This is a genomic window from Shewanella waksmanii ATCC BAA-643 (assembly GCF_000518805.1).
Taxonomy (GTDB): Bacteria; Pseudomonadota; Gammaproteobacteria; order Enterobacterales; family Shewanellaceae; genus Shewanella; species Shewanella waksmanii.
In genome coordinates, this window is sequence record NZ_JAEH01000007.1 from 57,672 (window position 1) to 153,945 (window position 96,274).

General features: G+C 43.5%; 83 protein-coding genes, 4 tRNA genes and 1 pseudogene (1 of these 88 running past the window's edge). 56 read left to right on the forward strand and 32 right to left on the reverse strand.

Annotation, left to right across the window (positions count from 1 at the left end; all coding sequences use genetic code 11):
• The 4 genes from fldA to L865_RS0104700 all read right to left on the reverse strand — a co-directional run.
• Positions 1 to 189, reverse strand: the 5' end (the start) of a protein-coding gene (fldA, locus tag L865_RS0104685) for a flavodoxin FldA (protein ID WP_028772165.1). 339 nt of this gene lie to the left of the window's left edge; only the first 189 of its 528 coding nucleotides appear in the window; its start codon is at positions 187 to 189; its stop codon lies off the left edge, out of view.
• 46 nt (positions 190 to 235) lie between these two features.
• Positions 236 to 508: a LexA regulated protein gene (gene ybfE, locus L865_RS0104690; RefSeq protein WP_028772166.1), complete on the reverse strand. Its 273-nt coding sequence runs from the start codon at positions 506 to 508 to the stop codon at positions 236 to 238.
• 10 nt (positions 509 to 518) lie between these two features.
• The gene (locus L865_RS0104695) at positions 519 to 740 is read right to left on the reverse strand and encodes a DUF2788 domain-containing protein (protein WP_028772167.1); all 222 of its coding nucleotides are present in this window, start codon (positions 738 to 740) and stop codon (positions 519 to 521) included.
• Between the two features lie 86 nt (positions 741 to 826).
• Positions 827 to 1,594 (reverse strand): alpha/beta fold hydrolase, encoded by a 768-nt coding sequence (locus L865_RS0104700; protein ID WP_028772168.1) that lies wholly within the window; start codon positions 1,592 to 1,594, stop codon positions 827 to 829.
• A gap of 285 nt (positions 1,595 to 1,879) precedes the next feature.
• On the opposite strand from L865_RS0104700, the gene seqA reads away from it, so the two are divergent.
• Both seqA and pgm read left to right on the forward strand, forming a co-directional pair.
• Positions 1,880 to 2,425, forward strand: coding sequence for a replication initiation negative regulator SeqA (seqA, locus tag L865_RS0104705; RefSeq protein WP_028772169.1), 546 nt, complete (start codon positions 1,880 to 1,882; stop codon positions 2,423 to 2,425).
• A 29-nt stretch (positions 2,426 to 2,454) separates the two neighbouring features.
• Positions 2,455 to 4,107, forward strand: a complete 1,653-nt coding sequence (gene pgm / locus L865_RS0104710) for a phosphoglucomutase (alpha-D-glucose-1,6-bisphosphate-dependent) (protein WP_028772170.1) — start codon at positions 2,455 to 2,457, stop codon at positions 4,105 to 4,107.
• Between the two features lie 88 nt (positions 4,108 to 4,195).
• On the opposite strand, the gene msrA is transcribed toward pgm, so the two are convergent.
• Positions 4,196 to 4,675 (reverse strand): peptide-methionine (S)-S-oxide reductase MsrA, encoded by a 480-nt coding sequence (gene msrA / locus L865_RS0104715; RefSeq protein WP_028772171.1) that lies wholly within the window; start codon positions 4,673 to 4,675, stop codon positions 4,196 to 4,198.
• 414 nt (positions 4,676 to 5,089) lie between these two features.
• Here msrA and astE point away from each other — a divergent pair, with 414 nt between their 5' ends.
• The 8 genes from astE to L865_RS23160 all read left to right on the forward strand — a co-directional run bounded on the left by astE (position 5,090) and on the right by L865_RS23160 (position 14,692).
• Positions 5,090 to 6,124 carry a succinylglutamate desuccinylase gene (gene astE / locus L865_RS0104720; RefSeq protein WP_028772172.1) on the forward strand — a complete coding sequence of 345 codons (1,035 nt, stop codon included), beginning with the start codon at positions 5,090 to 5,092 and terminating at the stop codon, positions 6,122 to 6,124.
• A 194-nt stretch (positions 6,125 to 6,318) separates the two neighbouring features.
• Positions 6,319 to 7,497: a thiamine pyrophosphate-dependent dehydrogenase E1 component subunit alpha gene (locus L865_RS0104725; protein ID WP_028772173.1), complete on the forward strand. Its 1,179-nt coding sequence runs from the start codon at positions 6,319 to 6,321 to the stop codon at positions 7,495 to 7,497.
• Positions 7,498 to 7,499: 2 nt separating this feature from the next.
• Positions 7,500 to 8,477: an alpha-ketoacid dehydrogenase subunit beta gene (locus tag L865_RS0104730; RefSeq protein WP_028772174.1), complete on the forward strand. Its 978-nt coding sequence runs from the start codon at positions 7,500 to 7,502 to the stop codon at positions 8,475 to 8,477.
• Between the two features lie 10 nt (positions 8,478 to 8,487).
• Positions 8,488 to 10,089, forward strand: coding sequence for a dihydrolipoyllysine-residue acetyltransferase (locus L865_RS0104735; protein ID WP_028772175.1), 1,602 nt, complete (start codon positions 8,488 to 8,490; stop codon positions 10,087 to 10,089).
• Between the two features lie 108 nt (positions 10,090 to 10,197).
• Positions 10,198 to 11,265 carry a quinolinate synthase NadA gene (nadA, locus tag L865_RS0104740; RefSeq protein WP_028772176.1) on the forward strand — a complete coding sequence of 356 codons (1,068 nt, stop codon included), beginning with the start codon at positions 10,198 to 10,200 and terminating at the stop codon, positions 11,263 to 11,265.
• 155 nt (positions 11,266 to 11,420) lie between these two features.
• Positions 11,421 to 13,415, forward strand: coding sequence for a methyl-accepting chemotaxis protein (locus tag L865_RS0104745; protein ID WP_028772177.1), 1,995 nt, complete (start codon positions 11,421 to 11,423; stop codon positions 13,413 to 13,415).
• Between the two features lie 138 nt (positions 13,416 to 13,553).
• Positions 13,554 to 13,641, forward strand: a tRNA-Ser gene (locus L865_RS0104750).
• A 127-nt stretch (positions 13,642 to 13,768) separates the two neighbouring features.
• Complete coding sequence (locus L865_RS23160; protein WP_051484448.1) at positions 13,769 to 14,692, forward strand: type 2 periplasmic-binding domain-containing protein; 924 nt, start codon at positions 13,769 to 13,771, stop codon at positions 14,690 to 14,692.
• On the opposite strand, the gene cls is transcribed toward L865_RS23160, so the two are convergent.
• Entirely contained in the window at positions 14,668 to 16,122 is a 1,455-nt protein-coding gene (cls, locus tag L865_RS0104760) for a cardiolipin synthase (RefSeq protein ID WP_028772178.1), read from the reverse strand. The genes L865_RS23160 and cls overlap by 25 nt on opposite strands.
• 114 nt (positions 16,123 to 16,236) lie before the next feature.
• On the opposite strand from cls, the gene L865_RS0104765 reads away from it, so the two are divergent.
• Complete coding sequence (locus L865_RS0104765; RefSeq protein WP_028772179.1) at positions 16,237 to 17,085, forward strand: endonuclease/exonuclease/phosphatase family protein; 849 nt, start codon at positions 16,237 to 16,239, stop codon at positions 17,083 to 17,085.
• Here L865_RS0104765 and L865_RS0104770 read toward each other — a convergent pair.
• Positions 17,082 to 17,825: a substrate-binding periplasmic protein gene (locus L865_RS0104770; protein WP_028772180.1), complete on the reverse strand. Its 744-nt coding sequence runs from the start codon at positions 17,823 to 17,825 to the stop codon at positions 17,082 to 17,084. The genes L865_RS0104765 and L865_RS0104770 overlap by 4 nt on opposite strands.
• Positions 17,826 to 18,039: 214 nt before the next feature.
• Between L865_RS0104770 and L865_RS0104775 the strand changes: the two genes are divergently transcribed.
• The 6 genes and pseudogenes from L865_RS0104775 to L865_RS0104800 all read left to right on the forward strand — a co-directional run bounded on the left by L865_RS0104775 (position 18,040) and on the right by L865_RS0104800 (position 24,605).
• Positions 18,040 to 19,947 (forward strand): RecQ family ATP-dependent DNA helicase, encoded by a 1,908-nt coding sequence (locus tag L865_RS0104775; RefSeq protein ID WP_028772181.1) that lies wholly within the window; start codon positions 18,040 to 18,042, stop codon positions 19,945 to 19,947.
• A gap of 166 nt (positions 19,948 to 20,113) precedes the next feature.
• Positions 20,114 to 21,892: pseudogene (locus L865_RS23165) on the forward strand (DUF885 domain-containing protein).
• A gap of 164 nt (positions 21,893 to 22,056) precedes the next feature.
• Positions 22,057 to 22,734 carry a response regulator transcription factor gene (locus L865_RS0104785; protein ID WP_028772182.1) on the forward strand — a complete coding sequence of 226 codons (678 nt, stop codon included), beginning with the start codon at positions 22,057 to 22,059 and terminating at the stop codon, positions 22,732 to 22,734.
• A 142-nt stretch (positions 22,735 to 22,876) separates the two neighbouring features.
• Positions 22,877 to 24,004: a M14 family metallopeptidase gene (locus L865_RS0104790; protein ID WP_028772183.1), complete on the forward strand. Its 1,128-nt coding sequence runs from the start codon at positions 22,877 to 22,879 to the stop codon at positions 24,002 to 24,004.
• Positions 24,005 to 24,009: 5 nt separating this feature from the next.
• On the forward strand, positions 24,010 to 24,327 hold the full coding sequence (locus L865_RS0104795) for a hypothetical protein (protein ID WP_028772184.1): 318 nt from the start codon (positions 24,010 to 24,012) through the stop codon (positions 24,325 to 24,327).
• On the forward strand, positions 24,324 to 24,605 hold the full coding sequence (locus tag L865_RS0104800; RefSeq protein WP_028772185.1) for a DUF1315 family protein: 282 nt from the start codon (positions 24,324 to 24,326) through the stop codon (positions 24,603 to 24,605). The genes L865_RS0104795 and L865_RS0104800 overlap by 4 nt, the downstream gene beginning before the upstream one ends.
• Before the next feature lie 88 nt (positions 24,606 to 24,693).
• Here the strand turns inward: L865_RS0104800 and ansA are convergent, their stop codons facing one another.
• Together ansA and sppA are read right to left on the reverse strand one after the other, a co-directional pair.
• The gene (gene ansA, locus L865_RS0104805; RefSeq protein ID WP_028772186.1) at positions 24,694 to 25,707 is read right to left on the reverse strand and encodes an asparaginase; all 1,014 of its coding nucleotides are present in this window, start codon (positions 25,705 to 25,707) and stop codon (positions 24,694 to 24,696) included.
• Between the two features lie 93 nt (positions 25,708 to 25,800).
• Complete coding sequence (gene sppA / locus L865_RS0104810) at positions 25,801 to 27,639, reverse strand: signal peptide peptidase SppA (RefSeq protein ID WP_028772187.1); 1,839 nt, start codon at positions 27,637 to 27,639, stop codon at positions 25,801 to 25,803.
• Positions 27,640 to 27,806: 167 nt separating this feature from the next.
• Here sppA and L865_RS0104815 point away from each other — a divergent pair, with 167 nt between their 5' ends.
• Positions 27,807 to 29,822: an oxidoreductase gene (locus L865_RS0104815; RefSeq protein ID WP_028772188.1), complete on the forward strand. Its 2,016-nt coding sequence runs from the start codon at positions 27,807 to 27,809 to the stop codon at positions 29,820 to 29,822.
• Between the two features lie 70 nt (positions 29,823 to 29,892).
• Here the strand turns inward: L865_RS0104815 and L865_RS0104820 are convergent, their stop codons facing one another.
• Positions 29,893 to 30,339 carry an ABZJ_00895 family protein gene (locus tag L865_RS0104820; RefSeq protein WP_028772189.1) on the reverse strand — a complete coding sequence of 149 codons (447 nt, stop codon included), beginning with the start codon at positions 30,337 to 30,339 and terminating at the stop codon, positions 29,893 to 29,895.
• A gap of 266 nt (positions 30,340 to 30,605) precedes the next feature.
• On the opposite strand from L865_RS0104820, the gene L865_RS0104825 reads away from it, so the two are divergent.
• Entirely contained in the window at positions 30,606 to 31,130 is a 525-nt protein-coding gene (locus tag L865_RS0104825; RefSeq protein ID WP_245608394.1) for a YciI family protein, read from the forward strand.
• Positions 31,131 to 31,246: 116 nt separating this feature from the next.
• On the forward strand, positions 31,247 to 31,993 hold the full coding sequence (locus L865_RS23170; RefSeq protein WP_051484449.1) for a substrate-binding periplasmic protein: 747 nt from the start codon (positions 31,247 to 31,249) through the stop codon (positions 31,991 to 31,993).
• 22 nt (positions 31,994 to 32,015) lie between these two features.
• On the opposite strand, the gene yfaE is transcribed toward L865_RS23170, so the two are convergent.
• From yfaE to ubiG, 5 genes are all read right to left on the reverse strand, one after another.
• Entirely contained in the window at positions 32,016 to 32,399 is a 384-nt protein-coding gene (gene yfaE / locus L865_RS0104835; RefSeq protein ID WP_051484450.1) for a class I ribonucleotide reductase maintenance protein YfaE, read from the reverse strand.
• Complete coding sequence (gene nrdB / locus L865_RS0104840) at positions 32,368 to 33,498, reverse strand: class Ia ribonucleoside-diphosphate reductase subunit beta (RefSeq protein WP_028772192.1); 1,131 nt, start codon at positions 33,496 to 33,498, stop codon at positions 32,368 to 32,370. The genes yfaE and nrdB overlap by 32 nt, the downstream gene beginning before the upstream one ends.
• Positions 33,499 to 33,563: 65 nt before the next feature.
• A complete protein-coding gene (nrdA, locus tag L865_RS0104845) occupies positions 33,564 to 35,852 on the reverse strand; it encodes a class 1a ribonucleoside-diphosphate reductase subunit alpha (protein WP_028772193.1) in 2,289 nt (762 codons plus the stop codon).
• Between the two features lie 432 nt (positions 35,853 to 36,284).
• The gene (locus tag L865_RS0104850) at positions 36,285 to 36,980 is read right to left on the reverse strand and encodes an HAD family hydrolase (RefSeq protein WP_028772194.1); all 696 of its coding nucleotides are present in this window, start codon (positions 36,978 to 36,980) and stop codon (positions 36,285 to 36,287) included.
• Entirely contained in the window at positions 36,973 to 37,686 is a 714-nt protein-coding gene (gene ubiG, locus L865_RS0104855; protein WP_028772195.1) for a bifunctional 2-polyprenyl-6-hydroxyphenol methylase/3-demethylubiquinol 3-O-methyltransferase UbiG, read from the reverse strand. Before ubiG ends, L865_RS0104850 begins: the two co-directional genes overlap by 8 nt.
• Positions 37,687 to 37,987: 301 nt before the next feature.
• Between ubiG and gyrA the strand changes: the two genes are divergently transcribed.
• Positions 37,988 to 40,687, forward strand: a complete 2,700-nt coding sequence (gene gyrA / locus L865_RS0104860) for a DNA gyrase subunit A (RefSeq protein ID WP_028772196.1) — start codon at positions 37,988 to 37,990, stop codon at positions 40,685 to 40,687.
• A 117-nt stretch (positions 40,688 to 40,804) separates the two neighbouring features.
• On the forward strand, positions 40,805 to 41,896 hold the full coding sequence (serC, locus tag L865_RS0104865) for a 3-phosphoserine/phosphohydroxythreonine transaminase (protein WP_028772197.1): 1,092 nt from the start codon (positions 40,805 to 40,807) through the stop codon (positions 41,894 to 41,896).
• Between the two features lie 57 nt (positions 41,897 to 41,953).
• On the opposite strand, the gene L865_RS0104870 is transcribed toward serC, so the two are convergent.
• Positions 41,954 to 43,147, reverse strand: coding sequence for an amino acid aminotransferase (locus tag L865_RS0104870; RefSeq protein ID WP_028772198.1), 1,194 nt, complete (start codon positions 43,145 to 43,147; stop codon positions 41,954 to 41,956).
• Between the two features lie 385 nt (positions 43,148 to 43,532).
• Here L865_RS0104870 and aroA point away from each other — a divergent pair, with 385 nt between their 5' ends.
• The 10 genes from aroA to L865_RS0104920 all read left to right on the forward strand — a co-directional run bounded on the left by aroA (position 43,533) and on the right by L865_RS0104920 (position 53,504).
• Positions 43,533 to 44,813 (forward strand): 3-phosphoshikimate 1-carboxyvinyltransferase, encoded by a 1,281-nt coding sequence (gene aroA, locus L865_RS0104875; protein ID WP_028772199.1) that lies wholly within the window; start codon positions 43,533 to 43,535, stop codon positions 44,811 to 44,813.
• Positions 44,814 to 45,004: 191 nt separating this feature from the next.
• Positions 45,005 to 45,694 carry a (d)CMP kinase gene (gene cmk, locus L865_RS0104880; protein ID WP_028772200.1) on the forward strand — a complete coding sequence of 230 codons (690 nt, stop codon included), beginning with the start codon at positions 45,005 to 45,007 and terminating at the stop codon, positions 45,692 to 45,694.
• A gap of 102 nt (positions 45,695 to 45,796) precedes the next feature.
• The gene (gene rpsA, locus L865_RS0104885) at positions 45,797 to 47,464 is read left to right on the forward strand and encodes a 30S ribosomal protein S1 (RefSeq protein WP_028772201.1); all 1,668 of its coding nucleotides are present in this window, start codon (positions 45,797 to 45,799) and stop codon (positions 47,462 to 47,464) included.
• A gap of 72 nt (positions 47,465 to 47,536) precedes the next feature.
• Positions 47,537 to 47,824, forward strand: a complete 288-nt coding sequence (gene ihfB, locus L865_RS0104890; RefSeq protein WP_028772202.1) for an integration host factor subunit beta — start codon at positions 47,537 to 47,539, stop codon at positions 47,822 to 47,824.
• Between the two features lie 122 nt (positions 47,825 to 47,946).
• Positions 47,947 to 48,249, forward strand: a complete 303-nt coding sequence (locus L865_RS0104895) for a LapA family protein (RefSeq protein WP_028772203.1) — start codon at positions 47,947 to 47,949, stop codon at positions 48,247 to 48,249.
• Positions 48,249 to 49,409: a lipopolysaccharide assembly protein LapB gene (gene lapB / locus L865_RS0104900; protein ID WP_028772204.1), complete on the forward strand. Its 1,161-nt coding sequence runs from the start codon at positions 48,249 to 48,251 to the stop codon at positions 49,407 to 49,409. The genes L865_RS0104895 and lapB overlap by 1 nt, the downstream gene beginning before the upstream one ends.
• A 31-nt stretch (positions 49,410 to 49,440) precedes the next feature.
• Entirely contained in the window at positions 49,441 to 50,136 is a 696-nt protein-coding gene (gene pyrF / locus L865_RS0104905) for an orotidine-5'-phosphate decarboxylase (protein ID WP_028772205.1), read from the forward strand.
• Positions 50,137 to 50,197: 61 nt separating this feature from the next.
• A complete protein-coding gene (locus L865_RS0104910; RefSeq protein ID WP_028772206.1) occupies positions 50,198 to 51,001 on the forward strand; it encodes an SDR family oxidoreductase in 804 nt (267 codons plus the stop codon).
• Between the two features lie 35 nt (positions 51,002 to 51,036).
• A complete protein-coding gene (locus L865_RS0104915; protein WP_028772207.1) occupies positions 51,037 to 51,579 on the forward strand; it encodes a DUF2058 domain-containing protein in 543 nt (180 codons plus the stop codon).
• A gap of 167 nt (positions 51,580 to 51,746) precedes the next feature.
• Entirely contained in the window at positions 51,747 to 53,504 is a 1,758-nt protein-coding gene (locus L865_RS0104920; protein WP_028772208.1) for an acyl-CoA dehydrogenase, read from the forward strand.
• Positions 53,505 to 53,559: 55 nt separating this feature from the next.
• Here L865_RS0104920 and dacB read toward each other — a convergent pair whose 3' ends face one another.
• Both dacB and L865_RS25710 read right to left on the reverse strand, forming a co-directional pair.
• A complete protein-coding gene (gene dacB, locus L865_RS0104925) occupies positions 53,560 to 54,915 on the reverse strand; it encodes a D-alanyl-D-alanine carboxypeptidase/D-alanyl-D-alanine endopeptidase (RefSeq protein WP_245608395.1) in 1,356 nt (451 codons plus the stop codon).
• A gap of 154 nt (positions 54,916 to 55,069) precedes the next feature.
• A complete protein-coding gene (locus L865_RS25710; RefSeq protein WP_169732690.1) occupies positions 55,070 to 55,246 on the reverse strand; it encodes a hypothetical protein in 177 nt (58 codons plus the stop codon).
• Positions 55,247 to 55,472: 226 nt separating this feature from the next.
• Here L865_RS25710 and L865_RS0104935 point away from each other — a divergent pair, with 226 nt between their 5' ends.
• The 4 genes from L865_RS0104935 (at position 55,473) to L865_RS0104950 (ending at position 58,466) form a co-directional block, all read left to right on the forward strand.
• Positions 55,473 to 55,805 carry a DUF1904 domain-containing protein gene (locus tag L865_RS0104935; RefSeq protein ID WP_028772210.1) on the forward strand — a complete coding sequence of 111 codons (333 nt, stop codon included), beginning with the start codon at positions 55,473 to 55,475 and terminating at the stop codon, positions 55,803 to 55,805.
• Positions 55,806 to 55,816: 11 nt separating this feature from the next.
• Positions 55,817 to 57,130 (forward strand): CDP-diacylglycerol--serine O-phosphatidyltransferase, encoded by a 1,314-nt coding sequence (gene pssA, locus L865_RS0104940; RefSeq protein ID WP_028772211.1) that lies wholly within the window; start codon positions 55,817 to 55,819, stop codon positions 57,128 to 57,130.
• A 108-nt stretch (positions 57,131 to 57,238) separates the two neighbouring features.
• The gene (locus L865_RS0104945) at positions 57,239 to 57,982 is read left to right on the forward strand and encodes a tRNA-uridine aminocarboxypropyltransferase (protein WP_028772212.1); all 744 of its coding nucleotides are present in this window, start codon (positions 57,239 to 57,241) and stop codon (positions 57,980 to 57,982) included.
• Between the two features lie 220 nt (positions 57,983 to 58,202).
• A complete protein-coding gene (locus tag L865_RS0104950; protein ID WP_157577453.1) occupies positions 58,203 to 58,466 on the forward strand; it encodes a hypothetical protein in 264 nt (87 codons plus the stop codon).
• Positions 58,467 to 58,556: 90 nt separating this feature from the next.
• Here L865_RS0104950 and hmgA read toward each other — a convergent pair whose 3' ends face one another.
• Positions 58,557 to 59,849 (reverse strand): homogentisate 1,2-dioxygenase, encoded by a 1,293-nt coding sequence (gene hmgA, locus L865_RS0104955; RefSeq protein ID WP_028772214.1) that lies wholly within the window; start codon positions 59,847 to 59,849, stop codon positions 58,557 to 58,559.
• A gap of 223 nt (positions 59,850 to 60,072) precedes the next feature.
• On the opposite strand from hmgA, the gene L865_RS0104960 reads away from it, so the two are divergent.
• Positions 60,073 to 60,558, forward strand: coding sequence for a MarR family winged helix-turn-helix transcriptional regulator (locus tag L865_RS0104960; RefSeq protein ID WP_051484451.1), 486 nt, complete (start codon positions 60,073 to 60,075; stop codon positions 60,556 to 60,558).
• 97 nt (positions 60,559 to 60,655) lie between these two features.
• On the opposite strand, the gene L865_RS0104965 is transcribed toward L865_RS0104960, so the two are convergent.
• Both L865_RS0104965 and L865_RS0104970 read right to left on the reverse strand, forming a co-directional pair.
• Positions 60,656 to 60,835, reverse strand: coding sequence for a hypothetical protein (locus tag L865_RS0104965; RefSeq protein WP_028772216.1), 180 nt, complete (start codon positions 60,833 to 60,835; stop codon positions 60,656 to 60,658).
• 189 nt (positions 60,836 to 61,024) lie between these two features.
• On the reverse strand, positions 61,025 to 62,335 hold the full coding sequence (locus L865_RS0104970) for a Xaa-Pro dipeptidase (RefSeq protein WP_028772217.1): 1,311 nt from the start codon (positions 62,333 to 62,335) through the stop codon (positions 61,025 to 61,027).
• Between the two features lie 405 nt (positions 62,336 to 62,740).
• On the opposite strand from L865_RS0104970, the gene L865_RS25410 reads away from it, so the two are divergent.
• Positions 62,741 to 62,914, forward strand: a complete 174-nt coding sequence (locus L865_RS25410) for a hypothetical protein (protein WP_157577455.1) — start codon at positions 62,741 to 62,743, stop codon at positions 62,912 to 62,914.
• A gap of 35 nt (positions 62,915 to 62,949) precedes the next feature.
• Here L865_RS25410 and L865_RS0104980 read toward each other — a convergent pair whose 3' ends face one another.
• On the reverse strand, positions 62,950 to 64,098 hold the full coding sequence (locus L865_RS0104980) for a serine hydrolase domain-containing protein (RefSeq protein ID WP_028772218.1): 1,149 nt from the start codon (positions 64,096 to 64,098) through the stop codon (positions 62,950 to 62,952).
• Between the two features lie 259 nt (positions 64,099 to 64,357).
• Here L865_RS0104980 and L865_RS0104985 point away from each other — a divergent pair, with 259 nt between their 5' ends.
• The 4 genes from L865_RS0104985 (at position 64,358) to L865_RS0105000 (ending at position 71,072) form a co-directional block, all read left to right on the forward strand.
• Positions 64,358 to 64,909, forward strand: coding sequence for a GNAT family N-acetyltransferase (locus tag L865_RS0104985; RefSeq protein WP_028772219.1), 552 nt, complete (start codon positions 64,358 to 64,360; stop codon positions 64,907 to 64,909).
• A gap of 442 nt (positions 64,910 to 65,351) precedes the next feature.
• The gene (locus L865_RS0104990; RefSeq protein ID WP_028772220.1) at positions 65,352 to 67,238 is read left to right on the forward strand and encodes a S8 family serine peptidase; all 1,887 of its coding nucleotides are present in this window, start codon (positions 65,352 to 65,354) and stop codon (positions 67,236 to 67,238) included.
• A gap of 214 nt (positions 67,239 to 67,452) precedes the next feature.
• Complete coding sequence (locus tag L865_RS0104995) at positions 67,453 to 70,029, forward strand: M1 family metallopeptidase (protein WP_028772221.1); 2,577 nt, start codon at positions 67,453 to 67,455, stop codon at positions 70,027 to 70,029.
• Between the two features lie 122 nt (positions 70,030 to 70,151).
• The gene (locus L865_RS0105000; RefSeq protein WP_028772222.1) at positions 70,152 to 71,072 is read left to right on the forward strand and encodes a manganese-dependent inorganic pyrophosphatase; all 921 of its coding nucleotides are present in this window, start codon (positions 70,152 to 70,154) and stop codon (positions 71,070 to 71,072) included.
• A 52-nt stretch (positions 71,073 to 71,124) separates the two neighbouring features.
• On the opposite strand, the gene L865_RS0105005 is transcribed toward L865_RS0105000, so the two are convergent.
• A complete protein-coding gene (locus L865_RS0105005) occupies positions 71,125 to 73,521 on the reverse strand; it encodes a Lon protease family protein (protein WP_028772223.1) in 2,397 nt (798 codons plus the stop codon).
• 283 nt (positions 73,522 to 73,804) lie between these two features.
• On the opposite strand from L865_RS0105005, the gene L865_RS0105010 reads away from it, so the two are divergent.
• Complete coding sequence (locus L865_RS0105010; RefSeq protein WP_028772224.1) at positions 73,805 to 76,066, forward strand: collagenase; 2,262 nt, start codon at positions 73,805 to 73,807, stop codon at positions 76,064 to 76,066.
• Between the two features lie 1,652 nt (positions 76,067 to 77,718).
• On the opposite strand, the gene L865_RS0105015 is transcribed toward L865_RS0105010, so the two are convergent.
• Both L865_RS0105015 and L865_RS23175 read right to left on the reverse strand, forming a co-directional pair.
• Positions 77,719 to 79,005, reverse strand: coding sequence for a tyrosine-type recombinase/integrase (locus L865_RS0105015; RefSeq protein WP_037470552.1), 1,287 nt, complete (start codon positions 79,003 to 79,005; stop codon positions 77,719 to 77,721).
• A gap of 95 nt (positions 79,006 to 79,100) precedes the next feature.
• Positions 79,101 to 79,376, reverse strand: coding sequence for a hypothetical protein (locus L865_RS23175; RefSeq protein WP_037470553.1), 276 nt, complete (start codon positions 79,374 to 79,376; stop codon positions 79,101 to 79,103).
• 194 nt (positions 79,377 to 79,570) lie between these two features.
• Between L865_RS23175 and L865_RS0105025 the strand changes: the two genes are divergently transcribed.
• A complete protein-coding gene (locus L865_RS0105025) occupies positions 79,571 to 81,139 on the forward strand; it encodes a DUF3369 domain-containing protein (protein WP_028772226.1) in 1,569 nt (522 codons plus the stop codon).
• Positions 81,140 to 81,149: 10 nt separating this feature from the next.
• Here the strand turns inward: L865_RS0105025 and L865_RS0105030 are convergent, their stop codons facing one another.
• Entirely contained in the window at positions 81,150 to 81,611 is a 462-nt protein-coding gene (locus tag L865_RS0105030) for a hypothetical protein (protein WP_028772227.1), read from the reverse strand.
• A gap of 264 nt (positions 81,612 to 81,875) precedes the next feature.
• Between L865_RS0105030 and ccoN the strand changes: the two genes are divergently transcribed.
• The 11 genes from ccoN (at position 81,876) to ttcA (ending at position 91,811) form a co-directional block, all read left to right on the forward strand.
• Entirely contained in the window at positions 81,876 to 83,303 is a 1,428-nt protein-coding gene (gene ccoN / locus L865_RS0105035; protein ID WP_028772228.1) for a cytochrome-c oxidase, cbb3-type subunit I, read from the forward strand.
• 12 nt (positions 83,304 to 83,315) lie between these two features.
• Positions 83,316 to 83,942, forward strand: a complete 627-nt coding sequence (gene ccoO / locus L865_RS0105040) for a cytochrome-c oxidase, cbb3-type subunit II (RefSeq protein WP_028772229.1) — start codon at positions 83,316 to 83,318, stop codon at positions 83,940 to 83,942.
• 14 nt (positions 83,943 to 83,956) lie between these two features.
• Entirely contained in the window at positions 83,957 to 84,127 is a 171-nt protein-coding gene (locus L865_RS0105045) for a CcoQ/FixQ family Cbb3-type cytochrome c oxidase assembly chaperone (RefSeq protein ID WP_028772230.1), read from the forward strand.
• Entirely contained in the window at positions 84,127 to 85,083 is a 957-nt protein-coding gene (gene ccoP, locus L865_RS0105050) for a cytochrome-c oxidase, cbb3-type subunit III (protein ID WP_028772231.1), read from the forward strand. Before L865_RS0105045 ends, ccoP begins: the two co-directional genes overlap by 1 nt.
• A gap of 109 nt (positions 85,084 to 85,192) precedes the next feature.
• Positions 85,193 to 85,672 (forward strand): FixH family protein, encoded by a 480-nt coding sequence (locus tag L865_RS0105055; RefSeq protein WP_028772232.1) that lies wholly within the window; start codon positions 85,193 to 85,195, stop codon positions 85,670 to 85,672.
• A 7-nt stretch (positions 85,673 to 85,679) separates the two neighbouring features.
• Positions 85,680 to 88,070, forward strand: coding sequence for a heavy metal translocating P-type ATPase (locus tag L865_RS0105060; RefSeq protein WP_028772233.1), 2,391 nt, complete (start codon positions 85,680 to 85,682; stop codon positions 88,068 to 88,070).
• A complete protein-coding gene (gene ccoS / locus L865_RS23180) occupies positions 88,067 to 88,258 on the forward strand; it encodes a cbb3-type cytochrome oxidase assembly protein CcoS (protein WP_037470555.1) in 192 nt (63 codons plus the stop codon). Before L865_RS0105060 ends, ccoS begins: the two co-directional genes overlap by 4 nt.
• The gene (locus tag L865_RS0105070) at positions 88,255 to 88,947 is read left to right on the forward strand and encodes a sulfite exporter TauE/SafE family protein (RefSeq protein ID WP_028772234.1); all 693 of its coding nucleotides are present in this window, start codon (positions 88,255 to 88,257) and stop codon (positions 88,945 to 88,947) included. The genes ccoS and L865_RS0105070 overlap by 4 nt, the downstream gene beginning before the upstream one ends.
• Before the next feature lie 55 nt (positions 88,948 to 89,002).
• The gene (gene etrA, locus L865_RS0105075) at positions 89,003 to 89,752 is read left to right on the forward strand and encodes an electron transport transcriptional regulator EtrA (protein ID WP_028772235.1); all 750 of its coding nucleotides are present in this window, start codon (positions 89,003 to 89,005) and stop codon (positions 89,750 to 89,752) included.
• Between the two features lie 92 nt (positions 89,753 to 89,844).
• Positions 89,845 to 90,777, forward strand: coding sequence for a universal stress protein UspE (uspE, locus tag L865_RS0105080; RefSeq protein WP_028772236.1), 933 nt, complete (start codon positions 89,845 to 89,847; stop codon positions 90,775 to 90,777).
• A gap of 74 nt (positions 90,778 to 90,851) precedes the next feature.
• On the forward strand, positions 90,852 to 91,811 hold the full coding sequence (gene ttcA / locus L865_RS0105085) for a tRNA 2-thiocytidine(32) synthetase TtcA (protein ID WP_028772237.1): 960 nt from the start codon (positions 90,852 to 90,854) through the stop codon (positions 91,809 to 91,811).
• Positions 91,812 to 91,879: 68 nt separating this feature from the next.
• Here ttcA and L865_RS0105090 read toward each other — a convergent pair whose 3' ends face one another.
• Both L865_RS0105090 and L865_RS0105095 read right to left on the reverse strand, forming a co-directional pair.
• Positions 91,880 to 92,509, reverse strand: a complete 630-nt coding sequence (locus tag L865_RS0105090) for a DUF2987 domain-containing protein (RefSeq protein ID WP_028772238.1) — start codon at positions 92,507 to 92,509, stop codon at positions 91,880 to 91,882.
• The gene (locus tag L865_RS0105095) at positions 92,487 to 93,311 is read right to left on the reverse strand and encodes a glucosaminidase domain-containing protein (protein ID WP_028772239.1); all 825 of its coding nucleotides are present in this window, start codon (positions 93,309 to 93,311) and stop codon (positions 92,487 to 92,489) included. The genes L865_RS0105090 and L865_RS0105095 overlap by 23 nt, the downstream gene beginning before the upstream one ends.
• Positions 93,312 to 93,471: 160 nt before the next feature.
• Between L865_RS0105095 and yvcK the strand changes: the two genes are divergently transcribed.
• Positions 93,472 to 94,368, forward strand: a complete 897-nt coding sequence (gene yvcK, locus L865_RS0105100) for a uridine diphosphate-N-acetylglucosamine-binding protein YvcK (protein WP_028772240.1) — start codon at positions 93,472 to 93,474, stop codon at positions 94,366 to 94,368.
• A gap of 83 nt (positions 94,369 to 94,451) precedes the next feature.
• Here yvcK and L865_RS0105105 read toward each other — a convergent pair whose 3' ends face one another.
• From L865_RS0105105 to L865_RS0105120, 4 genes are all read right to left on the reverse strand, one after another.
• Positions 94,452 to 95,654, reverse strand: coding sequence for an amino acid aminotransferase (locus tag L865_RS0105105; RefSeq protein WP_028772241.1), 1,203 nt, complete (start codon positions 95,652 to 95,654; stop codon positions 94,452 to 94,454).
• Positions 95,655 to 95,945: 291 nt separating this feature from the next.
• Positions 95,946 to 96,031, reverse strand: a tRNA-Leu gene (locus tag L865_RS0105110).
• Positions 96,032 to 96,069: 38 nt separating this feature from the next.
• Positions 96,070 to 96,143: transfer RNA gene (locus L865_RS0105115), tRNA-Cys, on the reverse strand.
• A gap of 9 nt (positions 96,144 to 96,152) precedes the next feature.
• Positions 96,153 to 96,228 (reverse strand) — tRNA-Gly (locus L865_RS0105120).
• Between the last annotated feature and the right edge of the window lie 46 nt (positions 96,229 to 96,274).

Sequence of the window (96,274 nt, forward strand, 5' to 3'; positions counted from 1 at the left end):
TTGTGCTTCGCCGTAGTACCAAGTTGGAATACCAAAAATCAACAAATCGTAATCTTGGATCTGCTCTTTAGTACTTTTAGCGATATCTTTAACGTCGACCATTTTCTTACCCAGTTTTTTCTGGATCATTTTGGCGACGGCTTCGGTGTTACCTGTGTCACTACCGAAAAAAAGACCTACAGTTGCCATTGTCTTTCCTTTATCTAGTTCACTATCTAGTAGAAGTCATTTTAGCTTAAGCGTTAATTTGCTTTTGTAAAATGGATTCAATTAATTGACTGCGGCTGATGTTACTGGCCAAAGCTTTTTCATTCAAGGCGTCATACAAATCTTGTGACACCTTTAACTCTATTCGCTTTAAACCAGCAGCTCTGTCGCGTTGAATTTGGTTTCTCTTGTTGACCTTTAGTTGTTGCTCGCGAGGCAGTGGGTTACTGCGAGGACGTCCACGACGTTTTTCATTAGCAAACAGGTCTATTGTTGTTCTATCAGATGTTTCTTTAGCCATGAATACTTGCTTAACCTATGCCTGAGGTCTCCCAGGACATCTGGATGATTCCTTTTGCTACAAAACCGGCACAGCCGAGAAATAGCACTAACCATACTATATAACGCCCAAATTTAGGGACTTTCCCTTGCTTTAGCACGTCATGTATCGCCATACCGATAAAGAAAAATATCGCTGCGAAAAATAAGTTAAGACCTAAGGTCTCAATTTGTTCCATATACTGAGATAACATACTTCAGTTCCCTCAGGCCTAAAAAGAGGCGCGAATATACCATAGTTCAACACACTCTGCTATACGATTTACGCACTTAAGCTGGATCACTCTATTGGGTGTTTACCAATAAAATCAGCCACTATGCGATTGAATATCTCAGGTTTTTGTGCGTGTAACCAATGTCCGGTACCGGCAATGGTTTTTGACTGTATTTGCGGAAATTGGCTAACGAAAGCTTGCCGATGTTCAGCGGTAACGTAATCAGAGTCGCCGCCACGAACACACAAAGCTGGGCCGTTATAGCGTAATTGTGCAGTGGGCCAGTCGATGAGATCGGCATAAGCTTGCTGTAAACCGTGTAGATTCATACGCCATTCAAACCCCTGAGTGCCCTTATTAAGGTTTTTAATAAGAAACATGGCCGTACCTTCATCTAATCCACAGGTGATTAGGTGTTGTAATGCTTGATTACGTGAGGTTAGCTCACTAAGCGGGGTGGAGTGCAGCGCGCTAAACACCGCATCGTGCCGTGGCGGATACTTAACTGGCGAGATGTCGGCGGCCACGACACTGCTGATGTTATCCGGGTAGGTCAGTGCTGTCGCCATGGCAATTTTTCCGCCCATTGAGTGACCCACAAGGTGGCAGTGACCAAGCTGTAGATGGTCCATCAATTCCTTTATGGCTAAAGACAATTGGGCGTAGCTCATCTGTTGCCAATGGGGGCTCTTACCATGGTTGGGCACATCGACTCGTACTACATGATAGTGACTGGCTAAATGGCGGCCTAAATTGTTCAAGTTATCCGCGCTACCAAATAGCCCATGGATAAGTATTACAGTCTCGCCTGTGCCTTGTTGTTCAAAATGGATCATCAACCCGTCCCTGCTCATGCAATTTTTGAGTGCAAATTGTGCCTGTAAATAGCTAACAGTGACAAGGTTAAATCTTGTTTTGCTAATGTCACTGCCGACTTTTTGCCCAAACCTCGAATATAAAGTCGATCAGTAGAAGATCTTTGGCTTTTTTTGAATGATCAGCCCTTTATTATCGGGTAGTAAATACCATACACTAAGTTGTCTTTTTAGTTTCTTGTCACCTGATATTACGATGGTGCATGATTTTGCTGTTTTTACTGCTTAAGGAAGAAGTTAACCATGAAATATATAGAAGTTGATGAAGAGTTGTACCGCCATATTGCCAGTAAAACGGAACGCATTGGCGAGAGTGCTTCTGACATCCTTCGACGATTACTTGGTTTAGATTTAAGCGAGCAAGATGTCGCCGCACCAATAGAGATTAGCCAGCCAAGTATGGACGTTGAGCATGCCAAAGTTGCACCAACCGAAGATACGCCAGTTAGCTTTGCAACATTACAAGACAGCATTGATGAAACCCAACTTGCCGAGCAGAAAAGTGCTGTTAGCCGCTTTCTATTCTTGCTCAATGTGGTTTACCAAGCTACGCCTGAGCAGTTTGACCAAGTGTTACAAATTAAAGGCCGCGATCGTCTCTATTTTGCCACTTCAAAAGCCGAACTGCTTAAAGCCAGTAAGTCTGCTAACCCTAAAGAGATTGGCACCAGCGGTTTTTGGGTCACAACTAACAACAATACTGCGAAAAAACGCACCATTTTAACCGAAGTGTTGAAACAGTTTGATATTGTTGACGCTGATATCGAAGTATTTACCAGCAAAGTTTAATCAATACAGGCAAATAGAGGGGTGGGCTTTTGGCTATACATGATCGCGCCGGACAAATAGCGCAACAAAAGGATTTGATTAATGTACCTAGGCTGATGAGTGCCTATTATAGAGTAAACCCTGATAGTGAATTACCGCAGCAACGAGTGAGTTTTGGCACCTCCGGTCACCGTGGCTGTGCCCTAAATGCCAGTTTTAATGAAGATCATTTACTCGCGATTACCCAAGCAGTGGTGGATTACCGCAATGGTGCCAATATAAGTGGCCCGATGGTTGTGGGTATTGATACTCACGCTTTGTCTGAAGCGGCCAATATTTCAGTGCTAGAGGTGCTTGGTGGCAATGGCGTTAAAGCGATTGTTCAGCAGCAAAATGGTTATACACCGACCCCGGTTGTTTCCCATTTTATCATTAGTCAAAACAATCAACGTAAAGATAAAATAGACGGCTTGATTCTGACACCGTCCCATAATCCCCCTCAAGATGGCGGTATCAAATATAATCCGCCGCATGGTGGACCCGCAGAGGCTGAGATAACCCAGTGGATTGAAGCGCGGGCCAATCAGTATTTAGCCAATCAACTCAAAGGGGTTAAGCGTGTATCGCTTGCAGAAGCTAATGCATTGGGTCTGGTTGATGAGCACGATTTAATTACCCCCTATGTAGATGATTTAGCCACTGTCATCGACATGCAAGCCATTGCTGATGCAGACATTAGTATTGGTGTTGACCCACTGGGTGGCTCAGGCATCCACTATTGGTCGCATATCGCCAAACGTTATGGTGTAGATATCCAAGTGGTTAACGATAATCTTGATGCTAGGTTTGCGTTTATGCCGTTAGATAAAGACGGTAAAATCCGCATGGATTGTTCATCACCCTATGCAATGGCGGGTTTATTACGCCATCAAGATGATTTCGATATTTGCGTAGGCAATGACCCTGACTATGACCGTCACGGCATAGTCTGCCCTGGTTATGGTTTAATGAATCCAAATCATTTCTTGGCGGTAGCGATAGAATATTTGATGACCCATCGTCCACAATGGCAAACTGGTTTGTTAGTGGGTAAAACCTTAGTGTCTAGCGCGATGATCGATCGCGTATGTGAAGATTTAGGCCAACAACTGTGTGAAGTCCCTGTTGGATTTAAGTGGTTTGTCGATGGTCTTGCCAACGGCGAATTTGCCTTTGGCGGAGAAGAAAGTGCTGGTGCGGCCTTTTTAAAACGTGACGGCACCACTTGGTGTACTGACAAAGACGGATTTATCTTGGCACTATTGGCAGCGGAAATACTGGCGGTAACCGGCCAAACTCCAGCACAGCGCTATCAAGATTTGGTGAGCAAACACGGTGAGAGTTTTTATCGTCGTATTGATAACCCTGTAGCCTTACCACAAAAGCAACGTTTTAATGAGTTGGTTAAACAAGGGGTGACTCAAGAGAGCATTGGAGTAAATGACCTTGCGGGAGAAGCCATTACTGCAGTACTCACTCATGCACCGGGTAATGGGGCTGCAATTGGTGGCCTTAAAGTGACGACTGCCAATGCCTGGTTTGCGGCTCGTCCTTCTGGTACCGAAGCGCTTTTTAAGATTTATGCGGAAAGTTTCGTGTCTGAGCAACATTTAGCACAAGTGCTGGAAGAAGCGCAGGATTTGATTAAAACGATGCTGGACTAATTAGCACGCTTAGTACTGTACGCATAGTACTGTGCACTACAGCAAGTGAGATAATTAAACAAAAAAGGAGCCTAGGCTCCTTTTTTGTTTAATAGCTGATGTGGCAGCTTGGTAAATTATTCTTCTGCAGATAATTTTGATGATATTCCTCAGCCTTGTGGAAGGTGAGAGCGGGTACGATTTCGGTGACAATTTGCCGTGTTCCCCATTTACCACTTTTTATCAGTTGCAACTTAGATGACTCTGCTTGCTGCTTTTGGGTTTTGTCATGAAAAAAGATACAGCTACGATATTGGCTACCGATATCCCCGCCTTGCTGGTTTAAACTGGTCGGATTATGGTTTTGCCAGAACACATTTAGTAATGCTTCATAGCTAACTTGCTGCGGATCAAATTCAACCTGCACGACCTCAGCATGGCCTGTTTCACCTTGTTTGACCTCTTCATACCGAGTGAACCGATCATTGCCACCCATATAACCACAGGTAGCAGTTAGTACCCCTTCGATTTGTCTGAAAAAGTACTCAACACCCCAAAAGCAGCCCGCGCCGAAAGTTGCTATCGCCATACTTAAACCTTCACCTTTATCTCTTTAGCCATCCAAACGTCTACACGTCCTAATAATGGCTTAGCGGTAAAATGATTGCAACACCTTTTTGTAAAAGTCATGCTTATGCTCGGTTGACTTAGCCAATAAATCGGCACGTTGGCGCAATGTTTATCGCTTTAATGAGTGTAAGCTCAATTGCACTCAACTGGTGTAAGGGGCTGCCTCAATAAGCTATCTAATGGTATAAGCCTTCAGTTGCGCTTTAAGGTAAAAGTCTTTAACTGCCGTAGTGGTAAAAGTCCTTAACTGTCGTAGTGGTCAAATACTTTAAATGCTATTATCGGTGCCAAATCGCGCCGAGCGCATCAAGGATCTAACTGCACGAGAGCATGTTGACATGCCCAGCAGCGAGCACAATTAAAGGAGACCACCGTGTTACAAGCACTCCAAGCATCAAAAGATTTTTTAAAACTCACCCTAGATAACCCTTTCAGCCTCGATGAGGAACTCGCTTTTAGCTTAGAAAACGCCACCCAAGTGTCGGTTTGGGACACAGGTGTCATTGTGTTTGAGCCCAGTGACAGTCAAGGTAAAGACATCATTTTATCTTGTGCGGTGCATGGTAATGAGACAGCACCGATAGAGCTGTGCAACGAGCTCATTAGCGAAATACTTGCCGAAACGATTACCCTGAATCAACGGGTGATGTTTCTAATTGGTAATCCGGCTGCAATTCATAACGGCACCCGTTTTATTGATGAGAATTTAAATCGCTTGTTCAGTGGCGCGCATTCAAAAGGTGAGGGATTAGCTAATCCCGAGCGAGTACGGGCTAAAAAGCTTGAAAGCTACGTTGACCGTTTTTTTGAAGCGGGCGATGCCGCTAGTCAAAAGATTCATTATGATCTGCATACAGCGATTCGTGGCTCTAAACATGAGAAGTTTGCTATCTACCCTTATCGTCCCGGACGCGCATACAGCAGCGAACAGATTATGTTTTTAGCTGCGTGCGGTATTGAAACTGTGCTGTTTCACCATGAACCGACCACAACTTTTAGCTATTACTCATCAGAAAAATACCAAGCAGATGCCTTTACGATTGAGCTTGGTAAGGTCATGCCAATGGGGCAAAACGATATGACTCGTTTTATCGCCCTTAAAGAAATGCTAGTGAGATTAGTTAGCGCTAAACCGCTCGAACTTGAGCCGTTTGATGCCGCTAAGCTGAATCTTTATCAAGTGTGCCGAGCCATCAACAAAGGCTTTGAAGATTTCGAGTTTACCTTTGCTAATGATGTAGAGAATTTTACTGCTTTTCCACAGGGCTACATTTTAGCGAAAGAGGGTGGCAATGATATTAAAATTGAACAACCTGTTGAAGCCATTGTGTTCCCTAACGCCAATGTTCCTGTAGGGCAGCGCACAGTATTGATGTTAAAACCTGCATCGACTGAAAATATTGCTTAGACTGCGATAATAGGATCGTTGTAAAGCAAATTATACAATTAAATTTAGCCTTAGTTGATGTTCAATATGTGCTATTGCTTGATAGGTAGTTTACGTTAACGTAATGTCTTTCCGGCGTATAACAAACAGTTAAGTTTCGATGAGTTTATCGGGGCTTCAAGAACAATAGCACTCAGCTGATTAAGAGATAGAGTATGAGCAACGCAACAAGCAGCACAGAAACCGTGCATCGCGTGAGTTTTTTAGACAAGGATTCGATGAACATTCCTATTCTAAAAATTCTTCAAGCTGATGGCACGACATATGAAAAGGCCGTGTTACCGGTCATTGATCAGGCGTTGGCCGAAAAGATTTATGACACTTGTGTCTTTACACGGGTGTTAGACGAGCGCATGTTAGGCGCGCAGCGTCAGGGGCGTATCAGCTTTTACATGACCTGTACCGGTGAAGAAGCATCGATTATTGGTAGCACGGCCGCGCTAGATGATGGCGATGTCATCTTAGCTCAGTACCGTGAACATGCAGCGATTCGTTATCGCGGCTTCACCACTGAGCAGTTTATGAATCAGCTGTTTAGTAATGAAAAAGATTTGGGTAAGGGCCGACAAATGCCGATTCACTATGGCAGCGAAGCGCTTAATTACCAAACCATTTCTTCTCCTTTGGCGACACAAATCCCCCAAGCAACGGGTGTGGGCTACTCGCTAAAAATGTTGGGTAAGCGCAATCTGGCTATCTGTTATTTCGGTGAAGGTGCTGCATCTGAAGGTGATTTTCATGCCGGGCTAAATATGGCGGCAGTGCTTAATTCTCCCACTATCTTCTTTTGTCGTAACAATGGCTACGCAATCTCTACACCTACTGAAGAGCAGTTTGTTGGTAATGGCATTGCAAGCCGCGGTGTGGGTTACGGGATGCACACAATCCGCGTTGATGGCAATGACATGCTAGCGGTGTTAGCTGCAACGCAACAGGCCAGAGCCTACGCGATAGAGAATAACGCACCCGTATTAATTGAGGCGATGACTTACCGTCTTGGTGCTCACTCTTCATCAGATGACCCATCGGGTTATCGCTCTAAAGAGGAAGAAGAGAAGTGGCAAATGCATGATCCTGTCAAACGCTTTAAGTTGTGGATGATGAATAAAGGCTGGCTAACTGAAGAGCAAGATAATCAGTTGTATGATAAGTATCGTCAAGAAGTCTTAGCTGAGTTGAAAGTAGCTGAAAAGCTGCCACTGCCGCATGTGGATACCTTAATACAAGATGTCTACGATGAACCTACGCCAAGGCTAAAAGCCCAACTTGAGTCATTAAAACAGCATGTGAAGAAATATCCAGAGTCTTATCCAAATAGCGCAGGGAGAGTGTAGTCGTGGCTAAAATTAATATGTTGCAAGCCATCAATGATGCTTTGTCGATTGCGATGGAAACAGACGATAAGGCCATGCTATTTGGTGAAGATGTCGGTCACTTTGGTGGGGTTTTTAGAGCGACTTCGGGATTACAGGAAAAGTTTGGTAAACAGCGGTGCTTTAACTCGCCATTAACCGAGCAAGGCATTGCTGGTTTTGCCAATGGTCTAGCATCAAATGGTATGACGGCGATTGCTGAGATCCAGTTTGCAGATTACATCTTTCCGGCCATCGATCAGATAGTCAACGAAACCGCAAAGTTCCGTTACCGCAGTGGTAATGAATTCAATGTTGGTGGCGTTACCTTCCGTACGCCATATGGCGGTGGCATCGCCGGCGGACACTATCATTCTCAGTCTCCAGAAGCCTATTTTACCCAAACTGCAGGGCTTAAAGTGGTTGTACCGCGTAATGCTTATCAAGCAAAAGGATTATTACTTGCCTCTATTCGCGATAAAAACCCGGTGATTTTCTTTGAGCCTAAACGTATATACCGCGCCAACGTCGGCGAAGTGCCAGATGAAGCTTATGAGATAGAACTGGGCAAAGCTGAAGTGGTAACACAAGGCTCAGATATCACCTTGCTAAGTTGGGGGGCACAAATGGAAATCATTGAAGACGCCGCCAAAATGGCTGCGAAGAAGGGCATTTCGTGCGAAGTGATAGATCTGCGTACACTGGCACCTTGGGATGTTGAAACCGTGGCTAACTCTGTTCGTAAAACAGGGCGTCTACTGATAAACCACGAAGCGCCACTGACTGGTGGCTTTGCCGGTGAAATTGCTGCGACAATTCAAGAAGAGTGCTTTTTGCACTTAGAATCACCGATTGCACGTGTATGTGGGCTCGACACTCCTTACCCGTTAGTGCATGAAAAAGAATACATGCCAGACGCCTTAAAGACGTTTGAAGCGATTAAAGCATCGGTTAAATTTTAGGAGCAAAACTGTGATTAAAGAATTTATTTTGCCCGATATCGGTGAAGGTGTCGTTGAGTGCGAACTGGTAGAATGGCTAGTATCTGAAGGCGATACTGTGGTTGAAGACCAACCTATTGCCGATGTGATGACAGATAAAGCTTTAGTGCAAATTCCAGCACCTCACGCTGGTGTTATCAAAAAACTTCATTACAAAAAAGGTGAGATTGCCATCGTGCATGAGCCTTTATATAGCGTTGATGTGGGCGCTAGCGCTGAGGTTGAACAAGTTGAAACATCAAGTGCTCCGGTAGAAGCGGCAGTTGAGCAAGTTATTGATGAAAAACCTTCAATTCAAAGTGCCCAACAAATTGAAGAGTTTTTGTTGCCCGATATCGGTGAAGGCATAGTAGAGTGTGAGCTAGTAGAGTGGTTGGTTGCTGAAGGTGATTATGTCGTTGAAGATCAGCCGATTGCTGATGTAATGACCGATAAGGCTTTAGTGCAAATTCCTGCTATTAAAAATGGTCGAGTGGCTAAACTGCATTATCGTAAAGGGCAGTTAGCTAAAGTTCATCAGCCATTATTTGCCATTGAGGTTGCGATTGAAGTTGCAGGTGAAACAGCGGCTGTTGACCCAGTGAATGCGCAAAGCGCCGAGCAACCATCGGCAGGCCAAGTCGAGACAAGCAGCAATAACAATGTGGCTCAAGGAAAAGCATTGGCCAGTCCAGCTGTACGCCGTTTAGCGCGTAGTTATGATATTAATATCGCAGAAATCCCTGGCAGCGGTAAAAATGGCAGAGTCTACAAAGATGATGTTGAACGTTATCGTGGTCAATTAGTAAAAGCGACTACAGCGCAAAGCTCGCCGCAAACGCAAGCAAGCCAGAGTGCGATCAGTAGTCAAACTGTGGCGAGTGGTGCAGGGGATCGTGTCGAGCCGATTAAGGGCGTCAAAGCGGTGATGGCTAAGATGATGACCGAGTCGGTTTCAACGATTCCACACTTTACTTATTGTGAAGAGCTGGATTTAACCGAGCTTTGTGCACTAAGAGAGCAGATGAAAGTGAAATATTCGTCTGATGATCTTAAGTTGACCATGATGCCATTTTTCATGAAAGCCATGTCTTTGTCACTTAAGCTATACCCGATCATCAATAGTCGAGTGAATCAAGACTGTACCGAGCTGACTTATCTAGCGGATCACAATATTGGTATGGCCGTGGACTCTAAGGTTGGTTTGTTGGTACCGAATGTGAAAAATGTGCAGGCCAAGTCAATTTTGGAAGTCGCTGCTGATATTACCCGCTTAACTAACGATGCGCGTAGTGGCCGAGTGGCGCCAGCGGATCTTAAAGGCGGCAGTATCTCTATTTCTAACATTGGTGCGTTAGGTGGTACGGTAGCAACGCCGATTATTAATAAACCGGAAGTGGCAATCGTAGCTTTAGGTCAGTTGCAAACTCTACCGCGCTTTAACGATGAAGGTGAAGTAGAAGCTCGTAAGATTATGCAGGTGAGTTGGTCTGGTGATCACCGAGTCATTGATGGTGGCACCATTGCGCGATTCTGTAATCAATGGAAAGCTTACCTTGAGCATCCTCAAGAAATGTTATTAGCTATGCAATAATATTTAACTATCTTTAGTCTATAAAAGAGCGCTTGGCGCTCTTTTTTGTTTAATGCATTCGCAAGTTTGAGTATAATCCCGCTAATTAGTCCCGTTTATGGTTTGAGCATGAGTCAGTTAGCCCCACAAGTCGCAGAAATCCAGTACCCATTTCCCGCAAAACCTATTCCGCTAAGCGATGCTGAAAAGCAAGCTTATAAAAATAGAATCAAACAGTTATTGGTAGAGAAACAAGCGGTTTTAGTGGCGCATTATTATACCGATCCAGAAATTCAAGCCTTGGCAGAAGAAACTGGTGGTTGTGTTTCAGACTCACTCGAAATGGCGCGCTTTGGTCGCGACCATCCAGCACAAACATTGATTGTTGCGGGTGTGAAGTTTATGGGTGAAACCTCTAAGATTTTAAGCCCTGAAAAAACAGTACTAATGCCGACACTCGAAGCAACGTGTTCGTTAGATGTTGGCTGCCCAATAGACACGTTCACCGAGTTTTGTGATGCACACCCAGATCATACTGTTGTTGTGTATGCAAATACTTCAGCAGCGGTTAAAGCCCGTGCAGATTGGGTCGTAACCTCAAGTATTGCCTTAGAGATTGTTGAGCACTTAGACAGTGAAGATAAGAAAATTATCTGGGGACCGGACAGACATTTAGGCAGCTATATTGCTAAAGAAACCGGTGCCGATATGTTGATGTGGCAAGGTGAGTGTATTGTCCACGATGAGTTTAAAGCTAAAGCCTTGCGCGAACTTAAGCAGCAGTATCCAGATGCAGCAATTTTGGTTCACCCAGAATCGCCAGCGAGTGTGGTAGAACTTGCCGATGCAGTAGGTTCAACGAGTCAACTAATTAAAGCTGCTCAAACAATGGACAACCAAACCTTCATTGTGGCTACGGATAAAGGCATTTTTTATAAGATGCAACAAGCCGCGCCTGGAAAAGAGTTAATTGAAGCTCCTACAGGTGGTAATGGTGCAACCTGTAGAAGTTGTGCCCATTGCCCTTGGATGGCAATGAATGGGCTTAAGGCGATTGAGGCGGCACTGATTAACGATAATTCGTCAGAACATGAAATTCATGTTGATGATCAGTTGCGTGAAAAAGCGCTTATACCACTGGACCGCATGCTTAACTTTGCTAAAACACTTAATATGAAAGTCAAAGGTAATGCTTAATTATTAGCCAATGATGTACAAAGTGTCACTGAAGATTCCGGTGTAGTTGATATTAAACAAAAAAAGTCCCTTAATTTAGGGACTTTTTTTGTTTGTGCTTGAGAATCAGCTAGACTAAGTGAACTTGTATTACTTCTTTTTTCAGGGACGATATCATGAAGATGCGTTGGATTGGTGATGTTAGCATTAAGAACAAGCTTTTCTTAGTTCTTATGCCACCCATTATCGGCTGTATTCTGTTTGGTTTTTATGTGCTTCATAGCCAATATCAAGTGAGCAAAAGCCTTAGCCAAGTGGCAGTGTTAAGTGAGTTAGCCGTGGTTAACGGGAACTTAGTGCACGAGTTACAAAAAGAGCGCGGCATGAGCGCCGGGTTTATTGGCTCTGGTGGTAAAAGTTTCGCATCTAAATTACCCCAACAACGCCAACTCAGTGATAGCCAAATCGCGATCTATCAGCAGTTCGTCCGCAGCAATAGTTTGCCAGCCAGTTTTGATAGCACTTTACGCCAAGTGGAAACGGCATTAAATGAGCTCAGCAGTATAAGGCAACGTGTTACGGGGCTGAGTATTAGTGTTCCCGAAGAAGTTAAATTCTACACTGACTTAAACAGTGCGTTGTTATCCATTGTCGACCATACCGTTAAAGCCTCTGCAGATAAGCAGATCGCCATTCAGGCCGCGGCCTTTAGCGCGTATTTACAGATGAAAGAACGTGCGGGAATTGAACGGGCGGTCCTGAGTTCCACTTTTGGTAATTCCGCTTTCAAACCAGGCATGTTTGTAAAGTTTATTAATTTGGTTTCTGAGCAAAATAGTTATCAAGAGCGTTTCTTAGCGCTTTCAAGCGACAGTGCCGCGCGTAATTATCAACAGATCGCCAACTCTCAGCCATTTGCGGCGGTGCAAACCTATCGTGATTTGGCGCAGTCGCAAGATCCACAAAAGTTAGCCAATGCCTCATCTGAGCAATGGTTTGCTACCTCTACCGCACGAATCGATTTAGTGCGCCAAAATGAACAAGCACTCTCTAGTGAGTTGATTGGCGATACCCAGCAGCGTTTAAGTGCAGCCAATACCTTAATGTATGGCGTGATTATATTGATGCTGGTATCGGGTGTGGTGGTTATCAGTCTGTCTATCGCCATTGGTTCTTACTTTCATAATAGTTTGGCCTATCTACATAAAACTATTGTTAATGCGCAACAAAATTTCGATTTAACCGTACGGGTTAACAGCAACCATCAAGATGAAGTGGGCCAGTTAGCCACGGCGTACAACGCTATGATGCAAGATTTTGAAGCCGTGATCACCCAAGTGGTCGTTAGTAGCGACTCGTTGATTAAGGCTTCTAAGGCGATGGAAGGTTGTGCCGTGACCATGCAAAATGATGTCTCTGCCGGCCATGTTGAAGCCGATCAGGTTGCTTCAGCGATGACGGAGATGAGCGCGACCGTGCAAGAGATTGCCCATAATGCTGAAAAAGCCTCCGAGGCATCTGCGGCGGCAAACATAGAAGCAAAAGAGGGTAACCGCGAAGTTGTCAAAACTTCTGAATCTATCCATGTATTGGCCAGTGAAATTGAGCAAGCATCGTCTGCCATTCATAGCTTAGATCAAGATATACAGGGCATTGTTAGCGTACTGGGCGTGATAAGTGGCATTGCAGAGCAAACAAACTTATTGGCGTTAAATGCTGCCATTGAAGCTGCGCGAGCAGGGGAGATGGGCCGCGGTTTTGCTGTTGTTGCCGATGAGGTTCGCAGCTTGGCGCAGCGAGCGCAGGCCTCTACCGAAGATATCCGCAATATGACAGAGCGGTTAGAAAAAGGCGCAGATGTGGCTGTTAAGGCGATGGCAGTCGGTAAATCTCAGGCCACAGTCAGCGTAGAAGAGTCGGAAAAAGCGGGAGAAGAACTGCAGCGTATCGTTCGTGAAGTGGGCGTGATTGACAGTATGAATGAGCAGATAGCGGCCGCAACCCATGAGCAATCTGCTGTGTCTGAAGAAGTTAATCGCAATGCGATGAAGATAAGTGAAATTTATCAAAGCACCCAGCAAGTTGCTGATGAACTTAGTATGCTCAATGAAAAGTTACTCAAAGAAGCCAGTGAAATGGTTAACTTAGTGAGTAAATTTAATGTGTCGTAAAGAGACTGATGCGCATTAGCCTAGCGTAAAATCGCTTAGCAATTATGCAAACGTCTGGTATTACAGTTTTTTCCCTTGACCCTAAAAGGGCTTTTGCGTAAAGTAGCGCTCCGTTAACGGCATCTATCCGTTAACTCCGGTGGGGTGTCCGAGTGGCTGAAGGAGCACGCCTGGAAAGTGTGTATACGGCAACGTATCGAGGGTTCGAATCCCTCCTCCACCGCCATATTTAAAAAAGGGTGATAGTGTTTACTGTCACCCTTTTTGCGTTTTAGTCTCACTTGCTTTAGCGCATCTTCCTTTCAAATTTTTCGCCTACACTTAATACTAGTATTGGTTTACAGAGTGTATCCATGGCTAGCAAACTATTAGTATTGGCAATTTTACTCGGGGGTGTCTTAGCCAGTATCACCAGCAAAGCCGATCCTGTCACAGCAGTAAGAACCATAGCGCCACAATCAGAAAATGATGCATCCCATAGCTATTTTATAGGCTTGCTTGAATTGGCGCTTAGCCATTCGCAAGATAAATATGGCGAAGCGCAAGTTTTACTCAGTCCAGACACTTCGACTCAGGGTCGTTGGTTTCGTATGCTGCAAGGCAGTCGCTACCTTGATGTTATTTGGGCTGGCAGTGATGTGCAAAGAGAGCAAGACTATGCTGCTGTGCCAGTCGATCTGCTCGGTGGTATTCTTGGGGTAAGGGCGTTGATAATTCGCAAGCAGGATAGACCCCAATTCCTCACTATCAACAAGCTTGCTGATTTAAAACAAATGGTCGCTTGTCATGGAAAGCATTGGCCCGATACCGAGATTTTACGCCAAGCGGGTTTATCGGTAATGACCTCATCCAAATATGAAGCCAACTTTGTGATGCTTGAGCGTGAACGCTGCGATTACTTTCCCAGAGGCATACATGAAGGCTACAGCGAGATTGCCCAATATCATGTGTTAAACGGGAATCGGTTAACGCTGTTTGATGATCTGCTTATTGTCTACCCGTTCAATATGTGGTTCTTTGTCGACAAGCAAAACACCAAGTTACTTGAACGCCTAACTTACGGGTTAACTGCTGCGAGGGACGATGGCAGTTTAGTGGCTTTTCTGCAACAACATATGGTGACTGCCCACCTGTTTCCATTAAACAAATGGGCTGATAAGACGGTGATCTTTTTACCCAATGACCAAGTCGTCTCTACTGAAGATAAAAAGGCTTGGTGGCTTTTACAGCAAATGCCTTTTTATAGTCGTGGTTATAGTAATGGGCTAAACAAGTAAAACACTTGCTCAATTACACGTTTATAGTAGGGGCGACGTTGCCAGCGCTGGTAATCTAGTTTTTCAGAGTCAGCCATATAACCCTGTTGTAATTCTATAAGCGATTGGGTAAATGCGCGCTCATCAACGGCTAAGGTCACTTCAAAATTAAGCCATAAACTGCGCATATCTACATTGACGGTTCCAATCAAACAATGACTATTGTCGACGACCACAGATTTGGTATGCAATAGGCCGCCTTTAAAGCGATAAATGTTAACCCCAGCTTTGAGTAAATCATTAAAGAATGACCTACTGGCCCATTTAACCATCGTTGAGTCATTATGCCTCGGGATGATGATATTCACGTTCACACCACGATTGGCAGCGGCTATGAGTGCATTTTGTAAATTCTCGCTGGGTACAAAATATGGGGTGGTGATGACTATCGATTCAGTGGCTTGATAGATACTTTGCATCAACACTTGATGAATGATCTGCTCAGGCATGCCTGGGCCAGATGGGATAACTTGTAATTGATTATCACTTTGAGCAGCAGCGTCGCTTTGTACTTCAATGGCGGGAAGGGTGCGCTGATTGGTCTCAACCTCCCAACCCCAAGCATGGATACAGCTCATAACAGGAACGCTAGGTCCAACAATACGTACCATGACATCGATCCATTGGCCAACGCCAGCGTTTTGTTTAAAGCACTTGGGGTCAACCATGTTCATAGAACCGGTATAGCCAATACGGTTATCAATGATGACGATTTTACGGTGTAGTCGCAGATCTAGCCGGCGGAAAAACATTCTTAAAGGGCTGACTTTTAGCGCTTCAACCACTTCAATATGATGACTGCGCATACTTTTGGGCCAGCTAGATTTAAAAAATTGTCGGCTACCTGCGCTATCTATCAATAGCTTTACCTTGACGCCTCGTTGCGACGCCTTAATCAAGGCGTTGGCTACATCATCAGCTAAACCGCCGGGATACCAAATATAGAACTCCATGAAGATATGAGATTGGGCATTGTCTATATCGTCGATGATCGCGCTAAGAATTTGCTCAGGCGTGGTTTTTAACGTCATCTGATTATCAGATAAGCTCGGTATACCGACATGAGTATCGCAATAAGCACTAATAGAGCGTGCATAGGAACTGAGTTTTTCGGGACGATGTTGTGGCAATTGGTAAAGCTGTGCAAACCATTGTTTATAGGGTTCATACATCTCTATCGCTCGCTTGGCTCTGGTTTTACCTAGGTTGAGCTCACCAAACATTAAATAGGCGATGACGCCGACAAAGGGCACAAAGTAGATAATAAGCATCCAGGCTAATGATACGCCAATATTTCTGCGCTTGCTGATCACACGGACGACTACGCCCGCAAGCACAAGCCAATAGAGCAATACACTCAAAAGCGTGAGGATCTGGTAAAAATTTTCCATAGACGGAATTAATTATCCAACTGAGATGGTTTGCAAAATGAGGTTGTCAGTAGTATACAGTAAAATTTATTCTACGGTTAAAAGCCGAAGTGATTCATTGACTGAGATAGGCATTTGAAAATCCGTAGCATTAAATTTGGCCTAGCGGCAGTGTTATTGAGCAGTGTTGCCATAGTCTGTTACCATCAAATTATTGCATCCTTCAATGGAGACGCTGCTGTTATGAGTGTTGGCCAACAACCCCATTTTACCCACCATTGTATCTCTGAGTCAGGTTCAGAGGTGTTAGATGATGCTGGGGTGTTATCAGTGGCGGTTTGGAATATCTACAAGCAACAAAAGCCCAATTGGCAGCAACAACTACATGCTTTGGCGACCAAAGATCTGGTCTTATTGCAAGAAGCTAAGTTAAATCAGGCTTTAAACCAGCAAATCGTTGAAGTAAACAAACATGCGGTAATGGCGAAAGGTTTCGCTATTCGCGGCGTCACGATGGGCGTGATGACGCTATCTAATAGTAAGGCGCAAGAAGCTTGTGCTTATCAGAGTACTGAGCCCTGGATTCGGTTTGCTAAATCTACCTTGGTGAGTCGCTATCCGTTATCGAATGGTCAAACACTGTTAGTCGTTAATCTTCATGGAGTTAACTTTGATTGGCGCTTATCGAGTTACCAAGCGCAGTGGGGCTTGGTCGCTAAGCAACTACAAGTCCATTCGGGGCCTATAATTGTTGCTGGTGATTTTAATACTTGGCGGGCAGGGCGAATGGCTGTGGTCAGTGATTTCGCTGCACAATATGATTTGATTTCTGCCAAATTTCAACACGACTACCGCAGTCGTGTCCTTGGTCAACCATTGGATCATCTGTTCTACCGTGGGTTACAGCTAGTACAGGCTAGTGCAACCCCTTCAACCGCGTCAGATCATAACCCGATAACGGCTAAGTTCAATCTAGATAACTAACTTTCGTTATTGTCTTGGCTAAAGCGACATTGCTGCGTAGCTTGATTGAACTTACCTAAAAAGCTGGGATACTGATTCAAAAATCGCTTACCAAAATAGACCCCTAATGGCTTTTCGATATTGTCGACTTTTATGAAGGTATCGCTCTTTACTTCGGCATGATACAGGGCGTTGTTGAACAGAATTTCGTTTTCCATAATGGCATCAATACGACGGTTAACCAGTAATTTAACTAAGTCATCGACATGATTAAATTTATGAATATTCTTAAAGCCATTATCTTGCAGCCAAAAAAGCGTATTTGAGTGTTTTCTGCTACCAAAAACGGCCTTAGTTTGTAACGTGTTGAGGTCGGTGGCCAGCGTGCTGTCTTTATGTAGGTAGAACGACCATTTCTGTTCAATGAAGGTATCGCTTAAAATGGCGTATTCATCTCTACCTGTATGTTTTGATGCAGAGAAAAAGCCATCATAAGTCCCTAGGGCTGTGCCCGACTGGGCTCTTCCCCAAGGCACAAATTCAACACGGTAATCCTGTTTAATAGAAGTCATGACACATTCAAGTGCTTCTATGGCATAACCGTATTGCTTATCGCCATTTTCTATTTGATAGGGGGGCCAAGCCTGGGTGGCTATGGTAATGACATTAGGCATTGCGGGTGATGCCGCGTTGCTATAACAGCTGATGAAACTGATGCTTGATAACAGCGCAATTTTGCAAAGCGAATAACGAGACTTCAAATGGTTTCTCCAATACATGGGGCGACCTAATGTAGATATTTTTTATTGTTATTTGTCTATAATGCCGCGTTCAAAGTAGTTTGCAACAAAATGTTAACGTTAAGTATATGGCAAAGCCTAAAAACGACATAAGATCTATAGTTTTAATTATTTTTTTGCACTTAAAAACATCCACATGCATGATGGTTGCACTAAAGGCCATGGTTAAAGTCTCATGTTAAAGCAACTATTAGAAAATGCGTTCGGCTTCTCACATTTTAAACCCGGGCAACAAGCTGTTGTTGAGTCAATTCTTGCCGGCCATAGCGCCGCGGCGATTTTTCCAACAGGGTCTGGTAAATCACTTTGTTACCAGCTAAGCGCAGTACAGCTTCCCCACCTCACCATTGTGGTGTCGCCATTGCTAGCCTTAATGCAAGACCAACTCGCATTTCTTACGCAACACGGTATCGCGGCAACCAGCATAGACTCTTCGCAAAGTCGTGAGCAAATACAAGCGGTGATGGCTGATATAAGGCAAGGTAAGATTAAAATCCTTATGGTGTCGGTTGAGCGCTTTAACAATGAGCGCTTTCGGCAGTTTATTAACGCCGTGCCAATCTCTTTGTTAGTGGTTGATGAGGCCCATTGTATTTCTGAATGGGGCCACAACTTCAGGCCTGATTATTTGAAGTTACCGGGCTATCAGCGAGAGTTGGCCATTGATCAGGTGCTGCTATTAACCGCAACGGCCACTGCACAAGTCGCCGATGATATGCGTGCTAAGTTCAATATATTGCCGCAACATATCGTCCGTACCGGCTTTCACCGACCTAATCTGGCCCTGAATGTGCGAGGGGTGGCTACAAAAGATAAGTTTTCTCAGCTAACTCAGTGGTTACATAGTCGAAGCCAGAGTAGTGGCATTATTTATGTGACCTTGCAGCAAAGTGCCGAAACATTAACTGAACAGCTTAAGCAAGCAGGTTTTTCTGCCTGTGCGTATCATGCGGGACTGGGCCACGAGGTACGCCAACAACTGCAACAACAATTTATGCAGGGTGAGATCCCGTTAATGGTGGCTACGATCGCGTTTGGTATGGGGATTGATAAAAGCGATATTCGTTTTGTGGTGCACTACGATTTACCCAAATCAATTGAGAACTACGCGCAAGAAGTGGGCAGAGCGGGTCGAGATGGGCAAGCGTCTGAATGTTTGGTGCTTGCCAATAAAGACAATTTGACTGTGTTAGAGAACTTTGTCTACGGCGATACCCCAGAAGCAAGCGCAATTGAGTCTGTGTTATCTCGTATCAGCCGGGCTCAAGGTCAATGGGAAACCATGCTCAACTCATTGTCTACAGAAACTAATATCAGACCTTTGGCACTAAAAACCTTACTTGTATACATAGAGCTAAAGGGCATCATTCGCCCAGCTTATAGCTATTTTGCAGAGTATAAGTTTAAGTTTATTGCTGACAAAGGTGCGATTCTTAATCGTTTTGATCCCCAGCGCTCGGCATTTTTGGGGCAAGTTTTCGCAGCGGCAAAAAGCGCCCGTGTTTGGCATAGTATCGACTTGAAAGACATCGATAGTGACTATCGCCAACAACAACGAGGATTGACAGCACTAAGCTATCTCGACGAGCAGAACTTAATCGAGTTGCAAAGTAAGCAGATGACACAAGTCTATGAAGTACTGACGCCTCTGTTTGACCTAGATAGTGTCACTAAACAACTTAGTGAGCAGTTTAGAGACAAAGAAGCGAGCGAAATTGCGCGCATTCATAATCTACTTAATTTACTACAAACTGACCAATGCTTAAGTGTTGCCTTAGCCAGTTACTTTGATGATCAACAAGAGATCGAACCCTGTGGCCAGTGCTCAGCTTGCATCTCAGGCGCCGCCCATATACCTGAAATTGATACGCTATCACCTTTAGCGAGTGTAAATGTTGCTTCAATGGCCGCAGAACTCAAGGCTGGTTTAACTAAACACTATAGTGATGAACGGCTTGCACGCGCGCTTTGTGGTTTGCATATGCCGCTTTTTACCAAACTTAAACTGCGAAAAGTAAATGGCTTTGGCCAGCTTAGCGATTATCCCTATGCTGAGGTTCTGCATAGGGTCAATACAATGTGACATTTCCGTGTAGTTAGTATAAACCAAGCGGACTATTAATGGATTTGTAACAAGCTATGAATTGTCGCAATAGTTAGCTGAATCTTTACTGAGAAAGTGGTTAACTTAGGTAGAGAGTAAGATGATAACAATATATAAGAACAACAACATATCACAGGATAGGATAATGAAAAAAGCGCTAATCGCACTGACCATTGCCAGTGCTCTGACAGGTCTCACTGCATGTACTTCACAACAGTCTTCATCGACCACGCAGCCTACCGCTGCTGAGCAAGTCGCTGTCGAAGGCTTTGCCGCCTTTTCTGAGCAATTTATTGAAGGGTTATGGCAACAGTCGCCAACTTGGGCTTTATACAGTGGCTATCATAAATATGATGGTATTTTACAGATTCCCAATGATACGGCGCGCAGTGCCTACTTAGCCTTTGTTACGGCAGAACTCAATAAGCTACAGTCGTTTGATAAATCGCAACTATCGCCAAACGAACTGATCGACTATCGCTTGATTGAAAATCTGTTGCAACGTGGTGCTTGGGAGATTGAAGTCTTTAAATCTTGGCAATGGAACCCCAGCAGCTACAACGTGTCGGGCGGTTTTGCACAAATCATTAATAAAGACTTTGCTCCACTAGATGAAAGGTTAAGATCCTTCCTAGCAAGAATGGAAAACGTACCGGCTTACTACCTTGCTGCTCAAGCGAATATCAGTAATCCTACACTTGAACACACCCAGCTAGCTGTTATGCAAAATAAAGGCGCATTCAGCGTTTTTTCTGATGAATTACTTGAAAAAGTGTCAAGATCAGGCTTAACAGATCAAGAAAAACAGTTGTTTAAACAAAGGTTCGAGCAATCAACCACGGCAATCAACCAGCATATAAGCTGGTTAGAAGATCTCGAATCTAAGTTAGTTAAATCTGGCGCTAAGAGTTTTAGAATTGGTGAAGAGTTGTATGAGCAAAAATTTGCCTTTGATATTCAAGCGGGAATGAGTGGCAAAGCGCTTTATGAAAAAGCCATGGATGACAAAGCTCGTGTGCAAGGTGAAATGGCGAAAATTACCGATAAGCTATGGAGCAAGTATTTTGATACACCTCAGCCGAAGCAGAGTAATGTCGCTATAAAACAATTGATTGATCACTTAAGTGCCAAACATGTGCAACGTGATAATTTTGTTGCTGAGGTTCGAGCGCAAATCCCTGAGTTAGTCAAATTCGTCAATGACAAAGAACTCATTACCCTGGATCCCTCTAAGCCGCTGGTTGTAAGAGAAACACCGGAATACATGCGCGGTTTTGCGGGTGCTTCTATCAGTGCACCTGGCCCTTATGAGAAAAGTAGCAACACTTATTATAATGTGACGCCGCTGGATGACATGAGTGATGAACAAGCTGAAAGCTATCTTCGCGAATATAACCACTGGATACTGCAAGTGCTAAACATCCATGAAGCCATTCCAGGCCACTATACCCAACTGGTTTACAGTAACGAATCTCCCAGCATGATAAAAAGCCTGTTTGGTAACGGTGCTATGGTTGAAGGCTGGGCGGTGTATACCGAGCGTATGATGCTGGAAGAGGGCTACGGCAACTTTGAGCCAGAAATGTGGTTGATGTACTACAAATGGAATTTACGTGTTATTGCCAATACCATTTTAGATTACAGTATCCAAGTTAAAGGCATGACCGAAGCGGAGGCGATTGAGCTTATGACTCAAGAAGCGTTCCAGCAATAGGCGGAAGCTGAAGGTAAATGGCGCCGGGCAACACTGAGCCAAGTACAGTTAACTAGCTACTATTCTGGTTACCGTGAGATCTATGACTTTAGAGAAGAGCTCAAAGGTATGCAGGGTGAGGCTTTTAACTTAAAAGCGTTCCACGAGGAGTTCTTAAGTTATGGCAGTGCACCGGTAAAATATGTAAGAGAGCTGATGTTAACCCAATAACGAAACTTAGACTCTGTTTAAAAAGCCAGCACAAATGCTGGCTTTTTGTTTATTTGCTTAGAGTAAATGTTACTAAGATCGCAAATTTAGCAAAAACTACTAGCACCTGTCACACCTTTGATGTAACCTTAATGATAATCGTTCGCATTCGTAGTAAGTGATAAATGAGCCAAATATTATTAGTTGATGATGACCAAGTGTTTCGTGATCTTTTATGCCAGGCGTTAGAGCAACAGGGGCATGGAGTCACCTGTGCAGCCGATGGTATTGAAGCATTAACTTGTTTAAAGCACTTTCAACCAGATGTCATCCTACTCGATATTATGATGCCTAAGATGGATGGTTTTGGCTTACTTAATAGTTGCGACAAATCGACACCCGTTATCGTGATTTCTGCCATAGATAACGAAGAAGAACGGATTAAAGGGTATGAACTAGGTGCGGATGATTTTGTCACCAAGCCTTTCAGTATAAAGGAGTTACTAGTCAGAATGGTTGCACTACAACGCCGTGTTGAAATTGCGCAAGCGCAAGGGGTAAATCAACAAGTCAATAGCGACATTAACTTTAACGATTTGGATTACTCAGTCCTGATTGACAGTCGTAAAGTCACTTTAACGCAGACCGAATACAAGTTATTTAAATATCTGTTTGAACGTAAAGGTGAGGTCATTACTAAAGCTGAGTTGCAGCGGCGTGTATTGCAGAAAGAGCTGGGTAAATTTGACCGCAATCTTGATATGCACATCAGCAATACGCGAAGAAAGCTGGCGCAAATAGAATTACCTAAAACCTTGATTAATACTGTACGGGGCCAAGGATACAGCTACGCCGCCCTATAAAAGTTTAACTTTGATGAAAAAAGCCACTCTTGAGTGGCTTTTTTCATGTCATACATGGGTAAAACGTTAGGTTTAGGTTATTCTATGGCCTATCTCGCAGCCGCTTAGGCCCTGCACGAACAAATACAATTAAGGATAAGATATGCGGATAAGTGCCAATTTTGATGGTGGGAACATCGAAGTAATTAATCAAGAGAACTTCGACGATGTTCAGCTTGCTATTCGTCCAGACGAAGGCGGGGAGTTTTACCAGTGGTTTAACTTCAAATTGGAAGGCGTTGTTGGGGCTAAATACACCCTCAACATTATTAATGCCGATGGCGCGTCCTATCCTAAAGGCTGGGAAAATTACCAAGCTGCTGCAACCTATGACAGACAAACCTGGTTCCGCTTACCGACAAGTTATCAGGATGGCAAACTCACCATTGATGTGCAGTTAGATTGCGATGCGATTCAAATTGCTTATTTCGCACCTTATAGCTACGAGCGTCATCAAGATCTGTTAGCCGCAGTACAAGTTCACCCGCTAGTGTCATTAACACATTTAGGTGAAACACTTGATAAGCGTGACCTGACGTTAGTCAAAGTCGGTGACGATGATGAGCAAAAAGCCAAGATTTGGATCACTGCAAGGCAGCACCCAGGTGAAACCATGGCTGAGTGGTTGGTCGAGGGGCTACTCAACAACCTATTAGATAGCGATTGCCCAACAGCTAAAGCGCTACTTGATAAAGCCAATTTCTATATTGTGCCAAATATGAATCCAGATGGTAGCGCGCGAGGTCATTTGCGCACCAATGCGGCCGGAGTGAACTTAAATCGCGAATGGCAAAATCCATCTTTAGCTCGCAGTCCTGAAGTGTTTCATGTGATCAACAAAATGAAACAAGAAGGTGTTGATCTATTTTATGACGTGCACGGTGATGAAGGCTTGCCTTATGTATTTCTGGCAGGTTGTGAAGGCGTGCCGTCTTATACTCAAGAGATGGCAACGTTGCAGCAGTCTTTCGTGAACGCTTTACTGATGGCTAGCGCAGATTTCCAAGATAAGTTTGGCTATGACAAAGATGAACCAGGTAAAGCGAACCTTACCGTGGCTTCAAACTGGGTGGCAGAGCACTTCAAATGTTTATCAAATACGCTTGAAATGCCATTTAAAGATAATGCAAATATGCCTGATCCCATTTCAGGTTGGTCTCCAGAGCGCAGCATGTATTTAGGTGAAGCTTCACTTTTGGCCATGCTAGCTGTAGTTGATAAATTAAGGTAACGGCGATGGCGTTAGTAGAATGTCAGCAGTGTAATAAGCGCATATCGAGTCAAGCTAAGTCTTGCTCTCATTGTAGTAGCGTGATGGGTGAGGTTAATGAATCGCAAATGCGCATTAGCCATATACGTCGCTCTAATCAGTTAATGAACCAAAGTTTTATCGCCATGACCTTGTTTATAGCCGGTGTGGTTATTTGGTTCTGGGGTGGCGAAAGTGCGACAGGGATGCGCGCCTATGTCGCGGGCAGCTGTTTTGTTTTTGGCTTTGTCGGCTACCTGATTGCTAGGGTAAGAATCGTACTACACAAACGGAAAAGCGTATGAGCGAGATTAACAAAGTGATTGATGATATGCCTGAAGAGGTCTATCAAAGCTTATTAAGTGCCGTTGAAATTGGCAAGTGGGAAGATGGCACAGTATTAAGCCAGCAGCAGCGGGATCAAACCCAGCAGTTGGTGATGTTATATCAGGCGCGCAGGCTTAGTCAAACTGATCATTTCACCATCAATAATCAAGGCGAAGTGAACGAGCTGTCGAAGGCGGAATTGAAAAAACAGTTTAAAGGTGAGTCGATAGCTCAGTTTAAAGAGCAAGATCTTTAACTTATAAAACTTTGGCGCCAATTTAGATCATACCGATCTAAATTGGCGCTTTTATTTTTGAGTGATATTGCAAAATCGAGTAGCAGGACTAGTCTTCGCTTAATTCACCAAATAGGTTTTGCTGCATCTGACTGCGGATTTGCTCCGGACTTAATTGCTGAGACAATAAATAGTGCAGCTTGGTCAGTGCCGCCTCTGTTGTCATATCAAAGCCGCTTATCACGCCGGCCTTAGCAAGCGCATTGCCTGTTGCATAGCCGCCCATATTGACCTTGCCCTGTAAACACTGAGTCAAGTTCACTAGAATGATACCCCGCTCAGAGGCCCGTTTTAAGCAGGCTAACAACTCTGGATTCTGCGGCGCGTTACCCACACCATATGTTAGCAAGATTAAGGCTTTAACTGGCTGCCTTAGCAAATTATCAATCACATCTGTGGTGATCCCTGGATACAGGGTCACTACACCAACAGGTTGTGGGGTAATCGTCTTTACCGCTAATTGCTGCTTAGATTCATCGGCAATTTTACCGGCTTTAAGTCGTATTTTAATCCCGGCTTCGAGTAACAGTGGGAAGTTTGGGGACGCAAAAGCATCGAACCCATCGGCATGGGCCTTAGTGGTACGATTGCCCCGAAACAGCTTATTGTTAAAGAACAAGCATACTTCAGCCACTGGATAATTGGCCGCAATGTATAACGCGTTAAGCAGGTTAGTTTGGCCGTCCGAGCGAAGTTGCGCTAGCGGAATTTGAGAGCCGGTAACAATGACAGGTTTGCCCAATCCTTGCAGCATAAACGATAGTGCTGAAGCGGTGAATGCCATGGTATCTGTGCCGTGCAAAATAACAAATCCATCGTACTTGTCATAATTGGCTTTAATATCATTAGCAATCATTTGCCAATCAGTGGGAGCCATGTTCGAAGAGTCAATCAGCGGGCAATACTCTGATATTTCAAAATGAGGCATCTCTTCATGAAAAAACTCGGGCATTGATTTGACACAGTCGGTTAAAAAACCTGGAACAGGTGCAAAACCATTAGCGGTTTTTTGCATACCTATGGTACCACCGGTGTAGGCGACATAAATCGAACGTTTAGTCATTGATTTGGGCTTTCAGCTAATATTTTTCGCCGATTATACTGAGGTTGTCGCCATTAAAAAAGCCCGCTGTTGCGGGCTTTTAACTCAATGACATTAAATATTGCAAGTATCGCAATACAAGTAGATATTATTGGGGTCATCAAACGATGAGAACTCTTCAATTGCTGAGTCCAATTGCTGCAAGATATCTTGCAATATCGTACTTTGAAGCTGTGACTCAGGTAGATAACTGACCGCCTTGGCAAACATCGCTTGAATCAATTGATCTTGAGCACTCAATTCTTGCTCAATCACTTTGGTATCATATTTATCGAGTTCGGCAAGTTCAGCCGCTTTTGCCACAGCATTGTTTAAGTCGCCGAGCTCATCAACCAGACCCAGTTGTTTTGCTTTGGCGCCTGACCATACACGACCTTGTGCAATGGCATCGACTTCATCGAGACTCATGTTACGCTCAGTGGCCACCAGTGAGATAAAATCATGGTAACCGCGCTCTATATAGCGTTGAATAACCGCTTTAAGTTCGCTGTTTAGCCCTTTAGCTGTCGAGAACGTAGACCATTCAGAAGTTGCGACTCCATCAGTATGGATACCCAGGTGAGCTAAAGAATCTTCAAAAGTGGTTACCATACCGAAGATACCGATAGAGCCGGTTAGCGTGGTTGGGGTTGCCATAATATAGTCGGCACTTGCCGATATCCAGTAGCCTCCTGAAGCGGCATAACTACCCATGCTGACAACAACTGGTTTGCCGGCTGATTTAAGTGCGATGACTTCCTGACGGATCTGCTCAGATGCAAACGCGCTACCACCTGGACTATCAACTCGCATAACAACGGCTTTCACATTGTCATCAAAACGTGCATCGCGGAGTAATTTAGCGGTGCTTTCGCCGCCAATTTGGCCAGCAGGCTGATTACCATTTAAGATGGTGCCTTTAGCAACGACAATACCAACGGTATCTTCAATGCTTAAACTAGGGTGTTTAGCGACTAGTGTTTGATAATCGTTAAAGCCTATTTGCTTATAGCTATCGGCATTGGCTTGTTCACCTACTAGTTCAACCATCGCAAGTCTAAACTCTTCTGCCGATGCGAGTTGGTCGACTAAACCAAGATTAACCGCCATTTGAGCGCCTTTACCTTGCGCTTTGTCGAGTTCTTGTAGATAACGCTCACCGCTTAGCATGAGGGCATCGTCGGCAATGCCGCGATTAGTGGTTACGGTTTGCTGGTAACTTTGCCAGATGTCATCAAGAAGGTCTTTATTCGCAGCCTTGGCTGCGTCGGACATATCATCACGCAGGTAAGGTTCAACAGCGGATTTGAAGGTACCAACTCTAAACACATGAGCTTTAATTTTTAGCTTATCTAGCGCAGATTTATAATACTGGCGATAACGGCTTAAGCCTTCAATTTCAACGCTGCCTTGCGGATTTAAATAGATGGTATCGGCAAAACTGGCTAATAGGTATTGGTTTTGTCCATACCAGTTACCGTTGGCAACAATAGGTTTACCACTTTGCTTAAACTGATGCAGCGCTTCACCTATGGATTGGAGTTTACTGATCCCAGTCCACTTAAGGTGACCAATATCTAGCACTAATGCGGAAATACGGCGGTCTGATGCGGCGTTATTTATGACATCCAGTACATCGGCTAGCAGTATTTCGCCATCGCCTTGATTGCTTCCGCTTTTCATTGCTGCTTCTATTGGGTCAACAGGGCGCTTTTGTTCTACTATCACCCCGGAAAGGTCGAGTACCAGCGCAGAGCCTTTTTCTATCTCTATGGTTTCTTCATTTGTTAAGACAAAGACAAACAGCAGTAAAAATCCAAAAAAGAACAGGTTCAGCAAAAGTTTGCGAGTACCGTTCACTAGGTTCCATATAAGCTTTACTATTCTTTTAAATAATGAGGGTTTAGCGGACATTACCCACTCCTTTATCGCTCGATTAGGCCTATGCTAACTGAAAAGCGAGGGCAGGGGAAAATAGAATTGTAAATGAATCTAATCATGCCAACCGTTGGCTGGCTATTGAGCAAATACTTCAGCCGTTGTATGCTGGATTAAATCACTTGTTTAAAAAGGATGTTTGAATGTCGTTTCCACATTTATTAGAACCCTTAGATTTAGGATTTACTACGCTAAAGAACCGAGTGTTGATGGGTTCGATGCATACTGGTCTTGAAGAAGAAAAGGGCGGCTTTGAGAAACTGGCAGCTTTCTATAAAGAACGTGCCGAAGGCGGTGTTGGGCTAATCGTAACCGGGGGAATTTCGCCTAACCTGCGCGGTCGTCTTGCTCCTAATGCTTGCCAACTGACCTATTCTTGGCAAATAGGCAAACATAAAAAGGTTACCCAAGCAGTCCATGAAGCAGGCGGTAAGATTTGCATGCAGATCTTGCATGCGGGACGATATGGCTACCATCCTTTCTCACAAGCACCCAGTAAGATCAAATCACCCATTACACCTTTTACTCCGTCAGCAATGTCGACCAGGCAAGTCAGTAAGACTATTAAAGATTATGCAAAAGCTGCACAGCTAGCTAAGCAAGCTGGCTATGACGGTGTAGAGGTGATGGGCTCTGAAGGTTATCTGATCAATCAGTTCATTTGTAGTCGTACCAATAAACGGACCGACAAGTGGGGCGGTGATTTTGCTCAGCGGGCACAGTTTCCAGTAGAGATCGTTAACGCCATCCGCGAAAAAGTGGGTAAAGAGTTCATCATCGTGTTCCGTTTATCTATGTTAGATCTGGTTGATAATGGCTCTAATTGGGATGAGGTTGTGCAACTGGCTAAGTGGTTAGAGCAAGCTGGCGTATCAATTATCAATACCGGGATTGGCTGGCATGAAGCCCGAGTGCCAACCATTGCGACGAGTGTACCAAGAGGTGCATTTGCCTGGGTGACAGAAAGATTAAAGAGCGAGGTTAAGTTACCACTTATCGCCACTAATCGAATCAATACCCCAGAGATTGCTGAACATATTATTGAGTCCGGCCAAGCCGACATGGTGTCTATGGCCAGACCTTTCTTAGCTGATGCCGAGTTTGTTAATAAAGCCGCAGCGGACCAAAGTCACCTGATCAATACCTGTATTGGCTGTAACCAAGCGTGTTTGGACCATACCTTCTCGTTAAAACGTGCCACCTGCCTTGTGAATCCGCGAGCATGTTATGAAACCGAACTCAACTTTACTCCCACAGCTCAGTCTAAACGCATTGCAGTCATGGGTGCTGGGCCAGCAGGTATGGCATTTTCCATTTACGCGGCAAGTCGTGGGCATAAAGTGGTGTTGTTTGAAGCTAAAGATGAAGTGGGCGGCCAATTTAATCTAGCGCGCAAGATCCCCGGTAAAGAGGAGTTTAATGAGACTATCCGCTATTTTAACGAGCAGATGAAATTACATCAGGTTGACTTGCGACTTAACACTCGTTTGGATGCTACAACGCTGCAAGAAGAGCAGTTTGATGAAGTGGTGATCGCTTCTGGCGTGGTGCCGAGAAAACTCAACCTTCCTGGGTTTGATGATCCGCGGGTTGTCACATATCAGCAAGTACTTAATGGCGAGGTAGAGCTAGGCGACAAGGTAGCATTGATTGGTGCCGGTGGGATAGGCTTTGATATGGCCCACTTCCTGTGTGAAGCGGAGTCTAGCACCTTACAACCTGAAAAATGGTTAAAGCAATGGGGCATAGATAAAAGCTATCAAGACCGTGGGGGCTTAACCCAGCCAGAACAAAGCCCGCAACATAAGCAAGTGCATTTGTTGCAACGCAAAACCACCAAGATGGGTAAAGGTCTCGGCAAGACCACGGGGTGGATCCACCGTTCAGTGTTAAAACAACATCAAGTTGCTATGCAAACAGGCGTCAGCTATCAATCTTTTGATGATAAAGGACTCCATATAGAGGTTGATCAGCAACCACAAACGCTAGCTGTCGACAATGTTGTCTTATGTGCAGGACAAGAATCTAATACCCAGTTGGTCGACGAAATGAAAGCCACGGGTTTGCCAGTGCATCTCATTGGTGGTGTAGATGTAGCCGCAGAGCTTGATGCTAAACGAGCGATAAGACAGGGGGCGGAACTTGCGATCGCGCTTTAACGGTTAACGTTAGATTGAAAACCAGCTTGGTTACGAACCTAAGCTGGTTTTCTATACTATTTGCAGCAGATTATTGCGCTGCTTGCTTGTGATATTGCTTAACGCCGAGTTTTTCACCCCATTTAAAACAGTAATAAGCAATCAAAAGATAGACAATCATCGCGACTGCAATCACTAAGTTAAACCAACCTAGCTCACTAAAATCGTCTATCAAAGCCGTATCCATTGTTAACATTAGCAGTGCCAACGCGACTAAGTTTAAGCCAGTCCAACAGATTATCGCTAGCCATCGCGTTTTTCGGCTGATTAATGCCCCGGTAGTTTGGCCTAAATATAGGCCAATACATATAGCTGGCATCACAATGGTCATAACATTGCCGCTAGTAGATTCACTGCCTAATATCTCTTGAAATACGCCAAGTAGAATACTTGCTAGTGTCGAGGCCAGCCAAAGCATTAAACCAATTACAACTGGAGCGGGTAAACGAGATAGGTATTGTGAAAACTGCTGTTTCATTACTTCTTCCTTAAAGTAAATTATAGGTGTCGACAACATGGGTAGCGTAATAGCTCGGGCATGTTGCTAGAGGAGCCGCATTTAGGCTTAACTAGGCAGGTTTTACCCTGAAATTTAATTTGACCGGACTATAGCAAACTAGGCATAGGGCAACTACGTCGCTAAGTACTAATACTCTCAGTCAATAGACTGAATTTAATCTAGTTTGTTGCTTGCTAAAATGTATTTCTCAGTTAGTTTTAATACTAACAATAAGGCAACAGGTCATGTTAATGAAAGTATCCTCGACTAAATTTCATTTAGGTTTAACCCATCAACTTACAACTTGGTTGCAGCGCTCGAACTTCCTGCTGTGGTGCGCGGCCTTTATTTTTATGATGTGTATCAGTGTCAGTACAACGGTTAGAGCACAATACGATGCGCAGCTTGCCGAGCGATTACAAGGCGATGACTATGGAATGAAACGCTATGTAATGGCATTACTTAAAAAAGGGCCTCATCGCCCTCAAGACAAGCAGCACGCTAGTACATTGCAAAAACAACATATGGACAATATAAGTCGCTTAGCAAAAGAGGGGAAATTAGTACTAGCGGGTCCGTTTTTGGATGAGGGTGACTTAAGGGGGATTTATATATTTAATGTCAGCACCATTGAAGAGGCGCAAGCATTAACTGCTACAGATCCAGCCATACAAGCGGGCAGCTTAGTTATGGAGTTGCATCCGTGGTATGGCAGCGCAGCGTTGATGGATATTAATCGAATTCATCAGTCAATTACTAAATCTAAATAGCGGGTCTTTGACTACAAACAAATCCTTTATGTCGGGTAAATATCTATAGCTGATGACTTTGCTATCAAGCAAGATTCAACTATTTTTAGTAGTAACATCTCTCAAGTGGGGCAAGTATGCTGGATAAATGCCTATCTTTTAGCATAATCCTATTAATTGTTAGTTTTACTCAGACGAGTTCAGTTAAGGCTGAACCATTACAGTTAAATATCTATACCATAGGTTTTAAGCCCTACGGCATTGACGAAGATGGTCATTTCAGTGGTATCTATTTCGAATTTGCAAATGCGCTGGCGAAAGACGCGGGCTATGTCGATAACAATAAAGTGGTGCCTTACGCACGCGTTGTCAGTGCATTAAAACAAGGCAAAATAGACCTTACCATTATGTTTCGTAATCCCGCACTAGAACAATATGTTGATTATGTTGCCGCGCTGCCGTCAAAAAAAATAGTCGTCATAGGTTTACAAAATTGGGCGATATCCCATTTGGACGATTTAGCAGGCCAAAAGTTAGCCTATTTACGCGGGGCTAAGTTTTATGAACCAATTGACACCAATACGGCGATATCTAAATATCATGTTGTGGACTATCGCCAAGGTGTTCGGCTATTAATGGCAGGAAGAGTTGATGCGATTATTGGGTCGCTGCAGTCGATCAATAATGCAGTCGCATCAATACAGAATGAAGATAATATGCAACTGACATTGGGTGAGCCCTTGGTGTTAGAAGTGAAAACACCTTGGGTACAGTTATCTAAAAAACATGCTGAACACATAGATATGGAAACGCTAAAACGCAGTTTTAGCAAATTACAAGCAAGCCAAACCTTCGAAGCACTGCAAACTAAATATGGTCAATAGATGGAAAAGCCGGGGTAACGCTTTAGCGGGTTTTTACGTTATTGTCGTTATCTACTCGTTCCTGAGTGTTTAACGTTTGTCTGACAGGAAAGATATCGGCCCCTTGGCTGGAAAGCTCAAGGTCGACGTCACTGTCGGGATGACAGCAACAAGGTAAACATTCGTCGGACTCTAACTCTACAAGCGGATCGGTATGATATTTTACTTTACCGCTCAGTACTTTGGTTTTACATGCACCACAAAAGCCGTTACGGCATTCTGAAAATACCTTCACTTTCTTGGCTTCTAGTGCGTGCAACAGACTTGTGTGCTGCTGGGTATACAGCAGCACAGGTTGTCCTTTAAGGCTAACGATAGGCGCCTTTTTGATGACGTTATAGGTCAAAATCGGCAAACTCATCTTCATCGATAGACGCATCGATTTGACCAACAAGATAAGAAGATACTTCTACTTCTTGTGGTGCGACTTGCACAGAATCACTTTCCAACCAGTTTTTCATCCAAGGTAGTGGGTTAGTGATCTCACTATAGGGGCTAACCAAGTTAACAGAGCGCATGCGCTCGTTGGTAATGTATTCTACATATTGGCAAAGGATCTGCTCGTTAAGACCGATCATCGAGCCATCTTTAAATAGGTATTTAGCCCATTCTTTTTCTTGCTCTGCAGCCTTAACAAAGATGGCGGTAGCTTGCTCTTCACACTCTTTGGCTATCTCACCCATTTCTGGATCGTCTTTGCCACCTTGCATTATCTTGATGATGTGTTGAGTACTATTTAAATGCAGCGCTTCATCGCGGGCAATCAAACGAATAATCTTTGCATTGCCTTCCATGACTTTACGTTCTGCAAATGCAAAAGAGCAAGCAAAACTAACGTAAAAGCGAATCGCTTCTAGTACATTGACGGACATCATGCACAGATAGAGGGCTTTTTTAATCTCGCGACGAGTCACATTGATTGATTGACCATCAATCTCATGCACACCTTCACCATGCAAGTTGTACGCTTGGGTAAGATTAATCAATGTATCGTAATACACAGCAATATCGCTGGCTCGTTTTAGGATTTCGTCGTTTTCAACAATGTCATCAAAAACTACCGAAGGATCATTGACGATATTACGAATGATGTGGGTATAAGAGCGCGAGTGAATTGTTTCAGAAAATGACCAAGTCTCAATCCAAGTCTCTAGTTCCGGTAATGACACCAACGGCAAAAAAGCCACGTTAGGTGAACGACCTTGAATCGAGTCTAACAAGGTTTGATACTTTAGGTTTGAGATGAAAATGTGTTTCTCATGCTCTGGTAGTGCATTGTAATCAATTTTGTCTTTGCTGACGTCAACTTCTTCTGGGCGCCAGAAAAAAGACAGCTGCTTTTCAATGAGCTTCTCAAACACTTCATACTTTTGCACATCGTAACGAGCAACATTGACAGGTTGGCCCATAAACATAGGCTCGAGTTGGGCATTATTAGGTGTTTGACAAAAAGTTGAATAGGCCATTTTTACTCTTCCATTCTATGGGGGCTAGGCCCCCACATTATTATCTAATTAACTAGGATACGGGCTTAAATTTTACACGCACCGCCGGCACAGCTATCGTCTTCTTTTTCTATGCTGGTAATGTCATCGTGCTTATCAGAAGCACCATCTCGAGTGTTGTGATAATAAAGCGTCTTCACACCGTATTTGTAGGCAAGCAATAAATCTTTTAATAGTGCTTGCATCGGTACTTTTTGACCTTCAAAACGCGTCGGGTCATAGTTTGTATTGGCCGAAATTGCTTGGTCGACAAACTTCTGCATTAACCCGACAAGTTGCAAGTAACCTTCGTTATTTGGCATTTGCCAAAGTAGCTCGTAGCTATACTGGTACTTTTCAAAATCAGGTACCACTTGCTTCAACTGACCATCTTTACTGGCTTTGACACTGATCAACCCGCGTGGCGGTTCAATACCGTTGGTCGCATTCGAGATCTGAGAAGAGGTCTCTGACGGCATCAATGCTGAAAGGGTAGAGTTACGCAGACCATGTTGTTTGATCTCTTCACGTAGCGTGTCCCAATCCATATGCAGTGGTTCATCACAAATCTTATCCAAATCGCGCTTGTAAGTATCAATCGGTAAGATACCCTTAGCGTAATTGGTTTCGTGGAATGACGGGCAGGCGCCTTGTTCTTTAGCCAATTTCATAGACGCTTTCAATAGATAATATTGAATCGCTTCAAATGTTTTATGGGTAATATTGTTTGCAGAACCGTCAGAGTAACGCACACCTTCTTTAGCTAAGTAGTTAGCAAAGTTAATCACACCTATACCTAAGGTACGGCGATTCATCGATGCTTTATGTGCTGCGGTAATAGGATAGTCTTGATAATCAAGCAAACTATCTAGCGAACGCACGGCTAAATCCGCTAATGGCTCTAGCTCATCTAGATTTTTAATTGCACCTAAGTTCAACGCTGATAGCGTACATAGCGCGATTTCACCATCAGGATCGTTGATGTTGTTCAACGGCTTGGTAGGTAAGGCAATCTCTAAACAAAGATTCGATTGACGTACAGGTGCAACGCGCGAATCAAACGGACTATGTGTATTACAGTGATCCACGTTTTGAATATAAATACGACCGGTTGAGGCACGCTCTTGCATCATCAGTGAGAACAACTCTGATGCCTTTATCTGCTTTTTACGGATAGACTCATCGGCTTCGTATTGCAAATACAGGCGTTCGAATTCTTGTTGATCTTCAAAGAATGCATCATACATACCAGGGACGTCTGATGGACTAAACAAACTAATGTGCTGGCCCTTAATCAAGCGCTGGTACATTAACTTGTTAAGTTGTACACCATAATCAAGATGGCGAATACGGTTGTCGTCCACACCACGGTTGTTCTTAAGTACCAGCAGTGACTCGACTTCTAAATGCCACATCGGGTAGAAAAGGGTAGCTGCGCCACCACGTACACCGCCTTGCGAGCAGGATTTAACCGCTGTTTGAAAGTACTTGAAAAAAGGTAAGCAACCGGTGTGGAACGCTTCTCCGCCACGGATTGGGCTACCCAGTGCACGAATACGGCCAGCATTGACCCCAATACCCGCACGTTGTGATACGTACTTAACAATAGACGACGCAGTAGCGTTAATAGAATCTAAGCTATCGCCACATTCAATCAATACACAAGAACTAAACTGGCGAGTGGGCGTACGAACGCCGGCCATGATTGGTGTTGGTAATGAAATCTTAAAGGTAGAGGTTGCGTCGTAAAAATCTTTAATGCACTTAAGGCGCGTCTCTTGTGGATATTTAGCAAATAGGCATGCCGCCACTAAAATGTATAAAAACTGTGCGCTTTCATAAATTTCATGGGTTACGCGGTTTTGAACTAGATATTTACCTTCTAGTTGTTTAACTGCTGCGTAAGAGAAGTTCATGTCACGCCAATGATCGATATAGCTATCTAACGTGTCTATCTCTTCGCGGCTATAGTCTTGCAATATATGTGCATCGTACTTGCCCATCTCAACCAAACCGACCACATGGTCGTAAAGCTTAGGAGGCTCAAATTGGCCAAATGCTTTCTTGCGTAGGTGGAAAATCGCTAAACGTGCTGCTAGGAACTGATAATCTGGAGACTCTGGAGAGATCAGATCGGCAGCAGCCTTAATAATGGTCTCGTGAATGGCTTCGGTGGGGATGCCGTCAAAAAACTGTAGGTGCGAGCGTAATTCAACTTCTGAAACGGAGACATTGTTTAGACCTTTGGCTGCCCAAGTGATCACGCGATGGATCTTGTCTAAATCAATGGTTTCCCGCTCGCCACTACGTTTGGTGACTTTCATATTGCTGTTCATTAAAGATAGGCCTGTTTATATCGCTTAAAAAAGGAGCCTTGATTGGCCCTTCGTTTTTATATGAAAACAATCTTGCAACAAAAAAAGACGTTATTCACATCCGTGTTCTGTGGTGCGTTGATTGCTACCTACACACAATATATGGTGCTTTTAATTTTGTTAGGTACAAGATAGTGAGGTTAACGCCATAATGCAAGTACGAAATCAGGGGGTATCTTGTGGATAAGTTGAGGATAATGTGAAGAGTTAGTAACAGCTAACCTTTAAAGCTTGTTTTACTATAGACTTAAACTTAATGGATGATTTTTGCGCGGCTAAACTTAATCAGCTAGATCGCAAGATCCTAGTATGGATCGTGCGATCGACTCGCTTGATGATACGGCGATTATTTGCGCGTGCCTGTGGCAATATTGGCCATCAATAGTGCAAGGTTTAGCGACTTTGATTTATAGCGTCAATGGTCTTAATGATTTCTTCTACTTGATTAAAATAGAAATGATGTGGCCATTGCGCTGCACTATCGGCATCTTTTATATAGCCCCAGCCTGCAACGCCACCAAGCATGTTCGTCACCTTAGCTGCTTCAAGATCTCTGAGTGCATCACCAAGATAAAGAATCTGCTGTGGCTCGATTGCCATCTGTTGTGCTGCCAGCAACATAGGCGCTGCGTGCGGTTTTGACAACGTGGTGGTATCACCACTGATTATGGTTGCCATTTTACTTGTTAGGCCGGTTTGGTCCATATAGGGGCGTGTGTAGCGTGCAGGTTTGTTTGTTACTAACCCGAAAGCGATATTACGATCGCTAAGTGCAGTTAATAGTGCCGCCATGCCAGTAAATAATTCCGCTTGCTGACCATTCACGCTGGCATAATGCGTCAATAAACTCTGGCGAACCTGTTCTAACTGCTCATCATTAAGACCTGTAGTTGAGGCTTTAACCAGAGCCAAACTACCATCTGAGGCAACGTGGCGCATCGCGTCAAGCGTCACGGCTTCATGGCCATGATCTATTAATGCTAGGTTCAATGCAGCGACTAAATCGGCCGCTGTATCAGCCAATGTGCCGTCTAAATCAAACAGCACCGCCTTTATACTAGCCTGCGGGGGTAGGGGGAGTTTATTCATCTATCTTCTTAGTCGCTATCATGTAGTTGACATCTAAGCTGTCTGTGTATTTGAAAATATCAGTTAGCGGGTTGTAGGTGATACCAGTAGCATCAGTACACAATAAATCTGCATGGTCTGCCATCGCTATTAATTCAGCCGGTTTGATGTACTTGTTGTGGTCATGGGTGCCAACAGGCAACATTTTTAACAGGTATTCTGCGCCGATGACGGTTTCTATATAAGCACGGATGTTACGGTTAATGGTGCTGAAAAACACATAGCCGCCAGGTTTAACCATATCGGCACAGGCTTGGATGACAGAGCTTGGATTAGGCACATGCTCGAGCATCTCCATACAGGTAACGACATCGTATGCTTGGCGATGTTGATCTCGGTGGGCTTCGGCGGTCGATTGGATATAGTTAATAGTGACTTGTGATTCAAGTGCATGGAGCTTAGCCACTTCCAGTGGTTCTTCACCCATATCGAGCCCATCAACTTGTGCACCTATTCGCGCCATGCTTTCTGATAGAATTCCGCCACCACAGCCAACGTCGATAACTTTTTTGCCAAATAGACCACCGACAGTTTGGTCGATGTAATTAAGGCGCAATGGGTTTAACTTATGTAACGGCTTAAATTCGCCATTTAAATCCCACCATGTAGCGGCCATTTTTTCGAATTTAGCGATCTCTTGCGGATCAACATTTTGGTTATCTACCACGTGCGCACCTTAATTAAGCGAAATAGTCTTAACGGCATTATACCGATACCGAGAATATTGCCTAGCAACAAAGTGACGCTAATTGACGATTATCTAAACAGTTGAACACTAGTTGCTAGCGTTTTGATTTGGGTCAACCTTTTTGCTGGCTAGCAGTTATTTTTAGGGAAATTTCAATAGGGTCTAGCACCAATAAATAACTGTGTTAGAATGCCAAATCACGTTTTCAGGCTTTATCCAGATTGCGTACATAAAGTAGGCAGTTTTTGGGTAAGCTAAATTTCAAGGGATCGAGCAGTTTATGACTGATCTGGCTTCATCTATAACACCAATTAATATTGAAGACGAATTAAAGAATTCATATTTGGATTACGCCATGAGCGTAATTGTCGGGCGTGCTCTACCTGATGTAAGAGACGGCTTGAAACCTGTTCACCGCCGCGTATTATTCGCGATGAACGAACTAAAAAACGACTGGAATAAACCGTATAAAAAGTCTGCCCGTGTTGTGGGTGATGTGATCGGTAAATATCACCCTCACGGTGATTCAGCGGTATATGACACTATCGTTCGTTTAGCACAGCCATTCTCAATGCGTTATACGTTAGTAGACGGCCAAGGTAACTTCGGTTCTGTAGATGGTGATGCCGCTGCTGCAATGCGTTATACAGAAATCCGCATGGATAAGCTGGCGCATCAACTATTAGCGGATCTTGACAAAGAGACTGTAGATTTTGTACCTAACTATGATGGTACAGAACATATCCCAGCTGTATTACCTACTCGTATTCCGGCACTGTTAGTTAACGGTTCTTCGGGTATTGCGGTCGGTATGGCAACGAACATTCCGCCACATAACTTATCGGAAGTCATCTCAGGCTGTTTAGCATTAATTGATGAGCCAAGCTTGTCGATTGAACAGCTAATGGACTATATACCAGGCCCTGATTTCCCAACCGCTGCCATCGTTAACGGACGCAAAGGTATTGAAGATGCCTACCGTACCGGTCGTGGTAAAGCTGTGATGCGTGCCCGTGCAGAAGTTGAGATTGAAGATAATGGTCGTGAACGCATCATCGTCACCGAAATCCCTTATCAAGTTAACAAAGCCCGCTTAATTGAAAAAATTGCTGAGCTTGTTAAAGACAAGAAGATCGAAGGCATTAGCGGTCTACGTGATGAGTCTGATAAAGACGGTATGCGCATCGTTGTTGAAGTTAAGCGAGGCGAAGTGGGCGAGGTTGTCCTTAATAACCTTTATTCACAAACGCAACTTCAAACTTCTTTTGGTATTAACATGGTGGCGTTGACTAACGGTCAACCTAAACTATTTAACCTAAAAGAGATGCTTGAGTGCTTTATCCTTCACCGTCGTGAAGTCGTCACTCGACGTACAGTATTTGAATTACGTAAAGCTCGTGATAGAGCGCATATCCTTGAAGCGCTAGCAATCGCACTGGCCAATATCGATCCGATTATTGAGTTAATCAAAGCGTCACCGACACCAGCTGAAGCAAAAGTGAAACTGGTTGCCCAAGGTTGGCAGCTTGGTAACGTGCAAGGCATGCTAGAAAAAGCCGGCGATGATGCAGCACGCCCAGAATGGCTAGAGCCAGAGTATGGTATTCGTGACGGTAATTATTTCCTTACTGAGCAGCAAGCACAAGCGATTCTTGATCTACGTCTACACAAGTTAACCGGACTAGAGCACGAAAAAATTCTTAGCGAATATGAAGAGCTATTAGAATTTATTGCAGGGCTATTATTTATCTTACGCAGCCCTGAACGCTTAATGGAAGTGATCAAAGAAGAACTGCAAGAAGTGCTTGAGAACTTTGGCGATGAAAGACGTACTGAGCTAAACGCATCAGCAGTCGACATCAGCTTAGAAGATTTGATTAACGAAGAAGATGTTGTCGTTACTTTATCTCACCTAGGTTATGCCAAGTATCAGCCTTTAACCGATTACCAAGCGCAACGTCGAGGTGGTAAAGGTAAAGCGGCAACTAAAGTCAAAGACGAAGATTTTGTCGAAAAGCTATTGGTTGCTAACACGCACGATACCATTTTGTGTTTCTCTGACTTTGGTAAGATGTACTGGCTTAAAGTATATCAACTGCCATTGGCAAGTCGTCAGGCTCGTGGTCGCCCAATCGTTAACCTACTGCCATTGGCTGATGGTGAACGCATTACTGCAATTCTGCCGGTACGTGAATATGCTGATGATAAATATATCATCATGGCCACTTCACACGGTACTGTTAAGAAAACTGCCTTAACGGCTTATAGCAATCCACGTGCTAACGGTATTATTGCAGTTAACCTGAAAGATGGTGATCAGTTAATCGGTGTTGATATTACTGATGGCAGTAACGACATCATGCTGTTCTCAAATGAAGGTAAAGTGGTTCGCTTTAACGAGAAAGCACGTGATGCCGAAACTGGCCAAGTGAAAGTTGACCCTGAAACCGGCGAAGAGATTGTCGCACTACGTGCCATGGGCCGTACCGCAACAGGTGTTCGCGGTATTAAGCTTGAAGAAGGTCAAAAAGTTGTATCTTTGATTGTGCCTAAAGAAGATGGTGCAATTCTAACGGTTACAGAGAATGGTTATGGTAAGCGCACAGAGCTTGCAGAGTATCCAGCTAAGAGCCGTGGCACTAAAGGTGTTGTTTCTATTAAGGTGAGTGAACGTAACGGCGCAGTAGTCGGTGCGGTGCAGGTTGGCCTTAATGATGAAATCATGTTGATTAGTGACAAGGGCACCTTAGTTAGAACGCCAGCTGAAGGCGTATCAATCATTGGGCGTAATACCCAAGGCGTAACAATCATTCGCACGGCACAGGATGAACACGTCGTTGGTCTGCAGCGTATCGAAGAGATTCAGGAAGAGATTGAGCTAGACGAGGAGGGAAACCCAATCGTAATAGCGAACGATAATCCTGATGAAACTGTTGAAGCACAGGACGATGCGACAGACGCTGAACAACCTGAAGCATAAGCAGTAAGTATATAAACGGGCGTCCATTTGGACGCTCGTTTTGTTTTAACTATATAAAAATAATCATTACACACCACAAGCAAAAACTAGTCATTAAGTGGAATAAAGGAGTACTAAGTGAGCGCAACATATAATTTCTGTGCAGGTCCAGCGATGTTACCCGCTGCCGTGATGCAAAAGGCACAAGAGGAGTTATTAGACTGGAATGGACTGGGTGTGTCGGTGATGGAAGTAAGCCACCGAAGTAAGGAATTCATTGCGCTAACGGAGCAAGCAGAAGCCGATCTACGTGGATTAATGAACATTCCTGACAATTATCATGTGCTATTTATGCATGGCGGCGGCCGGGGACAGTTTTCAGCTGTTGTGAATAATTTTCTCGGCAATGATGGTAGAGCGCTGTATTTAACCGATGGGAGTTGGTCTAACGCAGCTGTTGAAGAAGCCAAGAAACTGGCTGGTGACGATAAGATTGATACCGTTAACATTGTAAAAAAAGAAAATGGTATCAATAGTATAGAAATTCCAAAGTTCACAGGCTCAGTTGAAGATTATCGTTACCTGCACTATTGTCCAAATGAGACCGTTGACGGTATCGAAATTTTTGAAAGTATTGAATGCCCATGGCCCGTTATCGCCGACATGTCCTCTAATATTATGTCGCGAGAGATTGATGTAAACCAATTTGGCCTCATCTATGCCGGCGCTCAAAAGAATATCGGACCATCAGGGTTAAGTATCGTCATTGTACGCGATGACATGCTTACTTTACCGGCGTTACCGCAGTCGTCAATTATGGATTATCGTTTAGCGGTTAAACACGGCTCAATGTACAATACGCCGCCTACCTTTGCATGGTATCTCGCAGCAGAGGTGTTTGCCTGGCTTAAAGCCCAAGGCGGCATCAGTGCCATGGCGGCAATCAATAAACAAAAAGCGGATGCGCTATATCAATACCTTGATAGCAGTAATTTTTACTTGTCTAAAGTTGAGAGAGAAAATCGTTCACAGATGAACGTCACTTTTTATCTGCAAGATGAAAGTTTAAATCAGCAGTTTCTTGAGGCGGCAAAGCAGTGCAATTTAGTCGCGCTTAAAGGCCATCGCAGTGTAGGCGGGATGCGTGCAAGTATTTATAACGCGATGCCTCTTTGTGGTGTGGAGGCCTTAATTAAATTTATGCAAGATTTTGAACGAAGTGTTGTTTAAATGAAAAAAGGGGCTGTAAATACCGCCCCTTTTTTACTCGCAAACTAATGGCTGATTTTATAGTACGTCAGCGATGGCTTTAGCTAAGTAATCAACGTTAGCCTCACCAATCCCTGCGATCGATATGCGACTCGAATCAACCATGTAAACACTATGCTTAGTTTGTATTTCCGCTACCTGCTGTGGATTAATACCTAAGAATGAAAACATGCCTTTCTGGCTAGCGATGAAGCTAAAGTCTCGCTGTACACCTAGGGCTTTTAGTTGGTCAACTAGCATGGCACGATTGCCATTGATGCGATTTCGCATGACAGCTAATTCATCTAACCATTGCTGCTTTAACTCTTGTGAACCCAATATTGTTTCTACTATCGCTGCCCCGTGCGCTGGCGGCATAGAGTAGATACAGCGAACCACGTATAACAACACAGAAAACGCGATATCCGCTGCTTGACTGTCTTTGCCAATAATAGAACACGCACCAATGCGTTCGCGGTATAAGCCAAAGTTCTTAGAGCATGAGCTACACAAAATCATGCTTTCTACTTGAGCTGCAACTGTTCTGACTCCGTGAGCATCTTCATCAACCCCGTCACCAAAACCCTGGTAGGCCATATCGATAAGTGGCGTAAAGCCCTTATCGCTCGCAAGAGTTGCAATTTGATCCCATTGCGGATTCGTTAAGTCCATGCCGCTTGGGTTATGACAACAAGCATGCAGTAATACCACATCATCGCTGCTAACTTGTTCTAGGCAAGCGAGCATCTCATCGAATTTAAGTGTCTTGTTGTCATGATCATAGTAGGGGTATGTTTTAACTGTAATACCCGCGGCTTCAAATAGACCAGTATGGTTTGCCCAGGTTGGGTCGCTGACCCAAATGACAGCTTGTGGATTTACTCGGGTTATAAAGTCCGCAGCCACGCGCAGTGCACCGGTTCCACCAGGAGTGGATACCGTTCTCACTCGATTTTGCTCAATCACTCGATGAGACGCTGAAAAAGCCAATTCAGCAATGAGTTGATTAAAGTCAGCAGAACCGGTGGGCCCAATGTAAACTTTAGTTTCCTCTGTATCGATTCGATGTTGTTCCGCTGCTTTTACACAAGCCAAAATTGGCGTATGACCCGCTTCATCTTTATACACACCTACACCCAAATCAATCTTATGAGGGTGATTATCGAGGCGATATTGTGTCATTAATCCTAAGATGGGATCGGCTGGCATAGGGGAGAGAGAATCGAACTTCATGAAAACTACCTTTAATCTGTTTGAGGGTTGGCAAAGCCGTTTTTGTTATTAGGGTTAGCATAAACTAATTATCCGCTGAGGGAACACCTACCAGGGTAGATATCTGATCTAATAGATTGGCAATCTAGAGTTCCAACATTGAACAAATGACAATTTAGCCCTTAGATTTGGCCTTGAAATTCAGTTTTCGGATTAGAGTGAAATAAAAACACACAAAAGCAGGCCTATTTTGCAAAAAATGGTTGAATCCTGCGGCTCAATCAGTAATTTAATAACCACGAGGTTCAATGCTTGATTAGTCAGTATTTGAACAGCCCACCATTTTGTCGTGATGGTAATCTAAAAACTGCGAGCTCGGGTTCGCCATAAATCAAAGAAGTGATCAATGAAGCAATTACGACTAGAACCAATCAAACACGTTCAGGGCACCATTAATATCCCAGGCTCTAAAAGCATTTCAAATCGTGCACTACTACTGGCAACACTCGCCAGTGGCACAACAACACTGACTAATTTATTAGACTCAGATGATATTCGCTACATGTTAGCCTCGCTCAAACAACTTGGGGTTAAATTTAGTCTGTCTGAGAATAATACTGTATGTGAGCTTGAAGGGTTAGGGCGACCACTCACCACGACAGAAGCGCAAACCTTGTTTTTGGGTAACGCTGGCACCGCTATGCGTCCGTTGTGTGCGGCATTAGCACTGGGAGCGGGAGAGTTTACGTTAACCGGTGAACCTCGTATGGAAGAGCGCCCCATTGGCGATTTAGTCGATGCACTGAGAACCTTAGGCGCTGATATTACTTATTTAAAAAATGACGGTTTTCCGCCTTTAACCATTAATGCCACAGGGATTAATGGTGGTGATGTCGATATTGCCGGTGATCTATCCAGCCAATTTCTTACCGCTTTATTGATGGTCACACCGCTAGCTAAAGGCCAAGTTAATATCAATATTACTGGCGAGCTTGTCTCTAAACCTTATATTGATATTACCCTAGCGTTAATGGAACGTTTCGGAGTCAAGGTCATTAATCAAGATTACAAACGCTTTGAAATACCGGCAAATCAACAGTATCAATCCCCAGGTTCCGTATTAGTAGAAGGTGATGCATCTTCAGCATCCTATTTCTTAGCAGCGGGCGCCATTCAAGGTGGCGAAGTTAAAGTCACCGGTGTTGGGCTTAAGAGTATTCAAGGCGATGTTAAATTTGCCGATGTGTTAGAAAAAATGGGCGCACAGATCACCTGGGGCGATGACTATATTATTGCCAAAAAAGGGGAGTTGAACGCTATCGATTTAGATATGAATCATATTCCAGATGCGGCCATGACCATTGCCACGGCGGCTATGTTTGCCAAAGGCACGACGACCATGCGCAATATCTATAACTGGCGTATTAAAGAAACCGATCGACTGGCAGCGATGGCAACGGAGCTTCGCAAAGTGGGCGCTACCGTCGATGAAGGACATGATTACATCAGCATTACGCCACCGAGTGTGCCGCATACTGCGGCCATTGATACCTATAACGATCACCGGATGGCGATGTGTTTTTCAATGATGGCGTTCGCAGATTGTGGCATAACCATTAACGATCCTGATTGCACCTCTAAGACTTTTCCAGACTATTTCACTCAATTTGCTAGCTTAGCAGAGTAAAATCCTAGATGTATCACTAGCGCCAGCCAATAGCTGGCGCTAGTTCCTGTTTGTTTCCTGAATCAATTTGTTTTCAAGAGTAAGTTTTTACCGCTTTATACTGTGAATTGGTATATAATGCGCGCGCTTATTTTTTCGTAGACTTATTAACGAATCTTTTAGGGATGATGGATTTTATTTTGGAGAATCATATGTCACAACGGGCTCCTATTGTCACAATCGACGGCCCTAGCGGTGCTGGGAAAGGTACCATTAGTCAGCTTTTGGCGGACCGTTTAGGATGGAAGCTTCTTGATAGTGGTGCAATTTATCGAGTATTGGCGCTAGCCGCTTTACACCACAATGTCAGCGTTGAAAATGAAGAATCTTTAGCCTTACTGGCCGCGCACTTAGACGTGCAATTCATTACCAACAAAGATAATGGCATTAAAGTTGTCCTAGAGGGTGAAGATGTATCGAAAGCGATACGTAGCCAAGAGTGCTCTAATGCGGCGTCAAAAGTGGCCGCTTTTCCTCGAGTAAGAGAAGCGTTATTACGTCGCCAACGCGCGTTTAACGAAGCACCTGGCCTGATCGCAGATGGGCGAGATATGGGCACAGTGGTCTTCCCGAATACACCGGCCAAATTATATTTGACAGCTTCTGCTGAAGAAAGGGCGCAAAGACGCTATAATCAGTTGCAGGACAAGGGCTTCGATGTTAATATCGACCGTCTTTTGACCGAGATTAAAGAGCGAGATGACCGCGATATGAATCGCCCGGTTGCACCTTTAGTCCCAGCAGAGGATGCATTAGTTATTGATACCACGGGTGTGAGTATCGATGATGTATTGCACCAATGCTTGAGTCACATTGAAGATAAATTATCAAACCTTGCATAAATGTGTGAGGTTTTTTGCCATTCGCAACAAGGATGATGCGGATAACTATACTGACTCCACGTCTAGGATAGACCGTGGTTTATTACTTAAAGTAAATTAAACATGACTGAATCTTTTGCTGATCTATTTGAACAATCCCTTCAACAACTTGAGTTCCGTCCAGGTTCTATCGTTCGCGGCGTAGTAGTACGCATCGAAAACGGTACTGTACTTGTTGACGCTGGCCTTAAGTCTGAAAGCCCAATCCCAGCTGAACAGTTCAAAAACGCTCAAGGCGTACTTGAAATCGCTGTTGGCGACGAAGTTGACGTTGCGCTTGACTCTGTTGAAGATGGTTTCGGTGAGACTCAACTTTCTCGTGAGAAAGCTAAGCGTCACGAAGCTTGGATCGTTCTAGAAAAAGCTTACGAAGATGCTGAGACTGTAATCGGTATCATCAATGGTAAGGTTAAAGGCGGTTTCACCGTTGAATTAAACGGCATCCGTGCATTCCTACCAGGTTCTCTAGTTGACGTTCGCCCAGTTCGCGATACTGCTCACCTAGAAAACAAAGAACTAGAATTCAAGGTTATCAAGCTAGACCAGAAGCGTAACAACGTTGTTGTTTCTCGTCGTGCTGTTATCGAATCTGAAAGCAGTGCAGAGCGTGATGCTCTTCTTGAAAACCTACAAGAAGGTCAATCAGTTAAAGGTATCGTTAAGAACCTTACTGACTACGGTGCATTCGTAGACCTAGGTGGCGTTGACGGTCTTCTACATATCACTGATATGGCTTGGAAGCGCGTTAAGCACCCATCAGAAATCGTTAATGTTGGTGACGAAATCAACGTTAAAGTACTTAAGTATGACCGTGAGCGCACTCGTGTATCACTAGGTCTTAAGCAACTTGGCGAAGATCCATGGTTAGAAATCAGCAAGCGCTACCCAGAAAACACTAAGTTAACTGGTCGCGTAACTAACCTAACTGACTACGGTTGTTTCGTTGAAATCGAAGAAGGCGTTGAAGGTCTTGTTCACGTTTCTGAAATGGATTGGACTAACAAGAACATCCACCCATCTAAGGTTGTTAACCTAGGTGACGAAGTAGAAGTTCTTGTACTAGATATCGACGAAGAACGTCGTCGTATCTCTCTAGGTCTTAAGCAATGTAAAGTTAACCCATGGGATGACTTCGCAGAGCGCTTCCAAAAAGGCGACAAGGTTTCTGGTAAGATCAAGTCAATCACTGACTTCGGTATCTTCATCGGTCTTGACGGCGGCATCGACGGTCTAGTTCACCTTTCAGACATTTCTTGGAACGGTACTGGCGAAGAAGCTGTTGCTGAATACAAGAAAGGCGACGAAATCTCTGCAGTAGTACTTTCAGTAGACCCTGAGCGTGAGCGTATCAGCCTAGGTGTTAAGCAAACTGAAGACGATCCTTTCAATGCATACCTTGCAGATAAGAAGAAAGGTGCTATCGTAAACGGTACTGTTACTGCAGTTGATGCTAAAGGTGTAACTATTGAGCTAGCAGAAACCGTAGAAGGTTATCTACGTGTTGCTGATATCTCACGTGAGCGCATCGAAGACGCTTCTACTGTATACTCAGTAGGTGACGCTGTTGAATCTAAGTTCATGGGCGTTGATCGCAAGAACCGTACTATCAGCCTATCTATCCGTGCGAAAGATGAAGCTGATGAGAAGGAAGCGATGGCTAACTTGAACAAGCAAGATGACGTTGCAATGAGCAATGCCATGGCTGAAGCGTTCAAAGCAGCTCGTAAGTAAATCGCCTGAAGTTCGGGGGTGCTTGCACCCCTGTTAGGTGACTGTGTTTGGCTTGATAATAGAGGGTATAGGATGACAAAATCCGAACTGATCGAAAAACTTGCCACTAGGCAGTCGCAGCTGTCGGCAAAAGAAGTAGAAAGTGCAATTAAAGAGATGTTGGAGCAAATGGCTCAAACATTAGAAGGCGGTGATCGCATTGAGATCCGTGGCTTTGGTAGCTTTTCTCTTCATTATCGTGCACCGCGTACTGGTCGTAATCCTAAAACTGGCACTTCAGTTGAATTGGATGGCAAGTATGTACCGCACTTTAAGCCTGGCAAGGAACTGCGCGAACGCGTTGATCTCGTCAACTCGTAAATGAGTTTGTTTTAAAAGCCTCCAACTGGAGGCTTTTTTGTGCCTATCTTTTAGGTAACGCTGGCTAGTTAGGTGAAATTCTTAGATAATTGGCGTCTATGACCGAGTAAATGGAGAACAAGGTGAAGTCTTTTATTGTAACCATATTAGTCGCGCTGTTTTTTGTATTAGCACTGATATTCGGTGCGCGTAATGAACAAGTGGTAACCATCAGTTACTTTGTCGCTCAAGGCGAGTATCGTCTTCCTGTCGTGTTAGCCGTGGTTTTTCTCGCTGGATTTTTAGTAAGCTGGCTATTTGCTATCTACCATATTACTCGTATGCGCCTCACGGTTAGGGCGTTAAAAAAAGAAAATCAATTACTTCAAGGTAAACAACCGCCTGTCGAAACCGCGGTTTCGGTTGCCAAGGACGCTAACGCTTAATGTTAGAGATTTTATTTTTGCTTTTGCCCATCGCAGCTGGCTACGGTTGGTATATGGGGCGGCGTAGCGTTCGCCATAAGCAAAAAACTCAGCGCAAGCAGATGAGCCGTGATTATTTTACTGGCCTTAACTTTCTGCTTTCTAATGAATCTGACAAAGCAGTTGATCTATTTATTTCGATGTTAGATGTCGATGACGATACCATCGATACCCATCTCTCTTTAGGCTCACTATTTCGTAAACGCGGAGAAGTCGACCGCTCGATCCGCATTCATCAAAACCTCATTGCCCGCCCAAGTTTAACTACAGAGCAACGCGACATTGCGATGATGGAGTTAGGTAAAGACTATCTTGCAGCGGGTTTTTATGACCGCGCCGAAGAAATATTTATCAATCTAGTTGAGCAAGACGATCACAGCGAGGAAGCAGAAGATCAGCTTATCGCTATCTATCAAGTCACAAAAGAGTGGCAAAAAGCACTTGGCATTATTAAAAAGCTTAAGCGTAAGCGCCAGCAGACGCTAAAACACCTTAGTGCGCATCTTTGCTGTGAATTAGCAGCAGAACAATCCGATAAGTCGGAATCTTTAGCACTGTTTCAACGGGCGTTAAAGTTCGATAATCAATGTTGCCGGGCATTAATTGCTGCTGCCCAGTGTTATTTAGATGCCAAAGAGTATGCCAAAGCAAATGAATGTTTGCAGCGGATTATTGATGCAGATATCGCGTTTTTCCCTGAAGCGCTCAATATTGCCAAACAAACCTTTAAGGCGTTGGGAGATAACCAAGGCTATGAAGACTTGCTGCGTCAAGCGCTATCCCAAGGGGGCGGGGCAAGTGTGGCTATTACTCTGGCGCAACACATGATTGAGCTAGGTGAAATAAAAGAAGCCGAACAATTGGTGTTAGATGGATTATACCGTCACCCAACCATGAAAAGTTTCCAGCATTTGATGAAAATGCATCTGCAACAAGCGGAAGATGGTCAAGCAAAAGAGAGTTTGACCATGTTAGAAAAGCTTGTTGAACAACAGATTAAGTTCCGCCCAGGTTACCGCTGTATAGAGTGTGGCTTCCCATCCCATCGACTCTATTGGCACTGTCCGTCTTGTAAAAATTGGGGCAGTATTAAGCGCCTGCGCGGCTTAGATGGTGAGTAACGATAACAACGCAAAGCAATTGGAGAACATAATGAGTAATAAACCTATCATTGTCGCTTTAGATTATGACAACAAAGATACCGCTTTGCAGCTTATCGACCAGCTTGACCCAAGTATGTGTCGATTGAAAATCGGCAAAGAGATGTTTACTTTATTTGGTCCGCAATTAGTCAAAGATATTCACAGTCGAGATTTTGATCTGTTTCTTGATCTAAAGTTTCATGATATCCCTAACACCGTCGCTAAAGCGGTAAGCGCAGCGGCCGAACTTGGCGTATGGATGACCAACGTCCATGCAAGCGGCGGCTTGGCAATGATGGAAGCGGCCAGTAAAGCGCTACAAAGCTATGGCGATGATGCGCCGATGCTCATTGCCGTGACTGTGCTGACATCTATGAGCGATCAAGACTTAGCGCTGCTCGGTATTGATGTTAGTGCTGCCGACCACGTTAAGCGATTAGCTGGGTTAACTCAGCAGGCTGGTTTGGATGGCATCGTCTGCTCAGCGCAAGAGGCTCAAATGCTTAAGCAGCAATTTGGACAAGATTTTAAATTAGTCACGCCAGGCATTCGACCAGTAGGGGCAGAACAAGGTGACCAACACCGCGTGATGACCCCAGCCAAAGCGCTAAGCGCAGGATCAGATTACTTAGTAATTGGCCGACCAATAACCAAAGCAGACAAACCTTTAGAAGCGCTAACCGCTATCTACCAATCGATAAAATAAGTTGACTAATCAGTCAAACCTTTTAGGTTGGACGCTTAACTGAAATACGGTCGGAGTAACTATGTTTGATTACCAAGGCAAGAACGTTGTTGTAATTGGTGGTACAAGCGGCATCAATTTACAAATAGCTAAGTCCTTTGCAGCACAAGGTGCCAATGTGGCGGTAGCAAGTCGTAGCCAAGATAAAGTCGATGCAGCAGTCAGCGCGCTTAACAGTGTTAACCAAAGTGGTGTTCACTTAGGAGTGAGTTTCGATGTTCGCGACGTTAATGCGGTAGCCCAAGGTTTTACTACGATTGTTGAACAGTTTAAAAATATCGATGTATTAGTTAGCGGTGCAGCAGGTAACTTTCCTGCAACTGCGGCGAAGCTCTCTGAAAATGGTTTTAAATCCGTTGTTGATATCGACTTACTGGGCAGTTTCCATGTGATGAAGCAAGCTCATCAATATCTTACTCGGCCCGGGGTCATTATTCAGATTAGTGCACCGCAAGCGTATATTGCCATGCCAATGCAAAGTCATGTCAGTGCAGCAAAAGCCGGCGTGGATATGCTGACTAAGAGCTTAGCACTGGAGTGGGGCGCTGAAGGAATTAGAGTTAATTCCATTGTCCCAGGCCCAATTGCCGATACAGAAGGATTTAATCGCCTAGCACCGAGTGAAGCTTTGCAACAGCGGGTCGCACAGAGTGTACCTTTGCAACGCAATGGCGCTTGCCAAGATATCGCCAACGTAGCGTTATTTTTGGCATCGCCAATGGCTAGTTATGTCACTGGCACGGTTATTCCAGTGGATGGTGGTTGGTCATTGGGCGGTGCCAGTATGGCAATGGCTGAGCTAGGCAGGTTGGCACAGCAACAGTAACCGGTTTTAAAAAGTAAATAATAGCGAGATGTAAAATGGCTAACCCATTTCAAGAACAACTGCTCAAAGCAGGCCTTGTCAGTAAGCAAAAAGTGCAAAAGGCTAAAACGCAAAAGCGTAGAGACAGAAAAGCAAAAGTTGATGACGGCAGTGACGCATTAAAAGCTGAGATCGCAGAGAAGAAACGTCTGCAAGCAGAAAAAGATAAAGCGCTTAATACCGAACGTTTTAATCAAGCTAACGAAAAAGGGTTAGTGCGTGGTTTAGTCACTGAGTTTACTCGCTTAGCAATTAAGCCACCGCAGTCTGCGGAGATAAAGTTTAACTACACGTTAAATAATAAAATTTTTGCGGTTTATGTTGATGATAAATTGCAGAACCAGTTGCTTAACGGCCAGTTAGGTATTGTTCGTCATGATGATACTAGTTACCTAGTGCCGCATAAGTTAGCAGAAAGGGTTAACTTGTTAGTACCAGATTGGTGTGGCTATCTTTGGCAGGCAACCGACAATACGACTCAGGTGGAAGAGGACGACCCTTATGCAGATTATGTTATCCCAGATGACTTAATGTGGTAATGGTTACCGCCATATAGCCCTAAGCGCAAGCTTGGGGCTTTTTTTTGCTTAGGCTTTACCGATTAGCATCACAGATTAACGGTGGATAGGTTAAAAAAAGGTTTGCTTTAACCTTAGAGTACGTTAAATTAAAACAACTGTTTTAATCCCATGTTTGAGAGAGTCGAATGAACCCATACCAAGCTCCACTGACTGAAATGCGCTTTTTATTAGAAAAGGTGTTTGACGCACCAGCCACTTGGGCGCAAACGCCAGCTTTAGCTGAAGCCGTCGACCTTGATACTGCAAGTGCTATTTTGGAAGAAGCTGACAAAATCAGCCGAGAGCTAATTCATCCTATAAATAGAGAAGGGGATGAGCAAGGTGTGCGCTTTGAAGATGCTAAGGTGATCACACCCGATGGCTATAAACAAGCCTATGACCAGTATGCTGAAGGGGGTTGGGTTGGTCTATGTGGCGATCCTGAGTATGGCGGTATGGGTATGCCTAAAATGCTTGGCGTACTTGTAGATGAAATGGCTTATAGTGCATGTAACGCCTTTACCTTGTATGGCTCACTCACCGCTGGTGCTGCACTGGCGATCAATGCCCACGCGACAGCAGAGTTAAAAGAAAAATACTTGCCCAATTTGTACAGTGGCCAATGGGCCGGTGCTATGGATATGACAGAGCCTCAAGCGGGTTCCGATTTACGTAATATCCGCACTAAAGCCACGCCTAACGACAATGGTAGTTACCATATCACAGGTAGCAAGATATTTATTACTGGTGGCGATCATGATTTAACCGAAAACGTTATCCATCTGGTGTTAGCAAAACTGCCGGATACCAACGGTATTAGCCTGTTCTTAGTGCCTAAATATAAAGTCGATGACAATGGTAGTATCGGCGCAGCCAATGGCGTGACTGTGGGCTCAATTGAGCACAAAATGGGCCTCAAAGGTTCTGCAACCTGTGTGATGAACTTTGACGCAGCCGAAGGCTATTTGGTCGGTAAGCCTAACCGCGGCTTAGTGTGTATGTTCACTATGATGAATTACGAACGCTTAGCAATTGGCATTCAAGGTTTAGGCACCTCGCAAGCAGCGTATCAAATGGCTGCCGATTATGCCAAAGAGCGGGTACAAGGTATTGCAGCCGGCGGCTCTCCCACTGGCGCAACGAGCGATCCGATTATCGTCCATGGTGATGTTCGCCGTATGCTATTAACCATTCGCGCGCTAACTGATGCTGGGCGAGCTTTGTCAGTGTTTACCGGTAAACAACTGGACTTAGCTAAGCATGGAGAAGGTGAGGTAAAAGCCAAAGCTGCTCGCTACGTAGGCCTACTGACCCCGGTGGCAAAAGCCTTTTTGAGTGACCGAGGATTAGATGCGGCAATCATGGCGCAGCAAGTGTTTGGTGGCCATGGCTATATTCGTGAAACAGGTATTGAGCAATTGGTCCGTGATACACGTATTGCGCAAATTTACGAAGGCACCAATGGCATTCAAGCGATTGACTTTTTGGGCCGTAAAACCACTGGCGATAACCTAGTAGCTTTGACTGAATTTAGTGAAGAGTGTCTATCGACATTGGCGCAATTACAATCAGTTAGCGATAAAGACAAATTGGCACTCAGTCAGCGTTTTGATGCCTTACTTTCAACAGCTAAATATATCAACGCCAACAAATTAAGCGCTCCGGCACTGATCAATGCCTGTGCTGTGGATTTCCTCGATGCATTTGGCTACCTCATCTATGGCTATTACAGTGTGTTATTAGCCGACAGAGCCGTAGGCCACGAAGACCAACAATTTGCCGATATCAAGTTGGCGGTCGCCAAGTTCTATATGGATAAATTACTGCCTAAAGTAGACTATCATCTTGCTCAAGTGGATGCTGGTGATAGGGCGATTATGCAGGTCGACCAAGATTTATTCTGATAGGCATTGGTTTTAATGAAAAGCCACAGCATAAAGTGCTGTGGCTTTTTTTGTCCTATTGATTGCTAGGCGGTTGGCTTCTATCGAGCAAACTTTGCAAAAACAACGCATTGAAAGGGGCTAACTGTTGTTCTTTCTCATTAGGACTTAAACCATTTTCTAGTATGACAAACAGCGTATCAGCGAAGCGCTTTGTATGAATAAAACCTGCCAAATTATCCACCCCTTGCATTGAGCCCGTTTTGGCGGCAACAGCACCAGCTAGGGGAGCTTGGGTGTACAGCGATTTATATCTCAACGTACCACTCTTACCCGATATCGGTAAAAGCTCACGTAAGTATTTGAATTTTGGCTCTGTATGGATCAGCGTTAAAACTTGCGCTAGTTGATTAGCCGTTATTAGGTTGTAACGTGACAAGCCTGAACCATCCGCGATTTGCGCGTGTTTAATGTCGACACCAAGATCGGTTAAAGCCGATGCCATCGCTTGGGCGCCATTATTGAAATTTCCTTGACGTTGATAAAAACGTTGTCCAAGTTGCTTAAACAGACTGTCAGCAATGAGGTTATCAGAATCTTCCAGCATTGTTTTGAGTAGTGCGGTTAATTTTTGCGAGCGATGTTCAGCAATCAGGAACAGATCAGCTGGCGAGCGCTCTATTACGTAAACACCTTTAGCCACTGAAATTTGACTGTGGCTCAGTAGGCTAGATAAGGTTTTTTGCGCGTACAGTCCGGGATCAGATACTGCAATCGCTAGGGGTAATGTTTTGTTGTCCGCATGACAACCACTGATGTGATAATGATTCTCAGGCAAGCGTTTTAGATCTAAATGGCAAAATGTTTTGTCGCGGGTTTTATCAAATGTAGCGGACGTTGTAATCACTGCTGGTAGATAGTTAGGGTACACGACTCTGCTTTGCTTACTGGCCAGCTTGGGCTTTAACTGTGCCTTGATACAGTTTTGGTTTATTACAAAGTCAGAGACAGGCGCCGCATAACAGATCCCAAGGTCGTCCCACACCCAACCGTTTGCTTGGGTTTGGCTACTGTTATTGCCGACAAGATAAACTGCGCCATCAACATGTTCAACGCCATGTTGTTTAAGTTGTAATAGTAAACTGCGGATCTCATCACTGGATAGGGTCGGATCGCCATTGAACTCTATGAACAGATCGCCCTGTAAATGCCCGTGAACGATTGGGCTTGCCGCTTTAAGCTGAGTTTGGAAACTAAAATCCGGGCCTAATAGATAACTTGCAGTGACTGCGGTTAACAATTTTTGAGTACTGGCAGGTAACATCAGCGTATCGGCGTTCTGTTCAAAAATTAGCTTGCCGCTAGCCAAGTCTGTTGCTGTTATGGCGATTTGTGAATGGGGCGGTTGAATAACCTTTAGCACATTAGCCATGTAATCTGCGGCCAGCGCACTCTGTGAGGCGCCCCAAAGTATTGCTAATGTTGTTAGCCGTTTTAGCATGGATAGTAATTATGACGGTATGATGCCAAGCATTATGTCGAGCCTAGCGATTAAGTTCAAACCCTATACCTGAGTAAATAGGCTTTTATTGAGGATCGCTTGGTTCATCCTTTTCCATAAGGCGATATAGTTTGATGGTCACAAAGGTCACTAAGCCAAAAAATAGTGGTAACACCAATAATCCAAGTTCAGCTTTAAAGTGAAAAATTAACCAAGCCGCGAGCAGGGTACCAGCAAGAGTAAGTAGCAGTTTTATATTCATTAGGGTAAGGCAAGTATCTAAGTTTCTATATTGCTAATCTAACAGGTATAGCCTGCGGTTAACGTGAGGATGTTAGAATTTTCAAACAAAATTATTCGCTCTTGTTCAATTGGTTACAATTAAGTCAAATTGATGGGCACTGTTAACCAATTTAACAGAAAAACCTTGCCCAATCGCCGTTAAATCGGTAGTTTCTTAAGCCTTATAAAGAAAGCACGGGATTGCTATGCCACACATACGGATGAGAGGGCTACCAGAACATATAGTCGCTCAGCTAAGTCAGACCTTATTAAAAGATTTAGCCAGTGTTACCCAGATAAAACCTGACGCTTTTACGTTAGATTGGGTGCCAAGTATCAGTTACCGTGGCGGGAATATTGACATATCAGTCGTACAGGTCGAAGTCCTGTGGTTTCCAAAAGCACCCGAAATCCAAGACGAAGTAGAGCGAACGATTCGCAAACAATTATTGACTGTCTACAGCCAGGCTACTCATATTGCCATTTTGTTTACCGCACTTGAACCACGCGGCTACTATCGTAATGGGACCCATTTTTAAAGGAGGATACCTTGCTGGATAAGCTTGGTGGAATAGCATTATCACCTGACGCTTTACGCTGGTTACACACCCCAGAAAAGCTTAAGTCAGAGTTGATCTCGCAAATCAATGCAGCAAAGCATTCTATTTATATTGCGGCACTTTATTTAGAAGATGATGAAGCGGGTAGAGAAGTTTTAAAGGCCCTCATCGATGCCAAAAACCGTAATCCGCAGTTAGACGTAAAAGTACTGGTAGATTTTCATCGTGCTAGACGCGGCCTGATCGGTCATAAAGGCGATAGTGGCAACTACTTAATGTACCGTAAAGCGAATGCAGAGACCGAGAACCCTATCGATATTTTAGGTGTACCGGTTAAGTCTCGCGAATTTATGGGCGTGTTGCACTTAAAAGGTTTTGTGATTGATGACACAGTGATCTATAGCGGTGCCAGCATTAACGACATCTATCTGCATCAAAATGAAAAATATCGTTTTGATCGTTATCATGTCATTGAATCGGCTGAGCTTGCTAGAAGTATGCGGCAGATGATCAAAACCTATTTGGTTGACGATATTGCCGTTTGCTCTTTATCACAAGATAAAGACTGTGAAACGTTACCAGAGAAAAATGATGTTCGCAGCTTAAAGCTACGTTTAGGTAAAGCGCAATACAAATTCGAATCAACCAGTATTGGTAACCGTGTCACGCCCATTGTGGGTCTTGGGCGTAAGAAGAACAAACTCAATAAGTTAGTGGTTGATATGGTATCGCAATCACGTCAACACTTATTTATTTGCACTCCTTATTTTAATCCGCCTTACATTTTAGCAAGAGCACTCGCTAAGCATTTACGAGACGGTAAGCGCATTGATATTGTGGTAGGCGATAAAACCTCGAATGACTTTTATATTCCACCAGAAGAAGAGTTTTCTACTATTGGTGCTTTGCCTTATATGTATGAGCAATCGTTACGTAAATTTGCTAAAAGGCAGCAATGGGCAATTGAAAGTGGCCAGCTTAATATACATTTGTGGAAACATGGCCGAAATAGCTATCATTTAAAAGGGATTAGTGCTGACAGCAAGCAGCATCTAATCACCGGGAGTAATCTCAACCCTCGCGCGTGGGCACTAGATTTAGAAAACGGCCTATTATTGCAAGATGAATGCGGTGCCTGGAAAGACAGTTTTGAGCAAGAGCAGCAACATATACTCGAGCATACTGAACGTTTGTACCATTATAGTCAGATAGAGACGTTAACCAACTATCCGGCACCAGTTCGTAAAATCATGACCCGAATCCGGCGTTTAAAAGCCGATTTCTTGCTCCGGAGGATCCTATAGTTGCAATTTAATAAGGTGGTAAAGGGAATCCTTTGCCACCTTATCGATTCAAGCATCGTATACTTAACAACACACCGCCATCTAACGTTCTTATCAATCGGAATCTCTATGTCGCTGCCGCAACACGCTGTGCATCGTTTGTACCAATATCGAAAAGCCATATCTAGTCGCCCTTACATGGCGCGGGGTAAGAACTTAGTGCGTTGTGAGCTTTGTCTATTGGCGCAAAAGTTCTGTACCTGTCACGCTAGAAAGGTGCTTGATTCAAAGGTCAGTTTTTTACTGATTATGTACGACGATGAAGTGCTTAAACCCAGTAACTCAGGCCGCTTAATCGCAGACTTAATCGAAGATACCCATGCCTATATTTGGTCCCGAACCCATGTGAATCGTAAAGTGCTGCAATTGCTTAGCGATCCGCAATACCAACCCTATCTGATATTTCCCAGTGAATATGCCGAGAAAAGCCAACAGGTCGTAACTGAAATTCAGCCCCATGCTGATTCAGATAAAAGGCCGCTGTTTGTTTTACTTGATGGAAGTTGGCGCGAGGCAATTAAAATGTTTCGTAAATCGCCTTATCTTCATCAGCTTCCTATGCTTTCATTTACGCCAGAATCCGTGGCAACCTATGGGTTACGTAAAGGCAGTCGCGACTTTCAGCTCGGGACCGCTGAAGTGGCCAGCTTAGCACTGGGGGCAGCAGGAGAGATTAACAATCTACAGGCCCTTAGTGCTTGGTTTGACTTATTTATTCAATCGTCTCTATTTAGCCGCAGCCGTAAGAGTACTCACGACACATCGATATTAGATGAGTTAGAGCAGCAATTTGTCGTTAGCGCCCAGCTGTAGACACACCAACCACATCGTGACAATCTCTTTAGAATCGGTAGCTCCCGTGAGGATTGATATAAAATTTACATGGCTTGTTGTAGCGCTCGGTGCCTAGGTTCAGTGATCAATTTACCAGAATAGGACTAGACAATAAGTTGGCAAAATACTGCAGTAGTGGTTATATTGAATAGAACAGCCATTTAATTTGCATAACTAGTGATGCTGAGGAGCGATGAGCGTGATACTAAAACCACTCAAGCATGCTTTTAAGCGTCCATTTAACAGATGGTCTTATGTGATAGGTCTGGTGATACTAACCCATAGCGTGTCCGTATCAATTAATAGCGATAAGCTAGATCATCGTCTGTCCAATAAGTCCGAGGCAGCAGGCAAACTAGAAATAGCCGCATTCAATCGCTATCAAGTCAGTAAAGTCTGTAAAGAGAATCGTTGGGAGTTTTGCCAAACCTGGCGAGATTACCGTTATCGGCTCGTGGCTTAGCCTAACAGCTTCAACTTAATGTCGAAATTTAAGACGGTAAGCGTGACCCAAAGGGGCTATCAGCCCCTTTTGTCGTTTTAGACCTTTCTATTAAGCCTTAAACAGTTTACGTATTCCTTGCCAACAGTCGCTGTAATTAGGCTGGCGGGTTTCACCATTAAGCGCATAGTGAGTAGGCTCGATAATATAACGAGACTCAAACATAAAGGCGAGGGTGTTTTCATATCGCTGTGGGGCCAACTCAGCATTAGAGGCTTTATCAAATACATCGGCTTCAGGACCATGAGGTGACATGCAATTGTGTAAACTAGCACCTCCTGGCACAAATCCATGCTCCTTCGCGTCATATACACCTTCAATGAGTCCCATAAACTCACTCATCATATTTCTATGATAGTAGGGCGGTCTGAAGGTGTTCTCTGCAACCATCCATCGCGGCGGAAAAATAACAAAATCGATATTTGCTACACCTGGTGTACCAGACGGCGAGGTTAAAACGGTGAATATCGATGGATCAGGATGATCGAAACTGACGGTATTCATCACATTAAAACGGGAAAGGTCATACTTGTAAGGTGCGCTGTTTCCTGTCCAAGCCACAACATCCAACGGTGAGTGGTTCAAATCACAACGAAATAGATTACCAGCAAATTTTGTTACCAGTTCAAAGTAACCCTCACGGTCTTCAAAAGCCGCAACTGGGTATTGGAAGTCTCTATCATTAGCATAACCATTAGCGCCAACGGGTCCACGTTCAGCTAAAACGTAGGGGTGACCATAATTTTCACAAATATAGCCACGTGCATGTTCGCTTAATAGTTCAACTGAAAACTTAATTCCTCTTGGAATTACCGCTATTTCGCCTTTTGATAGTGACAGTTTACCGCATTCGGTGTGAAGAATGAGCTCGCCCAATTCTGGGACGAATAACAGCTCGCCATCGGCATTACAAAAATAGCGATCTGTCATAGAGCGATTAGCGGCGTAAATATGGATACCAATCCCGGCTTGCCCAGTTACGCTACCATTAGCAGCCATCGTCACTAGCCCATCAACAAAATCTGTATTTTCAGTAGGTAAGGGAACAGGATCCCAACGCAACATGGTAGGCGGTGGGGTCGCTTCAGTAATTGGCGCGCTGCGAAGTAAACCATTATCTATTTGCTGATATTCTCCCTGTACCACAGATGGACGGATTCGATAGAACCAGTTACGACGATTATCCGCTCTTGGGGCTGTAAAGGCGGTAACATTAAATTGTTCAGCATATAAATCGTATTTGACCTTTTGCGGACTAAACTGACCAATTGGTAGTGCTCCAGGCAGTGCTTCGGTTTCAAACTCATTGCCAAAGCCTGTCATGTATTCGATATTGCCTGCCATTGCCTCATCCTCTTATGCCGTTACAGTGCTAATTGTTTGTGTTATGCTTTAAAACTACTCTCACGTGAGAATAGATTCAAGTCAGAGCCGACAAAAGCAACAGGAAATAGGCCCTAGCGGCTGGCAAGATATACGCCCACAGTGGCAGCTAAACTTTACAAACGCCTTTGCAGACAACGAATGCTTTCGATGCGCTTAAGTAAACAACGAGAATAGACAATTTATGGATAACAATCTCCCACCGCTTAGCGCTGCAAACATCCAACTGTCTTTGGCAGAGTTTCTGCCTTATAAACTAGCAAAATTAAGCCATCAGATAAGTGATAGCCTCGCTAAGCAATATCAACAACAATTAGGCTTATCGGTGCCGGAGTGGCGAATATTGGTGCATGTGGCCGATATGGCAGCCCGCACAAGTAGTTATGTCAGTGGTAAACAGATCACTCAAGCAGCATCTTTAGACAAGTCTACCGCGTCTAGGGCGGTACAATCGCTTGTGAACAAAGCTTATTTGATAAAACATCGAGATCCGGCCGATAAACGTTCGGCGTTGCTATCATTAACGATAGAAGGAGAAAGGCTGGTACAAACCATTATGCCGCTAGCCATAGAATGGCAACAGGCATTACTGCAAGGACTAAGCTCGAAGCAATTGGAAGATTTTAATCAAGTGTTAGATATCCTGAGCCAGAAACTCAATGATATCTAACATTCATTAGCCATGTAACGCTATTACTTTTTTGGTGTCGCCATTACCAATACAACGGCACACACGATAATTGTTCCAATAACAATAATACTATTCATTACTTACCTCGTTGAAAGATTTGTTTTAAAGCTAAATAGCTTCCAACAGCAATAATCGCTGTAGGAATCAAAATAATGGAGATATTAAATAACAGCTTAGTAAGCGGGATCAGCATATAAGTCGTGACGGTAAATGCTAAAACTGTTGCCACCACGATTAACAAAATGTTTTGCTTCATAACCCACTGACACTCCGACTGAAGACATACTGTTTAGTAGTGGTTATTATCACAAGAGAGGCTTAGTTGGGGCTTAATTGAATATTGAAAATGGTAGAAACTTAGTTACTACCCTACAAACCTAGTTAGCAAATTAATGCTAACCAGGCTGTTTGAGTTAAGTGGTTAAAGGACGAAATTGTGTAACCATTACTGATTTTTATAGACTTTGCCGTCTTTCATTACAAAGCTGACACTTTCTAGTAAAGCAATATTGGAGATAGGGTTGCCATCGACAGCTATGATATCTGCGAGAAAACCGGCTTTGATTTGACCTAGATTGTCCTGTTGCAATAGTGCCGCACTGTTGATTGTAGCTGATTGCAGCGCCTGCATCGGAGTCATTCCAAACTTAACCATTCTTGAGAACTGTTTACCGTTATCACCGTGAGGGTAAATAGCAGCGTCTGATCCAAATACCATATTGGCGCCTGCATTGACCGCTAACCGAAAACTTTCTCGCTGTGCTTTGGAAACTAACTTCTCTTTATTAATATTCTCTTCTGGTACGCCATTAGCTGCACCAAAAGCCAATGTGTACTCGGTATTATAGATATCACATGACAAGTAGGTGCCAGCTTTGAGCGCCATATTGATGGCTTCATCATCCATAAAACTGCAATGTTCTATGCTATCTACCCCCGCTTTAATAGACGCTTTTATGCCATTAGTACCATGGGCATGGGAAGCAACCGTTAAGCCACGCATATGCGCTTCATCTACGGCAGATTTAATCTCTTCGTAGGTTAACTGTTGTACGCCAACTTTCGTGCCCTTAGAAAACACACCACCTGTTGCACATACTTTAATGGCATTGGCGCCATATTTAATATTTTCTCTCACTTTTGCCCGCACAGCCCAAGGGCCGTCTGCTACACCTTTTGCTTTCTGGGCTTTTTCAGGTGCTGAAAAATTGTCATCACAATGACCGCCGGTAATACTAATAGAATGGCCAGTTGCCCATATTCGTGGCCCGGCTATCTCACCAGCATTAATTCCATCTCGTACACCAATAACAGCATAACCTGACGCGCCAAGGTTTCTTACTGTGGTAAACCCAGCCATTAAGGTTTTGTTGGCGTTCTTTACAGCTTTAACGGTTTGTCTAGGTAATGAATACTCTCTTGAGGCTAGAAAGTTATCCTCAGCATCTCCAGTCAAATGCACATGCATATCCATCACACCGGGGATTAATGTTTTGCCAGACAAATCGATAACTTCAGCATGGTCAGTTACAGGTTTATCTTTATAACTCTCTATCTTAGTAATGATATTACCTTCGATATATACCGCGACATCGTCTATTACCTTGCCCGCTTTAACATCTACATAGGCGTCTGCAATAAGTATCTTATGTTGCGCTTCTGCAGCTGAGATTTGTGGGCTTATAAAAACAGTAGAAAAGGTCATTATTGAGGTGAGCTGCATCAACTTGCGCAGCGTTAGTGTTGGCTTAACCATCTTAGTGGTTTCCTTATTGTAATTGTTAAAACTTGTAAGGCAGTCAATATGCTACGTTAGCATCACTTGCTTACCAAGAGCAATTAGCAACTAAGGAACAGTAGGGCAAGTAGTTAACAAGCGAAACAATATTTTGTGATGAAAGTGATCTTTTTGATCTGCACCCACGCAATGCATTTTGAAACAGACATTGTTTCACCATCGTCTACTAAGCAAACTTCACCAGTTTGCTTAGTACATTACCTGCCTTGATGAACTTTACCTTTAAGCTTATCCCTCTGTTGAAAGGGTATACCCATTTAGTACCCTTTCATTCTTTTAACGCTTTCGTATTTTGTTCATACAGCGGTTTAAGCTAAGTTGATGGGGGACGGCAAGCGCAACAAGTATAAAGGAACTTTAAAAATGAAAAAAGCGCACTTAGTCGCGCTTGCATTCGGCATCAGCGTGGGATTGTCCAACTTTGCTAACGCGATTGATACGGCTTGGCTTTATGATTGCCAAAACACTTATCGCGAATATGGTAATACACAATATTATGGTGAGCAATTTAAAGCTTGCAAAGCACGCTGTCGTTAAAAATCAAACAAAATTATATAGGTGATGTTTTACTATCACCCTTTATGACTCTTCTCATATTGCTCAAATACGTCTGACCAAAACTGGGAACCGAGTTCCGCAATAACCCGCGACTCCCCATTGAGCAGTATAGCCATACCCACATTGAGCTCTGGTGAGTAAGCCACTTCAGCGACGTATCCGGCGACCCAACCAGCGTGATAAATAAGCTCTTTACCATTGAAGTCATACACGCGCCAGCCTTTGCCATAATGAGCGTTATCTAGATGTTCTCGCCAATCTCTACGACGTAATTCTTTTCGGGTACGAACCCCAGGTTCCGTAATATCAGACAGAAGTATTGGGCTAAGTACATCAGGTCTATTACCCATGTTTGCCATAAGCCATTTAGAGATATCGCTGATGCTGGCGTTAACACCTGCTGCAGGTGCCAACTGATAGTAGTTTGGCTTTACGGTTACTTGCCTAAACCCTGATTTGGTTTTGACATGAGGTTCAGCGCGATTTTTGGTGGTAAGAAAGTTATCGATTCCTAAAGAGGCACTGGTCATTTTTAATGGCGTAAAGATGCGCTCATTGATTAATGTTTCATAGGATTTACCCGTTGTCTCTTCAATAGGCTCTTGGATAAGTGAAAAAGCAATATTTTGGTAGCTATAGCACTTTCCGGGCGTACACATTGGGGTTAATTTAGAAAACTTGGGGATTATCTTTTCCAACTTACCATTGGCATTAATGATGTTGTCGTAACTATTGGGCATTAAGCCGGTACTTTGACCAATGACATGGCCTAAGTTAATGTCTTTGCCTGCAGTGGGTCCGGCGAGTGTAAAGTCAGGTACATACTTATTGACCGGCTCTTCCCAGGAAAACTTACCTTCTTGTACCAGCATAGTTGCTAGGGTACCCGCAAATGTTTTAGATACGGACGCTAATCTAAAAACCGTGTCAGCGTTAACATTAAGATCACCGCCTATTTTGCGCTTGCCGTAGGTACTCAGTTTGATGATCTTATCGTCTTTAACAATAACAAAAGCCCCACCAGGAACATTATTGGCTTTTAGCTGTTTATGAAATTCGGTTTTGAATCGATCACTGATACCTGTGTAGGTAGTTGCCTCGGAAAACTGAGGTACAGCAGCTAACGTTAGACCAACTATTGATATTATTGACTTTAATGACATGAAAATACCGTACTGATTAGGCGCAGTGCACCCTTATTCTTATCTTATTATGCTAAATCATCTGCTAGAAAAACTGCAGATGTGATAAATATATCTGCAACCGGCAACTATCTTAACCAAGTCACTTTAAGGATGTAAGCGCTATTTTAATAAATCCTTAATCTGGGCATAATACGTCGATTTTGTCGCCAGTTTTTGTCATTTTATCGACTTTATTGCACATAGGCTCGGCGAATACTTTGGCTCTAAAGGGGAACCTATGCCAACAATCAACAAACAGACGTTGCATTATCGACTGCTTGATGACAGTGATGCTTTGCTGATGTATGACTTAGACAGTAACCCCAATGTGATGCGCTATATTACCGGTGGACGTACTTCTACTATGGATGATATCACTCAGTTGATGCTACCAAGGTTAAATGCATATCGTAATGCAGATAAAGGGTGGGGGTTATGGGGCGTATTTACAAAGTTAGAAAAACAAAGAGACAGTTTTATTGGCTGGATATTAATAAGGCCCATGCACTTTTTTGGCCCAAAGCCGAATTTTAATAATTTAGAAATTGGCTGGCGATTTAAAGAGTCATGTTGGGGCAAAGGAATAGCGACTCAAGCGGCTAAACACACCCTAAATAAATTATGTTGCATGCAAGATATAACCACTATCAGTGCAATCGCTGAGCCTGATAATCTGGGGTCTATTAATATAATGGCCAAACTAGGTATGGACTTTGATAGCTATCAACAAGAGCAAGGACCATTTGACGGAAAACCAGTTAAAGTAGCCTTATATTCTAAGTCGGTTTGATTGAAAGTTAATATTGGCAACCATTCAATCTTGTTAAAGCAAATTGTTTTATTACACCTGATAGCGCTTACATTAACAAATAACACTTATTGATGATAAACTGTCAATTTTATCGGTACTAAAGTATTATCAATGTAAGCTATCAAACTTTAAATCTTTGGTCATTACCTCTTACAGTCTTGGCGGTATTCACTGTTATTATGCAGCATTCTAGCAATTACCGACATATGCAGCATGAAAAGCAATCCTTTTAAGATGATTCCTCTAAATGAGCGATTCTCGGTCTTTTTTACGTCTATTTAAACCTATTTGTAAATCATATGTTACAAAACGTATCTATGGAGATTATTAGATCGAACCAGTCTAATTTTTTATTAATTGTATTTGTACTAAGTTAATTCAGCCCTGAGGCAAAACTAATAATATAATAAATGGAGTTAACATGTATAAAAAGCAATTAACAGCACTTGCGGTCGCAGCAAGTTTAAGTCAGTTTGGTTTGAGCGCAGCGGAATATCAGGCTGAATTCATACCTGCACCAAGTGAAAATGCAATTGAAGATAATTATATCGTTGTTTTCAATACACCCAGTGTACTTAACATTAATAATAACGCAGCTATCGCTGATTTTGCAGTGCAACAATCTAAAGCGCTATCTAATAAATATGATGTTACTGTTAAACGAACTTTCGGTAATACCCTTAATGGTGTTTTAGTCAAAGCTGACAAACATCAGCTCAAGGCTTTACAGCAAGACAGCAGTGTAAAGTACATTGAACAAGACCAACTTATGTCGATTTCACCTTTAGCGGCAACCAATGCCGACCAGGTTAGCCCTACATGGGGCTTAGATAGAGTTGATCAACGTGACTTGCCATTGGATAACAATTACCACTATGACTTTGATGGTAGCGGCGTAACCGCATACGTTATTGATACTGGCGTACTCAACAGTCACAGCGAATTTGGCGGTCGCTCTACCAGTGGTTACGACTTTATAGACAATGACAGCAATTCAACTGACTGTAACGGCCATGGTACTCACGTTGCGGGCACCATTGGCGGCGCGACTTATGGTGTGGCTAAAAACGTTAATATTGTTGGCGTTCGCGTATTGGGCTGTTCTGGTTCAGGTTCTAATTCCGGTGTGATAGCCGGTATTAACTGGGTAAAGAACAATGCCAGCGGGCCGTCTGTCGCCAATATGAGCTTAGGTGGCGGCGCTTCACAAGCGACTGATGATGCGGTAAATGCTGCAGTAGCAGCAGGGATTACCTTTGTAGTGGCGGCCGGTAACGACAATAGCAATGCCTGTAACTATTCACCGGCCAGAGCGAGTGATGCACTTACTGTTGGGTCAACCACTAGCAGCGATAGTCGTTCGAGTTTTTCTAATTACGGCTCATGTCTAGATATTTATGCACCGGGTTCTAGCATTACTTCAGCTTGGTACACTTCTAATAGTGCAACGAATACTATCAGCGGTACATCGATGGCAGCGCCTCATGTTGCAGGGGTTGCAGCACTCTATCTGGATGAAACGCCAAATTCTTCTCCCACTCAAGTTGAGTCAAAATTAATATCTCAGTCATCGAGCAATAAAGTATCAGACGCTAAAGCGGGTTCTCCTAATCAATTGTTGTTTAGTCTTAACGGTGATGGCGGTGGTTGTGGTAGTAACTGCCCGGTTGATGAAACAGAACTTAGCAATAATACCGCTGTCACGGTTAGCGGACAGACAGGCTCTGAAACAATGTACTTTATAGATGTTCCTGCAGGCGCAAGTAACTTCTCGGTTAACCTTGCGGGCGGTAGCGGTGATGCGGATATCTATGTACAGCAAGGCAGTGCGCCAACGCAATCTAGCTACCAATGTCGACCATACAAAAACGGTAACAACGAATCGTGCAGCTTCTCTTCACCTACCGCAGGCAAATGGTATGTGATGGTAAGAGGCTATTCGAGCTATAGCGATGCAACATTGACCGCAAGTTATACCACCGGCAGTGGAACATGCTCGACTAGTGACTGTTTAGAAAATGGGGTGGCGAAGACTAATCTAACTGCGTCTACCTCTTCGCAGGATTTCTATAAGATAGATGTGCCTGCCAATAAAACCCTTACAGTGTCTATGTCAGGCGGCAGTGGTGATGCGGACTTGTATGTAAGAGCGGGGAGTAAACCCACTACAGCGAGTTATGATTGCCGACCTTATCTCAATGGTAATAATGAAACGTGTACCATAAACTCAGGTAGTGGCGGTACTTTTCATATTATGCTTAGAGCCTACAGTACTTATAGTGGTGTAAGCGTTACAGCAAGTTACTAATTGGTTTTAATGATTGTTTACTAAGAGAGGCTAACAGCCTCTCTTTTTTTGCCTGTAAAACGTAAGTAGATATGTATTAACTGGCTTTTAGCATGGAGAGCTTGTTACAATTTTTGCTGTTTAGGTAATTAAAATGCTACGGCAATTAGTAGATTGCAGCTGTGCATCACCAACGACAAGTAGCTAATAAAATCTATAAGTATAAGGAAAATACATGTCACTCCTAGTCAGAACCAGCGTGGTAGCGCTGGCATTGGTGAGCAGCGCTGCCTCTCACGCTAATGAATATGTACTAAAAAAAGTCGCCAAACCCAAGTCGCAATCAGTCAACCTTAAGCTAGATCCCAATCTAGAAACCTTTTCTGGTTCAACCAACATAAAAATAGAAGTGCTTAAAGCCACTAATGTCATCGAATTAAATGGTGTTGACTATCAAGTGACTGAAGCATTGTTGTCCGGGCAATCCGATTGTGATCTTGCCAGCCAAGCCAATGATAAAGGTATTGTTAGCTTTAGTTGTGCCAGCACAATACAACCTGGCAGTTACCAATTAGATATTGATTTTACTGCCCCCTATAATCGTAATTCGGTTGGGCTTTATAAAACCATCGATGGCGATCTACCGTACTTATTTACCCAATTTGAAATGAGTGATGCACGTCGAGCATTTCCACTCTTTGACGAACCAGAATATAAGGTACCGTTTCAGTTAACCATTGCTTCGCCACAAATTAATAAAGTTTACAGCAACACTCCGGTGGTCAGTGAAGAAAATAACGATGGCTGGACTACCCATACTTTCGCGCCAACTAAAACAATCTCTAGCTATTTAGTTGCGTTAGCAGTAGGGCAGTTTGAAGAGATACCGGTTGAAGGGATGAGTGTTCCTGGCCGAGTCATCACAACTAAAGGCAAAATTCATTTAGCCAAGTATGCCGCAGAGCAAATGCCCATCGTGCTTAAGGCGTTAGAAGACTATTTCGGTTCAGATTATCCATTTGCAAAGTTAGATTCTGTCGCGGTACCTGAGTTTCCTTTTGGTGCAATGGAAAATGCCGGACTAGTTACTTATCGCGAAGATATCCTGCTATTAGATAGCGCTAATGCCAGTGATGTAAGTAAACGCAGAGCGGTGTCAATTATTGGACATGAACTCGCACACCAATGGTACGGCAACTTAGTCACCATGGCTTGGTGGAACGATCTTTGGTTAAATGAAGCGTTTGCAAGTTGGATGGCAGCAAAGGTTACCCATCAGACTCATCCAGAATTTGAATCTCACCTTAATCTGTCAAAAAATCGCGCCATGTCAGCTGATGCGAGACTATCAACCAAACCGATTCGTAAACCTATTCGCACTGAAGCAGACATTATGGATGGGTTGGGGCTGGCTTATAGCAAGGGTGAAGCTGTGCTTGCTATGGTGGAGAATTGGATAGGTGAAGAGGAGTTTAAGCAAGGTATTCGCAATTACATCAACACCCATAGTTACAAAAACACAGAAGCAAGCGATTTGTGGAATGCGCTAGCCAAATCTTCAGGTAAAGATGTACCGAGTGTGTTGAAGTCTTATATTGAGCAGTCTTCGTACCCGTTAATTAAGGTTAGCCAGCAGGGTGAGAAACTCAATGTCTCTCAACAACGATTCGTTTATGCCGAAGTAGACGCACCGCAGCAATCATGGACAGTACCAGTAGTGTTTAAGTATGGCGTTAACGGTCAGACGTTTGAAAAGTCGATTTTGTTAAGCGAAAGAACCCAAATCGTGGACCTAGGTGTTAATGCTGATTGGGTTTACCCTGACAGCAATGCAATGGGTTACTACCGCTGGGCACTTGATGGTGCTGGCTTTGAACGTTTGCTAGCAAATGTTCAGCAACTATCGGATAGAGAAAGAAAAGCAATGATTTCATCGGCTGATGCGCTATTAGACGGTGGCTTTTTATCAGCTGGGGAATTACTTTCAGTTTTAGGGCAATTTACTAAAGATCCACACGCTGGCATTATCGCAAGTGCGATTGCTTATATTAATATTCAAAAGCAACCTTTTGTCGATGAAAACAATGAGCAACAGTGGGCAAAATTTATAGGCCAAAGCGTTGCGCCTTTAGTTGAGCGCTATGGTGTTATTGCTAAGGCAGATGAAGATGCACAAATTAGTCAGCTACGCCCTAGGTTTGTCAAGCTGCTGGCTTTTGAAGCAAAAGATAGCAATATCATTAAGGTGGCATTGGAGCAAAGTAAGCGTTATTTGAGTGGCAGTACCGATGTCGATTCCTACCTCATTGGTACATATTTGCAAATCGCAGTTTATAATGGCGATGCAGCATTGCTCAAACAAGTTATACAAGCTTTTGAGCAAACTAAAGATCCGACTAAACGTACCCATCTTATGTTAGCAATGGGCTACGCACCGCAAGGTAAATTACAGCAACAAGTATTAGCCTATTCGTTAACCGATACCGTTAAAGCGCCGGATTTAAGCTATATCTATTCAGGGCAAACCTATACAAAATCACGAGCCAACGATTTCCGTGATTGGGCGTATTTAAACTACCAAACTATTGCCGCAAAAGTACCACCTTTCGCGTTACCTAGGCTGCCAGCTTTGTATGGTGGTGGTTGTGATGAAGAGGTGTTTAATAAAGCTAATCGCTTTTTCAAGCAGCAGCTTGACGCGGTGCCAGGATATGGCCGAGCGTTAGCAAAATTGGAAGAAAGCGTGCAGAACTGTGTGCGTTTACGCCTTAGAGAAAAGGCCAGTGTTGATGGCTTCCTTAGACAATTTTAAACACTAGTACCAATTAAAGGCACCGCAAGGTGCCTTTTCTTTGGCAATCAAGACAAAAGGAGTAATGTAAATTTGTTTTGTATTTGGTAAAATGCCGCCAATTTTTTTAAAGAGACTTGATTATGCCAATGTATGTAGTGGGACATAAGATCCCTGATTCTGATTCTATTTGTGGTGCAATAGCATTAGCTTACTTAAAAAATCAAATTGGTGAGAGTGCTGTCGCTACGCGCCTTGGTGATGTTTCACCTGAAACTGCGTTTATTCTAGATCGTTTTGGATTTGATGCCCCTGATTTTAAAGAAAGTTATGCTGGTGAGCAGGTCTATATTGTTGATCACTCTGAGCTTACTCAAGCACCAGACGATATTGAGCAAGCGACCATCGTTGGTATTGTAGACCACCATAAACTTGGTGATCTAACCACCTCTACGCCACTAGAATGCTGGATACGTCCTGTAGGTTGCAGCAATACTGTGATTAAAATGATGTACGATTTTTACAATGTAGAAATCCCTAAAGACATCGCGGGTATCATGTTGTGCGCTATCTTAAGTGACACAGTTATCTTTAAATCACCAACTTGTACTACCGCAGACATTCGTTGTGTTGAAGTACTCGCTGAAATCGCTGGTATCGAAGACTATAAAGCGCTCGGCATGGAAATGTTCAAAGTTAAATCTGCAGTAGAAGGTACGCCGGCTCGTGATCTGGTGATGCGTGATTTTAAAGATTTTAATATGAACGGTAATCTAGTCGGTATCGGCCAGCTTGAAGTGATTGATTTATCAGTTTTCGATGCTATCAAAGCTGATTTGGTTGCTGATATTGCTAAACTGAAACAAGAAGGCAATCGTCACACTGTGATGCTATTGCTTACTGATATTATGAAAGAAGGATCAGAAGTCTTAATTATTTCAGATGATGCAAACCTTACCGAACGCGCTTACGACAAAGCATCTACCGATGGCAAAGTGTGGCTAGATGGCGTATTAAGCCGTAAAAAACAGGTCGTGCCTCCTTTACAAGCGGCTTTTGCTTAGCCACTCAGGCTAACTCGCAGTATAAAACAGGCCGCTTTAAGCGGCCTTTTTATTATGACTTTTTAGCTAATTGTTGCTGTTGATGTAGCCGCAACTTATTTAGTCGCACTTCTGCTTTGGCAAATAAAGTATCGGCAGGGTAGTCTTCAAACTCAAAATCACGTTCGCCAACGTCATGGTCTGTTAGCAGCGAAAGTGCCTCATTTACGTGCTCTACAGCCCATATGGTAAATTGGCCTTTGGCCACCGCGTCCACTATATCTTGCCTCAACATCAGATTCTGCACGTTAGAAGCAGGGATGATCACGCCTTGGCTCGCTTGGCGGCCTTGAATTTGGCAGACATCGAAGAAACCTTCTATCTTTTCATTGACGCCACCAATCGGCTGCGCGGCGCCAAATTGATTCATAGAGCCGGTAATTGCGATATCTTGCCTTAGTGGGATTTTTGAAAACGCTGACAAAATTGCACACAGTTCCGCCATAGAGGCGCTATCACCATCAACACCACCATAATTTTGCTCAAATGTAATATGAGTTGAGAGCGGTATATTATCCGTTTGGCCAAATATGGTTGCTAAATAAGCGCTCAAAATCATCACCCCTTTAGAGTGCAAACTACCAGCTAATTCTACTTTTCGCTCAATATCAAATACAGTGCCATCACCATAGGCAGTCGTTGCGGTGATTCGACTTGGCGCGCCAAACTGATGATCTGAAGTAGCAATAACAGACAATGCATTTATTTGGCCAACAACCTTACCTTGGGTATTAAGTAAGGTTGTGCCGTTAATAAAGCTCTGCATCACATTGTCTTTAAGGCGGCAGACTCGATGTTCATGATTTGCAAGCGCTTGATTGACATGACTTGCACGAATTAAATTGGCTTTAGCAGCCCTTGCAACATAGTTTGACTCGCGCAGTAAATTAGCAATGTCTGCACTGTGTAACGACAACTTGTTTTGATCATCAGCTTGGCGAGAACTGAACTCGATAATACGTTTGATTGCACCACGATCGCAGTGAAGCATCTTATTGCCATGCACTATGCTAGAGATAAACTGAGCATAATGAGCTTCTGACTGTTTAGTTCGCGGCATGACATCTTCAAAATCTGCAGTGACTCTAAATAACTCTTTAAATTCAGAATCATAATGCTGTAGTAGTTGATAAGTCTGATAATCACCAAACAGAATGATTTTGACATTAAGCGGGATAGGCTCAGGGTCGAGTGAAATTGTGCCAGATAACGTCACCTCGCGTTCTAGCGAGCTCAAGCTTAACTTTCTTGACCGTAATGCCCGTTTTAATCCATCCCATACATAGGGCTGCTCTAGTACTTTAATGGCATCAATCATTAACACGCCACCATTGGCTTTGTGTAAGCTGCCACTGCGTATTAGCGAAAAGTCGGAAAAGATGGTGCCTTTATAAGTGGCATTTTCGATGTAGCCAAAAATATTATGGTAGTTAGGGCTCTCTTCTACCACAATTGGAATTGTTTCTTGCTGACTCACTAGCACGTTAATTTGATAACGTCGTGGCATCTTCTTTTCTAACGAAGCATAGGAGAGGGCGATCTGCTCATCATTTTGCTCCAAAAAGATATCTAGGTTGTCGAGAATATCTTTGTGCATCGCACTGAGATGGCGAGTGACACTTTTTATTTCGGCATATTGCTGTTTTAACGGTTCGATTAAATGACTAAGTACTTCTTGTGCGACTTCTTCATCATGTTTCTGCTGTTTCTCAGAATACTCTTCTTCCCAAGTAGTAAACTTACGCACCACTTCTCTGAGCTTAGATTCCAACTCACTGATACTGTTTTCTAATGTTGCTTGCTCTTGTTCAGGTAGATTGAGAAAAGAGTCTTCTGTATGCGGCTCTTCGCCATTCATTGCGACAAGCTCGTAACTTCCTTGCGCAGAGATAGATAGGCTAACGCTATTGGCAGCGCCTTCTGCAGTAATTTGTCCTAGTGCTTCTTCTTGGCGTTGTGCCAATGTAGTTTTTAGTTTTTCAGCCCTGGTGTAATACATCTCGTTATCAAAAGCTAACGGTAACGCCTTACTTAGCCGTTGCATTAATTTTTCAATGCTTTTCTTAAATGCTAAACCGCTACCCAAGGGCAGCTTCAACACTTTGGGCGTTCTCGCTTCCTCGAAATTAACCACATAGCACCAATCGTAACGCTTGGTGCCATTTGGCTGATAGCGATTTAGATAGCGCATCACCATAGTTCGTTTGCCTAAACCATTGCGGCCAATCGCATAAATATTATAGCCCTTGTCTTTCATCGACATGGCGAACTCTACGGCTTGCTGCGCGCGTTCTTGACCGACGATTTCATCAAGCGGTGTTAAATGTTTAGTGGTTTTACAATTAGCGTCCAGTCCGGATAGATCAGACTCTCGGTAAATCTTGTCACGAGTAAGGGAAGTTATAGGCATAGGGCAAATCCTCGTATGACAGAAGTTAAAACCAGTGTATGCATGAGTTTTAAATATTTCAGTAGTTTATTTAAGCAATAGTGCAAAACCAGTGATTTAACTGACTAACTGCTTAAAAAGCCGTCACTTCATGGCGCTATCGCCAACATGAATTTCTTTCAATATGAATATTGTATGCAATTTGTTAATTTTTTGAAGGTTTAATGTCACAAAAAGCTTAGCGACGTGATTTGTGAACTCTACTCAATAGCTAAAAAACAAAAAGAGCCCTTCAGGAGCTGATATGCAAAACCGGAAATTTTTATACATGCGCATGAAACCAATCAGTATTAGCATTGCATTAGCGCTTTCATTAGCAGCTTGTAGCAGTGACGATGATGATAATCAAACAGAACCAGTTGTTGAGCCTACACCACCCCCTGTGGTAGAAGAAATTCCAGGTGAAACATTGACGCTTGATGTCGTACACCAACATATTGATACTGCTGAACCTGTCTCTTTTTACATTGACGTGACCGAGGCCGCACCAGCATTAGTCGTGAGTTTATTTAGTGGTGAAGCAAATAAAAACCTTGGCGATCCTGATGTTTACGTTCGCTATGAGGGCATCGCAACCAGTGGCGAAACCGGAGAGTTTGATTGTGTTTCTTATAACGGAACTAATTATAACGAAACCTGCATAATCGATGATGCCGAGCCAGGACGCTACCATATTTTGGTAGATGCCTATGCTGAAGCTGCAACGGTAGATGCTTCAATTGTTGCCACCACTAGTTTGTTTAGTCAAAGTGTAATGTGTGACGTTCCGGTTCAAATACGCGCACAATCAATGACCATAGAGCAAGTTCAAAGCGCTTGTGATGTGCTTGCAGATACTAAGGTGCGCTTTGACAATGCCTTTGAAGCTATCAGTCCTGCTTTTGACCTACCCGTAGAAAACGATCTAAACGAAGTCACTAATCTCAATATATTCAGTAGCCTATCTAACCATGCTGCTTGGGCAGAGCATCTGTTTGATACCGGTAATACCAGTGGGATTTATTTTGAAATCTCACCAACAGACTGGTGGCATGACTCTACCATTCTCACTTTTAATGCCCTTGAGTGGAGTGGTGGAAGAGATGTAATTCGCTCATTAGACCATGAATACTTGCATGCCTTAGATGGTCGTTATAATAAAGAAGGCGGCTATAAAGAAAACCTTAGTTGGTGGTCTGAAGGTTTAGCAGAGTACCTAGGTACCTTCTACCAGCGCAGTTATCAAGCCTTAGTGACAGCAAGCGAAGATTCGCCTTATACATTGGCTCAAATTTTTAATGGTGAAAGTAATGCCTATTCGTGGGGCGAGTTAGCGGTAGGTTTTTTGATAGAGCAACGCCCAGAACTTGTCACTAACATGCTAACTGAAATGCGAGCGGGTAACTGGGATGCATTTGATCTGCTACTAGCCGATATAGCCAGCAATGAGCAAGCTAGCTTTGAAACGTGGTACACGCAGACTTTACCGCAACAATTTGCGGCTAGTGCTACAACACTGGAAGTGGATAGCTATCAACAAATCAATGGCAGAGGAGGTTGGTTATACTCTGTATCTGTGCCCGAAAACTCACCTGCAGTCACCTTTGCCACCCAAGGTGGTTCAGGCAATGTAGATTTATGGGTCAATCAAGGTAGTCCAATCCACCCATACGGTGGTACTGAGGTCACTTGTAGTTCGATTTCAGATAGCAACAGCGAGAGCTGTACCATCGACAGCCCCGTGGCCGGTGATTACTACGTGACAATTGGCTCAGATTTTGTTGGCGCAGATATCATTGATTTGTATGTAAGTGCATGTATCGGTGAGGATTGTAGTGTTGATCTGCCGGAACCTATGGCCTTAACCATGATAACTGAACCCTATTTACCTCACTGGCCAAATAAGGGTGAATTAGGTACCTGTAGTTTAGCTGAAACATACCGTACATCTTATGATATTGCTGATGCTGTATCGGTTACCAACACAACTGACACTCCTGTTAAGGTTTATTGGTTGAGTACATCACAAGGTAATAGAGCAGGCGGGTCATACATGACCTTAGAGCAGGGCGATAGTTTTACTCCCGATAACTGGCGTGTTGGAGAGCGCATCATGCTAACCGACATTGTTGATAATTGTCTTGCAGTGGCTATTTTAAATGACGAAACCAATACATTTGATATTGAAGCTAAACATGTTGAAAATGCCGCTACTGAAGTGGTGTTACCGGAAGCGACAGCTGAAATGGGTAGCTGTGATTTGGTTCAGCCATACACCCGTGAAAGCGGTAATGCGCCAGAATTTATCGTAGCTAATGCTTCTACCAATAGTTACAACCTTTACTGGATTAGTGATTCAACCGGCGAGCCATACTTAGATAACGTATACGCCACACTAGAGCAGAATGAAATGTACACCGCAGACTTCTGGGCTATTGGCGACCGAATGATGGTAGCTGATAGCAATAATGAGTGCGTTGGCGTGCTGGATCTTAATGATACCAGTAACATTTTTGTCTTAGACTAAAAATTTAAATCTGTTGTGCAAACCCCATGCAGGTAACTGCATGGGGTTTTTTATTGTTTATAAACATTGTTCATAAAATTAGTAAAGCACTGATACTAGGATCAAATAGTCGGTACAAGGCACATCTAGTAGGCCCTTAATTAAAGGCTATTAAATGCGACGATGATTAATAGCAATGAACATTGCAGTATCAACAAGGTCTTAAAGGGCTAAATAGAACACAGATTTAGCTAGGTGATTATAAACAAGCAATAAGCCAAAGAAACCAACGTTAACGCTAAGATATAGAAAGAGTCACACCATGGATTAAATGCTGCTTTCAAACTTTGTATCAGTGACAAGGTTTTATACAGCAAAACAAGAGCGGCAACGAAACCAGGAGGCATATAGGTATAATGGCTTTTCTTTGATAGTTACTCACAAACCCTATTTAACATAATATACATTGTGCGCATATGTGGGTATTATTGTTATAGAAGCTTAGTGACTAATCATGTGACACTAAACTAGGCTTGGTCTTCCTATAAATAAGCAATGCGCTACTGCCCATCATGCTGCTTAGTTGGTGCTTAGCAATATACATCGCTTCGCTTAACTAAAACTTGCACACCATGTCTTGCTAACACTCAGTCACGCTGACAAGCAAAACCAAAATGGTTTGTTAAGTCAAACATTACAGAATTAAGCAGTAACGAACCTAGCGGTACCAATGTTAGTTTTTGGCTGAGTATTTAAGTCGCTCCATTTATTCGCTGGACTAGTTATTTACCTTTGCTATTTACCTTTGTGGCAACAGCGAGTTTAATCGGCAACTAAAGCATCCACCATAACTAACACCTGGTAGCTATTCATTCCGTATAGCTAGTTTAATTGAATACTGCTGTTTTTATAGGCGTCGCTACGTGCACGAAATTATTTCTTACTAGGCTTAGTACTGCAGATTTTACGTAGCGACGCGTGAATTTTGCCAAGCTCTAACGAAATCAGCCCAAAAATGCTAAAAGATAACCAGTAACATTTTTATGCCAAGGCTAATTTGTTAAACACGTCATATACAAAAACCAGTCATTGAGTAGCCAACATGCAGTTACCGCTAAACTCATTACTCATTTTTAGTAAGCTAAGCGATAAGTTTGCACACCATTTTTGCAGGGATTGGTTGCTAACTTCAGCGCACAAGTGACTTTGCTGCGAAAGTGTTTACCATTTTCTACACCGTATAAAGTGCTAAACAGTGTTGTGCCAACTCACTTAATAATAGCTACAGCAATAATTAAGACTAACGGCCGTTTACTAGAAAATACAGTTGGTCAATCACAGTAGCTTTAACCACTGTGATTGTTAACCTCGTAAATCTATAACAGCTCAGTTACTTGACCGTTCTGTGCCATTTATAAGCAATAAATGACGGTATTTGTTTTAGTAACTTAATGCCGATAATGATACTTATCGGCATTAACTCATACAATTTACATAAGATATGCCCGGTCATATATATTGTGTGACTTGTCACCAAAAATACACCTAAATGTCTCTAAGTGGCAATAATCAAAATCTAGACTAAAGCCTGAAACTTCGGAACCAGCCTTTGCCAAATTGATGTTCTAGCTAGCGCATTATAGCTAACACACATACTTGTTATGTGTGTTTTTTTATTCAATTCCTGCTAGCACATCCAATGGTTTATTTGCCGCGCTAGCATCTCTTTCGCTACCTAGAGTATGTAAATACAGGCTTGTAGTATCGATGCTCTCATGCCCCGCATCGGCTTGCACATGGGATAATGGACGCTGATTAATATTAATATCGTGCGTAATTCCAGTATGTCGAATACTGTGTGCAGACATCTTCCTCATAAAAACAGCATCATCATACAAGTCGTCGCTTTCGATACTTTTAGCTGCATTTTCGATGATAAATTCGATAATGTCGCGTATCTGGCGTATGCCTAAATTTGCATTAATTGTTCCTGCTTCCCTGCCCCGTCCTGCCGGACGATGGCGAACGAATAAAGGCGTTTCATCAGTAGGACTTGGATAAGGAACCAAGCCAAGATAGCGACGATAATCTTGTAGCGCCTGCAAGAGCGCTTTGGAAACTGAAATGTACCTCGACTTTTGGCCTTTGCTCTTTGGCAAGTAAAATTGCCAGATATTTGAATGTTTATTCAGTTTAAACTGACCCATTATTGGGCTATACCCTGCTCTGGCGCTTACATCTGATACTCGCAAATAACAACTATAAACCAGTTTAATCAAAAACAAGCTTCGCTGATGAGCCTCTGGTTCCTGAAGAGCAAGTTTCTCTGCAGTAGCGATAATGTAAGACCACTGCAGCTCAGTAAATGCCATTTGATTACTATCATCATTACTAATGCTATGGCGAGCCTTGCTAGCGAATCTAGAATGATTCAACCATGCCTGTGCTGGGTTACGTTCGGTTACCTCTTCGCTTATTAGATAGTTGTAAAAGGACGATAAGATGGCAACTTTGGTTTTTAGCGCGTTGTCACTAAGTTGATAAGGCAGTGCGATACCATCATGCTTTTTGCCAATAAAAGGCTTCCATTTTGGGTTTGGGATCTGACTGGAGACATCGAACTTTATGAATTGTGCCACATTGAAGTAGCCGACCAGTTCAATCGGAGGATTAAGGCAATAATCGATATATTGTGATATTTGCTGTCGTTTAAGTGCGGCAGGACTCAATTTAGCGACACTAAAACACCAATTTAGAAATGTCGTTAATTCACTGCGATAGCTTTTAAAGCTATTCTCATTGTCTTTCTGACAATAAAGTAATTCGCAACTACATTGATAGATCAGCCCCGCATCTTCTACTTGATTCAGGGAAATATGAGTGATGTGATCATTAACGGTCTGATTACCCGTTAAAATGGTTGCCGCGTTCTCGAATAACGGCATAGCAAACGGTGTCATAAGTATGTTCAGTCGCTAAATTCGTTCGCTTAGCATGCAATAAAATAAGCCGTTAATAAATGGGCTAGACCAAAATAAGCTGTATATATATCCAGTTATTTACTGGTTGTTAGAATTTTAACCAATGTAGGGTAATCATTAAGATCGCTCACTGGTTCATATTGTTGTTCTTGACTATGAAAATCACAATCTATGCAAGACTGCTCCTGACAATGTATGCGTTGTTTACAACTCGTTAAGCAGATCTGCCACACTTGCTGTTTGGTATGCTGATCCAAGCAGCGAAAATCTGCAGCACATAGCCCGCCACTTCTGATTAAGTTTGCTAATACATCGTAAGAAAGCGAAATATTGAGTTTTTGATTAGCCATTGCGTTGTTCATTTGAAAGCGATTAAGCTTAATATACCTAAATGAGAATTATTATCAACAACTAATAAAGTTGAAGTTTTTCATAAGGCTTTACTTAAATTATTGGCACGATAGTACAAAAAAAACGGGTCAAATTCGTAAGCTGTTCTACACTCATGTATGTAGGGAATTTTTCATACATTCGAGGATGACTGATGCTGATAGACATGGCCAAGAAAAGCCCCCTCTTTTCAGGTAAAAAAAAGGCTGCCGAAGAAGCTGCTGGCCCCGCGTGGCGGATTTTAATTGTAGATGATGAGCCAGATGTACATACCGTTACCAAACTTGCACTGTCACGTTTTAAGTTAGATAACCGCCCATTGGAGTTTATTAATGCTTACAGTGGAGAGGAAGCTAAATCCATTTTGATGGATGAGAAAGACGTAGCAATGGCTTTTGTTGATGTGGTGATGGAAAGTGATCATGCAGGTTTAGAGTTAGTTAAATGGATCCGTGAAGACGCTAGCAACAAGTCTATTAGATTAATCCTACGCACCGGTCAACCAGGACAAGCTCCTGAAGAAGATGTCATTGTTAACTATGATATTAATGACTACAAAGCAAAAGCTGAGTTAGATTCAAGAAAACTTATCACCAGCGTCTACTCAGCGCTTCGCTCTTACCGTGACATCATGGCGATAGAGCAAGCCAAACAAGCACAGATACAGCACCGTCAGGGTCTAGAGCGCGTCGTCAAGGCTACTTCCGGGTTGTTCGAGCTACGTACCCTGCACAACTTTGCTGATGGATTACTTTTTCAAGTAGCCAACTTATTGAATTTAAGCAATGAAACCCTTCTGCTTTCATGTAACTCGATAGATGCCATGAGCGAAAATGTCGACAGCGAAGAGCCACACATTCTAGCGGGAACCGGTCAGTTTGCTGCACATCATGAAAAACCGGTACCTGATCATATTGAAAAAGCATTAAAGCAAGCGTTAAGAGAAAAACGTTGCTTATATGAGAACAATTGTTTTATTGGATACTTCCCGGCAAAGAGTGGCTGGATCAATTTGTTATACATGGACAACATTGCAGCCATAGGCGATTTAGACAAAAAATTAATTGATGTTTTTGCTATCAATGTCGGGGTGGCATTCGAAAACCTACTGTTAAACAAAGAGCTTGAAGATACGCAGTCAGAGCTTATTTTACGTTTGGGTGATGTCGTTGAAAGCCGTTCTAAAGAAGCAGCTAACCATGTAAAACGTATGGCTGAGTACTGTTATCAGTTGGCACTGCTCTACGGTTTAGATGAGCACCAGGCAGACCTAATTAAACATGCCTCACCCATGCATGATATCGGAAAAATCGCCACGCCAGATTCGGTGTTGCTCAAACCCGGTAAGCTTAACGATGAAGAATGGGAGATAATGCGTCAGCACCCTGCTGTTGGTCATCAAATCTTAGCTAACTCTGAACGACCCATCTTGAAAGCTGCCAGCATTATTGCGCTGCAACACCATGAAAAATATGATGGTTCTGGCTACCCTAGTGGTTTAAAAGCTGATGAGATCCATATTTTCGCGAGAATAGTTGCCATAGCTGATGTATTTGATGCACTTACCCATGCGCGCTGCTATAAGCCCGCTTGGCCACTTGATGAAGTATTGGTTGAAATGAAAAAAGGCTCTGGTTTACATTTCGACCCAGATCTCCTTAACCTTTTTATCGACAACATAGACGTGTTTAATAAAGTCAAGGAAACGCTTTCGGACGACTAACATAATTTTATCACAGTGGATTATCCGCTAAAAAGTCAAACCAGAAACTCATTGTTTGCCCTTGGGTAGTGACATTAACCTGAGCTCGCCAAACCATATAGTTACTGCTGCAAGAACCGTATATTAACTCACCTTGATATACATCTTTAGCCTGTTGCTGCAGATTTACTGGAATAATCCCCATAAACATGTCTCTTCCTTTTACCTGCATGTCTATTTGATCCACGATGTGGTTGGTACGGACTATCAAATGAATAGGCTTTTCACTTGGCGCGTGGGTTGGGGTAAGTTCAAGAGATACGGTTAATTCTCCGATTTGTTGTTGGCATGGCCCTTGAGAAAACTGGCACAAACTCTCATCTACTTCCACTACCTTTTTAGCGGTTTGATCTTCCTTCCCACAGCCAACCAAAACACAAAGAAGTGTGACAAATATCACATTAAAACCTACTAAAGAACGTCTGATTAGCACAATTTTCAACCTTTTGAAGCAATTTGTTCACATTGTATATATGTAGCTTGATCTGGATCAATATTTGAGACCGCATAATTCCTATCTTTTTTGATATCGCTCAAGTATCATTGCGTTGCTCTGGATTAATTTACGTTAATGTAGGGTGACACATTGACACTTTTAGCGATGTTTCGTAGGGAATGTGGCTCATGGTGTCCTCATACCGGGTAAAACCAAGTTTTACTCAAACAATAAGTATAAGTAATAAGCAGTGGAAGCAATATGATGAACCATTCCCAGCCTCAAGGCGCTGATTACAATTACACCGTAGTTCGCCAATTCGCTTTAACCACAGTTTTGTGGGGCATCATTGGTATGACAGTCGGTGTATTGATCGCGGCTCAGTTAATCTGGCCACAACTGAACTTTGAAACCCCATGGCTTACGTACAGTCGTCTAAGACCTCTGCACACTAACGCCGTGATTTTCGCGTTCGGAACATCAGCACTATTCGCAACATCCTACTATATCGTTCAACGCACCTGTCAAACCCGTTTATTTGCGCCCAAGTTGGCTGCATTTACATTCTGGGGTTGGCAAGCCATTATTCTGTCAGCAGTTGTGACCTTGCCATTGGGTATCACCAGCGGTAAAGAATATGCTGAACTTGAATGGCCAATCGATATTGCTATCACCATTGTGTGGGTAGCGTACGCCGTTGTCTTCTTCGGTACCATTATTAAGCGAACTACCTCACATATTTATGTGGCGAACTGGTTCTTTGGTGCCTTCATTATTACCGTAGCGGTGCTTCACATTGTTAACTCAATGTCTGTCCCTATCAGCCTTTGGAAATCTTATTCCTTATATGCTGGTGCCGTCGATGCGATGGTACAGTGGTGGTACGGCCATAACGCGGTAGGCTTCCTGTTGACAGCTGGTTTCCTCGGTATGATGTACTACTTTGTACCTAAGCAAGCGGGTCGTCCTGTTTATTCTTACCGTTTGTCTATTGTCCACTTCTGGGCATTGATTGCCCTATACATCTGGGCTGGTCCACATCACCTGCACTACACCGCGCTACCTGACTGGACTCAGTCATTAGGTATGGTGATGTCATTGATCTTATTTGCCCCATCTTGGGGTGGTATGATTAACGGTATTATGACCCTTTCAGGCGCTTGGCATAAGCTAAGAACCGACCCTGTTTTACGTTTCCTTGTTGTGTCTTTGTCGTTCTATGGTATGTCGACATTTGAAGGCCCAATGATGGCAATTAAAACCGTAAACGCCCTTTCTCATTACACTGACTGGACAGTAGGACACGTTCACTCTGGTGCGCTAGGTTGGGTAGCGATGGTTTCAATTGGTTCTCTATATCACCTTATCCCAGCTATTTATGGTCATGGCCGTATGTATAGCAACAATCTAGTCAATGTGCATTTCTGGCTGGCTACGATCGGTACGGTTCTTTATATCGTATCAATGTGGATCAGTGGTGTTATGCAGGGTCTAATGTGGCGTGCAGTAAACTCGGACGGAACACTTACTTATAGTTTCGTTGAGAGTATTGAAGCCTCTTACCCATTCTACTTTGTTCGATTCTTGGGTGGTGTGTTCTTCGTGACTGGTATGTTGTTAATGGCATACAACGTCATCAAGACAGTTAAAGCACCAAAAGAATCACTGCCAGCACCAGCTGAAGCATAAGGGGTAGATGAGATGAAATTCAATCATGAAATAGTCGAGAAGAATATCGGTCTATTGGGTATTTTCACTGTATTAGCCATCAGTGTTGGTGGTTTGGTACAGATCACCCCCCTACTCTTCCAAAAAGACACCACTGAACCTGTAGATGGTTTACGTCCTTATACAGCCTTAGAGCTTGAAGGTAGAGACATCTATATCCGTGAAGGTTGCTACAACTGTCACAGCCAGATGATTCGTCCACTACGCGCTGAAACAGAGCGTTATGGACACTACTCTGTAGCCGGTGAATCAGTGTGGGATCATCCATTCCAGTGGGGTTCTAAGCGTACTGGTCCGGATCTCGCCCGTGTGGGTGGTCGCTATAGCGATAAGTGGCATGAAGTGCACTTAATCGATCCTCGTGCCGTTGTACCACAGTCAAACATGCCAGGTTTCCCTTGGCTAGCTGAGAATACCTTAGATGGTAAGTACACTCAGAAGAAAATGACTGTACTCAACAACATGCACCCTGGTGAATATAAAGGCAACAACCTTTATACGCAGGAAGAGTTAGAAGGCGCACAAAAAGCAGTTGAGGGTAAAACCGAAATGCAAGCGCTTATCGCTTACCTGCAGTCGCTAGGTCACGCACTAAAATAATTGGAGGCATAAATATGGATTACGGCACAGTACAAGGGATTATTACCATTGTTGTTATGGTGACGTTTGTCGGTATTTTTGCGTGGGCTTATAGCGCTCGTCGTAAAGATCAATTTGACGAAGCCGCTAACCTTGTTTTCTCTGATGAACAGAGCAAAAACAAGGACTCAGGAGAACATAAGTAATGAGTAGCTTCTGGAGTTTATGGATTACCATTTTGACCTTAGTGGTAATTGCAGGATGTTTCATCCTTTTAAAACTTGTCTCTAAAAACACCACAGGTGTTGAAGAAGGCAAGTCTATGGGTCATAGCTTTGATGGTATTGAAGAGATCAATAACCCGCTACCAAAGTGGTGGAGTTATATGTTCTACGTAACTATCGTCTTCGGTGTGGTTTACTTAGCGCTTTACCCTGGTTTAGGTAACTTCCAAGGTTTACTAGGTTGGACAAGTTCTAACCAAAGTATCCGTAACCTTGAAGAGTCTAAATTAGCGGTAGAAACTGCTGCTAAAGAAGGCCGCTGGGTGCAGTATGACCAAGAAGTAAAGAGCGCCGATGAAAAATTCGGTCCTATCTTCAAAGCCTATGCTGAAACACCGCTTGAAGAGTTGGTCAACAATGAAGAAGCATTAAAAGTAGGCGGACGTTTATTCCTACAAAACTGTGCGCAATGCCATGGCAGTGATGCCCGTGGTAGCACAGGCTTCCCTAACCTTACAGACGGTGACTGGTTATATGGTGGTGAGCTAGAAACCATCAAAGCCTCAATCATGAATGGTCGTCACGGTATGATGCCGCCAAAAGGTGGTTTACCGATTGAAGACAGTGAAATCAAAGGCCTAACTGAGTATGTACTTAAGTTATCTGGCCGCGACCACGATGAAGCCCTAGCCGCTCAAGGCCAAGGTTCATTCATGAAAGGTTGTTTCGCATGTCATGGTATGGACGGTACTGGTAACAAGATGATGGGCGCCCCTAACCTAACCAACAACATTTGGTTATACGGTGGCAGCCGCGGCGCAATTGAACACACGCTAATGCAAGGTCGTAGTGGCGTAATGCCAGCTTGGAAAGACATGCTAGGCGAAGAGAAGGTTCATGTTATCTCTGCGTACGTTTATAGCTTGTCAAACAAATAGTTACATCTAGTTAACAAAGAGGCCTCGATCGTATCGGGGCCTTTTTTTTAAGTGTCATCTCACACTTTTACATGTAAAATAGCGCTACTTCATCCTATAGGTATTGTTAATGAATCAACCTCAACCCTGGTATAAACAATTCTGGCCTTGGTTTCTCATCGTACTGCCACTAATTGCTGTTGTTGCTAGTTTTAATTTGCTCTATCTTGCGATTGAAAATCGTGATTCGTTAGTCTCTGAAGATTACTATAAAGATGGCAAAAGAATTAATATGGATTTGCGTGCAATCAAACAAGCTAAACAGCTTGGTATGCAATATGAATTGCTCGTTGATGATAACAAGTTAACCTTGACTCAACATGGCGGAGAAGCTTATCTCGCCGCGTTAACCGTGCAATTTTTTCATCCTACGATTAAAGAGAGAGACTTTAATCAAGTGGTTACCGCCGATGGTAATCAACAGTACCAAATCGCGCTAGAGCAACCCTTAACCGGCGCCTGGGATGTTCGCATTGAAGGTTTTGATAAGTCGTGGCGCATACAGAAACGATTAGAGATCCGTGACGACAGTCAGTATTGGTTAAACTAACCGTTTTATGAGTAATCCGAGCTGTTTCCATTGCGCAGAGCCGGTAACCACTGGCTCTCAATTTACGACGCTAATCGATAACCAAGCACAGTTGATGTGCTGCCCAGGCTGTCAGGCTGTTTCCCAGGCTATTATTGATTCCGGTCTGACAAACTATTACAAATATCGTACAGAGCCAGGCAGTAAACAAACGGCCCTTGTGCCAGAAGAGCTGAATCATTACAGCGCTTTTGACTTACCAGAAGTGCAACAAGACTTTGTCCATCAACAGGACCAACTCTCATCAACATCCTTAACAATAGATGGCATCACTTGTGCCGCCTGTGCTTGGTTGATAGAACACAAGCTTAAACATGTTGAAGGTGTGGCCAGCATAAAGGTCAACAGTACAACTGAACGGGCGCAAATCAAATGGGATAATAGCCAGATAAACCTCAGCGCCATACTTAGTCAAATTAGTGCCATTGGCTACCAAGCTTCCCCTTATCAAGTCGATGAACAAGAAAAGCAAAGTAAAGAAAACAGCCGCAAGTTTTTGCTAAGACTCGGACTCGCCGGCTTTGCCACCATGCAAGTCATGATGTTTGCCTTGGCCCTCTACTCTGAATATTTTACCGACTTGGAAGTTGAGTATCGCGACTATTTTCGTTGGGTAAGTATGATTTTTGCTGCGCCTGTGGTGTTTTATTCCGCGCAGCCATTCTATTTTAGTGCCATAAGAGGCATGCTTGCTGGACGTTTAAACATGGATGTCTCAGTATCAATTGCAATATGTGGCGCATACATAGCCAGTTGTATCGCAACGGTTCAAGGTACCGGAGAGGTGTATTTTGAGTCGGTATCCATGTTTACCTTCTTTTTATTACTCGGCCGCTACCTAGAGCAAAACGCACGCCAAAAAGCAGCAATGAGCGCCAATAACCTACACAAATTGGTGCCGGTAACCGCCAACATGGTGGATGACAGCGGTGTTGTTACTGAAATTCCCGCCAAACAACTCAAAGTAGGGATGCATGTTCTTGTTAAACCTGGTGATGCCATACCCGCTGATGGAGTCGTTGTAGAGGGCGAGACCGGCGTAAACGAAGCCATGTTAACAGGGGAGCAAACCCCAGTAATAAAGAACCTGACCAGCGAAGTCTATGCTGGCACCATTAACCTCGATCATCCACTCACTTTCACAGTGACAGCCGTTGGCCAAGATCAGCTGGTTAGCGAAATTATGCGTATGCAAGAAGAAGCGGCCAATAACAAGCCCAAAGTCGCTGAGTATATCGATACGATTTCGAATTATTTCACCTGGACAATTTTAGTCATTGCAGCGTTAACTTACCTGATCTGGCGTATCTATTGGCCAGAAGATGCATTTTGGGTGACATTATCAGTCTTGGTCGCGACATGCCCCTGTGCCCTCGCCTTAGCCACGCCAACGGCAGTGACCTGTGCTACAGGCTTGTTTACTCGCCTAGGGATTGTTGCTAAAAAGCCTGGGGTGTTCGAAAAGCTGCCCGCAATCAAACAAGTGGTGTTTGATAAAACTGGGACATTGACTTGCGGAGCCTTGACCATTGAGTCGATGCAGTCCTACCAGTCTTTAACCGACATTGAAGCCCTTAATATTGCCACCGCTCTTGAGTCACAATCGCTTCATCCACTGGCTGCGGCGTTTAACGGTGACAGCAGTAAGTTGATGGTAACCGAAGCTAAAAATTTACCTGGACTTGGCATAAGCGGCAAAGTGAATGGTTTGCAGTACACACTTGGCAGTGCCGCATTTTGTAATGTTGAGCAAACAAATCAAGTCAAGGATAAACAAACTGTTTATTTAGCTAATGATAGCGGTCTACTGGCACATTTTGTGGTAGTCGACCAACTCAGAGAAGATGCACTTAAAGCCGTTAATGAGCTGCGCCTGCAAGGCATTAGCACGAGTATCGCCAGTGGAGACAGCTCCGCTCATGTTAATCAAGTGGCCCAAGCGCTGAATATCTCGGACGTGCACAAGAATATGACACCTGCCGCCAAGCTAACCTTGATTCAGCAATACGATCAAACATCGCCAACGGCAATGTTTGGTGATGGGATTAATGACGCGCCAGTGCTCGCGGGGGCTAATTTGTCTATCGCGATGGGGAGCGGCGCCCATGTCACTAAAAACAGTGCCGATCTTGTGCTGTTAAGTAATCAACTGGCACGCTTTGCCGATGCGATAAAGATAGCCAAATTAACTCAACAGATCATTAAGCAGAATTTGTGGTGGGCGTTAGGATATAATCTGTTTATTATCCCATTAGCGGTGACTGGTCATGTTGTCCCCTATATTGCAGCCATCGGTATGTCAGCGAGCTCACTTATTGTCGTTGCCAATAGTCTTAGATTACTTAAGGTAAAATTATGAGCATCATTTATGTTTTGATTCCTATTGCTATGCTGTTCGTGTTGATCGCGGTGGGAATATTCTTCTGGGCAGTAAAATCAGAGCAATTTGATGACTTAGACAGACAAAGTGTGTCGATACTATTCGATGACGACATCAAACCTAGCACCCAAGACAAACACAAAGACAACGGCAAGAAATCGAGTTGAACGAGTACAGCTACACAGCGGCTTTTATTGTCGGTCTAATGGGCGCGGGACACTGCATGGGAATGTGTGGTGGAATAGTGGGAGCATTTTCTCAACAACTCCCCAAGGTGAGCCAGGGCAACGCACTCGCCCATAGACTTAGGTTCCTACTCGCTTATAACATCGGTCGAATTAGCAGTTATGGCGTAGCCGGCGCGCTTGTTGGCGGTTCAGCCAGCCTACTCGGCCTGTTGTTCGATATCGATGTTTATCTGCTGGTACTGAGGTTCATTGCAGGTGTGATGATGATCATAACCGGGCTTTATATCGCCCAAGTATGGTCTGGTGTCGTACAAATAGAACGTTTAGGTCAATGGATTTGGCGTTTTTTATCACCTATTGCGCAAAGGTTATTACCCATTCAATCGCCAATACAAGCAGGTGTAGCCGGTATTATTTGGGGATGGTTACCCTGTGGATTGGTTTATAGTACGCTAACTTGGGCAGTGGCAAGCAATTCTGCGCTACATGGCGCGGCTATTATGCTGTGTTTTGGTTTAGGAACCTTACCGGCCCTGCTTAGTGCCGGCTTAGCCGCAGATATGTTAAACAGATGGGTGCGCTCAAAATGGGTTAAATGGCTCAGCGGTAGTGCATTAGTAGCGTTTGGTTGCCATACTTTGTACATAGGTTTTGGCCAGCTAAACTAGCCCATATTATTAAATTAAGTTAACATATGGGTAATTGTGAAATTTGAGAGAGATTATGACAGACACCATTAAAAGTCGTCGTTCGGCTTCACCCGGATGCGCCATTCATTGTCATGACTGCAGTATGGGAACATTGTGTATTCCATTCACGTTGAATACCAACGAGCTAGATCAGCTTGATGATATTATCGAACGCAAAAAACCTATTCAAAAAGGTGAGCAAATATTCAAATCCGGTGACCCTCTCAAATCTCTCTACGCAATACGTTCTGGAACAATCAAAAGCTATACCATTACCGAGCAAGGTGATGAACAGATCACAGGATTTCATTTAGCTGGTGATGTAATAGGGTTTGATGGCATCCATTCTCAAATGCATCAGAGTTTTGCACAAGCGTTAGAGACCTCTATGGTGTGTGAAATCCCCTACACTACTTTAGATGACTTATCTGGCACTATGCCAAAGCTTAGACAGCAAATCATGCGCCTAATGAGCAATGAAATTCAATCTGACCAAGAGATGATTTTGTTACTCAGCAAAAAGAACGCCGAAGAGCGCCTAGCTGCGTTTATCAGTAACTTGGCAACACGATTCGGTAATCGAGGCTTTTCACCTAAAGAATTTAGATTAACCATGACACGTGGCGATATTGGTAATTATTTAGGTCTTACCGTTGAAACTATCAGTCGCTTATTAGGCCGCTTTCAAAAAGCGGAACTGATTGAGGTTAAAGGTAAATATATCACTATCGTTGACTTTGAGTCCTTGTCTAAATTATCAGGAAACAATAAGATAGGTCGGTAACCTAGTTTGTCAGGGCAAATTTGATCTAACACAAAGCAATTTGCCCCGATTGGCTCATTATTAAGTTATCGCATCACTTAAAGGAGTAAGCTATGAAGGACTATCAAAAGATCCTTGTGGTAGTAGATCCAACTAATGATAAGCAGTCGGCCATTGCACGTGCCGTTGAATTAGCCTCAAAAAATAACGCCAAAATCACCGTATTTTTATCCATTTTCGACTTCTCCTATGAGATGACCTCGATTCTCTCCGGTCAAGAGCGCGAAGCAATGCGTCAAGGTGTGATCGCACAGCGTCAAGCATGGCTACAAGAAGTATTATCAGACTATCAACAAAACGGTGTTGATATTGAAAGTGAAGTGATTTGGCATAACCGCCCTTACGAAAGCATTATTTTGCATGCTATTGAAGGTCAGTATGATCTTATCGTTAAAGGTACACACGAGCACGACAAACTTAAATCTGTCATCTTTACCCCCACCGACTGGCATTTAATGCGCAAAGCGCCAGTACCTGTCTTATTAGTCAAAGAGCATGATTGGCCAGTGCAAGGGAAAATCCTGTGTGCGGTTAACATTGCTAGTGAAGATGATGATCATCAAGCACTAAATGGCATCATTATCAATCACGCACTGGATTTAGCCAAAAAGTTTGATGCACAAGTGCACCTCGTTAATGGTTACCCAGGCACACCCGTCAATTTGGCTATAGAATTACCGGATTTTGATGCACATACCTATAGTGAGACTATTCGTATGCAGCACGAACAACGAGTCACTTACCTTGCAAATAGCTATGGTATCGAAGCTGATTTTTGTCACGTCAAAGAAGGACTACCAGAGGATGTAATTCCTGAGGTGGCCGCACACCTAGACGCTGAACTAGTCATATTAGGCACCGTTGGCCGTACTGGGTTTTCAGCGGCATTGATTGGTAACACCGCCGAGCATGTCATTGACAGTATTAACTGTGATTTATTAGCAATTAAACCCGAAGGCTATCGTTCACCTCTCGAAGAGAGTTAATTTAGTTACTTCTTTGCTAACAATTAATACGCTATACTACGCGCCCTGATTTTGAGTCTCTAGGCGCGTTTTTTATGTCTGATAACCAACAAACTTTATCTAAAAAGCAAATTACCCGATTAAACAAGCTGCAAAAGAAGTTACGCCGTGAAGTGGGCAGTGCTATCGCTGATTATGGCATGATTGAAGATGGCGATAGGGTAATGTGTTGTTTGTCTGGTGGTAAAGATAGTTACGCCATGTTGGACATCCTCGTCAATCTGCAGCAACGTGCGCCTATTAACTTTGAAATCGTGGCAGTAAACTTAGATCAAAAGCAACCTGGTTTCCCTGAAGATATTTTGCCCGCTTACCTTGATACGCTGAACGTGCCTTACCACATTCTTGAAAAAGACACTTATTCCATTGTTAAGGATAAGATTCCAGAAGGTAAAACCACTTGTTCGCTATGTAGTCGTTTGCGCCGTGGTACCTTGTATGGGTTTGCACAGCAAATTAAAGCCACCAAGATTGCATTAGGTCATCATCGTGATGACATAGTGGAAACCTTGTTCTTAAATATGTTTTTCGCGGGTAAGCAAAAAGCCATGCCACCTAAGTTATTATCAGATGATGGTGCTAACGTGGTTATTCGCCCCCTTGCCTATTGCAGAGAAAAGGATATTGCTGAGTACGCAGAGCTGAAAGCGTTTCCTATCATTCCTTGTAATCTATGCGGTTCTCAAGAGAATTTAAAACGCCAAGCAGTAAAAGATATGCTCAAAAGCTGGGATAAAGAATATCCTGGCCGCATTGAAACCATCTTTACCGCAATGCAGAACACTGCCCCTTCGCAAGGTGTTGACCGAAACCAGTTTGATTTCAAAAGTTTAAAGCAAGATCCTAGTGCACCGAAATCAGGTGATGTCGCTGAAGCTGAGCTACCAGCTTTCGATTTTCTAGATATTGCCAACAGTGGACATATCGATTTAGATGCTGCCGCCAATGTTAAACCGGAACACAAAATCGATATTGTCAGCACTTATCAGCCCTAGTTTGATCGCTTTGCTGTGATCCTGTCAGCCTGTAGACTGACGCAATAAAAAAGGCCTAACGGCCTTTTTTATTCTGTGCCCGTCCACGGACTAACAACCAATGGCTGCTCGCTGAAGCTAATATCGCCTAACTCCGTAATAGCCTGGGTTGAAAGACGATACACACCTTGCACTCTATGCTCGATACCATCGGTGGTTACCATCACTTGTTTATCATTGGCGAACTCGAAATTGATACCATTGGTTGATTCACTGAAGTAACGCATAGGAAAGCCCTGCATCGATTTCAATAAGCTATTCATCTGCTCATCAATTTCAACGACTTCGCTACCCTTATATTGTGTTTTGGTTTGCTTCGCCCTGATCTGCATTGCAATGCCACAACTGCTGCCATCACCCTGCATATCAAGATTGATCACTGCCCTATCTGACTTTAAGGCGCCATCATAAGGGATATAAAGGCGCTGATTATCGCTGATAGTCAATGGAAATTGCTCTTTCTCAGTCGTAATAGAGCCGCCAAGTACTACACACTCTTTTGTCTTTGGCACACTAAACGCTATTTCAATAAGCGGGTAATGACCTTTATTAACCTGTTTTAATCGCTGATAGAAACCTTGATATTCTAAAGAGATTGGCGCCGCTTGAGTTACGCCACACGCCATAATAAGGCAACTAAACAGAAGGCCTTTTTGCATCATTGTCCACCAAATATTTTTTGTTATGTCTGAGCATTTCGAGTAGTTCATCTATATAGGCCTCTTGTCGCTCAGAATAATGAATGAGACCGTAAACTAATTTTGTTGCTTCGGGTTGCTTGTTCTGTGCACGAAGGTCGGCACGTATTGAACGTAACAGCGAATAGGCAGCGTTAGAATTAAGATTACGCAAATATGACGCGACGGAGTCCTCTACACTATCAAACACTGCAACTTCATGACTCATACCCGCCGTCCGAGACTGGGGTACCAAGCCGCATCCCTTTCTAAAACACCATTGCCCGAAGAAGTTTAAACCTTGCTTGGCAAAACGAGAACTCCCCCAACCGGTTTCGTTCGCCGCCTGGATGAGTACCATATCTTCAGGGATGATATCAACGCGTTCTAAAAGTTGGGTTAAGGTATTTTGATTGATTGAACGCATCGCCAATTGGTATTTACTGGCTAACCCTTCTATTCTAAAACGCTCAGCTTCGGTTAAATTTTGCTGCTCTAGGTGCTGTAAAGACTGTTTTAAAAACTGCCTTTCATCAGCAATAATTGCATTTTGATGACGAATAGCCGGACGCAAGTAATTGAAAAAAGCTTGCTTCTTTTCCGACACATCTTTTATTGCATTGAAATCAGGAATTTTACTCGTAGGCAGTTGATTCTCTACTACCTTGCCTTTGGCTGTAGTACCGTCTTCTACTTGGTGAATCAACACTGCGCGACTCGTTAACAGCGCAATTGTGACTAAGCCAAGTGACACGACTAACTTACCTACTCTACCTGTCTTCAAATCGCCACCCTTAATTCTATTATGAGTCTGGATTATATACTGAAACAAGGCACCAGTGCGAGCAAAGCGCCGTAAAGCTAAAGCAACATTTTCTTGGTAACCATGCATTAATCTCAGGTATAATTGCCGCCCAACTCGCAAAGATTTTACATGTTGCTTTATGCCTCAGAAAATAATCAGTCAATTTGACCATATTGTCGCCATCGGTGGCGGACATGGATTAGGTCGCGTACTCGCAGCATTAAATTTTCTTGGTCCTAAACTGACTGGCATTGTCGCTACGACTGATAATGGTGGTTCGACAGGAAGACTTAGGCAATCACAAGATTGCATTGCCTGGGGTGACTTACGGTATTGCTTGTCACAGTTAGTTGCCCAACCTTCCGTTGGCTCTTTGTTGTTTGATTACCGCTACGGCGGCAGTAGCGAGCTTACCGGTCATAACTTAGGCAACCTTATGTTATTGGCCCTTGATCAACTGTGTGTTCGGCCGCTAGAAGCCGTGAATTTGATACGCCAAATGCTTAATATCGACTGCCAACTTATCCCGATGTCCGAGCAACCTACCCATCTTGTGGCTATTGCCGGCGCTGGCGATAAAGTTTATGGCGAAGTAGAAGTTGATGACATGAATCAACCACCAGCGGCTTTAGCTTTAGAGCCACAAGTTGAATCGACTAATGAAGCTGTTAGTGCGCTCAAGTGCTCAGATCTGATTATTTTAGGCCCTGGTAGCTTCTTAACTAGTGTCATGCCACCGCTGCTATTGCAAGACATCGCTACCGCCATAAATCAAACAAACGCGCCAATCATTTATATTGATAATCTGACTCAAGAGCCAACATCAGCGGCCAACTTTAGTTTGGATAAACGTCTACAATGGTTTCAGCAAGTGCTCAATGGTAAGCCAATTGACGCGGTTTTACGCCATGGTCCTCAAAGCTATATTGACGGTAATATTTACACCACACCACTAATTAGCCAAGAGCATTTAGCTATGCACGACAAGCAAGCGCTTGTTGCCGCATTGGCCAATATCATGGCTAATATGGAATAAAAAAGGAGCCGTTAGGCTCCTTTTTGTTGTTAGTAATACTGTACTAATCGTGATTGTAGACTTACATCTATCGCCGCTTAAGCTTATGAGTTAGCAAGTACAGTTGCTATCGCTTTACAAATAACAGGCATATTAGATTTAGTCATGCCGGCAACACTGATACGACCGCTACCCACAATATAAACACCGTGGTCAACTTTAAGCTGATTAACCTGATCTTTTGTTAAACCAGAGAAACTAAACATGCCATTTTGATCATTAATAAAATCAAAATTCTGTTCAACACCACAAGCTTTTAGGCTTTCAACAAACAGGCCGCGCATCTGTGCAATTCGCTCGCGCATCTGCTGCAACTCTTGTTGCCATAGTTCACTCAGCGCTTCGTCAGCTAGAATAGTGCTTACAATAAGCGCACCATGGGCTGGGGGATTAGAATAATTTGCGCGAATCGTGCTTTTTACTTGGCTAAAAGCTTTGTTTGCAATTTCCGAAGATTCAGCAACTAAAGTCACCGCCCCAATGCGTTCATTGTATAAACCAAAGTTCTTAGAGAAAGAGTTAGCAACCAATAACTCAGGGACAATGTTAGCGACGATACGCAAGCCCTGTGCATCTTCTTCAACACCAGCACCAAACCCCTGATAGGCAAAATCAAACAGCGGTACTAATTGCTTATCCAAGCACAGCTTGGCGATAGCTTCCCATTGTTGTGAGTTAAGATCGATACCAGTTGGGTTATGACAGCAGCCATGGAGTAACACCAAATCACCCGCGTTTGCGGTATTTAAATCCGCACACATGGCGTCAAAGTCCATGTCATGGGTCTCTGGGCGATAATAGCCATATTGCTTAACCGCTAAATTCGCCGAGTTAAAAATATTATTGTGGTTAGCCCAGGTTGGGTTACTGACCCAAATGGTTTGAGCTGCGGTATTTTTTACCAAAAATTCTGCGGCTACCCTTAACGAACCCGTTCCACCTGGTGCTTGTGCCGTCGCGGCGCGTTTCTTTACTACGACATCGTGAGACTTGCCAAACAAGAGTGTTTGTACCGCTTGGTTATATGCTTGAACGCCATCTATTCCCAAGTAGCTTTTACTTGTTTCGCTATCAAGTAATTTTTCTTCTGCAAGTTTAACCGACTTCAAAATAGGTGTTGCACCCGACTCATCCTTATAAATCCCAACTCCTAAGTTGACCTTCTCTGCGCGAGGATCAGCTTTGAATGCATCAGTAAGGCCCAAGATGGGGTCGGCACTTGCCTGCTCTACCTGGTTAAATATCATGGTTTTGTCCTGAAAAATAAGCGTATATGTAGGGTTCGATGCTAGTTATACCAAAGTCAGTCAAGGCTTCATAGCGACTTTGCCACAAAGTGAAAAAAATAGTCATTGAACTAGCGATTATGAATTTTATGGGGATTTTTATGACAAATTGTCAATATATAGCAGTGTTTACTGCTCATCATTCAACTAACAAAGCAGATTAGTATAGCGTTCTAAAATATTGTGTAATTAATGCGTTTGCAGATACAAAAAAGCCCCAACATATGTTGAGGCTTTTTTGTCATCGAATGATGGTACCCGAGGCCGGACTTGAACCGGCACGCTTATTCAGCGAGGGATTTTAAATCCCTTGTGTCTACCAATTCCACCACTCGGGCAAAGTGTGTTTTACCGCTTACGCACTAAAACATTAAAGTGGAGGCGCGACCCGGAGTCGAACCGAGATCGACGGATTTGCAATCCGCAGCATAGCCATTCTGCCATCGCGCCTTAGTAGATTGGAGCGACATATCGGGTTCGAACCGATGACCTATACCTTGGCAAGGTATCGCTCTACCAACTGAGCTAATGTCGCAGGCCATTTCTATCTTTGCAATCAGTGTTCTGCTAGAAGCTTTCCC

Bases quoted from the DNA above. Each gene is read 5' to 3' on its own strand.
- ybfE (WP_028772166.1), bottom strand. From the start codon at position 508: ATGGCTAAAGAAACATCTGATAGAACAACAATAGACCTGTTTGCTAAT.
- L865_RS0104695 (WP_028772167.1), bottom strand. From the start codon at position 740: ATGTTATCTCAGTATATGGAACAAATTGAGACCTTAGGTCTTAACTTA.
- seqA (WP_028772169.1), top strand. From the start codon at position 1,880: ATGAAATATATAGAAGTTGATGAAGAGTTGTACCGCCATATTGCCAGT.
- msrA (WP_028772171.1), bottom strand. From the start codon at position 4,675: ATGGCGATAGCAACTTTCGGCGCGGGCTGCTTTTGGGGTGTTGAGTAC.
- L865_RS0104725 (WP_028772173.1), top strand. From the start codon at position 6,319: ATGAGCAACGCAACAAGCAGCACAGAAACCGTGCATCGCGTGAGTTTT.
- nadA (WP_028772176.1), top strand. From the start codon at position 10,198: ATGAGTCAGTTAGCCCCACAAGTCGCAGAAATCCAGTACCCATTTCCC.
- L865_RS0104745 (WP_028772177.1), top strand. From the start codon at position 11,421: ATGAAGATGCGTTGGATTGGTGATGTTAGCATTAAGAACAAGCTTTTC.
- L865_RS23160 (WP_051484448.1), top strand. From the start codon at position 13,769: ATGGCTAGCAAACTATTAGTATTGGCAATTTTACTCGGGGGTGTCTTA.
- cls (WP_028772178.1), bottom strand. From the start codon at position 16,122: ATGGAAAATTTTTACCAGATCCTCACGCTTTTGAGTGTATTGCTCTAT.
- L865_RS0104775 (WP_028772181.1), top strand. From the start codon at position 18,040: ATGTTAAAGCAACTATTAGAAAATGCGTTCGGCTTCTCACATTTTAAA.
- L865_RS0104785 (WP_028772182.1), top strand. From the start codon at position 22,057: ATGAGCCAAATATTATTAGTTGATGATGACCAAGTGTTTCGTGATCTT.
- L865_RS0104790 (WP_028772183.1), top strand. From the start codon at position 22,877: ATGCGGATAAGTGCCAATTTTGATGGTGGGAACATCGAAGTAATTAAT.
- L865_RS0104795 (WP_028772184.1), top strand. From the start codon at position 24,010: ATGGCGTTAGTAGAATGTCAGCAGTGTAATAAGCGCATATCGAGTCAA.
- L865_RS0104800 (WP_028772185.1), top strand. From the start codon at position 24,324: ATGAGCGAGATTAACAAAGTGATTGATGATATGCCTGAAGAGGTCTAT.
- ansA (WP_028772186.1), bottom strand. From the start codon at position 25,707: ATGACTAAACGTTCGATTTATGTCGCCTACACCGGTGGTACCATAGGT.
- sppA (WP_028772187.1), bottom strand. From the start codon at position 27,639: ATGTCCGCTAAACCCTCATTATTTAAAAGAATAGTAAAGCTTATATGG.
- L865_RS0104815 (WP_028772188.1), top strand. From the start codon at position 27,807: ATGTCGTTTCCACATTTATTAGAACCCTTAGATTTAGGATTTACTACG.
- L865_RS0104820 (WP_028772189.1), bottom strand. From the start codon at position 30,339: ATGAAACAGCAGTTTTCACAATACCTATCTCGTTTACCCGCTCCAGTT.
- L865_RS0104825 (WP_245608394.1), top strand. From the start codon at position 30,606: ATGTTAATGAAAGTATCCTCGACTAAATTTCATTTAGGTTTAACCCAT.
- L865_RS23170 (WP_051484449.1), top strand. From the start codon at position 31,247: ATGCTGGATAAATGCCTATCTTTTAGCATAATCCTATTAATTGTTAGT.
- yfaE (WP_051484450.1), bottom strand. From the start codon at position 32,399: ATGAAGATGAGTTTGCCGATTTTGACCTATAACGTCATCAAAAAGGCG.
- nrdB (WP_028772192.1), bottom strand. From the start codon at position 33,498: ATGGCCTATTCAACTTTTTGTCAAACACCTAATAATGCCCAACTCGAG.
- nrdA (WP_028772193.1), bottom strand. From the start codon at position 35,852: ATGAACAGCAATATGAAAGTCACCAAACGTAGTGGCGAGCGGGAAACC.
- L865_RS0104850 (WP_028772194.1), bottom strand. From the start codon at position 36,980: ATGAATAAACTCCCCCTACCCCCGCAGGCTAGTATAAAGGCGGTGCTG.
- gyrA (WP_028772196.1), top strand. From the start codon at position 37,988: ATGACTGATCTGGCTTCATCTATAACACCAATTAATATTGAAGACGAA.
- L865_RS0104870 (WP_028772198.1), bottom strand. From the start codon at position 43,147: ATGAAGTTCGATTCTCTCTCCCCTATGCCAGCCGATCCCATCTTAGGA.
- aroA (WP_028772199.1), top strand. From the start codon at position 43,533: ATGAAGCAATTACGACTAGAACCAATCAAACACGTTCAGGGCACCATT.
- cmk (WP_028772200.1), top strand. From the start codon at position 45,005: ATGTCACAACGGGCTCCTATTGTCACAATCGACGGCCCTAGCGGTGCT.
- rpsA (WP_028772201.1), top strand. From the start codon at position 45,797: ATGACTGAATCTTTTGCTGATCTATTTGAACAATCCCTTCAACAACTT.
- ihfB (WP_028772202.1), top strand. From the start codon at position 47,537: ATGACAAAATCCGAACTGATCGAAAAACTTGCCACTAGGCAGTCGCAG.
- lapB (WP_028772204.1), top strand. From the start codon at position 48,249: ATGTTAGAGATTTTATTTTTGCTTTTGCCCATCGCAGCTGGCTACGGT.
- pyrF (WP_028772205.1), top strand. From the start codon at position 49,441: ATGAGTAATAAACCTATCATTGTCGCTTTAGATTATGACAACAAAGAT.
- L865_RS0104910 (WP_028772206.1), top strand. From the start codon at position 50,198: ATGTTTGATTACCAAGGCAAGAACGTTGTTGTAATTGGTGGTACAAGC.
- L865_RS0104915 (WP_028772207.1), top strand. From the start codon at position 51,037: ATGGCTAACCCATTTCAAGAACAACTGCTCAAAGCAGGCCTTGTCAGT.
- L865_RS0104920 (WP_028772208.1), top strand. From the start codon at position 51,747: ATGAACCCATACCAAGCTCCACTGACTGAAATGCGCTTTTTATTAGAA.
- dacB (WP_245608395.1), bottom strand. From the start codon at position 54,915: ATGGCTAATGTGCTAAAGGTTATTCAACCGCCCCATTCACAAATCGCC.
- L865_RS25710 (WP_169732690.1), bottom strand. From the start codon at position 55,246: ATGAATATAAAACTGCTACTTACTCTTGCTGGTACCCTGCTCGCGGCT.
- L865_RS0104935 (WP_028772210.1), top strand. From the start codon at position 55,473: ATGCCACACATACGGATGAGAGGGCTACCAGAACATATAGTCGCTCAG.
- L865_RS0104945 (WP_028772212.1), top strand. From the start codon at position 57,239: ATGTCGCTGCCGCAACACGCTGTGCATCGTTTGTACCAATATCGAAAA.
- hmgA (WP_028772214.1), bottom strand. From the start codon at position 59,849: ATGGCAGGCAATATCGAATACATGACAGGCTTTGGCAATGAGTTTGAA.
- L865_RS0104960 (WP_051484451.1), top strand. From the start codon at position 60,073: ATGGATAACAATCTCCCACCGCTTAGCGCTGCAAACATCCAACTGTCT.
- L865_RS0104965 (WP_028772216.1), bottom strand. From the start codon at position 60,835: ATGAAGCAAAACATTTTGTTAATCGTGGTGGCAACAGTTTTAGCATTT.
- L865_RS0104970 (WP_028772217.1), bottom strand. From the start codon at position 62,335: ATGGTTAAGCCAACACTAACGCTGCGCAAGTTGATGCAGCTCACCTCA.
- L865_RS25410 (WP_157577455.1), top strand. From the start codon at position 62,741: ATGAAAAAAGCGCACTTAGTCGCGCTTGCATTCGGCATCAGCGTGGGA.
- L865_RS0104980 (WP_028772218.1), bottom strand. From the start codon at position 64,098: ATGTCATTAAAGTCAATAATATCAATAGTTGGTCTAACGTTAGCTGCT.
- L865_RS0104985 (WP_028772219.1), top strand. From the start codon at position 64,358: ATGCCAACAATCAACAAACAGACGTTGCATTATCGACTGCTTGATGAC.
- L865_RS0104990 (WP_028772220.1), top strand. From the start codon at position 65,352: ATGTATAAAAAGCAATTAACAGCACTTGCGGTCGCAGCAAGTTTAAGT.
- L865_RS0104995 (WP_028772221.1), top strand. From the start codon at position 67,453: ATGTCACTCCTAGTCAGAACCAGCGTGGTAGCGCTGGCATTGGTGAGC.
- L865_RS0105000 (WP_028772222.1), top strand. From the start codon at position 70,152: ATGCCAATGTATGTAGTGGGACATAAGATCCCTGATTCTGATTCTATT.
- L865_RS0105005 (WP_028772223.1), bottom strand. From the start codon at position 73,521: ATGCCTATAACTTCCCTTACTCGTGACAAGATTTACCGAGAGTCTGAT.
- L865_RS0105010 (WP_028772224.1), top strand. From the start codon at position 73,805: ATGCAAAACCGGAAATTTTTATACATGCGCATGAAACCAATCAGTATT.
- L865_RS0105015 (WP_037470552.1), bottom strand. From the start codon at position 79,005: ATGACACCGTTTGCTATGCCGTTATTCGAGAACGCGGCAACCATTTTA.
- L865_RS23175 (WP_037470553.1), bottom strand. From the start codon at position 79,376: ATGGCTAATCAAAAACTCAATATTTCGCTTTCTTACGATGTATTAGCA.
- L865_RS0105025 (WP_028772226.1), top strand. From the start codon at position 79,571: ATGCTGATAGACATGGCCAAGAAAAGCCCCCTCTTTTCAGGTAAAAAA.
- ccoN (WP_028772228.1), top strand. From the start codon at position 81,876: ATGATGAACCATTCCCAGCCTCAAGGCGCTGATTACAATTACACCGTA.
- ccoO (WP_028772229.1), top strand. From the start codon at position 83,316: ATGAAATTCAATCATGAAATAGTCGAGAAGAATATCGGTCTATTGGGT.
- L865_RS0105045 (WP_028772230.1), top strand. From the start codon at position 83,957: ATGGATTACGGCACAGTACAAGGGATTATTACCATTGTTGTTATGGTG.
- ccoP (WP_028772231.1), top strand. From the start codon at position 84,127: ATGAGTAGCTTCTGGAGTTTATGGATTACCATTTTGACCTTAGTGGTA.
- L865_RS0105055 (WP_028772232.1), top strand. From the start codon at position 85,193: ATGAATCAACCTCAACCCTGGTATAAACAATTCTGGCCTTGGTTTCTC.
- L865_RS0105060 (WP_028772233.1), top strand. From the start codon at position 85,680: ATGAGTAATCCGAGCTGTTTCCATTGCGCAGAGCCGGTAACCACTGGC.
- ccoS (WP_037470555.1), top strand. From the start codon at position 88,067: ATGAGCATCATTTATGTTTTGATTCCTATTGCTATGCTGTTCGTGTTG.
- etrA (WP_028772235.1), top strand. From the start codon at position 89,003: ATGACAGACACCATTAAAAGTCGTCGTTCGGCTTCACCCGGATGCGCC.
- uspE (WP_028772236.1), top strand. From the start codon at position 89,845: ATGAAGGACTATCAAAAGATCCTTGTGGTAGTAGATCCAACTAATGAT.
- ttcA (WP_028772237.1), top strand. From the start codon at position 90,852: ATGTCTGATAACCAACAAACTTTATCTAAAAAGCAAATTACCCGATTA.
- L865_RS0105090 (WP_028772238.1), bottom strand. From the start codon at position 92,509: ATGCAAAAAGGCCTTCTGTTTAGTTGCCTTATTATGGCGTGTGGCGTA.
- yvcK (WP_028772240.1), top strand. From the start codon at position 93,472: ATGCCTCAGAAAATAATCAGTCAATTTGACCATATTGTCGCCATCGGT.
- L865_RS0105105 (WP_028772241.1), bottom strand. From the start codon at position 95,654: ATGATATTTAACCAGGTAGAGCAGGCAAGTGCCGACCCCATCTTGGGC.